The 95,584-nt window shown below is 68.0% G+C and carries 103 protein-coding genes, 2 tRNA genes and 1 pseudogene (1 of these 106 only partly in view); 68 read left to right on the top strand and 38 right to left on the bottom strand.

Going from position 1 to position 95,584, the window contains the following annotated elements; translation table 11 throughout:
• Positions 1–716: the end of a dynamin family protein gene (locus tag AB0M45_RS14275; protein ID WP_364327678.1), read on the top strand. 1,090 nt of this gene lie to the left of the window's left edge; 716 of the gene's 1,806 nt are visible here — the last part of the coding sequence; its start codon lies off the left edge, out of view; it ends in the stop codon at positions 714–716.
• A gap of 90 nt (positions 717–806) precedes the next feature.
• On the opposite strand, the gene AB0M45_RS14280 is transcribed toward AB0M45_RS14275, so the two are convergent.
• Positions 807–2,747: a glycoside hydrolase family 15 protein gene (locus AB0M45_RS14280; RefSeq protein WP_364327985.1), complete on the bottom strand. Its 1,941-nt coding sequence runs from the start codon at positions 2,745–2,747 to the stop codon at positions 807–809.
• A gap of 143 nt (positions 2,748–2,890) precedes the next feature.
• On the opposite strand from AB0M45_RS14280, the gene AB0M45_RS14285 reads away from it, so the two are divergent.
• The 9 genes from AB0M45_RS14285 (at position 2,891) to AB0M45_RS14325 (ending at position 12,265) form a co-directional block, all read left to right on the top strand.
• Positions 2,891–3,172 (top strand): hypothetical protein, encoded by a 282-nt coding sequence (locus AB0M45_RS14285; RefSeq protein ID WP_364327681.1) that lies wholly within the window; start codon positions 2,891–2,893, stop codon positions 3,170–3,172.
• Positions 3,173–3,575: 403 nt separating this feature from the next.
• On the top strand, positions 3,576–3,731 hold the full coding sequence (locus AB0M45_RS14290) for an Ms4533A family Cys-rich leader peptide (protein ID WP_364327988.1): 156 nt from the start codon (positions 3,576–3,578) through the stop codon (positions 3,729–3,731).
• Positions 3,732–3,932: 201 nt separating this feature from the next.
• Entirely contained in the window at positions 3,933–4,979 is a 1,047-nt protein-coding gene (locus tag AB0M45_RS14295) for a sulfate ABC transporter substrate-binding protein (protein WP_364327684.1), read from the top strand.
• Positions 4,980–5,108: 129 nt separating this feature from the next.
• Entirely contained in the window at positions 5,109–5,909 is an 801-nt protein-coding gene (cysT, locus tag AB0M45_RS14300; RefSeq protein ID WP_364327991.1) for a sulfate ABC transporter permease subunit CysT, read from the top strand.
• A 49-nt stretch (positions 5,910–5,958) separates the two neighbouring features.
• On the top strand, positions 5,959–6,765 hold the full coding sequence (gene cysW / locus AB0M45_RS14305; RefSeq protein WP_364327687.1) for a sulfate ABC transporter permease subunit CysW: 807 nt from the start codon (positions 5,959–5,961) through the stop codon (positions 6,763–6,765).
• Complete coding sequence (locus AB0M45_RS14310; RefSeq protein ID WP_364327690.1) at positions 6,762–7,757, top strand: sulfate ABC transporter ATP-binding protein; 996 nt, start codon at positions 6,762–6,764, stop codon at positions 7,755–7,757. Before cysW ends, AB0M45_RS14310 begins: the two co-directional genes overlap by 4 nt.
• A gap of 582 nt (positions 7,758–8,339) precedes the next feature.
• Positions 8,340–9,440: an Hsp70 family protein gene (locus tag AB0M45_RS14315; RefSeq protein ID WP_364327693.1), complete on the top strand. Its 1,101-nt coding sequence runs from the start codon at positions 8,340–8,342 to the stop codon at positions 9,438–9,440.
• 231 nt (positions 9,441–9,671) lie between these two features.
• A complete protein-coding gene (locus AB0M45_RS14320) occupies positions 9,672–10,679 on the top strand; it encodes a diiron oxygenase (RefSeq protein WP_364327994.1) in 1,008 nt (335 codons plus the stop codon).
• A gap of 5 nt (positions 10,680–10,684) precedes the next feature.
• Positions 10,685–12,265 carry an FAD-dependent oxidoreductase gene (locus tag AB0M45_RS14325; RefSeq protein ID WP_364327696.1) on the top strand — a complete coding sequence of 527 codons (1,581 nt, stop codon included), beginning with the start codon at positions 10,685–10,687 and terminating at the stop codon, positions 12,263–12,265.
• Between the two features lie 62 nt (positions 12,266–12,327).
• Here AB0M45_RS14325 and AB0M45_RS14330 read toward each other — a convergent pair whose 3' ends face one another.
• Entirely contained in the window at positions 12,328–13,089 is a 762-nt protein-coding gene (locus AB0M45_RS14330) for an SDR family oxidoreductase (protein WP_364327700.1), read from the bottom strand.
• 545 nt (positions 13,090–13,634) lie between these two features.
• Here AB0M45_RS14330 and AB0M45_RS14335 point away from each other — a divergent pair.
• Both AB0M45_RS14335 and AB0M45_RS14340 read left to right on the top strand, forming a co-directional pair.
• Positions 13,635–15,743 (top strand): Hsp70 family protein, encoded by a 2,109-nt coding sequence (locus tag AB0M45_RS14335; RefSeq protein ID WP_364327703.1) that lies wholly within the window; start codon positions 13,635–13,637, stop codon positions 15,741–15,743.
• Between the two features lie 217 nt (positions 15,744–15,960).
• Positions 15,961–16,755 carry an HAD family hydrolase gene (locus AB0M45_RS14340; RefSeq protein ID WP_364327706.1) on the top strand — a complete coding sequence of 265 codons (795 nt, stop codon included), beginning with the start codon at positions 15,961–15,963 and terminating at the stop codon, positions 16,753–16,755.
• Between the two features lie 177 nt (positions 16,756–16,932).
• Here AB0M45_RS14340 and AB0M45_RS14345 read toward each other — a convergent pair whose 3' ends face one another.
• Positions 16,933–17,343 carry a VOC family protein gene (locus AB0M45_RS14345; protein WP_364327709.1) on the bottom strand — a complete coding sequence of 137 codons (411 nt, stop codon included), beginning with the start codon at positions 17,341–17,343 and terminating at the stop codon, positions 16,933–16,935.
• 96 nt (positions 17,344–17,439) lie between these two features.
• Between AB0M45_RS14345 and AB0M45_RS14350 the strand changes: the two genes are divergently transcribed.
• Positions 17,440–18,414 (top strand): YafY family protein, encoded by a 975-nt coding sequence (locus AB0M45_RS14350; protein ID WP_364327712.1) that lies wholly within the window; start codon positions 17,440–17,442, stop codon positions 18,412–18,414.
• Positions 18,415–18,450: 36 nt separating this feature from the next.
• On the opposite strand, the gene AB0M45_RS14355 is transcribed toward AB0M45_RS14350, so the two are convergent.
• Both AB0M45_RS14355 and AB0M45_RS14360 read right to left on the bottom strand, forming a co-directional pair.
• Positions 18,451–19,134, bottom strand: a complete 684-nt coding sequence (locus AB0M45_RS14355) for an SGNH/GDSL hydrolase family protein (RefSeq protein ID WP_364327715.1) — start codon at positions 19,132–19,134, stop codon at positions 18,451–18,453.
• Positions 19,135–19,142: 8 nt separating this feature from the next.
• Positions 19,143–20,555: an MFS transporter gene (locus AB0M45_RS14360; RefSeq protein WP_364327717.1), complete on the bottom strand. Its 1,413-nt coding sequence runs from the start codon at positions 20,553–20,555 to the stop codon at positions 19,143–19,145.
• 103 nt (positions 20,556–20,658) lie between these two features.
• Here AB0M45_RS14360 and AB0M45_RS14365 point away from each other — a divergent pair, with 103 nt between their 5' ends.
• Entirely contained in the window at positions 20,659–21,276 is a 618-nt protein-coding gene (locus AB0M45_RS14365) for a TetR/AcrR family transcriptional regulator (protein WP_364327720.1), read from the top strand.
• Between the two features lie 531 nt (positions 21,277–21,807).
• Here AB0M45_RS14365 and AB0M45_RS14370 read toward each other — a convergent pair.
• The 6 genes from AB0M45_RS14370 to AB0M45_RS14395 all read right to left on the bottom strand — a co-directional run bounded on the left by AB0M45_RS14370 (position 21,808) and on the right by AB0M45_RS14395 (position 27,665).
• Positions 21,808–22,662 carry a sirohydrochlorin chelatase gene (locus AB0M45_RS14370; RefSeq protein WP_364327723.1) on the bottom strand — a complete coding sequence of 285 codons (855 nt, stop codon included), beginning with the start codon at positions 22,660–22,662 and terminating at the stop codon, positions 21,808–21,810.
• A 1-nt stretch (position 22,663) separates the two neighbouring features.
• A complete protein-coding gene (locus AB0M45_RS14375) occupies positions 22,664–23,959 on the bottom strand; it encodes a GTP-binding protein (RefSeq protein ID WP_364327726.1) in 1,296 nt (431 codons plus the stop codon).
• Between the two features lies 1 nt (position 23,960).
• On the bottom strand, positions 23,961–24,893 hold the full coding sequence (gene cysD / locus AB0M45_RS14380) for a sulfate adenylyltransferase subunit CysD (protein ID WP_364327729.1): 933 nt from the start codon (positions 24,891–24,893) through the stop codon (positions 23,961–23,963).
• Positions 24,890–25,606 (bottom strand): phosphoadenylyl-sulfate reductase, encoded by a 717-nt coding sequence (locus AB0M45_RS14385; RefSeq protein ID WP_364327731.1) that lies wholly within the window; start codon positions 25,604–25,606, stop codon positions 24,890–24,892. The genes cysD and AB0M45_RS14385 overlap by 4 nt, the downstream gene beginning before the upstream one ends.
• Before the next feature lie 20 nt (positions 25,607–25,626).
• The gene (locus AB0M45_RS14390; protein WP_364327734.1) at positions 25,627–27,438 is read right to left on the bottom strand and encodes a nitrite/sulfite reductase; all 1,812 of its coding nucleotides are present in this window, start codon (positions 27,436–27,438) and stop codon (positions 25,627–25,629) included.
• 125 nt (positions 27,439–27,563) lie between these two features.
• Positions 27,564–27,665 (bottom strand): Ms4527A family Cys-rich leader peptide, encoded by a 102-nt coding sequence (locus AB0M45_RS14395; RefSeq protein ID WP_364327737.1) that lies wholly within the window; start codon positions 27,663–27,665, stop codon positions 27,564–27,566.
• A 203-nt stretch (positions 27,666–27,868) separates the two neighbouring features.
• Here AB0M45_RS14395 and AB0M45_RS14400 point away from each other — a divergent pair, with 203 nt between their 5' ends.
• From AB0M45_RS14400 to AB0M45_RS14425, 6 genes are all read left to right on the top strand, one after another.
• Entirely contained in the window at positions 27,869–28,276 is a 408-nt protein-coding gene (locus AB0M45_RS14400) for an SgcJ/EcaC family oxidoreductase (protein ID WP_364327740.1), read from the top strand.
• A gap of 299 nt (positions 28,277–28,575) precedes the next feature.
• On the top strand, positions 28,576–29,736 hold the full coding sequence (gene hemW / locus AB0M45_RS14405; protein WP_364327997.1) for a radical SAM family heme chaperone HemW: 1,161 nt from the start codon (positions 28,576–28,578) through the stop codon (positions 29,734–29,736).
• A gap of 255 nt (positions 29,737–29,991) precedes the next feature.
• Complete coding sequence (locus tag AB0M45_RS14410) at positions 29,992–30,207, top strand: hypothetical protein (RefSeq protein WP_364327743.1); 216 nt, start codon at positions 29,992–29,994, stop codon at positions 30,205–30,207.
• A gap of 453 nt (positions 30,208–30,660) precedes the next feature.
• On the top strand, positions 30,661–31,692 hold the full coding sequence (gene hrcA, locus AB0M45_RS14415; protein ID WP_364327746.1) for a heat-inducible transcriptional repressor HrcA: 1,032 nt from the start codon (positions 30,661–30,663) through the stop codon (positions 31,690–31,692).
• Positions 31,693–31,841: 149 nt separating this feature from the next.
• Entirely contained in the window at positions 31,842–32,996 is a 1,155-nt protein-coding gene (dnaJ, locus tag AB0M45_RS14420) for a molecular chaperone DnaJ (protein WP_364327749.1), read from the top strand.
• Entirely contained in the window at positions 32,997–33,737 is a 741-nt protein-coding gene (locus tag AB0M45_RS14425; protein WP_364327752.1) for a 16S rRNA (uracil(1498)-N(3))-methyltransferase, read from the top strand.
• 118 nt (positions 33,738–33,855) lie between these two features.
• Here the strand turns inward: AB0M45_RS14425 and AB0M45_RS14430 are convergent, their stop codons facing one another.
• Positions 33,856–35,115, bottom strand: coding sequence for an MFS transporter (locus AB0M45_RS14430; RefSeq protein ID WP_364327755.1), 1,260 nt, complete (start codon positions 35,113–35,115; stop codon positions 33,856–33,858).
• A gap of 98 nt (positions 35,116–35,213) precedes the next feature.
• On the opposite strand from AB0M45_RS14430, the gene AB0M45_RS14435 reads away from it, so the two are divergent.
• From AB0M45_RS14435 to AB0M45_RS14465, 7 genes are all read left to right on the top strand, one after another.
• Positions 35,214–36,116 (top strand): LysR family transcriptional regulator, encoded by a 903-nt coding sequence (locus AB0M45_RS14435; protein ID WP_364328000.1) that lies wholly within the window; start codon positions 35,214–35,216, stop codon positions 36,114–36,116.
• Positions 36,117–36,238: 122 nt separating this feature from the next.
• Positions 36,239–37,330, top strand: a complete 1,092-nt coding sequence (locus AB0M45_RS14440) for a PhoH family protein (protein WP_364327758.1) — start codon at positions 36,239–36,241, stop codon at positions 37,328–37,330.
• Positions 37,331–37,392: 62 nt separating this feature from the next.
• Positions 37,393–37,947: an rRNA maturation RNase YbeY gene (gene ybeY, locus AB0M45_RS14445; protein ID WP_364327761.1), complete on the top strand. Its 555-nt coding sequence runs from the start codon at positions 37,393–37,395 to the stop codon at positions 37,945–37,947.
• Positions 37,944–39,302, top strand: coding sequence for a hemolysin family protein (locus AB0M45_RS14450; RefSeq protein ID WP_364327764.1), 1,359 nt, complete (start codon positions 37,944–37,946; stop codon positions 39,300–39,302). The genes ybeY and AB0M45_RS14450 overlap by 4 nt, the downstream gene beginning before the upstream one ends.
• Positions 39,299–39,685, top strand: a complete 387-nt coding sequence (locus AB0M45_RS14455; RefSeq protein ID WP_364327767.1) for a cytidine deaminase — start codon at positions 39,299–39,301, stop codon at positions 39,683–39,685. Before AB0M45_RS14450 ends, AB0M45_RS14455 begins: the two co-directional genes overlap by 4 nt.
• On the top strand, positions 39,678–40,604 hold the full coding sequence (gene era / locus AB0M45_RS14460; RefSeq protein ID WP_364327770.1) for a GTPase Era: 927 nt from the start codon (positions 39,678–39,680) through the stop codon (positions 40,602–40,604). Before AB0M45_RS14455 ends, era begins: the two co-directional genes overlap by 8 nt.
• Before the next feature lie 146 nt (positions 40,605–40,750).
• The gene (locus AB0M45_RS14465; protein WP_364327773.1) at positions 40,751–41,251 is read left to right on the top strand and encodes a nitroreductase/quinone reductase family protein; all 501 of its coding nucleotides are present in this window, start codon (positions 40,751–40,753) and stop codon (positions 41,249–41,251) included.
• Positions 41,252–41,579: 328 nt separating this feature from the next.
• On the opposite strand, the gene AB0M45_RS14470 is transcribed toward AB0M45_RS14465, so the two are convergent.
• Positions 41,580–42,035, bottom strand: a complete 456-nt coding sequence (locus AB0M45_RS14470) for an NUDIX domain-containing protein (protein ID WP_364327776.1) — start codon at positions 42,033–42,035, stop codon at positions 41,580–41,582.
• A 174-nt stretch (positions 42,036–42,209) separates the two neighbouring features.
• Positions 42,210–43,640 (bottom strand): amidase, encoded by a 1,431-nt coding sequence (locus AB0M45_RS14475; protein WP_364327779.1) that lies wholly within the window; start codon positions 43,638–43,640, stop codon positions 42,210–42,212.
• 150 nt (positions 43,641–43,790) lie between these two features.
• Between AB0M45_RS14475 and AB0M45_RS14480 the strand changes: the two genes are divergently transcribed.
• The 3 genes from AB0M45_RS14480 (at position 43,791) to recO (ending at position 46,500) form a co-directional block, all read left to right on the top strand.
• Positions 43,791–44,657 (top strand): alpha/beta hydrolase, encoded by an 867-nt coding sequence (locus AB0M45_RS14480; RefSeq protein WP_364327782.1) that lies wholly within the window; start codon positions 43,791–43,793, stop codon positions 44,655–44,657.
• Positions 44,644–45,246, top strand: a complete 603-nt coding sequence (locus AB0M45_RS14485; RefSeq protein ID WP_364327785.1) for a TetR/AcrR family transcriptional regulator — start codon at positions 44,644–44,646, stop codon at positions 45,244–45,246. Before AB0M45_RS14480 ends, AB0M45_RS14485 begins: the two co-directional genes overlap by 14 nt.
• A 339-nt stretch (positions 45,247–45,585) precedes the next feature.
• A complete protein-coding gene (gene recO, locus AB0M45_RS14490; RefSeq protein WP_364327788.1) occupies positions 45,586–46,500 on the top strand; it encodes a DNA repair protein RecO in 915 nt (304 codons plus the stop codon).
• Here recO and AB0M45_RS14495 read toward each other — a convergent pair.
• Positions 46,457–46,837 (bottom strand): DUF1870 family protein, encoded by a 381-nt coding sequence (locus tag AB0M45_RS14495; RefSeq protein ID WP_364327791.1) that lies wholly within the window; start codon positions 46,835–46,837, stop codon positions 46,457–46,459. The genes recO and AB0M45_RS14495 overlap by 44 nt on opposite strands.
• A gap of 122 nt (positions 46,838–46,959) precedes the next feature.
• On the opposite strand from AB0M45_RS14495, the gene AB0M45_RS14500 reads away from it, so the two are divergent.
• Both AB0M45_RS14500 and AB0M45_RS14505 read left to right on the top strand, forming a co-directional pair.
• A complete protein-coding gene (locus AB0M45_RS14500) occupies positions 46,960–47,778 on the top strand; it encodes an isoprenyl transferase (RefSeq protein WP_364327794.1) in 819 nt (272 codons plus the stop codon).
• 14 nt (positions 47,779–47,792) lie between these two features.
• The gene (locus AB0M45_RS14505) at positions 47,793–48,203 is read left to right on the top strand and encodes a hypothetical protein (protein WP_364327797.1); all 411 of its coding nucleotides are present in this window, start codon (positions 47,793–47,795) and stop codon (positions 48,201–48,203) included.
• A 10-nt stretch (positions 48,204–48,213) separates the two neighbouring features.
• Here the strand turns inward: AB0M45_RS14505 and AB0M45_RS14510 are convergent, their stop codons facing one another.
• Complete coding sequence (locus tag AB0M45_RS14510) at positions 48,214–48,828, bottom strand: TetR/AcrR family transcriptional regulator (protein ID WP_364327800.1); 615 nt, start codon at positions 48,826–48,828, stop codon at positions 48,214–48,216.
• A 102-nt stretch (positions 48,829–48,930) separates the two neighbouring features.
• Here AB0M45_RS14510 and AB0M45_RS14515 point away from each other — a divergent pair, with 102 nt between their 5' ends.
• Positions 48,931–49,902 (top strand): hypothetical protein, encoded by a 972-nt coding sequence (locus AB0M45_RS14515; protein WP_364327803.1) that lies wholly within the window; start codon positions 48,931–48,933, stop codon positions 49,900–49,902.
• 143 nt (positions 49,903–50,045) lie between these two features.
• Here AB0M45_RS14515 and AB0M45_RS14520 read toward each other — a convergent pair whose 3' ends face one another.
• Positions 50,046–50,477, bottom strand: a complete 432-nt coding sequence (locus tag AB0M45_RS14520) for a Fur family transcriptional regulator (protein WP_364327806.1) — start codon at positions 50,475–50,477, stop codon at positions 50,046–50,048.
• 3 nt (positions 50,478–50,480) lie between these two features.
• On the bottom strand, positions 50,481–50,831 hold the full coding sequence (locus AB0M45_RS14525; protein ID WP_364327809.1) for a metalloregulator ArsR/SmtB family transcription factor: 351 nt from the start codon (positions 50,829–50,831) through the stop codon (positions 50,481–50,483).
• A gap of 196 nt (positions 50,832–51,027) precedes the next feature.
• On the opposite strand from AB0M45_RS14525, the gene AB0M45_RS14530 reads away from it, so the two are divergent.
• On the top strand, positions 51,028–52,419 hold the full coding sequence (locus AB0M45_RS14530; protein WP_364327812.1) for a glycine--tRNA ligase: 1,392 nt from the start codon (positions 51,028–51,030) through the stop codon (positions 52,417–52,419).
• Positions 52,420–52,566: 147 nt separating this feature from the next.
• Here AB0M45_RS14530 and AB0M45_RS14535 read toward each other — a convergent pair whose 3' ends face one another.
• A complete protein-coding gene (locus tag AB0M45_RS14535; RefSeq protein ID WP_364327815.1) occupies positions 52,567–53,175 on the bottom strand; it encodes a transcriptional regulator in 609 nt (202 codons plus the stop codon).
• Between the two features lie 71 nt (positions 53,176–53,246).
• Here AB0M45_RS14535 and AB0M45_RS14540 point away from each other — a divergent pair, with 71 nt between their 5' ends.
• Positions 53,247–54,509 carry an acyltransferase gene (locus AB0M45_RS14540; protein WP_364327818.1) on the top strand — a complete coding sequence of 421 codons (1,263 nt, stop codon included), beginning with the start codon at positions 53,247–53,249 and terminating at the stop codon, positions 54,507–54,509.
• A gap of 40 nt (positions 54,510–54,549) precedes the next feature.
• On the opposite strand, the gene AB0M45_RS14545 is transcribed toward AB0M45_RS14540, so the two are convergent.
• From AB0M45_RS14545 to AB0M45_RS14555, 3 genes are read right to left on the bottom strand one after another with little or no spacing between them, the layout of a single operon-like run.
• Positions 54,550–55,023, bottom strand: a complete 474-nt coding sequence (locus AB0M45_RS14545) for a GyrI-like domain-containing protein (protein ID WP_364327821.1) — start codon at positions 55,021–55,023, stop codon at positions 54,550–54,552.
• Entirely contained in the window at positions 55,005–55,367 is a 363-nt protein-coding gene (locus tag AB0M45_RS14550; RefSeq protein ID WP_364327824.1) for a MerR family transcriptional regulator, read from the bottom strand. The genes AB0M45_RS14545 and AB0M45_RS14550 overlap by 19 nt, the downstream gene beginning before the upstream one ends.
• A 43-nt stretch (positions 55,368–55,410) precedes the next feature.
• Positions 55,411–57,384, bottom strand: a complete 1,974-nt coding sequence (locus tag AB0M45_RS14555; RefSeq protein ID WP_364327827.1) for a TPM domain-containing protein — start codon at positions 57,382–57,384, stop codon at positions 55,411–55,413.
• Between the two features lie 30 nt (positions 57,385–57,414).
• Between AB0M45_RS14555 and AB0M45_RS14560 the strand changes: the two genes are divergently transcribed.
• The 4 genes from AB0M45_RS14560 to dnaG all read left to right on the top strand — a co-directional run bounded on the left by AB0M45_RS14560 (position 57,415) and on the right by dnaG (position 62,320).
• Positions 57,415–58,092: an MBL fold metallo-hydrolase gene (locus tag AB0M45_RS14560; protein WP_364327830.1), complete on the top strand. Its 678-nt coding sequence runs from the start codon at positions 57,415–57,417 to the stop codon at positions 58,090–58,092.
• A 108-nt stretch (positions 58,093–58,200) separates the two neighbouring features.
• Positions 58,201–58,881: a YdcF family protein gene (locus tag AB0M45_RS14565; RefSeq protein WP_364328003.1), complete on the top strand. Its 681-nt coding sequence runs from the start codon at positions 58,201–58,203 to the stop codon at positions 58,879–58,881.
• A gap of 6 nt (positions 58,882–58,887) precedes the next feature.
• Positions 58,888–60,147 carry a deoxyguanosinetriphosphate triphosphohydrolase gene (locus AB0M45_RS14570; protein WP_364327838.1) on the top strand — a complete coding sequence of 420 codons (1,260 nt, stop codon included), beginning with the start codon at positions 58,888–58,890 and terminating at the stop codon, positions 60,145–60,147.
• A 253-nt stretch (positions 60,148–60,400) separates the two neighbouring features.
• Positions 60,401–62,320, top strand: a complete 1,920-nt coding sequence (dnaG, locus tag AB0M45_RS14575) for a DNA primase (protein WP_364327841.1) — start codon at positions 60,401–60,403, stop codon at positions 62,318–62,320.
• An 85-nt stretch (positions 62,321–62,405) separates the two neighbouring features.
• Here the strand turns inward: dnaG and AB0M45_RS14580 are convergent, their stop codons facing one another.
• Complete coding sequence (locus AB0M45_RS14580) at positions 62,406–62,651, bottom strand: hypothetical protein (RefSeq protein WP_040776008.1); 246 nt, start codon at positions 62,649–62,651, stop codon at positions 62,406–62,408.
• A 204-nt stretch (positions 62,652–62,855) separates the two neighbouring features.
• On the opposite strand from AB0M45_RS14580, the gene AB0M45_RS14585 reads away from it, so the two are divergent.
• Positions 62,856–62,928: transfer RNA gene (locus tag AB0M45_RS14585), tRNA-Asn, on the top strand.
• A gap of 79 nt (positions 62,929–63,007) precedes the next feature.
• Here AB0M45_RS14585 and AB0M45_RS14590 read toward each other — a convergent pair.
• From AB0M45_RS14590 to AB0M45_RS14615, 6 genes and pseudogenes are all read right to left on the bottom strand, one after another.
• A complete protein-coding gene (locus AB0M45_RS14590; protein WP_364327845.1) occupies positions 63,008–63,385 on the bottom strand; it encodes a hypothetical protein in 378 nt (125 codons plus the stop codon).
• Positions 63,386–63,412: 27 nt separating this feature from the next.
• Positions 63,413–63,799, bottom strand: coding sequence for a hypothetical protein (locus tag AB0M45_RS14595; RefSeq protein WP_364327848.1), 387 nt, complete (start codon positions 63,797–63,799; stop codon positions 63,413–63,415).
• Complete coding sequence (locus AB0M45_RS14600) at positions 63,799–65,187, bottom strand: hypothetical protein (protein ID WP_364327851.1); 1,389 nt, start codon at positions 65,185–65,187, stop codon at positions 63,799–63,801. The genes AB0M45_RS14595 and AB0M45_RS14600 overlap by 1 nt, the downstream gene beginning before the upstream one ends.
• Positions 65,188–65,193: 6 nt before the next feature.
• Positions 65,194–65,493, bottom strand: coding sequence for a WXG100 family type VII secretion target (locus AB0M45_RS14605; RefSeq protein WP_364327854.1), 300 nt, complete (start codon positions 65,491–65,493; stop codon positions 65,194–65,196).
• Positions 65,494–65,807: 314 nt separating this feature from the next.
• Complete coding sequence (locus tag AB0M45_RS14610) at positions 65,808–66,857, bottom strand: FAD-dependent monooxygenase (protein ID WP_364327857.1); 1,050 nt, start codon at positions 66,855–66,857, stop codon at positions 65,808–65,810.
• A gap of 115 nt (positions 66,858–66,972) precedes the next feature.
• Positions 66,973–67,344, bottom strand: a pseudogene (locus AB0M45_RS14615) (helix-turn-helix domain-containing protein); the annotation flags it as partial.
• A 192-nt stretch (positions 67,345–67,536) separates the two neighbouring features.
• Between AB0M45_RS14615 and AB0M45_RS14620 the strand changes: the two are divergent.
• Entirely contained in the window at positions 67,537–68,997 is a 1,461-nt protein-coding gene (locus AB0M45_RS14620; RefSeq protein ID WP_364327860.1) for an MDR family MFS transporter, read from the top strand.
• 235 nt (positions 68,998–69,232) lie between these two features.
• On the opposite strand, the gene AB0M45_RS14625 is transcribed toward AB0M45_RS14620, so the two are convergent.
• Complete coding sequence (locus AB0M45_RS14625; RefSeq protein WP_364327862.1) at positions 69,233–69,847, bottom strand: hypothetical protein; 615 nt, start codon at positions 69,845–69,847, stop codon at positions 69,233–69,235.
• A gap of 23 nt (positions 69,848–69,870) precedes the next feature.
• Between AB0M45_RS14625 and AB0M45_RS14630 the strand changes: the two genes are divergently transcribed.
• Entirely contained in the window at positions 69,871–70,317 is a 447-nt protein-coding gene (locus tag AB0M45_RS14630) for a maleylpyruvate isomerase family mycothiol-dependent enzyme (protein WP_364327865.1), read from the top strand.
• A 12-nt stretch (positions 70,318–70,329) separates the two neighbouring features.
• On the opposite strand, the gene AB0M45_RS14635 is transcribed toward AB0M45_RS14630, so the two are convergent.
• Positions 70,330–71,034: a flavodoxin family protein gene (locus AB0M45_RS14635; RefSeq protein WP_364327868.1), complete on the bottom strand. Its 705-nt coding sequence runs from the start codon at positions 71,032–71,034 to the stop codon at positions 70,330–70,332.
• A gap of 306 nt (positions 71,035–71,340) precedes the next feature.
• On the opposite strand from AB0M45_RS14635, the gene AB0M45_RS14640 reads away from it, so the two are divergent.
• Complete coding sequence (locus AB0M45_RS14640) at positions 71,341–71,592, top strand: CsbD family protein (protein WP_364327871.1); 252 nt, start codon at positions 71,341–71,343, stop codon at positions 71,590–71,592.
• Positions 71,593–71,751: 159 nt separating this feature from the next.
• Here AB0M45_RS14640 and AB0M45_RS14645 read toward each other — a convergent pair whose 3' ends face one another.
• Both AB0M45_RS14645 and AB0M45_RS14650 read right to left on the bottom strand, forming a co-directional pair.
• Entirely contained in the window at positions 71,752–72,942 is a 1,191-nt protein-coding gene (locus AB0M45_RS14645; RefSeq protein ID WP_364327874.1) for a lipase family protein, read from the bottom strand.
• 191 nt (positions 72,943–73,133) lie between these two features.
• A complete protein-coding gene (locus tag AB0M45_RS14650; protein WP_364327877.1) occupies positions 73,134–73,880 on the bottom strand; it encodes a glucose 1-dehydrogenase in 747 nt (248 codons plus the stop codon).
• Between the two features lie 184 nt (positions 73,881–74,064).
• On the opposite strand from AB0M45_RS14650, the gene AB0M45_RS14655 reads away from it, so the two are divergent.
• Positions 74,065–74,961 (top strand): alpha/beta hydrolase, encoded by an 897-nt coding sequence (locus AB0M45_RS14655; protein ID WP_364327880.1) that lies wholly within the window; start codon positions 74,065–74,067, stop codon positions 74,959–74,961.
• 66 nt (positions 74,962–75,027) lie between these two features.
• Here AB0M45_RS14655 and AB0M45_RS14660 read toward each other — a convergent pair whose 3' ends face one another.
• Positions 75,028–76,419, bottom strand: a complete 1,392-nt coding sequence (locus AB0M45_RS14660; protein ID WP_364327883.1) for a wax ester/triacylglycerol synthase family O-acyltransferase — start codon at positions 76,417–76,419, stop codon at positions 75,028–75,030.
• 175 nt (positions 76,420–76,594) lie between these two features.
• Between AB0M45_RS14660 and AB0M45_RS14665 the strand changes: the two genes are divergently transcribed.
• Positions 76,595–77,497 carry a metal-dependent hydrolase gene (locus AB0M45_RS14665; protein WP_364327886.1) on the top strand — a complete coding sequence of 301 codons (903 nt, stop codon included), beginning with the start codon at positions 76,595–76,597 and terminating at the stop codon, positions 77,495–77,497.
• The gene (locus tag AB0M45_RS14670; RefSeq protein WP_364327889.1) at positions 77,494–78,600 is read left to right on the top strand and encodes a PDR/VanB family oxidoreductase; all 1,107 of its coding nucleotides are present in this window, start codon (positions 77,494–77,496) and stop codon (positions 78,598–78,600) included. Before AB0M45_RS14665 ends, AB0M45_RS14670 begins: the two co-directional genes overlap by 4 nt.
• A 27-nt stretch (positions 78,601–78,627) precedes the next feature.
• Here the strand turns inward: AB0M45_RS14670 and AB0M45_RS14675 are convergent, their stop codons facing one another.
• The gene (locus AB0M45_RS14675; RefSeq protein ID WP_364327892.1) at positions 78,628–79,134 is read right to left on the bottom strand and encodes a hypothetical protein; all 507 of its coding nucleotides are present in this window, start codon (positions 79,132–79,134) and stop codon (positions 78,628–78,630) included.
• A 608-nt stretch (positions 79,135–79,742) separates the two neighbouring features.
• Between AB0M45_RS14675 and AB0M45_RS14680 the strand changes: the two genes are divergently transcribed.
• Positions 79,743–80,735 carry a zinc-binding dehydrogenase gene (locus AB0M45_RS14680; RefSeq protein WP_364327895.1) on the top strand — a complete coding sequence of 331 codons (993 nt, stop codon included), beginning with the start codon at positions 79,743–79,745 and terminating at the stop codon, positions 80,733–80,735.
• A gap of 65 nt (positions 80,736–80,800) precedes the next feature.
• Positions 80,801–80,962 (top strand): hypothetical protein, encoded by a 162-nt coding sequence (locus AB0M45_RS14685; protein WP_364327898.1) that lies wholly within the window; start codon positions 80,801–80,803, stop codon positions 80,960–80,962.
• Here AB0M45_RS14685 and AB0M45_RS14690 read toward each other — a convergent pair.
• Entirely contained in the window at positions 80,947–81,396 is a 450-nt protein-coding gene (locus AB0M45_RS14690) for a nitroreductase/quinone reductase family protein (protein ID WP_364327902.1), read from the bottom strand. The genes AB0M45_RS14685 and AB0M45_RS14690 overlap by 16 nt on opposite strands.
• A 115-nt stretch (positions 81,397–81,511) precedes the next feature.
• On the opposite strand from AB0M45_RS14690, the gene AB0M45_RS14695 reads away from it, so the two are divergent.
• The 3 genes from AB0M45_RS14695 to AB0M45_RS14705 all read left to right on the top strand — a co-directional run bounded on the left by AB0M45_RS14695 (position 81,512) and on the right by AB0M45_RS14705 (position 83,211).
• Positions 81,512–81,585: transfer RNA gene (locus tag AB0M45_RS14695), tRNA-Ile, on the top strand.
• 97 nt (positions 81,586–81,682) lie between these two features.
• Positions 81,683–82,615, top strand: coding sequence for a tyrosine-type recombinase/integrase (locus AB0M45_RS14700; protein ID WP_364327905.1), 933 nt, complete (start codon positions 81,683–81,685; stop codon positions 82,613–82,615).
• A 65-nt stretch (positions 82,616–82,680) separates the two neighbouring features.
• The gene (locus tag AB0M45_RS14705; protein ID WP_364327908.1) at positions 82,681–83,211 is read left to right on the top strand and encodes an HD domain-containing protein; all 531 of its coding nucleotides are present in this window, start codon (positions 82,681–82,683) and stop codon (positions 83,209–83,211) included.
• Between the two features lie 18 nt (positions 83,212–83,229).
• On the opposite strand, the gene AB0M45_RS14710 is transcribed toward AB0M45_RS14705, so the two are convergent.
• The gene (locus tag AB0M45_RS14710) at positions 83,230–83,700 is read right to left on the bottom strand and encodes an NUDIX domain-containing protein (protein ID WP_355072579.1); all 471 of its coding nucleotides are present in this window, start codon (positions 83,698–83,700) and stop codon (positions 83,230–83,232) included.
• Positions 83,701–83,706: 6 nt separating this feature from the next.
• Positions 83,707–84,447, bottom strand: coding sequence for a helix-turn-helix transcriptional regulator (locus AB0M45_RS14715; RefSeq protein ID WP_364327911.1), 741 nt, complete (start codon positions 84,445–84,447; stop codon positions 83,707–83,709).
• A gap of 150 nt (positions 84,448–84,597) precedes the next feature.
• On the opposite strand from AB0M45_RS14715, the gene AB0M45_RS14720 reads away from it, so the two are divergent.
• The 17 genes from AB0M45_RS14720 to AB0M45_RS14800 are packed head-to-tail and all read left to right on the top strand — an operon-like array spanning position 84,598 to position 95,310.
• Complete coding sequence (locus AB0M45_RS14720; protein WP_364327914.1) at positions 84,598–84,810, top strand: helix-turn-helix domain-containing protein; 213 nt, start codon at positions 84,598–84,600, stop codon at positions 84,808–84,810.
• Positions 84,807–85,079: a hypothetical protein gene (locus tag AB0M45_RS14725; protein ID WP_364327917.1), complete on the top strand. Its 273-nt coding sequence runs from the start codon at positions 84,807–84,809 to the stop codon at positions 85,077–85,079. The genes AB0M45_RS14720 and AB0M45_RS14725 overlap by 4 nt, the downstream gene beginning before the upstream one ends.
• Positions 85,079–85,228, top strand: a complete 150-nt coding sequence (locus tag AB0M45_RS14730) for a hypothetical protein (protein ID WP_364327920.1) — start codon at positions 85,079–85,081, stop codon at positions 85,226–85,228. The genes AB0M45_RS14725 and AB0M45_RS14730 overlap by 1 nt, the downstream gene beginning before the upstream one ends.
• Complete coding sequence (locus tag AB0M45_RS14735) at positions 85,225–85,569, top strand: hypothetical protein (protein ID WP_364327923.1); 345 nt, start codon at positions 85,225–85,227, stop codon at positions 85,567–85,569. Before AB0M45_RS14730 ends, AB0M45_RS14735 begins: the two co-directional genes overlap by 4 nt.
• Entirely contained in the window at positions 85,566–85,892 is a 327-nt protein-coding gene (locus AB0M45_RS14740; protein WP_364327926.1) for a hypothetical protein, read from the top strand. Before AB0M45_RS14735 ends, AB0M45_RS14740 begins: the two co-directional genes overlap by 4 nt.
• On the top strand, positions 85,889–86,302 hold the full coding sequence (locus tag AB0M45_RS14745) for a hypothetical protein (RefSeq protein ID WP_330232290.1): 414 nt from the start codon (positions 85,889–85,891) through the stop codon (positions 86,300–86,302). Before AB0M45_RS14740 ends, AB0M45_RS14745 begins: the two co-directional genes overlap by 4 nt.
• Complete coding sequence (locus tag AB0M45_RS14750) at positions 86,299–87,360, top strand: hypothetical protein (RefSeq protein ID WP_364327929.1); 1,062 nt, start codon at positions 86,299–86,301, stop codon at positions 87,358–87,360. Before AB0M45_RS14745 ends, AB0M45_RS14750 begins: the two co-directional genes overlap by 4 nt.
• Complete coding sequence (locus tag AB0M45_RS14755; RefSeq protein WP_364327932.1) at positions 87,357–89,354, top strand: hypothetical protein; 1,998 nt, start codon at positions 87,357–87,359, stop codon at positions 89,352–89,354. The genes AB0M45_RS14750 and AB0M45_RS14755 overlap by 4 nt, the downstream gene beginning before the upstream one ends.
• A 38-nt stretch (positions 89,355–89,392) precedes the next feature.
• The gene (locus AB0M45_RS14760; RefSeq protein ID WP_364327935.1) at positions 89,393–90,013 is read left to right on the top strand and encodes a hypothetical protein; all 621 of its coding nucleotides are present in this window, start codon (positions 89,393–89,395) and stop codon (positions 90,011–90,013) included.
• Between the two features lie 23 nt (positions 90,014–90,036).
• Positions 90,037–90,402, top strand: coding sequence for a hypothetical protein (locus tag AB0M45_RS14765; RefSeq protein ID WP_364327938.1), 366 nt, complete (start codon positions 90,037–90,039; stop codon positions 90,400–90,402).
• Between the two features lie 38 nt (positions 90,403–90,440).
• Positions 90,441–91,979 carry a hypothetical protein gene (locus AB0M45_RS14770; RefSeq protein ID WP_364327940.1) on the top strand — a complete coding sequence of 513 codons (1,539 nt, stop codon included), beginning with the start codon at positions 90,441–90,443 and terminating at the stop codon, positions 91,977–91,979.
• Position 91,980: 1 nt separating this feature from the next.
• Entirely contained in the window at positions 91,981–92,394 is a 414-nt protein-coding gene (locus AB0M45_RS14775; RefSeq protein ID WP_364327943.1) for a hypothetical protein, read from the top strand.
• Between the two features lie 3 nt (positions 92,395–92,397).
• Positions 92,398–92,733, top strand: coding sequence for a hypothetical protein (locus AB0M45_RS14780; protein WP_364327945.1), 336 nt, complete (start codon positions 92,398–92,400; stop codon positions 92,731–92,733).
• Between the two features lie 2 nt (positions 92,734–92,735).
• A complete protein-coding gene (locus tag AB0M45_RS14785; protein ID WP_364327948.1) occupies positions 92,736–93,770 on the top strand; it encodes a toprim domain-containing protein in 1,035 nt (344 codons plus the stop codon).
• Between the two features lie 29 nt (positions 93,771–93,799).
• Positions 93,800–94,207 carry a hypothetical protein gene (locus AB0M45_RS14790; RefSeq protein ID WP_364327951.1) on the top strand — a complete coding sequence of 136 codons (408 nt, stop codon included), beginning with the start codon at positions 93,800–93,802 and terminating at the stop codon, positions 94,205–94,207.
• A gap of 3 nt (positions 94,208–94,210) precedes the next feature.
• Complete coding sequence (locus AB0M45_RS14795) at positions 94,211–95,131, top strand: DUF2637 domain-containing protein (RefSeq protein WP_364327954.1); 921 nt, start codon at positions 94,211–94,213, stop codon at positions 95,129–95,131.
• Positions 95,128–95,310 carry a hypothetical protein gene (locus tag AB0M45_RS14800; protein ID WP_364327957.1) on the top strand — a complete coding sequence of 61 codons (183 nt, stop codon included), beginning with the start codon at positions 95,128–95,130 and terminating at the stop codon, positions 95,308–95,310. Before AB0M45_RS14795 ends, AB0M45_RS14800 begins: the two co-directional genes overlap by 4 nt.
• Positions 95,311–95,584 lie beyond the last annotated feature (274 nt).

Raw genomic sequence — 95,584 nt, forward strand, 5'->3', positions numbered from 1 at the left:
AGGCCGAGATCGCCCGGACCGATCCGGCCCGCCGGTGGAAGAATTTCGGCGCCGACCTGGACGCGCGGATCTGCGAGGCCGTCGAAGAGAATTTCGCCGTCGCGCACTACCGCTCGGTGGAGTTGTGCGAGCAGGTGGCCGCCAAGTTCCCGGCCCACAACCGTGCCGCGCCGCTGGTCGACCTGCGGTTGGCCAATCCGGGGGAGGTACTCGAAACGGTGCAGCCCCTGGAGCCGTTGGAGAGCGCGAAAGCCGGTGTCACCCAGCAGTTCCTGACCGGTCTGCGCGGCTCCTACGGCGGCATCCTGATGGTCGGTCTGGCTACCAGCCTGCTCGGTATGTCCTTGGTGAACTGGTACTCGGCGGGCGCGGGCATCCTGCTCGGCGTGAACGCGCTGTGGGACGACCGCAAGAACCGCAAGCTGCGTCGCCGCGCCGAGGCCAAGGTCGCGGTCGCACGCCTGATGGACGACGTGATCTTCCAGGTCGGCAAGGAATCGCGAAACCGCTTGCGCGCCATGCAGCGTGTGCTGCGCGACCACTTCACCGAGATCGCGACCGAGGCCTCGCGCGGCGCGGACGAAGCACTACGGCTCGCCGAGGAGAACTACGGAAAGTACGGCGACCGCGGACAGGAACGGATCGCCGAGCTCGAGGCGCGGCTGGGCAATCTGCGTGTGCTGCGCGACCAAGCCGACGGCCTGGTGCCCGTGTAGGTTCCCGCCTCCACGTGGTGGCAACGGAGACCATCCAGTTTTGTCAGACTGGATGACCCGGTGGTGGCAGAGGAGAACCATCCAGTTTTGTCAGACTGGATGACCCGGTGGTGTGTGCGCGGGCTGGAATTGGCCCGCGTGGCGGGAGTCCTCGGCCCTGATCACGTGCGTGACGGCGTTGATCAGCGCCAGGTGGGTGAACGCCTGCGGGAAGTTGCCCAGGTGGCGGCCGCTGCGCGGATCGATCTCCTCGGCATACAGCCGTAGCGGGCTGGCGAAGCCGAGCAGCCGCTCGCACAGATGCCTGGCCCGCTGGATCTCGCCGATCTCGACCAGCGCGGAGACCAGCCAGAACGAGCAGATGGTGAACGCTCCTTCCACGCCGCTCAATCCGTCATCGGTGGTCTCGGTGCGATATCGCAGGACGAGGCCGTTCTCGGTGAGGCGCTCGGCGATGGCGAGCACGGTGGCGCGTACCCGCTGATCCTCCGGTGGCAGGAATCGGGTGAGCACCACCAGCAGCAGCGAGGCGTCCAGCGTGTCGCCGCCGTAGACCTGGGTGAACACGCCGTCGGAGTTCACCCCGTTGGCCAGGACGTCGGCCTTGATCTCCTCGGCGATGCCGTACCACTCTTCGGCGTGCTCGTACTGACCGTGCAGCTCGGCGAGTTTCGCGCCGCGGTCGAGCGCCACCCAGCACATCACCTTGGACGAGGTGAAATGCTGTGGCTCGCCGCGCACCTCCCAGATGCCGCGGTCGGGTTCCTTCCAATGCGCGATGGCCGCGTGCACCTGGCGGACCAGCAGCGGCCACAAGGTCTCCGGCACTTGCTGGCGCGACTTCACATGCAGGTACACCGCATCCAGCATGGTGCCCCAGATATCGTGCTGGTCCTGGTTGTAGGCGTTGTTGCCCTTGCGCACCGGCCGGGCGTTGTCGTAACCGCTCAGATGGTCGAGGACGGTCTCGGTGAGTTCCCGCTCGCCGCCGATGCCGTAGAGCACCTGCAGCGGAACGGGTTCGCCGTTCTCGCCGGTGGTCGCGTCGTTGAGGAAGGCGAAGAAGTCGTCGGCCTCACGGTCCAGGCCGAGCGTGTACAGGCCCCACAGCGCGAAACTGGCGTCCCGCACCCAGGTGTAGCGGTAGTCCCAATTGCGTTCGCCGCCAGGCGTTTCCGGTAGCGATGTGGTCGGCGCCGCCATCAGCGCTCCGGTCGGCGCGTAGGTGAGTCCCTTGAGCGTGAGCGCACTGCGCTGCAAATAGTTGCGCCACGGATGGTCCGGGAACTTGCCCAGAGTGATCCACTGGCGCCAGCATTCGGTGGTCTGCCACATCTTGTGCGCGGCCTCTTCGAAGGTACGCGGGGCCGGCAGCTCCGACCAGGTGAGCGCGACGAAGACCTCGTCGCCCTCCTTCATCCTGGTGCGGGCGCGGGCCTCCCTGCCCTCCAGGCCGAGGCGCAGATCCGTGGTGAGCACGAGGGTCGGACCGGCGCTCGGGTCGTCGCTGCGGACCGCGGTCGCCTCCTCGTACACCTTGCCGGTGTACTCCCAGCGGGCGGTGGCCTGGTGATAGTCGAAGGCGGGCTCGCAGCTCATCTCCAGCTCGACGGTGCCGTTCACGCATTTCACCGTGCGCAGCAGCAGGTGCTCGGCATCCCAGTCCATCGGCGTGCGCCGGTGTGTCTTGCTGCGCTGATCGAGGTTGTGCCACCCGCCGAGCACCAGCGCGTCGCGCACGATCAGCCAGCCGGTGCCGGTCTGCCAGGTGGTCTCCAGGATCATCCCGCCGGGCAGATAGCGGCGGGCGGCGGGCACGTTGACGCCGTAGGGCCCGATGCGGAAGTGGCCCGCGCTGCGATCCAGGATCGCGCCGAAGATGCTCGGCGAGTCCGGCCGCGGCACGCACATCCATTCCACCGCGCCGTTGCTGGCGACCAGGCAGCTGGTCTCGCAGTCGGACAGGAACGCGTAGTCATCGATCGGCGGGTGGGCACCGTGGCGGTGCTGCTCGGCGAGGTTCGACGGCATGCCATCGGTGTCGTTGGCGATGAGGTCATCTGCGGACGCCATACCCCATCTTGGGGTCGATGCGGGCCTCTCGTCCACTGCTGGGTGGCCGTCGCGGTTCCCGGCCCTACGGAGCCGAGCGGCGAACCGACTAGGCTGGAGCCGTGCATCGCATCGCAGGATGGTGGGACGGTTTCGAGCTGTGGGTCGCGGGGCTGCCGTTCATTCCGCAGTTTCTCGTGGTCCTCGTGGGCATGGTCCCGATCAGCTTCGCCATCGCCTACGGGCTCGACCGCGTCCTGCGGGCCGTGCTGCGCATGCTCGACCGCCGGTACACCGCCGATATCGTACCGGTGCGGCCCGCACCGATCGCCGCGGCGGCGATGCCCGAACCCGAGCAGGTCCCCGCGGAGGACCGCAGGCCCGTGCAGAGCGGAGCGCGCTGATGCCTCGTTCGCGGGTCCAGCTCGCGCTGATCGCTCTGCTCGTGCTCATCGTCGTCGCCTGGTTGATCACCCGCTGAGCGCGGCGCCGCTGGAATTCCCACCGATCCGCGGAGCGGGTTTGCGCGACGGACCCATCCGCGGGCGCCGTCCAGCCGGTCCGCGGTCACGTCGGGTCGTGTGTATGTGGGCGGCGGCTACCGTCATCTCGTCGCTGATTCGGCGTCGCGATGCTCCGGGGCGGCTGGGGTGACGGCCCCGGGGAGCTACGCAGCGTACCGGGCACCAATGCCGAATCTCGGCAGTGCCCGCAAGATAGCCAGAACCATGCGGTCGGCGGGATGCCCCGGCGGCCGCTACCGCAGGGGGACAGGGTACGCACGCGATGCGCACCGGTGAACATGCGATGAAACCCCGCTCTTCCTGGGATCTTCGATTCGAACTCCGCCGTGCGCTCTGCTACAGTCGCCCCGTGTCGTCGAGCGCAGTCCCGCAGGTCCGCCATGAGTTGGCGTTGATTGCTGTCGGTGACCTCGCGGTCGCGGACGTCTACTGTCGTTGATCGGCGACCGGGCACGTCCGCGTCTCGTTTCCCAGTAGACTGGCGCGCTTCCCGCAGATGTGCTCGTCCTCCCGGCCCGTCGCGGCCGATAGTCGCGCCACTGCCGTCTCATGTCGTCGGCAGGTCTGCTGATCAACACCATTGTCGCCGCCACCGACGTATTACCGGACAGTTGGCGGTCCGCACGAAAGGTCCACTCCGATGGCTCGCAAATCCTGGCTTTCGCCGCGCCGACGCTACAGCGCCGTTGCCCTTGCCGCACTCGCGGCGGTCGCGCTGACGGCGTGCGGCGGCGGAGCCAGCGACACAGTCGGGGGAGACAACGCCGACGGCAGCGCCGGGACCCTGAACCTCTACGCCTACGCCGTGCCGAAGCCCGGCTTCGACAAGGTGATCCCCGAGTTCAACAAGACCGAGCAGGGCAAAGGCGTCCAGATCCAGCAGTCCTACGGCGCCTCCGGCGACCAGTCCCGCAAGGTGAAGGACGGCGCCGAGGCCGACGTCGTCAACTTCTCCGTGGAGCCCGACATCACCCGACTGGTCGACGCCGGCCTGGTGGACGCGAGCTGGAACGCCGACGCGACCAAGGGAATTCCGTTCGGTTCGGTGGTCGCGCTCGTGGTGCGCAAGGGCAACCCGAAGGGCATCAAGGACTGGGACGACCTGCTGAAGCCGGGCATCGAGGTGGTCACCCCGAACCCGTTCAGCTCCGGTTCGGCCAAGTGGAACCTCTTGGCGCCGTACGCGGCCAAGAGCGACGGCGGCAAGAACCCGCAGGCGGGCCTGGACTACCTGAGCCGGCTGGTCTCCTCCGAGCACGTCAAGGTGCAGCCGAAGTCCGGCCGGGAGGCGACCGAGACCTTCCTGCAGGGCACCGGTGACGTGCTGCTGAGCTACGAGAACGAGGCGATCTTCGCCGAGCGCAACGGCGACCCGATCGAGCACATCGTCCCGCCGGTCACCTTCAAGATCGAGAACCCGGTCGCGGTGCTGAAGAACAGCAAAAACCAGGAGAAGGCGGTCGCCTTCCGCGACTTCCTCTTCACCGCCGAGGGCCAGAATGCCTGGGCCGCCGCCGGTTTCCGCCCGGTCGACCCGAAGGTCGCCGCGGACTACGCCAAGGACTTCCCGGCCCCGCAGCAGCTCTGGACGATCGCCGATCTCGGCGGCTGGAAGACCGTGGACAAGGAGCTGTTCGCCGCGAACACCGGCTCCGTCGCGGTGATCTACGACAAGGCGACCAAGTAGCGGGGTGACCCTCGTTACACGGGATACTGGACGATTGTGATTGACAGCAGTAACGCCGGGACCGCGCAGGCGGACGGTCCCGGCGTCTCCGACGCCGCGCGCCGGACCGGGCGCTGGAACTGGTCGTGGCTGCGCGTGACCGGCTCGGTCGGCCCGCTCGGCATCGCCACGGCGGTGCTGTGGCTGAGCATCATCGTGCTGCTGCCGCTGGCGGCGCTCACCGTGACCAGCTTCGAGGACGGCTGGTCCGGCTTCGCCGACGCCGTCACCGCGCCCGCCGCGCTGGACTCGCTGCGCATCACCGTGCTCGTCTCGGTGGTCGTGGCGGTGATCAACGTGGTGATGGGCACGCTCATCGCCTGGGTGCTGGTGCGCGACCAGTTCCCCGGCAAGGGCGTGGTCAACGCGTTGATCGACCTGCCGTTCGCGCTGCCGACCATCGTGGCCAGCATCGTGCTGCTGTCGCTCTACGGACCGCAGAGCCCGATCGACATCCACCTCAACGCCACCCAGCCGGGCCTGGTGGTGGCGCTGGCGTTCGTCACGCTGCCGTTCGTGGTGCGCTCGGTGCAGCCGGTGCTGATCGAGGCCGACCGCGAGGTCGAGCAGGCCGCGCTCTCGCTCGGCGCGAACAACTGGACCACATTCCGCCGGATCGTGCTTCCCGCGTTGACGCCCGCGATCATCAGCGGCGGCGGCCTCGCCTTCGCCCGCGCGATCGGTGAATACGGGTCGGTGGTGCTGATCGGTGGCGCGATCCCGCGCGAGACCGAGATGGCCTCCCAGTACATCCAGAAGCAGATCGAGATCGACCGGCCGGTGAACGCGGCGGCGGTGTCCGTGGCACTGCTCGCCATCTCGTTCGCGACGCTGCTCGTGCTGCGGCTGCTCGCCGAACGCACCGCCCGCAAGGAACAGGCGACCCGATGAGACACGATCGCGCATTCCTCGGGGCCTCCCGCAGGATGGAGCCCACCCGATGAAACTTTCCCCGTTGACCCGCATTTCGTTGCGGACAGTGGCGCTCGGCTACCTGTTCGTGCTGCTGGTGTTGCCGTTGGTCATCATTCTGTTGCGCACCTTCGAACGGGGTATCGGCGCGTTCATCGACTCGATCACCACACCCGCGGCGATCTCGGCGTTCCAGCTGTCCCTGGTGATCGTGGCGATCGTCGTCCCGGTGAACGTCGTCTTCGGCATCGTGACCGCGATCGCGCTGGTCCGCGGAAAATTCCCGGGCCGCAATCTGGTTCAGGGGATCGTGGACCTGCCGTTCGCGGTCTCGCCCGTGGTGGTCGGCGTCGCGCTGATCCTGCTCTGGGGCGCGGGTGGCTGGTTCGGCGGGCTGGAAGAGCTGGGCTTGAAGGTGATCTTCAACCTGCCCGGCATGGTGATCGCCACCATTTTCGTCACGCTGCCGTTCGTGGTGCGTGAGGTCGAGCCGGTGCTGCACGAGATCGGCGACGACCAGGAGCAGGCCGCGGCGACCCTCGGCGCGTCCAGGTGGCAGACGTTCTGGCGGATCACGCTGCCCGCGATCCGGTGGGGCCTGACCTACGGTGTGGTGCTCACCGTGGCCCGCGCGCTCGGCGAGTTCGGCGCGGTGATCATGGTGTCCTCGGCGCTGCCGGGCCAGTCGCTGACGCTCACCCTGCTCGTGCACGGCCGGTACATCAACGACCACAACACCTTCGGCGCCTACTCCGCCGCGACCTTGCTGATGGGCATCGCGCTCGTCACCCTTCTGCTGATGACCCTCCTCGAACGTAAGCGGGACGCACAGTGATCACCGTGACCAACGCGAACAAGAACTACGGTTCGTTCGCCGCCCTGGACGACGTCACCATCGACATCCCCTCCGGTGAGCTGACCGCGCTGCTGGGCCCGTCCGGGTCGGGCAAGTCGACGCTGCTGCGCTCGATCGCCGGGCTGGAGTCGCTGGACTCCGGCGTGGTCAGCATCGCGGGCCGCGACGTCACCCGGGTGCCGCCGCAGAAGCGCGACATCGGTTTCGTGTTCCAGCATTACGCGGCGTTCAAGCACATGACCGTGCGCGACAACGTGGCGTTCGGCCTGAAGATCCGCAAGCGCCCGAAGAACGAGATCAACAAGCGCGTCGACGAACTGCTCGGCATCGTCGGGCTGGACGGCTTCCAGCACCGGTACCCCGCGCAGCTGTCGGGGGGCCAGCGCCAGCGCATGGCGCTGGCCCGCGCGCTCGCCGTCGATCCGCAGGTGCTGCTGCTGGACGAGCCGTTCGGCGCGCTGGACGCCAAGGTTCGCGCCGATCTGCGTACCTGGCTGCGCCGCCTGCACGAGGAGGTCCACGTGACCACCGTGCTGGTCACCCACGACCAAGAGGAGGCGCTCGACGTCGCCGACCGCATCGCGGTGATGAACAAGGGCCGTATCGAGCAAATCGGCACTCCGGAGGACGTGTACGACCGGCCCGCCAACGAGTTCGTCATGTCCTTCCTCGGTGCCGTGGCCCGGCTCAACGGACATCTGGTGCGTCCACACGACATTCGCGTCGGCCGTGACCCGAGCATGGCGCACGCCGAGCACGAGGGCACGGCGGAATCCGCGGGCGTCACCAGGGCTACGGTGGAGCGCGTGGTCCATCTCGGCTTCGAGGTGCGGGTGGAACTGCGCAACGCCGCGACGGGCGACCTGTTCGCCGCGCAGGTCACCCGCGGTGACGCGGAGGCGCTGCGGCTTTCGGACGGCGAGACGGTCTACGTCCGGGCCACCCGCATTCCGGAACTCCCTGCGCACTAGGACATTTCGGATAGCCGCGACTCGATCCTGCGACTGTGTGCTGGAAAGTTGCTGCGCTTTTCGGGTATTCGGCGGCGGCCGTCTCGTGCCACTCTGCGGTGCGGTGCTGGGCCGAGCTGACGGCACGGAGGCCGTATCGCGATGTCGGTGATGGCGACGTCGAGCCAGGTGTGTGAGCGGATCCGGCTGCACGGTGTCCGATTGACTCCTGCCTCGAAGCGGCAAATCGCCCGCACTTCAGATTTCGGACTTTCTGAGGGGCATCTCCGCATTTCCGGCTGTGTCGTTCCGGACAGAGCGGTATAAAACGCGAGTCCTGGCAAACCATAACCGGGCATGTGTCGATCTCCGCGTGTCGCAACGAAATCCGACCGGACGGAATATCCGCCCCGGTGTGCGCAGGTGAGCGCGCCGACGACCGCACGAACAACGCGGCCAACGACAGGCGGCCTGCGGACAATCGGTTGTCCGGCCTTGGCAGGAAGATCGCGGAGTGGTTGCCTGGACGGCGTTCGAAGCAATTCGGCACGGCGATCGGGGTGGTTTTCGATGGCGGTTGGTCTCGGATTGAGTATCGGTACGGTGAACACGGTTTCCGTTCTCGCGGAGGAGGGGTCGGCCAAGTCTCCGCCGGGACGGCGCAAAACGCAGCGCCCGCAGACCATCACGCGCCGGACCACATTGGTCTTCGACAGCACCGGCGTGGCCAGGGTCGGCATGCTGCCGAGGCACGGTCGCGCGGTGACCGAGTTCGCCGATCTCACGCAGCGTTCCAGTACCTGGGCGAGGGTCGGCAACCGCGCGCTCGCGCCGGCGGACCTCGTCGCCACGGTCGCGAAGTGCCTGGTCGGCGAGGTGCTGGAGGATCATCCGGCGGGTGGCGGCGTCGGCATCGCGATGACCTATCCCGCCCGCTATGCCGACGAGCAGGTCGACGCGCTGCGCGCGGCGCTGGACGGCGTCGAACTCGGAAAGGTCGCCTTGGTCGCCGAGCCGGTCGCGGCGGCGGCTTGGCTGGAAGCCGATCGCGGTCCGCTGATGCCCGGACTCGCGCTGGTCTACGATCTCGGCGGCGCGGGCCTCGACGTCACCCTGGTCCGGGTCGGGGCCGGGTGTCCGCGCAATCCGATCGTCGGTGTGTCGTTGCGCTCCACTGAATTCGGCGGACGCGCGTTCGGTGCGTTGGTCGCCGAGCATGCCGGACCCGATCTGCCCTCGTCCTCGGTCGCGCAGTCGGTCACCGACGCGGCCGCCGAGGAACTGCGCGCCCGCCATATCCGCGAATCCGTCCAGCTCGTGTACCGCTGCTTGCGCGTCGCGGACGTCACCATGGCCGATGTCGACTGCGTCCTGGTGGTCGGCGGTGCGGCGCGTCCCGCGGAGGTCGCCCAGGTCCTCGCGGATGAATTGGCCAGGCCGGTGATCACGGCGGCGGATCCCGAGCGGACCATCGCCGACGGCGCCGCGATCCTGGGCCGCAGGGCGGCGGCCGCGGCGGAGGCGGCGGCCGAGCAGCGACGCATCCGCCGCCGCCGTGCCCGTCGGCGCGCCGCCACACGCGCGCTGATGCTGTCGCGCCGGACCAGGCGCCGGTTGAGCAGGGCGGCCGTCGTCACGGGTGTGTGGACCACCGGGCTCGCGACCTCGCTTTTGGCGGCGGGGGACGGGGCGCTCATGGGCTAGGTGGTCTGCCTCTGCCTTCGCTCAGCCCGGCGGGCCAGCGGAGGACTTCGTCCGACTGCGCCTGTTCGGTGCAGATCCGGGCCGGTGAAATGCATGGGCCGTCCGGCGGTGCGCGTGATGAGGGCGCGCATCGCCGGACGGCCCGAGCAACTGCCGGGTTGACGTAACTCTCCGTTGGTGTAACCATGGGATACAGCTAAATGGTTACATTGAGGAGAGGCAGTGACGACGATGTCCGCAGCCGTGACGCCCGCAGTGGATCCCGATCTGGAGAAGGCGCAGGAGTACGCCGCGAAGCTGCTGCTGCTCTCCGAGGGTTCGGTCAACAAGCACTTCGACCCGTTCGAGGACATCGACTGGGACAATCCCGACTTCGCCGCCGACGCCGGTGAGGAGCGCTGGATCCTGCCGGTGTCCGCCGATACGGTGGCCCGCCACCCCTGGTACCAGGCGCTGTCGACCGAGCAGAAGATCGCGGTCGGCAAATACCGGCAGGCGAATATCGCCAAGGTCGGCCTGCAGTTCGAGTCGATCCTGATCAGTGGCATGGTCATCCACAACTTCGGCCTGCCGAACGGGTCGCCCGAGTTCCGGTACTGCTCCCACGAGATGATCGAGGAGCACAACCACACCCTGATGTTCCAGGAGATGGTCAACCGGATCGGGCTGGACGTGCCCGGCATGGGCCCGCTGGTCAGCAAGTTCAAGTACCTGGGCGCGCCGGTGGCGGCGTGGTTCCCGAACCTGTTCTTCATGGCCGTGCTGGCCGGCGAAGAGCCGATCGACCACATCCAGAAGCAGATCCTGCGCTCGGGTGAAGAGGTGCACCCGATCATGCTCGGCGTGATGGCGATTCACGTCGCGGAAGAGGCGCGGCACATCTCCTTCGCGCACGAGTTCCTGAAGAACCATGTGCCGCAGGCGAAGCCGATGCAGAAGTTCATTCTTTCGCTGGCCATGCCGATCGTCATGTGGATCCTCGGCCGCGCCATCGTGACCCCGCCGCGGTCGTTCTTCACCGAGTTCGACATCCCGGAGCAGGTTCGTAAGGACCTGTTCTACGGGTCCAAGGAGGCCAAGCAGGTTTTCAGCGACTACTTCTGCGACGTGCGCACCTTGGCCAAGGACATCGGGCTGATGAACCCGGTCGCCAAGGCCGTCTGGAAGGCGCTCGGGATCGATGGTCACGCCACGCGGTATCGTTCGGAGCCGCTGCGCGCCGTGAGCAAGGTCGCCTGAGCCGTATGCCCTACGTCGTCACCCAATCCTGCTGCAGCGACGCGTCCTGCGTGTACGCCTGCCCGGTCAACTGCATCCATCCCACGCCTGACGAACCGGACTTCCGGACGGCGGAGATGCTGTACGTCGACCCAAAGGCGTGCGTGGACTGCGGTGCGTGCGCTACCGCGTGCCCGGTCGACGCCATCGTGTCATCGACGAAGCTGACCGAAGAGCAGAAGCCGTTCATCGAGATCAACGCCGATTTCTACCGGCAGACCCGCCCGCGCCCGCTGCTGGCCCGGCCGGTGCCCGCGGCGCGGATCCACACCGAGCGCACGCCGTTGCGGGTGGCCATCGTGGGGTCGGGGCCGTCGGCGATGTACGCCGCCGACGAACTGCTGACCCAGCCCGACGTGTCGGTGACCGTGCTCGACCGGCTGCCGGTGCCCTACGGGCTGGCCAGGCACGGCGTCGCGCCGGACCACGACAAGACCCGGAAGGTCGGCGCGCTGTTCGACGTGATCTCGGCGCAGCCGGGGTTCGGGTCGTACCTGAATGTCGAGGTCGGCGCGCACGTCTCGCCCGCCGAACTGCTCGACCACTTCCACGCGGTGATCTACGCGGTGGGTGCGTCCTCGGATCGCAAGCTCGGCGTCCCGGGTGAGGGCCTGGCCGGCAACGTGCCGGCCACCGACTTCGTGGCTTGGTACAACGGTCATCCCGATTACGTGGATCGGATTTTCGACCTGTCCGGTCGGCGTGCGGTGATCGTCGGCAACGGCAATGTCGCCCTCGATGTCGCGCGGGTCCTGACCAGCGACCCGGATGCGCTCGCCGGCACCGACATCGCGCCGTATGCGCTACGGGCATTGCGGGAGAGCAAGGTCGAGGAAGTGGTCGTGCTCGGCCGGCGCGGCCCGCTCGAATCCGCGTTCACCGTGCCGGAATTCGCCGGTTTGCTCGGCTGCGATGTGGACATCGTGATCGAAGGCGAGCTGCCCGGCCTCGGCGCGGACCTGCCCTTCCATGTCGAACAGAAGCTGCGACTGCTGCACAGCGTGCGCGCCAGGCCCGTCGGTGAGCGCAAGCGGATCGTATTCCGCAACCTGGCCGCGCCCACCGAAATCCTGGGCACCGACCGGGTGACCGGCATCGAGATCGGCCGCACCGAGCTCGTCACCGACCCGGACGGACGTATTCGCGCGGTCGCGACGGGAGAGACCGATCGGCTCCAGGCCGGAATGGTGCTCACCTCGGTCGGCTACCGCGGCGTCGCCGTGCCGGGAGTGCCGTTCGACGAGAGCGCGGGAGTCATTCCGAACGCGGAAGGCCGCGTACTGGAGCGTGCGGGCGGCTCGGTGGTGCCCGGCGCCTACGTCACCGGCTGGATCAAGCGCGGACCCACCGGATTCATCGGCACGAACAAGTCCTGTGCGCAGGAGACGGTCGAGCAGTTGGCCGCTGACTTCAACGCGGGCCTGCTACCCGAACCCACCGGAACCGCCGCGGAGTTCGACCGCTTGGTGCGTCTGCGTCAGCCCGCGGTGCGCGCCGCAGGAGCCGCTCGCCCCGGCCGCGCCCGCCGTCTGCTGGCTCGCGCCTGAACTCCGCCTCGAGGTACCCCGCCTGCACCGGTACCTCGAGGCGGACCCTTGTCCGGGGGTAGTCAGCGTGCGGTGAATCCGCCATCGATGGCCAGTGCCGCGCCGGTGACGAAACTCGCCTCGCCACTGAGCAAGTAGGCGCAGAACGAGGCGATTTCCGCCGGAGTGGCGATGCGGCCCATCGGATGCAGGGCGGCGATGGCCGCCTCTCCTTCGGGCGTGGCGCCCATCGAATTCCGGAACGCCGGAGTGTCGACCGCCCCGGACACCAGCGCGTTGACCCGGACGCCCTGGTCGGCGGCCTCCAGCGCCACCGCTCTGGTCAAGCCGATCACGCCGTGCTTGGCCGCCACGTAGGGCGCCACCGAACCCATCCCGACCACGCCGAGATTCGACGCGTTGTTCAGGATCGCGCCGCCGCCGGAGGCCGCCAGCGCGGGCACCTGATGCCGCAGGCCGTAGAACACACTGGTCAGGTTGAGCTCCAGGTCTTCGCGCCAGCCCGCCTCGTCGATCTGCGAGATCGGTCCGAACGCGCGCACGGCGCCCGCGTTGTTGAATGCGGCGTCCAGGCGGCCGTATTCGGAGACCGCCGCCTCGGTCAGCCGGGCCACGTCCTGCTCCACCGTGACGTCGGTCGGCACGAACAGCCCGCGCCCGCCGGCCGCGCGGATGTCAGCGGCCACCTGCTCACCCGCGTCCTTGCCGCGCGCGCCGAGCACGACCGCGGCGCCTTCACCCGCGACCCGCATCGCCACCGCCTTGCCCACGCCCGAGCTGGCGCCGGTGATCAGGACGACTTGCTCGGCGAATCGTGTTCGCATGGTTTCACTTCTCTTTCGACTCTCGCGATCCCACCTCGGTGATGGGGTCTGCTGTCGAGTCAAGCCGGGGGCCGAGGGCGATGCTGGCGTATATCGGACGTTGCGTTGATACGTCAACGAGTTGCCCTGGGTGGTGGCAGCCGGAAATTCACAGCTGGGGCAACACTTTGGTAACCGACCGATAAGTGTCTGTCGTGCGGTGTGTTTCAGCGCTGGAAACCATCCTCCGGTCGGATTGTCGCGGCGATATCGAGATCGCTGTGGGGTAGCGGAATGTCGCCGAGCGCAACCTCATTGAGCAATGTAGAGAGGGCTGAACGCGGCAGTATGGGGCGTTTACCTGGTAATTCGCGCGATTGTGGCGATCGGCGAAACATTTCATATCAATTGCGCATCCATGCGGTCGTGAAGCAGCTAACCTGTGGTGGCTGTTTGGAAGACGACCGCGGCCACAGGGAACTCCATGTGATGGACGTGGTCACGGTGCGTTGACGGGATAGCGAATGACGACAGGTCTGGGTTTCAGCATCGGTACAGTGAACTCCGTGACGGCTTCGGTCACCGCGGAGCGCACGCGACCAGCGGTGCGGTCGCGGCGCACCGCGGTGACATTCGACAGCGCGGGCGGACTGCGCCTCGGGGGGATCCCCCAATTCAGCATGGCGGTTACCGATTTCGCGGACCTGGGTCGTGATCCGGACGCTGTGATCGTCGGCGGGCGCATCTGGTCGCCGGCCAATCTCGTCGCCGCGGTGGTGAACGAACTCCGCGCGGTCGAGCCGGGTGCGTCCGAAGCGGGCGTCGTGACGACCTACCCGGCGATGTACTCCGACAAGCAGGTCTCGCTGCTGCGCCAAGCGCTGGACCTATCGGGTGCGGGCGACGTGCTTCTTGTGCCGGAGCCCGTCGCGGCCGCGGAATGGCTGGAACACGAGCACGGCCCGCTGCAGACCAGCTTCGTGCTGGTCTACGACCTCGGCGGCACGAGTCTCGACGTGACCATCGTGCGGGTCGGCCCGGACTGGGACAACCATCCCATGATCGGAAAGCCGATGCGATCCTACGACTTCGGCGGCAGGCCGCTGGGTTCGATGATCGCGCGCTACGCCCCGGATGTCTCGTCCAAGTCTGCCCGTCTGTCGATGACCTCCCTGGTCGACATCGACGGACTGCGCGTCGCACACGTGCAGGACTCCCTCGAGCTGGTCCGTGACTGTGTTCGGTCGGCGGGCATCACGATGTCCGATATCGGCTGCATCTTGCTGGTGGGCGGCGCGTCCCGCCCCGCCGAAGTGGCTCGCACGCTCGCCGAACTCGGCCGTCCCGTGGTGATTTCGGCCGATCCGAGCTGTACCACCGCCGCGGGCGCCGCCCTCATGGCGGCGCGAACCATGGCGCTCGGCGCCGCGAGCGACCGCGGCAATGCTCCGCGAGTGGCCGTGTTCTCCAGCGCGGCGGTGGTCTCCGCGGTCGCGATGTCGGCCGTAACCGTGTTCGGTGGACCTACGGTTCCCGAGTTGTCGCCCATGCTGGAGCGTCTTCCCGATCTCGGGGTACCAGCCGACAACCTGCTCTATGAGGTGGGCGGCGGGCAGTTCGCGGAGGCTTGGTCTCGAATGTCTTCGCCAGCCGGATGGAATTCGAACCGCGTGCTGCCCGCGCTCGTATCGCCGCGGGCCTCCGCCTACACCCGATTCATTACGCCGGTACCGCGCAGCGCGGGCTATGGTCCTTCGGTGTCCGAGTCCCGGATCGGCTCGCATCGAGATCCGCGAGACTGCTGTACCCCAGGCGGATTGCGTCGCGGCGGATATGGCGATCCCGCGTACTTCGCGAATCCGCTGCCGTTCGACCCGGTCATCCGGCCCGCGCCCAAGGATCCCGCTCGGCTTCCCGCGTCCGGTATGCCGGGTCGGCTCGTGGTCGGTCAGCCTCCCGGGGCTGGGCTGGCCCCCGAGCCGGGGCAGCTTCCCGTTCCTGCCGCCGGGACGCCCGCGCAGACACAGCCCGGCGCTCCCATCCCGGCGCCGAGCGTGAATTTGCCTGCGCAACAGGTCGATTCGACAGCACCGGGGTCGAGCCCGGCTTCCGGTCCTGCCAGCCCTAGCGCAACGACAGGGACCGCCACGGATACTCCCGCTACCGGCGCGTCCCACACGCACGGACCCGGAACGGCATCGGACGGTCCGAGTGACTCTTCCGGAACGAGCACACCGGGTGGCTCGTCGCCGGGTGGGACCGGGCACACCGCGCCCGGAGGTTCCGATCAATCCGCGACCGGCGGAACGTCTTCAAGCGCCGATACCACCAGCGGCACCGCGTCGAACGGCGGTTCGACCGGCAATTCCGCGCGGAATAGGTCCGCCGGTGATTCGTCTTCGGATGGCGCGTCCGGGGGAGCTTCGTCGGGTGGGTCGACGGGTGGTTCCTCGTCGGGTGGGTCGACCGGTGGCGTCTCGACCGGTGGATCCGCATCGGGCGGCCGCCAGGGCGGTGCGTCTTCTCGGGGTGGTTCCGTAGGCGGAAACTCCTCGGATGCTTCGTCTTCCGGCGGATCATCGAGTCGGTCGGGCTCGGTCGGGGGATCGAAACCGGGCGGGTCCGGGCGAGCAGCCGGGGGCGCGAGCGCTGGTGGCGGAGCCCGCAGTCGCTAGTAGCGTCCAGCAAGGTCGACCGCGTTGCGGTGTGCGGGGACGGCGGCTTCCGTTCTGCCCGGTGGACGGCGTCAGCCGACTGGCCGGCGGTGCCGGTGCACGTTCGTGTCATCGCAGTGGAAGACCGGGCCGCCGGGACGAATCATCCGGTGCACGTTCAGTTCTCGGCACACAAGATTCGCTGACGGGTATCGCATCGCGGATGCACAATAGGCTGATGGCATCCGGGGGACCCCAGTTGATCGCGTTGGACGTGGACGGGACGTTGCTGGACACCGGCACACCGATCAGCGCACGAGTGCTCGCGGCGGTACGCGCAGCCGTAGCGGCGGGTGCGCATGTCGTGGTGACGACTGGGCGAACCCTACTGGCCACGCGTCCCGTGCTCGTCGAACTCGGCCTGTGCGACGGGCACGCCTTGTGCTCCAACGGCGCGGTGCACATCGACGTGGCCAAGGCGGAGCCGGTCGCCGTGCAGGCATTCGACCCGGCGCCCGCCATCACCGCGTTGCGCGCGTTGTTCCCGGAGATGATCTTCGCGGTGGAGAAGGTCGGAACGGGAACCTGGGCCACCGGCGCCGGCCCCGGCGAATACTCGCTCGGGGAATTCCTGCTCGTCGACCATCACGTGTTGAGCAGCGAACCAACCCCTCGACTGAACGGCTGGCTGCCGGACGGTTCGCTGGAGGAGATGTTGCTCGCGCTGCGCTCCCTTCGCGTCCCTGGTGCGAGCTGGGTCCACGGCGAGTTCGGGCCGTGGCTCACGGTAGCGCGTGAGGGCGTGTCCAAGGGCTGGGCGCTGGAACGTCTGCGCACCGCGCTCGGCGTCCCGCGCGAGGCGACGCTGGCCATCGGCGACGGCTACAACGACCGCGAGATGCTCTGCTGGGCAGGGCATGGGGTAGCGATGGGCAACGCGCCCGCGGAGATCCGCGGGCTCGCCGACGAGGTCACCGGTCACGTCCTCGAGGACGGGGTCGCGACGGTTCTGGAGCGCTGGTTCCGTCCCTGACGAATCGGCCGAGCCACGTGCCGGTCGGGTGCGGGATCGATCGCCCGCATCGCGCCTTTTGTGCTGCACCGGTGATCGTTGGGCGCCGTCGCGGCAGGGCCGACACTCGGTACAGGCGATGTGTGGCGCCGGGCGAAGCGAACGCGCCCGACGCCATGCCGTGCCCTCTTCGTCCGGTTACACGGGGCCGGTCTTGGCGACGACTTCGAGGTAGTGCGGGTTCGACATCAGTCCGAGGACGTTGCCGAACGGATCGACCACCGAGGCGGTGACGAAGCCCTCGCCGTTGCCGCGCGGGGTGATGGGGTCGTAGACCGTCGCGCCGAGTTCCAGCAGGCGGTCGAACGTCGCCCGCAGATCGTCGACATGCCAATTGACGATGGCGCCGCCGGGCGCGTTGCGCGCTCCGGCCGGGGCGTACGCACGGTTCACGATGCCGAATTCGTGCTGGTAATCGCCGATCCGGAACTCGTAGTAGCCGTTCGGGACGTGGTAGTACGGCTCGATGCCGAAGAACTCGCTGTACCAGTCTTTGGCGGCCTCGAGGTCGTCGGCGTAGAAGGTGCTCGTCGCCATTCCGCGCAGCATGGGGTCTCCTTCGTTTGGTGTTCGTCCTTGCTGTAAATCCATCATCCGACCAAAAGTGCCCACCAAATGATCACTTTTAGCGGCAGAATTGTGCGCATGCGAGCGGACAGGTTGGTGGCGATCCTGCTGATGATGCAGACCCGCGGGCGGGTGACGGCCGCGCAGGTCGCCGCGGAGCTGGAGACCTCGGTCGCCACGGCGCGGCGGGATCTCGAGGCGTTGTCGGCGGCCGGGGTGCCGGTGTATCCGCAGCCGGGACGCGGCGGCGGGTGGTCGCTGGTAGGTGGCGCCCGGACCGACCTGACCGGGTTGACCGCGGGGGAGGCGCGGGCGTTGTTCCTGCTTGCCGGTCCGTCCGCGGGTGCGGTGCCGGAAGCGAAATCCGCGCTGCGCAAGCTGGTGCGGGCACTTCCACAGACGTTCCGCGGCGACGCCGAGGCGGCGGCCGACGCCGTCGTGATCGACCCGGCCCGCTGGGGTGCGACCGACCGCGAGTTGCCGCCGGTGGTGTCGCTGCTGCAACGGGCGGTGGTGCAGCGCAACAAAGTCCGGCTGCGCTATGCGAACCGGACCGGCGAGCGCTCCGAACGTCTCGTCGACCCTTGGGGCCTGGTGGACAAGGACGCCGTCTGGTACCTGATCGCCGGGACCGAGCGCGGACAGCGAACCTTCCGTGTCGACCGCATCGCCGAAGCGATCCCGACCGGCGAAACGGCCCATCGTCCGGACGATTTCGATCTGTCTGCCGCCTGGGCGGAGGTGGTCGAGGAGATGGAGCAGCGGCGCTCGACCACGGCCGCGATCGTCCTCGTGCGCGAGCGCCTGCTGCCGATCCTGCGCGACCAGCAGGGCAGGAACTGCCTCGTGGACGGCCCGGCCGAGGACGGTCGCGTCCGGGTCCGCGTCACCGCACCGACGGCGTGGATGATCGCCCAGCAACTGGCCGGTTGGGGTGCATCGATCGAAGTGCTCGGTCCACCGGAGGTATGCGCGGAGCTGGCCCGCCTCGGTGCCGAACTCCTCGACCGCTACCGCCCCGGCGCGGACAGTGCTTCCGGCGGTAGCTCCTGACGAGCAAGAGAGTCTCCGCCACGTCCCGATGGGGAATCAGCGAGAGGCCGGAATCAGGCTGGCCAAGGTGCGCACCATGTCCGAGGCGAGCACGGCGTGGCCGCTCGTGCTGAAGTGGATGAGGTCGGCGCTCATCAGGTCGGCGCGCAGGCGTAGTGGGTGGTCCCAGAGTTCGAGCAGGAGCGCGTCGTAGCGGGCGGCCAGCTCGCGGACCAGATCGTTGAGCGCGGCCATGCGGTCGCGCATCGGTCGCATGAGCGCCATGCGCTCGATTTCCCAGACGTCGGCCAGGGTGAAGGTGACGACCTGAGCCCCCGTCCTGGCCAATGTCCCGAACAGGGTGTCCAGGTTCTCGCGCAGGCCGGCGATGTCGCCGCCCGGCAGGAACAGGTCGTTGCCGCCGCAGCTGAGATGCACCAGGTCGGGCTGGAATTCGAGTACGGATGGCAACTGTTCGGCGATGACCTGGGCGGACGTGGCACCGATCCGGCCGGTGTTCAGGTAGGCGAGATCGGGACGCGCCGCGGTGAGCACGGCGGCGACCCGGTCGGCCCAACCCACGGGTTCGTACCCCGGGCTCGGGTCGCCGACGCCTTGGGCGATGGAGTCGCCGAGCACCGCGTATCGCCGCCACGGCGCGTCGGCGAGCAGGCGGCGTTGTTCCTCAGCGGGCAGCAGCATCGGGTCGTTTGCTTCGGTGCGAATGTCGTTGTCGGTCACGGATGGTCCTAGCTGTCGATCGAGGGGGACGGGGTGCGGATGGGCAGTGCGGCAAGGCAGGCGGCCACGGCGGCGATGCTCGCGCAGACGGCGAACAGGGTGTGGAACGCGCCGAGCGGGTCGTCGGGACGCGCCGCGAACACCGCGGCGAGCACGGCGACGCCGAGCGCGCCGCCCACCTGCCGCGCCGTCAGATTCATGCCGGTGCCCGCGGCGAATTGCTGCGGCGGAAGCGAACTCGCGGCCGCGGTGCCCAGCACGGTGACGAGGAACCCGATGCCGCCACCGCCCAGCACACCGGCCGGGATCCACGCCGACCACAGCGCCGGAGTCGAACCGAACGCATCCGTGCTCATCCACGCCGTGCACACGACGAACATCAACGCGCCGAGCACGCCGAGCCACCGCCTGGCCGTGGCAGAGCCGACCCGGCCCGCGACGGTCGCGGTCATCATCGAGGCCACCGCCCCGATGGTCATCGCGCCCGCGGAGCCGAGTACCGAATAGCCCCAGATCGCGTCCAGGAACAGCGGTCCCGACAGCAGCCAGGCGAACATCGCGGCGCCGAAGACGAACGAGGTCGCGTTGGCCAGCGCATACGATGTGCTGCGCCAGAGCTCTACGGCGATCGCGGGATCGTGGTGACGCGCCGAGCGCGCGAGCGCGGCCACCACCAGCAGCCCCCCGCCGATCAGCGCGGTGAGCGTCGCGGCCGAGGTCCAGCCCCAGCGTTGCCCTTCGGTGACGCCCGCGACCAATCCGCCCAGACCCAGCGCGACCGCGAGCGTGCCGAGCGGATCCGGTAGCGCACCACCGGGCGGCCGGGCGCCGGCGGCCGGTATGCAAGCCGTCGCGGCGATGAGTGCGACGGCCACCGGCACGTTGATCACGAAAACCGCTCGCCAGCCGAATCCTTCGACCAGCGCGCCGCCGAGCGCGGGACCGGCCACCGCGGCGAACCCGCCCGCGGCCGACCAGGCTCCGATCGCCGCGCCGATCTTCTCCCGCGGGGTGGCGGCGAGTACCAGGCCGAGTGCGGACGGCACCATCAGCGCCGCGGTGGCGCCTTGCAGCAACCGTCCCGCGATGAGCCACCCCGCGGTGGGCGCGAGACCGCATAGCAGGGAGGTCAGGGCGAAACCGGCCAGGGCGCCGAGAAAGAGCCTGCGGCGCCCGAGGGCGTCGGCGAACCGGCCCGCCGGGGTCAGCAGTGCGGCGAACGCGACCGCGTATCCGCTGACCACCCAGGTCAGCGTGGTGGCCGCTGTGCCAGGGTAGTCGCGGGCGATGGAAGGGAAGGCGATGTTGACGACCGAGAGGTCGAGAAAGGCGATGAATGCCGCGCCGCAAGCGATCAGCACTGTGCGGGTAGCCGCGGCCGCGGTCGGTGGGCTTTCCGCCCGCGCGGATACATCGGTCATGGGAAGTCCTTCGGGGTTGCGGAAACAAAACGCACGATCGTTCGTATAATTAAAGTACGACCGTACGTTCGTATATGCAACCGTCGAGTGGAAGAATGGGGCCATGACCGAGTCCGTCACCGACCCGCCGCGCGGCACCGATCAGCGCTTGGCCAAGGGCGCGCGATCCCGCGCATCGATTGCCCGCCGCGCCGCCGACGTGGCTTCCGTCGAAGGGCTGACCGGGCTCAGTATCGGTCGGCTGGCCAGCGACCTCGGCCTCAGCAAGAGCGGCATCGCAACCCTCTTCGGCAGCAAGGAGAGCCTGCAACTCGCCGCGGTCGCGTGCGCGCGACAGGTGTTCATCGATGAGGTGATCACGCCGAGCATGAGTGAGCCCCGCGGCCTGCCGCGTCTGCGCGCCCTGGTGGAACGCTGGTTCGGCCAGGTGGCCGACCCGGCGTTCCCCGGAGGATGCTTCCGCGTCGCGACCCTCGCCGAGTTCGACAGCAGACCGGGCCCGGTCCGCGACGCCATCGCCGCGGACCGCCGGGACTGGCTCGCCTTGCTGGTCAAGGAAATTCGCCGCGCACAGGAACAGGGCCATCTCGGAGAGCGCACCGCTGATTCCCTCGCGTTCGAACTCGACGCGGTGATCGCCGCGGCGCACACCGCGCGGCAAATGGGCGACGAGCGCGGCGTCGCCACCGCCCGCACCCTGGTCGACGACCTGCTCGGCTGAGCCGCTACCTGGTTGGCGGCGCACCGCGTGGCGGTCGCTGCGGCACAACGAACCTGGCGTGGAATCTCTGCCGCCCCGCCATTTATCGCCGACATCCCGAGATCCGGTTTTCGATGACAAGATCGTTCTGCGTGTTGCCGCGATGACGGTTAGTCAAGCTATTGCGCAGCAAATAGATCGTCAACTGGTGCGACGCGCAGGAATCCGGCGTCAGACCAGGCGGGTGCCATCCTTTGCATGGTCTGCAACGAATGCCTTGTAACCCGTTGCTGGGGAGCGAATTCAGTACGGACTGGTTGGTAACTTCACTGGACGGCAGGAGGACGTGATGATTCCGCGCTTCATCGATCAGTTTGTCCGTTTGGTCTCCGATTTCTTTGGAATGCTTCTGATTCCGTAGCCGATCGGACCAGGGTCCGGGGCGCTTCGTTGCTCCGGACCCGAGCCGTATATTCGGCTGTCGGACTGCGCTTCGCAATTGTTCCGGTGGGGGAAATCGGTGCGGACGGGATCGGCGCGATCCGGCCCGAGTCAGGCCGAGAGCGCGGGCGTCTCGGCGATGGCCGTATGGTAGCGATCCAGGATGACGGCCGTGAGGGCTGGATGAGCGCCGAGCACGTCGGTGTGGACGACTTGGGGTGCCGCGTGGAGCAGGTGGTCGGCCAGCAGGCCGGGGGCGAGGAACCAGGGCGCGACCAGGGCGTGGTGGGCGCCGCGGGCATACAGACGTGAGATCGCTTCGGACACCGATGGTTCGGCGGTCGCGAAGCAGATCTCAGTGAGCCAGCCGGTGCGGGCGGCGAGGCGCGCAGCCACCTCGGCGGTGCGGGCGTTGGCTGCCGCGGATGACGATCCGACCGCGGCGACCGCGACGCCGATCCGGCGGTCCGCCGGGGCGGAGCCGACGTCGCAGGCGGCGAGGACGCGATCGCGCAGCGCTCCGATCAGTAAGGAGTCGGCGCCGAGGACTTCGGCCTGGGTCAACCGCAGCTGGGGATGGCGGGTGCGGGCCGCGTCGAGCAGGCCGGGCAGATCCACTCTGGCGTGAAAGGCGCTACCGAGTAGCAGCGGCGTGACCACCGCGTGCGTATGTCCCTGGGCGGCAAGGGAATCCACGACCTGTTCGACCGAAGGCGCGTTCAGGTCGAGGAAGGCCGTGCGCACGTCGAGGTCCGGCCTCGCGGTGGCGACGGCCGCCACGGCCGCCGAAACGGTCGTCGCGGACCGCGGATCACGACTTCCGTGCGCCACCGCGATCAATGCGGGCGGCTGCTCCGCGGTGGCACGTCCGAGCGCGGCAGGTCTGTAGCCGAACCGGGATGTCGCGCGGGCCCCCTCGGCTCCCGCGACCAACCGGGTGCCGAACGGGGCTCGCGATACCGCCATGTCAGACTCCGGTGCCGACCTCGACCGCGGTCAGCACATCGCCGACCAGACCGGCGGCCAGCGTGTTGCCACCGGCCGGGGCGATCAGCAGGAAGCTGCCGGTGTGCCGGTTCACCCGGTAGTCGTCGGCCGCGATCGGCTCGGCGACCCGCACCGCAATGCGTCCGATGTCGTTGAGCTCCAAGGACTCCGGATTCGGGTCGGCCGCGAGGCGCTGCTCGTCGAAGCGCTCCAACAGCGTGCCGACGATCGCCTGGGTGGTCCGGGTGCCGTGCTTGAGCAGCAGCCGGGCGCCGGGGCGCAGCGGCTTGTCGCCCAGCCAGCACACGGTGGCGTCGAACGTGTCGATGGGCTCCGGCGCGTCGGCGGCCGAGGCGATGATGTCACCGCGCGAGATGTCGACTTCGTCGGCCAGGATCAGCGTGACGCTGCGGCCGGTCTGCGCCACCGCGAGCTCGCCGTCGGGGGTGTCGATCCGCTCCACGGTGGTGCGGATACCGGAGGGCAGCACCACCACCTCGTCACCCGGCGCGACCGCACCCGCGGCGATCTGACCCGCATAGCCGCGGTAATCCGGGTATTCGGCGGTGCGCGGGCGGATCACGTACTGCACCGGGAAGCGCAGGCCGAGCGCGTGATTGCCGGTGCTGTCGGCGTCGACCGGCACCGACTCCAGGTGCTCGATCAGCGAGGGGCCGTCGTAGTACGGGGTGTTGTCCGACCGCGTGGCGATGTTGTCGCCGTGCAGTGCGGAGACCGGGATCTCCAGCACGTCCTCGCTCGACCAGCCCAGCGTGCGGGTGAGCTCGGTGAACTCCGCGGAGATGGCGGCGAACACGGTAGCGGCGTCGTCGACCAGGTCGATCTTGTTCACCGCGAGCACCAGCTTCGGCACGCCGAGCAGCGCGAGCACCGCGGCATGCCTGCGGGTCTGCTCGATGACGCCCTTGCGCGCGTCGACGAGCAGGATCACCAGCTGCGCGGTGGACGCGCCGGAGACGGTGTTGCGGGTGTACTGCACGTGCCCGGGGGTGTCCGCGAGCACGAAAGAGCGGCGCGGCGTGGCGAAGTAGCGGTAGGCGACATCAATGGTGATGCCCTGTTCGCGTTCCGCGCGCAACCCATCCACGAGCAGGGAGAGATCCGGTGTGGCGAGACCTTTGTCCACCGACGCCCGGGTGACGGCGTCGATCTGGTCGGCCAGAACGGATTTCGTGTCGTAGAGCAGGCGTCCGACCAGGGTGGACTTGCCGTCGTCGACAGAACCGGCGGTGGCCAGCCTCAATAGGTCGGACATATCAGAAATAACCCTCTCGCTTGCGGTCTTCCATCGCGGCCTCGGAAACCCGGTCGTCACCGCGGGTCGCACCGCGTTCGGTCAGTCGGGACGCGGCGACTTCGGCGAGGATCGCCTCGTTGTCGGCCGCGTCGGAAAGGATGGCGCCGGTGGAGGATCCGTCGCCGACGGTGCGGTAGCGCACCGAGCGGGTCTCCAGCGCCTCGCCCTCGCGTGGGCCGCCCCACACGCCGGGCGTCATCCACATTCCGTCGCGCAGGTACACCGGACGCTCGTGCGTGTAGTAGATGCTCGCCAGATCGATGTCCTCGCGGGCGATGTAGCGCCAGATGTCCAGCTCGGTCCAGTTGCTCAGCGGGAACACGCGCACGTGCTCGCCCGGCGCGTGGCGCCCGTTGTACAAGTTCCACAGCTCTGGACGCTGACGCTTCGGGTCCCACTGCCCGAATGCGTTGCGCAGCGAGAAGATCCGCTCCTTGGCGCGCGAGCGTTCCTCATCGCGGCGGCCGCCGCCGAACACGGCGTCGAACCGGTTCTCGCTGATCGCGTCCAGCAGCGGGATGGTCTGCAGCGGGTTGCGGATTCCGTCGGGGCGCTCGGTGAGGCGGCCGTCGGCGAGGTAGTCCTCCACCTTGGCCACGTGCAGGCGCAGGCCGTAGCGCTCGACGACCTTGTCCCGGAACTCCAGCACCTCGGGCAGGTTGTGCCCGGTGTCCACGTGCAGCAGCGCGAACGGCAGCGGCGCGGGCCAGAACGCCTTGAGCGCCAAGTGCAGCAGCACGGTCGAATCCTTGCCGCCGGAGAACAGGATCACCGGCCGCTCGAATTCGCCCGCCACCTCGCGGAAGATGTGGATCGACTCGGACTCCAGCGCGGCGAGCGTGTCGAAATCGCTGATGCCGAGCGAACGTTCGCTACGAATCGTTTCGGTCATGATTGATGCAACCCGCATTCGGTCTTGGCGAGGCCGGCCCAACGGCCGCTTCGCGGATCTGATCCCGGCTCCGGCTTCCGTGTGCACGGAGCGCAGCCGATGGACGGATACCCTTCCTCCACCAGGGGATTGACGAGGATGCCGTGTGTGGAGATGTAGTCCTGCATCTCGTCGTCGGACCACGGCGCGATCGGGTTGATCTTCACCAGTCCGAACGCCTCGTCGAACGAGATGAGCGGCGCGTTGGCCCGCGTCGGCGCCTCCACCCGGCGGATGCCGGTGACCCAGGCGTTGTATCCGGCGAGCGACTTCTGCAGCGGGACGACCTTGCGCAACCGGCAGCACTCGTTCGGTTGGCGGGCGAACAGATCCTTGCCGAGCAGCTGATCCTGTTCGGCGACAGTGTGCTCCGGCCGGACGTTGATCACGTTCACCCCGTACACCGCCTCCACCGCGTCGCGGGTGCCGATGGTCTCGGCGAAGTGGTAGCCGGTGTCCAGGAACAGCACGTCCACGCCAGAGCGCACTTGGGATGCCAGATGCACCAGCACCGCGTCCTGCATGTTGGAGGCCACGATGTAGCCCGAGCCGAAGGTGTCCTCGGTCCACCGCAGCAGTTCGGTGGCCGAGGCGCCGTCGAGTTCGGCCGCACCGCGATCGGCGATGGCGCGGAGCTCGTCCTCGGACAGTTTTTGCGCGAGTTCGGTTGTCACAGTTGATCTCCCGTCGACACTCATCTCAGGTCGGCCTCGTCGGCGCGTACCGCCCACTGCGCGAATCGTTCGCCGTCCTCGCGCTGTTTGACGAAGTTGCGCACCACTCGCTCGATGTAGTCGCCGAGCTCGCCGGTGGTCACCTTGTGCTGACGCAGTTTGCGTCCGAAGGCGCTGTCGAAGCCGAGGCTGCCACCGAGGTGAACCTGGAAACCCTCCACCTGATTCCCGTTGCCGTCGTCGACCAGCTGGCCTTTGAAGCCGATGTCAGCGATCTGCGAGCGGGCGCAGGAATTCGGGCAGCCGTTGATGTTGATGGTGATCGGAACGTCCAGCTGCGCGTTGATATCCGCCAGCCGCTCCTCCAGCTCCGGCACCAGCGCCTGGGAACGCTTGCGCGTCTCGGCGAAGGACAGCTTGCAGAACTCGATGCCGGAGCAGGCCATCAGGTTGCGCCGCCACAGCGAGGGGCGGGCTTGCAGGCCGAGCGGTTCCAGCTCGTCGATCAGCGCATCGACCTTGTCGTCGGGAACATCGAGCACGATCAGTTTCTGGTACGGGGTGGACCGGATGCGGTCGGAGCCGATCCGCTCCACCGCGTCGGCGACCTTGGTCAGGATGGTGCCCGACACCCGGCCCGCGATGGGGGAGAAGCCGACGGCGTTGAGCCCGTTGCGCAGCCGCTGGACGCCGACGTGGTCGATCGGCTTGGTCGGCTGCTCCGGCGCGGGGCCGTCGATCAGCTTGCGCTTCAGGTACTCGTCTTCGAGCACCTGACGGAACTTCTCGATGCCCCAATCCTTGACCAGGAACTTCAGCCTGGCCTTGGTGCGCAGGCGGCGGTAGCCGTAGTCGCGGAACAGCGCGACCACGCCTTCCCACACGTCGGGAACCTCGTCCAGCGGCACCCACACGCCCACCCGCTGCGCCAGCATCGGATTGGTGGACAGGCCGCCGCCGACCCACAGGTCAAGACCGGGCCCGTGCTCGGGATGCACCACGCCGACGAACGCGACGTCGTTGATCTCGTGCACCACGTCCTGCTGGCCGGAGATCGCGGTCTTGAACTTGCGCGGCAGGTTGGAGTACTCCTTCTTGCCGATGTAGCGGCGCACGATCTCATCGATAGCCGGTGTCGGGTCGATGATCTCGCTCAGCGACTCCCCCGCCAGCGGGGAACCGAGCACCACGCGCGGGCAGTCGCCGCACGCCTCGGTGGTCTTCAGGCCGACCGCCTCGATCCGCTTCCAGATCTCGGGAACGTTCTCCACCTCGATCCAGTGGTACTGCACGTTCTCGCGGTCGGAGAGGTCGGCGGTGTCGCGGGCGAACTCGGTGGAGATCTGACCCAGCGTGCGCAACTGCGCGACGTTCAGCGCGCCCGCGTCGCAGCGGATGCGCATCATGAAGTACTTGGCTTCGAGGATGTCGATGTTCTCGTCGCCGGTCCAGCTGCCGTCGTAGCCCTGCTCGCGCTGGGTGTAGAGGCCCCACCAGCGGAACCGGCCACGCAGGTCGCCCTTGTCGATGCCGTCGAATCCGGTCTTCGAGTAGATGTTCTCGATCCGGGCGCGGACGTTGAGCGGGTTGTCGTCCTTCTTGGACTGTTCGTTCGGGTTCAGCGGCTCGCGGTAACCCAGCGCCCACTGGCCCTCGGCCTTGCGGCGCACGGGCTTGCCGGTGCGGACGCGCGGCCCCGCGGGCGCCTCGCGGCGCGGGCGGTCCGGGCGGACGCGGCGTTCCGAGGCGGGGCGTTCGGGGCGCGTGTGTTGCCCCGGCCGGGATTCGGGCGTGGGCTGATCGGTCGGACCGGCGTCGGTGCTCGACGTCATGGGGTCGCTCCTGCGGGGTGGGTGGTACATCCTGCTGAGGGCGCGAGGGGCTGACTCACGCCTACGGTGTCAGCGGGCCGAGGAAGTCGGGGATCGCCGGGGACCCGGGATCGGGCGCCGCTGAGCTACCGGAGGGAACCGGGCAGACAGCAGGCGCTACAGACGCGCTTGTAATCGACGTGGCGACGTGCCACCAGTCGTACTCCCGAAGCGCGCATGCGGCCCATTGTGCCACGTCAGCGCGGGCCCTCCGACCCCCATGGCAGCATTTTCCGCGATATCGCGGGAAATCCCCTGGACGCTCGACCTCGTTTGTGACGGCAGTCATAGTTCGCGGCTGCATCACGGCGTGTGATACGTCCGGTTTTCCGCTGTGATGCCACGCACGCCGTTTGACCTCGAGTCAGGTCGAGGTAGCAGGCTGTTCGCCATGAGTACAGCAGCCATCGACACCGCCGCCGAGATCGAAGCCATCCGCGCGGTGGTCGCCGCCGTCGAACACGCCCAGCACAACGAGCTGGTCGACGAGTTCGTCGCGCTGTTCCGGGCGGACGCCATCTGGACCACCGGGCACGGCAAGCGGCTCTACGGCCGCGCGGCCATCGCCGAGTTCACCGCCAAGGTGCTGCCGGGGGCCACCGCGCACGGCAAGGCGACCTACGAGGTCGAGAACGTCCTGTTCATCCGCCCCGACGTGGCGGCGGTGAAGGTGCGCCAGCGTTACTTCACCAACGACGGCGCCCTGGACAGCGAGGGCTCGCCGATGTACGTGATGTCCAAGGAGGACGGCCGCTGGCTGCTCACCGCCAACCAGAACACCCCGGTCGTGGCGGACTGAGCCGTTTGCGGGGTGGCCGCGCGATGTAATCAGCGCGGCCAGTGGGCGGCGTAGAAAGCGCCGCCGGCTTACCGGAGGTGCCGGTCTACTCGCGAGGTGTTTTCCGCCGCGGCGCGTACATCGACCCGCATCCGGCGGCGCGGCCGCTCGGTGGCCGGAGCTGGGAACAGCAAGGACGAGTTGGTCCGGCCCGGCCCCGCCGCCGGTGTCCCGGGTGTCGGGCCCGACACGGCGACGTTCACACTGGACACGTGAGTTCTTCCGCCACCGCGCCCCGCAGCGCCCCCACCTCCGCGCCCTTGCTGCGCGATTTCGGAGGGGGACCGTTCGGGGTGTACGTGCACGTCCCGTTCTGTGCGACGCGGTGCGGATACTGTGACTTCAACACCTACACGGCGGGCGAGCTCGGCACGTCGGCGTCGCCGCAGTCGTGGCTCGAGGCGTTGCGCGCCGAGCTGGCCACCGCGGCGCGGGAGTTCGCGGCGTTGCCGACCGCCACACCGGAGGTGTCCACCGTGTTCGTCGGCGGAGGGACGCCCTCGCTACTGGGCGGTGACGGGCTGGCCGCGGTATTGGATGCCGTGCGGGGCGAGTTCACCCTCGCCGCCGGCGCCGAGGTCACCACGGAGTCCAATCCCGAATCCACCGCACCGGAATTCTTCGCGCGCATCCGCGAGGCCGGGTTCACCCGGGTGTCGCTGGGCATGCAGTCCGCCGCGGCGCACGTGCTGAAGGTGCTCGACCGCACACACACCCCGGGGCGTGCGGTGGCCGCCGCCCGGGAGGCGCGCGCCGCCGGATTCGAGCACGTCAATCTCGATCTGATCTACGGGACGCCCGGCGAGCGCGACGCCGATCTCGACGCCAGCCTGGATGCGGTGCTCGGCGCGGGTGTCGACCACGTCTCGGCCTACTCGCTGATCGTGGAGGACGGCACCGCGCTGGCCCGCCGGGTGCGTCGCGGCGAACTGCCCGCACCCGACGACGACGTGCTCGCCGCGCGCTACGAACGCATCGACACCAGGCTGCGCGCGGCCGGACTCGAGTGGTACGAGGTGTCGAACTGGGCGGCGAACGCCGACGCGATCTGCCGGCACAACATCGGCTACTGGGACGGTGGCGACTGGCTCGGCGCGGGACCGGGCGCGCACAGCCATGTCGGGGGAGTGCGCTGGTGGAACGTGAAACACCCGGCGCGGTACGCCGATCGGGTCGGCGCGGGCGGCTTGCCCGCGGCAGGCTGGGAAGCGCTCACCGACGACGAGCGGTACACCGAGCGGATCATGCTCGCGGTTCGCCTGCGCACCGGCCTGCCCCTGGCCGATCTGGCCCCCAGCGTCATCCCCGCCGTCGACCACGTGATAGCCGATGGTCTCGCCCTCCGCACCGACGATCGTCTCGTCCTCACCGACCGGGGCCGCCTCCTTGCCGACGGGGTGGTCCGTGACCTGCTCGCCTGAACGGCATCAGCACCCCGACCAGGGCCGCACCGCGATTACGACGGGTTCCCTTTGCGCTGGGGGTAACTGGGCAGCGGGTCACCGCAGACGTCCGTATTGGGAACGCACACAGGCGATATGGCATGTGATGGTGCTCCGCACGAGCCCGGTCCGACTCCTGGTCGGAGATTCGGGGATTCGGCGAACTCCCCGTCCGGTTTCCACCCCGCGGCGGCGATCGGCAACGTAGGCTGCGACCCAACCCCAAGGAGACTCATGGCGTCGGCACGACACATCACTCTTGTCCATGAACCAGGCGAGTTCGCGGAAGCGCGGGCAGCCGAGAAAGCGGAGAACGCGCGGCAGTGCGCCGTCGCCGCCCGCACCGTAGCCAGTTACGCGGAGGACGCCTCCGATTGCCAGTCCTTACTGGCGATGCTCGGCCTGGACGCCCGCGCGGGCAAGCAGGCCAGAGCCGCGGATCGCGGCTGATTCACTACTGCTCGTCCGCGGTCGGCGTACCCCTGCGCCATTCCCGCGGCGAGAGCGGGGACGGGTCGCGAAAACCCCAGGGTCGAGCCATCATCGAGATTGACCGGTGCCTGTGCTCGGGCTTGGTCGGATCGGCGCGCACCTGTTCCAACCGCTGACTGATGATCCACTGCGCGAGGCTGTACTGCCCGCGGTGATCGCCGCCATACCCCGCTGATCGCCCCCGCCGAGCGGGATCTGACCATCCGTCACGGTCAGGTCCCGCTCGTCCGCGTTCGGATCAGGTGCCGGTGGGGCTGGTCAGCGTCCGGGCGACGGGGAGCCCGCGCAGACGAGCGATCCGGCTGCCGGCAATTAGACTGGACAAACAGACGAACCGGGAATTCGCCTGAAATGGCTGGTGGGCGCCGGTAGTACGGCGCGACCGGAGACGAAAGCGAGGAGGTGGGGCCGATGTCGAGCACCGAGGATCGGCGCTTCGAGGTCCTGCGCGCGATCGTCGCGGACTATGTCGCGACCAAGGAGCCGATCGGGTCGAAGTCCCTGGTCGAGCGGCATAACCTGGGTGTTTCCAGCGCGACGGTGCGCAACGACATGGCGGTGCTCGAGGCCGAGGGGTACATCACGCAACCGCACACGAGTTCCGGGCGCATCCCCACCGACAAGGGCTATCGGCAGTTCGTGGACCGGATCTCCGAGGTGAAGCCGCTGTCGCCGGCCGAGCGCAGGGCGATCATGGAGTTCTTGGAGTCCGGCGTCGATCTCGACGACGTGTTGCGCCGCGGTGTCCGGTTGCTGGCCCAGCTGACCAGGCAGGTCGCGGTCGTGCAGTACCCAACGGTGTCGGCGTCCACGGTCCGGCACATCGAGGTGGTCGCGCTCAATCCGGCGCGGCTGCTGCTGGTGGTGATCACCGACACCGGCCGCGTCGACCAGCGCCTGGTGGACCTCGGCGCGGTGATCGATGACGAGGATCTGGCCGCGCTGCGCGGCATGCTCGGCGGCGCTATGGACGGTAAGCGCCTGGCCGCGGCCTCGGCGTCGGTCGCGGAGCTGCCCGAGCACGCTCCGGTTCGCCTGCGTGACGTGCTGGTCCGGGTGTCCACGGTGCTGGTGGAGACGCTGGTGGAGCATCCGGAGGAACGCTTGGTGCTCGGCGGCACCGCCAACCTCACCCGCAATGCCGCCGACTTCGGCTTCCCCGGCTCGCTGCGTGCGGTACTGGAGGCGCTGGAGGAACAGGTGATCGTGCTGAAGCTGCTCGCCGCGGCCCAGCAGCCGGGGCGGGTCACCGTGCGGATCGGCGAGGAGACGCAGGTCGAGCAAATGCGCGGCACCTCGGTGGTGTCGACCGGCTATGGCGCGGCGGGCGCGGTGCTCGGCGGCATGGGCGTGCTCGGACCGACCCGGATGGATTACCCAGGGACGATCGCCTCGGTAGCGGCTGTCGCCCGGTATATCGGTGAGGTCCTGGCCGAGCGCTGACGTGACACCGGCCACCCACGCCACTGCTACGCTCGACCTTTCGGCCGGATAAAGTTGAGTGCACAAGACTAATGCTGTTGTCGGCGCGCGGTGAACGCGTGCGCGGGCACCGGCGGCACCGTCGAAACGACCAAGGACTAGAGACTCAAGTGGCACGGGACTACTACGGACTGCTCGGCGTCGCGAAGAACGCGACCGACCAGGAACTCAAGCGGGCATACCGCAAGCTGGCGCGTGAGCTCCACCCCGACGTCAACCCCGACGAGGCGGCGCAGGCCAAGTTCAAGGAAGTGTCGACCGCCTACGAGGTGCTGTCGGATCCGGAGAAGCGGCGCATCGTCGACATGGGCGGTGACCCGCTGGAATCCGCCGGTGCCGGTGGTGCCGGCTTCAACGGCGCGGGGTTCGGTGGGCTCGGCGACGTGTTCGAGGCATTCTTCGGCGGTATGAGCGGATCGACGAGCGCGCGCAAGCCGCGCGGCCGCGTCCAGCCGGGCGCGGACTCGCTGATCCGCACCCGGCTGAGCCTGGCCGAGTGCGCGGTCGGCGTGACCAAGCACCTGACCGTGGACACCGCGATCCTCTGCGACCTGTGCCAGGGCGCGGGAACGAACGGCAAATCCAAGCCGGTTCGCTGCGAAACCTGTGGCGGCGCAGGTGAAGTCCAGTCCGTGCAGCGTTCCTTCCTCGGCCAGGTGCTGACCTCGCGTCCGTGCCCGACCTGCCGCGGCGCCGGTGAGACCATCCCGGACCCGTGCCAGAAGTGCGGCGGTGACGGCCGGGTGCGGGCGCGGCGGGAGATCGCCGCGCCGATTCCGGCGGGCGTCGCGAACGGCATGCGCGTGCGGTTGGCCGCGCAGGGCGAGGTCGGTCCCGGTGGCGGCCACGCGGGTGACCTGTACGTCGAGATCGTGGAGCAGCCGCACGACGTGTTCGTCCGCGACGGCGACGACCTGCACTGCACCATCCGGGTGCCGATGGTCGACGCGGCACTGGGCACCACCGTCGTGATCGACACCATCCTGGACGGCCCGACCGAGCTGACCATTCCGGCGGGCACGCAGCCAGGGGAGATCTCGGTGCTGCGCGGTCACGGCATGCCGCGCCTGCGTTCGGGCGCGCGCGGTGATCTGCTCGCGCACCTGGACATCGTGATCCCGGCCAAGCTGGACGGCAAGCAGACCGAGCTGCTGCGCAAGTTCAAGGGGATGCGCGATCGGGAGCGCGCCGAGGTGATGTCGGCGCAGTCCGAGCACAACAGCGGGTTGTTCGCGCGGCTGCGCGCGTCATTCAGCGGGCGCTAGGTGGCCGCGACCGTCTTCTACCTCGACGAGGTGCCCGAGCCGGGCGCGATCGCCGTGCTCGACGGCCCGGAGGGCAGGCATGCCGCCACGGTGCGCCGCATCCGGGTCGGCGAGCCGATCACCCTCTCCGATGGCCGCGGTGTGCTGGCCGAGTCGGAAGTCGTTGCAGCGCAACGCGATCGGCTCGAGTTGACGGTGCGCAACCGAGTGCTGCTCGCCCCACCGGCACCGCTGGTGACCGTTGTCCAGGCGTTGCCCAAATCCGACCGTTCGGAGCTCGCGGTCGAGTTGATGACCGAGGCGGGCGCGGACGCCGTCATCCCGTGGCAGGCGGCGCGCTGTGTCGCCAACTGGGAAGGCAAGGCGGCCAAGGCGGTCGACAAGTGGCGCGCCGCGGCTCGTTCGGCCGCCCGCCAGTCCCGCCGCGCCTACATCCCCGAGGTCGCCGCCCTGCATCGCACCAAGGATCTGCTCGAGCTGGTCCGGAAGGCGAAGGCGGACGGCGCGATCGTCGCGGCGCTGCACGAATCCGGCACCGCCCGCTTCACCGAACTGCCCTTCGCCGACGCCGCCGAAATCGTCCTCGTGGTCGGCCCCGAAGGTGGGCTGGACGATGCGGAAGTGGCGGCCTTGTCCGATGCGGGTGCGAACGTAACGCTGCTCGGCCCAACGGTTTTGCGTACGTCCACCGCGGCGGCGGTCGCCCTCGGTGCGCTGGGGGCTCTGACCTCGCGCTGGTGAGGGCTCGGGTCGGCCCTCAGCGGGGGCCGAGCACTCATTGTGCGGGCGTCGACTGCCTGTGCTTCGAGGATCGGAGCACGGTACCGTCCGGCGACCGCTGGACATCGCGGGTGATAGATCAGCGATTAATGGGCAGCGCTCCCGTATCGCGATCAGTGTGGCTCGTCTCGGCGCGGAGAGCCGATCGGCGCGCATGAACCAGCAACACACACACCAGCAATGCCGCGATCACCAATAGGAAACCGATGCCGCTGGTCAGTCCGAGCCACCCGGCGCGGGCGTAGGCGATGCCCGCCGTGCCGCCGATGACCGCGCTGCCGAGGTAATACGCGAACAGGTACAGCGACGACGCCGCGCCGCGATTGCCTTCGGCCATTGCGCCCACCCATGCGCTGGCGGCGGTATGCGCGCCGAAGAATCCCGCCGTGTAGAGCAATACGCCGAGAATCACGCTGCCGAGATGGTCCGGGATCGTGACCGCCAGCCCGGTCGCCATCACGCCCAGCGACGCCGCGAGCACCCACTGCCTACCCACCCGATCCGCCACTCGCCCGGATATCGCCGACGCCGCCGTTCCGGCCAGGTACAGCACGAACACCAGTCCGGCCAGCGCTTCCGGCAACCCGAACGGCGCCGTGGTCAGCCGGTAGCCGAGGTAGTTGTACATCGAGACGAACCCGCCCATGAGCACGAACGCCGATCCGAACAGCGCGAGCAGTCCCCGATGGCGTAGCTGACCCGCGAGATCACCCAGCACCGTGTGGATTCCGGCGGGCCGGGGAACGAACCCGCGAGACGGTGGTAACCACCGGATGAACCACACCGTGCAGCCCGCCGCGGCGATCGAGGCCGCCGCCTGCGCCCAGCGCCAGGACGCGAGGTCCAGGGTGAACGCCGGAATCAAGCGCCCGGCCAGCCCTCCGACCGTGGTGCCCGCCACGTAGATTCCCATCGCGGCGCCCAATCCATCGCCGCCGATCTCCTCCGCCAGGTAGGCCATTGCCACCGCGGGCACGCCCGCCAGCGCTATCCCCTGGAGCGCTCGGCCGGTGAGCAGTATCTCCAGTGACGGGCTCATCGGTAGCAGCAGTCCGATCGCGGCCGACGCGACAGCGGAGCCGATCATGACCTCGGTCCGCCCGATACGGGACGACAACGCGCTCACCGGGATGATCGCCAGCGCCAGGAAACCGGTGGTGAGCGACACCGCCAGCGCTGCCAGCGCCGGTGTGGCGCCGAACGCGGTCGAGATGCTCGGCAGCAGGGCCTGAGCGCTGTACATGGACGCGAAGGTCGTCAGACCCGCCGCGAACAGTGCCGTGGTGATCCTGCGTTCGTGCGCGACGTCCGTCGCCGCCGTGCTCTGCGTCGTGGTCATGGCTCCTCCTGTCGTCCAGGATCGCCAGTCGCGCTTCGGAACGGAAATGAATAATGATGATAAAGTTGATGCGGCACGCGCATATAGAGAGGCCGGAGATGCTGGGCGAGGATCTGGAGTGGTTCACGACACTCGCCGAATTGGAACGAGTCGGCGCGGCGGCGGAGCGGCTGCACATCGCCCAGCCGACCCTGTCGCGCATGCTGGCGCGGTTGGAGCGCAGGGTCGGCGTCGAACTGTTCGACCGGCGCGGCAAGCGCATCACGCTCAACGAGTTCGGCCGGATCTATTACGAACACGCGCGTCGCGCCCAGTCCGAGCTCGACGCCGCGAAACAGGCCGTCGCCGATCGCGCGAACCCGGCCGAAGGCGTCGTCCGGCTGTCTTTCCAGCATTCCTTCGGCGCCTCGCTGGTGCCGCAGCTGATCAGCGAGTTTCGGCGGATCTCCGGCCGGATCACGATCACGCTGTGGCAAGGCGCGGCCGAAGCGGTAACCGAGCGTGTGCTCGACGGTGCGGCGGATCTGGGCATCGTCTCGCCTCGTCCGGCCGTCGCCGGCGTCGGCTGGCGGGCGGTGCTGCGGCAGCCATTGGTCCTCGCGCTGCCGCCGGAGCATCGCATGGCCGGGCGGCGGCAGGTCCGGCTCGCGGAGGTTGCCGACGCGGAGTTCATCACGATGCACCGAGGGTTCGGGATGCGGCGGATCTTCGACGAGTTGTGTGCCGCGGAGGATATCCGCCCCAGGATCGCGTTCGAGTCGAGCGATCTGGTCACCGTGGCAGGGCTGGTGTCGGCCGGATTGGGGGTGGCGATCCTGCCGCGGGAGGACCGGCTGTCGGCGGGCCCGCTGTCCGGCCCGGTGACGGTGCCGCTCGCCGACGCGGGCGCGGCTCGCGCGGTCGGGATGGTCTGGCCTGCCGCCGCCACGCCGTCGGACGCGGTGCGGCGCTTCCGTGATTTCACCGAGGATTGGGCGCGGCGGCGTGGGGGAATCCGGTGAGCACCGGAGTCCGTTAGCAGCTTATTCACTGGGCGGTGTCGGTGGGGCGCGTTAAACTTTTCTCAACACAGCAGTCGAGACCGGAAAGCAGGCTATAGCCACTTTTGAGAGCACAAGGCGAGATGGGCGACCCGATCATCCCAGCGGCAGGCATCGGCGCCGGCGACACCGGTTCGGGTCCCGCAGCGCGCACCGTGCGTTCGAGTATCGAACTCGCTCCCGAATCCGTGTTCCCGTTCCTCGGTTCAGCCGACCAGAATCTGCGTGAACTCGAATCCCTGCTCGACGCGGACATCCACGTCCGAGGCAATTCCGTCACCCTCACCGGCAAGGCGGCCGACGTCGCGCTCGCCGAGCGTGTCATCGAGCAGCTGGTCGCGCTCACCGGCCGCAATCGCGTGGTGACTCCCGAGGCGGTGCGCCACACCGTATCGATGCTCACCGAGGGCTCCAGCGAATCGCCTGCGGAGGTGCTCAGCCTCGACATCCTGTCCCGGCGCGGCAGGACCATCCGGCCCAAGACGCTGAATCAGAAGCGCTACGTCGACGCGATCGACGCCAACACGATCGTGTTCGGCATCGGCCCCGCCGGTACCGGCAAGACCTATCTGGCGATGGCCAAGGCGGTCCAGGCGCTGCAATCCAAGCTGGTCAACCGGATTATCCTCACCAGGCCCGCGGTCGAGGCGGGCGAGCGGCTCGGCTTCCTGCCCGGCACGCTGAACGAGAAGATCGACCCGTACCTGCGCCCGCTCTACGACGCGCTGCACGACATGATGGATCCGGAGGCCATTCCGAAGCTGATGGCGGCCGGTGTCATCGAGGTCGCGCCGCTGGCGTATATGCGCGGCAGGACACTCAACGACTCGTTCATCATCCTCGACGAGGCGCAGAACACCACCGCCGAGCAGATGAAGATGTTCCTCACCCGGCTCGGGTTCGGCTCGAAGATCGTGGTCACCGGCGACGTCACCCAGGTCGACCTGCCCACCGGCGCGCGGTCGGGTCTGCGCGCGGCCAGCGAGATCCTCGGCGAAATCGAGGACATCCACTTCGCCGAGCTCACCAGCAGTGACGTGGTCCGCCACCGCTTGGTTTCGGACATCGTCGACGCCTACGACCGGGCCGAGGCCGAGGCACGTCCGCCGGTCGCTCCGCATTACGGCGGCAACCGGGCGCAGCGGCGCGCCGCGAGCCGGTCGGAGCGCCGGTAACGCGTTCCGCCTGGCGGGGCTCCGCTCCGCCGACGCGATCGCGGGGATCGTAGGCTATTCGGGTGAGCATCGAGATCGCCAACGAGTCGGGTATCGACGTGCCCGAAGAAGAGCTGGTCAGCGTCGCGCGGTTCGTGATCGCCCGGCTGGACGTGCACCCGGCCGCGGAGCTGTCGATGGTACTCGTCGATCTCGATACCATGGCCGACCTGCACATGCGCTGGATGGACCTGCCCGGCCCGACCGACGTGATGTCCTTTCCCATGGACGAACTCGAGCCGGGCGGACGGCCCGACAGCCCCGAGCCCGGCCCGTCCATGCTGGGCGACATCGTGTTGTGCCCCGAGTTCGCCGCCGGCCAGGCGCGCAAGGCGGGTCACTCGCTGGACCACGAACTCGCGCTGCTCACCGTGCACGGCGTGCTCCACCTGCTCGGCTACGACCATGCCGAGCCGGAGGAGGAGAAGGAGATGTTCGCGCTGCAGGCCACGCTGCTCGAGGAGTGGTACGAGAGCCTGAACGAAGCGCGGCGGCGGGCCGAGCTCGCCGAACGTGACGCGCGGTTGCTGGGTAAGGCGGGCTTCACCACACCGGGTGATTCCCTGGATCCCGCGTGAATTCCCTGACCCTCGTTCTGCTGGCGGTCCTGCTCATCTCGGTGGGTGGGGTCTTCGCCGGTGTCGATTCCGCGCTGAACACCATCTCGCCCGCGCGCGCCGAGGACATGGTCCGAGCCGACCGGCCGGGTGCGGTGCGCCTGACCCGGATCGTCGCCGACCGGGCGCGCTACGTGAATCTCATGGTGCTGCTGCGGATTCTGTGCGAGATCGGCGCCACGGTGCTGCTGGTCGCGGGGCTGATGAGGGTCTGGGAACAGAACTGGGCGCTGCTGGTCACCGCGCTGGTGATGGTGCTGGTGTCCTATGTGGTGATCGGAGTCGGTCCGCGCACACTGGGCCGTCAGCACGCGTACTCGATCGCGCTGGCCGCGGCGCTGCCGCTGCAGTTCATCGGCGCGCTGCTCGGCCCGCTCAGCAGGTTGCTGATTCTGCTCGGCAACGCGATCACGCCCGGCAAAGGTTTCCGCAACGGTCCCTTCGCCTCCGAGATCGAGCTGCGCGAAGTGGTCGAGATGGCCGGTGAGCGCGGCGTGGTGGCCGACGACGAACGCAGGATGATCCAGTCGGTCTTCGAACTCGGCGACACCCCCGCCCGCGCGGTGATGGTGCCCCGCACCGAGATGGTCTGGATCGAGGCGGACAAGACCGCGGCGCAGGCGATGTCGCTCGCGGTGCGCTCCGGGCACTCGCGGATCCCGGTGACCGGCGAGAACGTCGATGACATCCTCGGCGTGGTCTACCTGAAAGACCTTGTGCCGTACGCAGATCGCAGCCGCACGGTGCGGGTGCGCCAGGTCATGCGGTCGGCGGTGTTCATGCCCGACTCCAAGCCGCTGGACAGCCTGCTCGACGAGATGCAGCGCAGGCGCAACCACATGGCGCTGCTGGTGGACGAGTACGGCGGCATCGCGGGATTGGTGACCATCGAGGACGTGCTCGAGGAGATCGTCGGTGAGATCGCCGACGAGTACGACACCGACGAGACCCCGCCCATCGAAGACCTCGGCGACGGGCGCTACCGGGTATCGGCCCGGCTGTCGGTGGAGGATCTCGGCGAGCTGTACGGGCTGGAGATCGAGGAAGAGGACGTCGACACCGTCGGCGGCCTGATGGCTCACGAACTCGGGCGGGTGCCGCTGCCCGGCTCCAAGGTCGAGGTGCACGGGCTGGTGCTGCGCGGCGAAGGCGGCGCGGACGCGCGAGGACGGATGCGGGTGAACACCGTGGTGGTCCGCAAAGCACGCGAGAAGGTCACCGCCGGGAAAGCGAACGGCGACAATGCCCATGGCAAGGCCAATGGATCGGCGCGGGAGATCGCGGCCGATCGCGACGAGGACGGAGACACCGAATGACCGAACTGGACGCCGAGGACAACAAGCTGGTCGTGCTGGCCCGCGGGGCGCTCGGCCGCACCGGCGGGGCGAGTGGCGCGGCCATCCGCGACACCGACGGACGCACCTACGCCGCAGGGGAAGTGAACCTCACCGCACTGCGACTGACGGCGCTGCAAGCCGCGGTGGCCGCCGCGCTCTCCAGCGGTGCGGAGGGATTCGAGGCGGCCGCGGTGGTCGGTGGGCGGTTGTCCGATTTCGGCGTCACCGCGGTGCGTGAGGTGTCGGCGGAGGCGCGGATCATCTTCACCGACCGCGAGGGCGCGGTGTTCGAGATCGTCGACGATTCGGCCGACGCCGCCGACGCGGTGACCGCCGATTCGGGCGAGGTGCACGGTGGCTGAGGGATCGAAGGCCCGCGCGAAAGACGAATTCCGGTCCGGATTCGTCTGTTTCGTCGGCCGGCCGAACACCGGCAAGTCGACGCTGACCAACGCGCTGGTCGGCGCGAAGATCGCGATCACCTCCTCGCGTCCGCAGACCACCAGGCACACCATTCGCGGCATCGTGCACCGTGAGCACACCCAGTTGATCCTGGTCGACACCCCCGGCCTGCACCGTCCGCGCACACTGCTCGGCCAGCGTCTCAACGACCTTGTGCGCGATACGTATTCGGAAGTCGACGTGATCGCGCTGTGTATCCCGGCCGACGAGAAGATCGGTCCCGGCGACCGCTGGATCGTGCAGCAGGTCAAGCAGATGGCGCCGAAAACCACGTTGCTGGGCGTGGTCACCAAGATCGACAAGGTGAGCCGTGACCAGGTCGCCGAGCAACTGCTCGCGGTCTCCCAGCTGCTCGGCCCGGACGCCGACGTGGTGCCGGTGTCGGCGGTCAAGGGTGAACAGGTCGAGGTCCTGGTCGACGTCATCGCCTCGAAGATGCCGGAAGGTCCGGCCTTCTACCCCGACGGCGAACTCACCGACGAGCCCGAGGAAACCCTGATGGCCGAGCTCATCCGCGAGGCCGCGCTCGAGGGCGTCCGCGACGAACTGCCGCACTCGCTGGCCGTAGTCATCGAGGAGATCCTGCCGTACGAGGACCGCGAGGACATGCTCGACGTCCACGCCCTGCTCTACGTCGAGCGCCCCAGCCAGAAAGCCATCGTCATCGGCAAGGGCGGCTCCCGCCTGAAGGAAGTCGGCACCAACGCCCGCAAGCAGATCGAACACATCCTCGGCACCCGCATCTACCTGAATTTGCACGTGAAGGTGGCGAAGGACTGGCAGCGCGATCCCAAGCAGCTGGGCAAACTCGGTTTCTGACGGGTTCAGCCCGTCGCGGCCCGATCCGTGTGACAGGCGCGGTGATGCGAGGTGGCCTACGGGCAGATAGCGGCATCGATTACCCGCGCTCTTGACAGCCTTACGTTGTAATGCTTCTCTTGCACTACTGGCTTACAACGTAAGAGATGGGCGTGACCATGTGGATATGGATCGCGATAGGCGTGGGCATGCCGGCGGGGCTGGCCCTGGTGTGTGGCCTCTTCCTGCTGGTGGTGATGCGTACGGGCTACGCTCCCGGCCTCGCGGTGGTCCGCCGCTTCAACCGCCGTGTCACGAACCCCCGCGCCATGAAGACCGCCGGTCGACCCGGCGCCAATGCTTCTGTGGTGCGTCACACGGGCAGGTCCAGCGGCAACGCCTACGAGACACCGGTCGGCATCACCGAAACTGGAGACCACTTTCTCATTTCACTGCCCTACGGCACCACACCCGACTGGCTCCGGAATGTGGTGGCCGCCGGGTCCGCCGAGGTGATCCACGAGGGCGCTTCCTACCGGGTCACCGAACCCGAACTGGTCCCCGCCGCATCAGTCGCCCAGGATCAGTCGAAATCGGAACGTTTCGGACTGTGGCTCTTCGGTGTGGACCAGGTCCTGCGCCTACGTAAGACACGGATCGAGCCCTGAGCCACAACGCTGACGAGTGGCACACGGCTGCGGCAAAACGCGAGTAGACCCCTCCATGGTGTGCCACTGAGAGCGGAAGGGACCGACGCCGCACCTCGCGAAGCGCCACGCGACTGGGCGATCGCGGGCGTGAGCAAGCTCGACACCCGCGAAGCTCGCGCTGTGCTCTGGCGGGCACGAGCCAACGGGACAATCACATAGCACGACAGGACTCACAGCCAGAGTCGCGACGGGCTATCGACCAGCCCCGACCATTTGACCAAGATGCCAACCAGTAGTCACCATCATGAAGCGGCCCGTGACCCGGAGAACCCGGTCCCACCGCTGGCTAGACGACGACCGAAGTCGGTGTATTCCAGCCGTGCTCGCTGAACGGCGCTCCGCCATCGAGGAACGCGCGGATACCGACGGCGGGGTATTCGATCAAGTCGTCGGGCAGCTGGTCTATCGGGAACCACCGGACGGCAGCGCACTTCTCCGGTTCTCGGTTCACCGGCTCTCCGGCCCATCGACGTGCCTGAAGGAACAGCCCCAGCCGGGGCTCTGGGCCTGAACCGGCGGCGTGGACTGCGTGAACGAATCGGAGGTCGGTCGGGTCGATGATCACGCCGACCTCCTCATGGGCTTCACGGACGGCGGCGGCGGTGATCGGTTCGCCCGCGTCCAGTTTGCCTGAGGGGAGGTGCCACTGGCCCGCGAACATATCCCCATGGCGCTGAGTCAGCAGTAGCTCTTTGTCGCGCACAAGCAGGATGTGAACGTCTACCAGGTGACGATCCGCCATCGGCATCCCCTCACGTTCCGCGGTTGGCCGCGACGATACGGTACCGGCGATCTTTGCAGGAGTGGACTTGTGTTGGCTTCGCGCCGACCGTACTCGCCGCATCCATTTACCCAATCCGGCCAGCGTGACCGGTACTGAAAACCGTTGGTGGAACTGTGCGGTAGCTCTGCTGGCTCACCACCAAGGCGTGGGGCGGTGGCGTTGCCAGTTCAGTTCGGATTCGAGTTGGGCGGCCAGCGAGATCAGGAGTGGTTCGGAGTTTGCCGTGCCCATTAGTTGGGCGCCTACGGGGAGGCCGGAGGCGGTGAAGCCCGCGGGCACGTTGACGCTCGGCCAGCCGAGGACGTTCCAGGGCCAGGTGTAGGGGCAGGCGGCGGTGATGAGGTCGTTGGTGGCGGTGATGCCGATGTCGTCGATCTCCTCGGCGCGCGGTGGGGGAGTCGCGGTGGTTGGGGCGAGAACCACGTCGTAGTCGCGGAAGAAGTGGCCGATTCGATTGTGCAGCAAGGGTTCCAGTTGGCGCGCGGCGTAGAGGGCGGGGCCCTCGAGCACACGGCCGATCCGGGCGTTGGCGGTGGTGCGCGGGTCGACCTCGAGCCCGGGCATCCGGTTGTACACACGCCGGATGCCCGCCAGCGAACGCGGCAGGAATGAGGCGCCGATCATGATGCCGTAGTGCAGGTCGGCCACGGTCACCGCGTGTCCGAGCTTGCGCAGGGTGTCGGCGGTGCTCCGGACCGCTTGCTCGACCTCGGGATCGAGAGCAGTCTTGGTCGCGGTGAACGGAATTCGCAGCGACAGCGCGATCCGCAACCGGCCGGGGTCGCGGCCGACGGCGTCCGAGGCGGTGATCGGGGCGGGCCTGTGCAGATCGCCGCTGTGCGGACCGGCGGCCGAGTCCAGCAGTAGCGCCGCGTCCGCGACGGTTCGCGCCAGCGGCCCGTTCACAGTGAGCCCGTAGAACAGTTCGCCTTCCGGCCAGGTGGAGATCCGCCCGCGCTGCGGCTTGATGCCGACCAGGTTGGTCCAGGCGGACGGAATGCGGATCGATCCCGCCCCGTCGGAACCCAATGCGGCGGGGACCAAACCGGCCGCGACGGCCGCCGCCGACCCGCCGGAGGATCCACCGGGCGTCCGCGTGCGGTCCCAAGGATTGCGGGTGTGGCCGAAGGAGGCGGCGCTGGTGAACGGCCACTGGCCGAGTTCGCAGGTGTTGGTCTTGCCGACGATCACCGCGCCCGCCGCGCGCAGCCGCCGGACCGTTTCGGCGTCTTCGGTTTTCGGCGCGAACTCGCCGCCGCAGCCGAAGGCGGTCGGCTCACCCGCGATGTCGGTGTCGTCCTTCACCGCGATGGGCACGCCCAGCAGCGGTAGCCGTTCCCCGGCGGCCAGCCGCCGGTCGGCCTCGGTGGCCTCGGCCAGCGCCCGTTCGCGGCGCACGATCCGGAAAGCGTTGAGCGTGGATTGCGCCGCCTCGATCCGGTCGAGTGCGCCGCTGACCGCCGCGGTCGAGGTGATCGCGCCGCTCGCGATCGCGGCAGCCAGTTCGGCCAGCCCCAGCTCCCGTGTATCGGGCGGGAGGCGGGTCGGATCGGACACCGTCATCTGAGCTCCGTCTCGTCGTGTTTCGGCAACCGTAACCGCCGCTTTGGTCAACCGTCCATATCGAGGGTGCGAAATCCACCCTGGGTAGGATAGACATACATACCGTATGTATGTAAAAGTGGCCAGGACCCGAGACGACTGGGAGGACCCATGGCAACCAGCACAGCACTAGGCCGCATCTACGAGGTGGACTTGCCCGGCGGCCGCATCCGCTACCACGAGGCCGGGGAGGGCGCTCCGGTCGTCTTCGTGCACGGCCTGCTCGTCAACGCCGACCTGTGGCGCAAGGTGGTACCCGCGATCGCCGCCGCCGGATATCGCTGCCTGACGCCGGACTGGCCGCTCGGCTCGCACGAGATTCCGGTCCCCGCCGCCGAGCTGACCCCGGTCGGCGTCGCCGATCTGATCGCCGCGTTTCTCGAGCGCCTCGACCTCACCGACGTCACGCTGGTGGCCAATGACACCGGCGGAGCGATCACCCAGGTGTTGCTGACCCGCGACCGCTCCAGGATCGGCCGCGTCGTGCTCGCCTCGGTGGACAGCTACGAGGGCTTCCTGCCGCAGCCGTTCACGGCGCTCCCGCTGCTGGCGAAGATCCCCGGGTCGCTCCGCTTGCTGACCGAGGTGATGCGCATCCGGGCACTGCATCGCCTGCCGATGGCCTTCGGCTGGGTCACCAAGCGGCCGGTGCCGCCGGAGATCACCGACTCCTATCTGCTGCCGAGCCGCAATTCGGCCGCGATCCGGAAAGACCTGCGCCGCTTCCTGAAATCCGCGCATCGCCGGTACACCCTCGAAGCCGCGCGGCACTTCGCCGGCGTCGACATCCCGGTCCTGCTGGCCTGGGCGCGCGAGGACCGCCTGTTCCCGGTGTCCTTCGCCGAACGTCTCGCCCGCGACCTGCCGAACGTGACGCTGACGCTCATCGACGACTCCTACACCTTCCTGCCGGAGGACCAGCCCGAGTTGCTCGCCGAATCGATTCTGGAGTTCACTCGGCTGCATGCCACGCCGTAGCCAGGAAGACCGATCTCGCGCCACCAGAGCCGCGCTCGAACAGGCCGGACGCCGCCTGTTCACCGAGCGCGGCTTCGCGGGAACCTCGGCCGAAGAGCTGGTCACCGAGGCGGGGGTCACCCGTGGCGCGCTGCACCACCACTACGGTGACAAGCGCGGCCTTTTCCTCGCGGTGCTGGAGCAGATCGAGGTCGAGACGACCAAGGAGATCGAAAATGCCATCGCCGCAGTAGATTCCGGCGATGTGATGGCCGGTATGACGGCGGGGCTCGGTCTCTTCCTGGAGATCTGCCAGCGGCCTGCGATGTTGCGGATCGCGCTCACCGACGCCCCCGCCGTGCTCGGTTGGCAGGCTTGGCGCGAATTCGAATCGGCCCACGGCCTCGGGCTGATCACCGCCCAGCTCGAGCGCGCCCGCGAAGCCGGGTTGATCGCCGACGCCCCGATCCCCGTGCTGGCCCAGCTTGTTGTCAGCGTGATCAGCGAGGCCGCATTGATCGTCGCGCACGCCGACGACCCGGACACCGCCCGCGCGCAGGCCCAGCAGTCAGTACTTCTACTGATCTCCGGACTTATCCGCACCGGCTGAATCGGCCCGGCAGTGCCCGGCGTGACCAGCTTTGACAACCGGCGACCGGACCATTGGTGGTCGGCCTCAGCCCGGCGTTGATGCCCCGCTGCTGACACCTTGGCTGAGCAGGCACCCGGCTGAGCGGCGAACTTCGAGGTCTCGCGGTTTACTCCGCACGCAACCGTATCGGCCCGACTCCCGCTTTCGAGCGGAGCGAGACCGAGCATTGCCGTTCGCGGCCCGGTTCGCGTCCGAGTGGCCGCCGCGTCCGCAGTCGCCAGCGGCGGTCGCTCGAACGCGAGCCACAGGTGGGCCGCGAACACACAGCGCCGCAGGCGCTGCAATTAGACTCGGCCTGTGCGTTTGTATCGGGACGAGGCGGTAGTGGTGCGCCAGCACAAGCTGGGCGAGGCGGATCGCATCGTCACGCTGCTCACCCGCCAGCACGGCCTGGTGCGCGCGGTCGCCAAAGGGGTGCGGCGCACCAAATCGCGGTTCGGGGCCCGGTTGGAGCCGTTCTCCTATATCGACGTGCAGTTGCATCCGGGACGCACGCTCGACACCGTCACCCAGGTGCACACGATGGAGTCGTTCGCCGCCGACATCATCGACGACTACGGGCGTTACACCACCGCGTGCGCCGTACTGGAAACCGCCGAACGGCTGGCCGGCGAGGAGCGCGCGCCCGCGCCCCGGCTACACGCGCTCACCGCGAGCGCCCTGCGCGCTATCGCGGCCAAGCAGCGGCCGCATGAACTGATCCTGGACGCATTCCTCTTGCGGGCCATGGGTTTCGCGGGGTGGGCCCCCGCACTGGACGAGTGCGCCAAGTGCGCGACGCCGGGTCCGCATCGGGCGTTCCACGTCGCGGCCGGTGGCGCGGTATGCGTGCACTGCCGTCCGCCGGGCGCGGCGACACCCGCACCGGGCGTGCTCGACCTGCTGGTCGCGCTGCGGCGCGGGGAGTGGGAGTACGTCGAGACGGTGCCCGAAACGGTACGCAAACAGGCGAGCGGGCTGGTCGCGGCGCATCTGCAGTGGCATCTGGAGCGTCAGCTGCGCACCCTGCCGCTGATCGAGCGGTCCGCGCAGAAAAGGGCGCTGCCGGACGGAGTCCGTCGTCAGCCGGCGTCGGGCTGGGCGGAGGCTGAGGTAGCCGCAGTAGAGGCGCTGCCGGACGGAGTCCGTCCCCAGCCCGCGCCGGGCCGAGCGGAGGCGAGGCAGCCGCCTACTCCACGAATTGAAGCTCTACCTGGGGCAGCTCGATCATGACCCGGGCGCACACCGCGCGGTGCCAGGTGGCCGGGAAGCGGGTGTCGGGCTCATGCTTGCTGTAGTCGTCGTTGGTTCGGTAGGTGTGCAACCGAGGCGAGATCTCCCCGGTGTCGATGGCCTCGACCATGGCCTCGATCACCTGCTCGGTCTCCTCCGCGATGGCGGCGAGATCGCGGGCGACGACGTCCGGGATCTGGAAGGCCCCCTTCTCCCACCGCTCGACGGTGCGCTCGGCGACCGCGAAGAACCGCGCGCACCAGGGGACCGGAAGTCCGAGTAATTCGCGAGTGGCCCGGAAACCGGCCGCGGTCCCGGTGCCTGGTAAATCGGTCACGTTCGAGAAACCCCTCCCCAGTATCACGATCAGGACAAGAATAAATCACCGTTGCCGGTGCGAACCGTGGAATTCGTCAGGAAGCAACGCGGCAGTAGGGTCAGCGGGGGCGATCAGGCAGGATGGAGGCCGTGATCCTCCGCCGAGACTCCGCTACCGCGACCGAGCCGAAAATCGCCGACGCCGTCCGTCTGCCCTCGCCGCATCCGTCCGGAGCTCGGCCGCCGCAGCTGCCGCCGGAACTGGTGCCCAATCACGTCGCGCTGGTGATGGACGGCAATGGCCGCTGGGCCCAAGAGCGCGGGTTGCCGCGCACCGCGGGGCACGAGCGCGGCGAGGCGGTGCTGATGGACACCGTCGAGGGCTGCATCGAGATCGGTGTGAAGTGGTTGTCGGCCTACGCCTTCTCCACCGAGAACTGGCGGCGCAGCCCCGAGGAAGTGCGCTTCCTCATGGGCTTCAACCGCGACGTGATCCGCCGCCGCCGCGACGAGATGAACGAGATGGGCGTGCGCGTGCGCTGGGCCGGTCGCAGGCCGCGCCTGTGGCGCAGCGTGATCAAGGAATTGGAGATCGCCGAGGAACTCACCAAGAACAACACGGTGATGACTCTGACCATGTGCGTCAACTACGGCGGACGTGCCGAAATCGCCGACGCCGCAAGGGAGGTCGCGCGCCGGGTGGCGGCGGGGGAAATCGATCCGGAGAAAGTCACCGAGGCGACGCTGGCGAAATACCTGGACGAGCCCGACATGCCGGACGTGGATCTGTTCCTGCGCCCGTCGGGCGAGTTCCGCAGCTCCAACTTCCTCATCTGGCAGTCGGCGTACGCCGAATACGTCTACCAGCACACGCTGTTCCCGGATTTCGATCGGCGCAATTTGTGGGAGGCGTGCGTGGAGTACGCGTCGCGCGACCGCCGTTTCGGCGGCACCAAGTGAACGGCGGCGCGGACATGGACGCAGCGGTGACCCCGCACCAGGAGCTACAGGCACGCGCCGGAGCATGCCTGTCGCGCTATGGCATCGCCGTGCGCGTGGACCCCGAAGGATCGCTCGGATATGAGTACGAGGGCGCGCTGTGTTCGCTGCGTGCGGTGAATCTCGCGCCCGGCCTGGACGTGCTGACCTTGACCTGCGTGCTGGCCTGGGACCGCCCACTGAAGCCGCAGCTGCACAAGCGCGTCGCCGAGCGCAATAACGCGTTGCAGTTCGGCTCGCTCACCGTGATCGGCCACGGCAAGCTCGCCGACGTCATCCTGCGCTACACCTTCCCCGCCGCGGGCCTGGACGACCAGGCGCTGACCACGATGCTGCTGCTCGTGTTGTCCAACGCCGGCCGTGCCAGGCAGGGACTGCTGCCCTGAGCCCCACGACTCACCCGCTTTCGCCAGCCGTTTCCCCGTAGGGGAGGAGCGTCCGCACGCCGCGCGCCAGCGTCTCCGGGTCCAAATCGCCGAGGATGAGGTGCTGGAGGATGAAGCCGGGCAGGAACCCGATGATCGCCTTCGCCACGGCATCGACGTCGGCGTCCGCCGGTAGCCAGCCCTGCTCGCACATGCGCTGCACGTAGATGACCCACATCGCCCGCATCGCGAACATCGTTTCGCGGACCATGGCGCCCGCCTCGGGATTCACCAGCGCCAGCGCCCAAGCCTGTGGCGCCAGCCGCACCGGCCCGTCGGGTCCGCTGCGGCGCACGACCTCCTCGGCGATCGCCGTGATCAGTTCGGCGGGCGTGGGGAGCGGATCGCGTCGGATCGCTTGGTCCATCGCCACGCGCAGGGACACCGTCGTCTGGGTGGCCAGAGCGGCGATCAGCTCGTCCTTGCTTTTGAAGTACCGGTAGACGGCACCGGCCGACAGACCCGACTCCGCGAACACGTCCTGCATGGAGGTTTCGTGGAAGCCCTTGCTGGCGAAGCACTTCCGGGCGGCGTCCAGAATCTGCTGCCTGCGGCGTTCCAAGTGCTCTTCGCTGACTCGTGGCATGGTTCCAAAATAAAACGAATGTCCGTTCTTGACAACTTTCGGGCCTGCGTGCAACGGTGGTGGCAGCTAAAAGAACGAGCATTCGATTTATGGGAGATGGTCATGAATACCATGCAGCGGGCGTTCGCTCTCGGCCTCGGCGCCGCCCTGCTCCAGGCATTGATGCTGATCGCGTTCGCCTGGCCCGCCGCGAATATCGCGCCGCGCGACCTGCCGCTGGCCGTCACCGGCCCGCAAGCCGGGATGGTGTCCGGCAAGCTCGCCGAGCACAGTCCGGACGCCTTCGAGATCACCGCGGCCGCGGACGAGGCGGCCGCCCGCGCCGCGATCGCGGACCGGGAGGTCTATGGGGCGATCGTCACCGGCGACGGCCCGCCGCGGGTGCTGATCGCCTCCGGCGCGAGTCCCGCCGTCGCGCAGCAGCTGACCCAGATCGGGCAGCAGCTGTCGGGCGCGCCCGGGGCCCGCGTGGAGGACGTGGTGCCCGCCGACTCGGATGACCCGCGCGGCACCGCGTTCGGTGCGATGGTGCTGCCGCTGGTGATGTCCGGCATCGCGGCGGGTGTGCTGCTCGCGCTGCTCATCCCCGCGGTCGGCGGCAAGGTGATCGGACTGGTCACCTTCGGTCTCGCGGGTGGGCTGCTGAGCATGGCGATCGTCCAGGGCTGGATGTCGCTGGTGCCGGGGTCCTATCTGGTGCTCGCCTCGGTCGCCGGGCTGGTCTCGTTCGCGGTCGCCGGTTCGGTGGCCGGGCTCGCCACCGTGATCGGCACCGCGGGTGTCGGCATCGCCGCACTCACCATGTTGCTGATCGGCAACCCGTTCTCCGCGGCCACGTCGGCGCCGGAGTTGCTGCCGCAGCCGTGGGGCGCGATCGGCCAGCTGCTGCCGCCGGGCGCGGCCGCCTCACTGCTGCGCTCGGTCGCGTTCTTCGACGGCACCGCCGCGGCTGGTCCGCTCTTGGTGCTGCTGGTCTGGGGGGCGGTCGCACTCGCGCTGCTCGGCGTCGGCGCGCTGCGCGGTCGTTCCGCCGAGACGCAGGACTCGGCGCGGAATCCGGTCCTGGTGGGCTGAACTCGCCGACCCCGAGACAGCGGAGGGCCGTCCTCGTCCGAGGCGGCCCTCCTTCGTCGGTATCCGTCAGCGGTCATAGGCAGGCCGGGAACTCGGATCCGGCACCCGGCGCTGCCGAGCGGGCTACAGCGGAGCGCGGTCGATCAAGTCCGTCGCCGCGCCGCGACGCAGGACGTGCAGGTGCCGAACACCTCGAGGGTGTGGCTGATCTCGGTGAAGCCGTGCTCGCATGCGATCGCCTCGGCCCAGGCCTCGACGGTCGGGCCCTCCACCTCGACGGTGCGGCCGCAGTGCCGGCAGACCAGGTGGTGATGGTGGCCGGTGGAGCACTGGCGGTAGACCGATTCACCGGAGTCGGTGCGCAGCACATCCACCATGCCCGCGTCGGCCAGCGACTGCAGCGTCCGGTAGACCGTGGTCAGGCCGATGCCCTCACCACGTTTGCGCAGCTCGTCGTGTAGCTCCTGGGCGGAGCGGAACTCGTCGATGTCCCCGAGCAGCGCGGCGATGGCGCTGCGCTGCCTGGTGCTGCGGATGCCGACCGGTTTCTGCGGAGCGGCCGTGTTCTCTGGCACGAATCACCCTTCCTCGGCGTGTGCGACGGCGTCGACGACGATGTGCGCCAGATGGTCGTCGACGAGTTCGTAGAGCACCTCGCGACCCGACCGCTCCCCGTGCACGACGCCAGCGGCCTTGAGGATACGCAGATGCTGACTGACCAATGGTTGGGTGACACCGAGGGCGTCGACCAATTCGTGCACACAGCGCGGCGACTCGCGCAACTGCAGCACGATAGCAATACGAACCGGCGCTGCCAGCGCCCGTAACAACTCACCCGCGTCCTCCAGCACGGCCCGCGCGGGAACCGGCGCCGGGCCCGGTGACCGATACGGATTGTGCGGCGGCGCCGCGGCGGTCTCGGCAGTCATGTCACCAACTCCTTAATGGAAAGCATTACCAGTTTGCATATGCACAGGTGCGCATGTCAAACGGGCGCGCGGGTACCGTGCGGTTGAAACCGGCCATCGCAGTGCCGATAGGCTGGGCACAATCGCAGCGCCGACGTAAAACTATTGTGTTGGTGCAAATCAACAATCCGACTCGCAGTGGATGGAGAATTCTCGCGTGGCACCCAAGTCGAAGGTGGACACCGTTGCCAACCTCGCCAAGCGCCGGGGTCTGGTGTACCCGTGCGGTGAGATCTACGGAGGCACCAAGTCGGCATGGGACTACGGTCCGCTGGGCGTCGAGCTCAAGGAGAACATCAAGAAGCAGTGGTGGCGTGCCATGGTCACCAGCCGCGAGGACGTCGTCGGCCTCGACTCCTCGGTGATCCTGCCGCGCCAGGTGTGGGTCGCCTCCGGCCACGTCGGCGTGTTCAACGACCCGCTGGTCGAATGCCTCAACTGCCACCACCGCTTCCGGCAGGACCACCTGCAGGAGGCCTACGCGCTGAAGAACAAGCTCGATGACCCGGACGCGGTCTCGATGGAGCTTGTCGCCTGCCCGAACTGCGGCACCGTCGGCCGCTGGACCGAGCCGCGTGACTTCAACATGATGCTCAGAACGTTCCTCGGCCCGATCGAGTCCGATGAGGGCCTGCACTACCTGCGCCCGGAAACCGCGCAGGGCATCTTCGTGAACTTCGCCAACGTGATGACCACCGCGCGCAAGAAGCCGCCGTTCGGTATCGCGCAGATCGGCAAGAGCTTCCGCAACGAGATCACCCCCGGCAACTTCATCTTCCGCACCCGCGAGTTCGAGCAGATGGAGATGGAGTACTTCGTCAAGCCGGGCGAGGATGAGGAGTGGTACAAGTACTGGATCGAGACTCGGCTCTCCTGGTACACCGACCTCGGCATCACCCCCGAGAACCTGCGGCTGTTCGTGCACCCGAAGGACAAGCTCTCGCACTACTCGGCGGGCACCACCGACATCGAGTACCGCTTCGGCTTCCAAGGCAACGAGTGGGGTGAGCTGGAGGGCATCGCCAACCGCACCGACTTCGACCTGAAGACGCACTCCGAGCACTCCGGCACCGAGCTGAGCTTCTTCGACCAGACCACCAACGAGCGCTACATCCCGTACGTCATCGAGCCGGCCGCGGGCCTGACCCGCTCGCTGATGGCGTTCCTGGTCGACGCCTACGCCGAGGACGAGGCGCCGAACGCCAAGGGCGGGGTGGATACCCGCACGGTGTTGCGTCTCGATCGCCGTCTCGCCCCGGTGAAGGCGGCGGTGCTTCCGCTGTCGCGCAACGCCGATCTGACGCCGAAGGCGAAAGACCTCGCGGCGCGGCTGCGCAAGAACTGGAATGTGGAGTTCGACGACGCGGGCGCCATCGGTCGCCGTTACCGTCGTCAGGACGAGATCGGCACGCCGTTCTGCGTCACCGTCGACTTCGAAACGCTCGACGATCAGGCGGTGACCATCCGAGAGCGCGACTCGATGACCCAGGAGCGCATCGCCCTGGACAAGGTGGAGGGCTACCTGGCCCAGCACCTGATCGGCGCCTGAGTTCGCCTGACGTCCGCCCCGTGGCCGGCATCGGCCACGGGGCGTTGTCGTTCGGCAAGCGTTCTTGCGCACGATGATTCCGATCGGTGTCGGAATGAGCTGCCGGCGTAGGTCCACGGAGTCGGTTTGCGAGGGTTGGTCGCCGCGTCAGTGCGGAACGTCCCAGAATGCGAGTTCGTGCCGCATCCCTTCTCGGAACAGTGCTTCCGCGCGTGCCGGATCGGCACCGGACTCGTCGAGCATCTGCGCGCAGCGACGGGTGAGGGCGGCGAATCCGGGATCGGCATAGGTGTCGACCCAGCGGTGATAGCGCGGCTCGGCGGGCGGGTTCTGGGCCAGCCGCGCTCCGAGTGTCGAGTACCCCCACATGCATGGGTAGAGGGCGGCGAGGCCCTCGCTATAGGACGCGGCGGAATCCAGGAGGAACGCCGTATAGGCGGCGCACGGTGCGCCTTTGACGGCCCCATCGAGATCGGCCCCGAACTCCGCGGCCAGCGAGCGGTGCAGCGACAGCTCCTCGTGGTAGGTGGCGTGCGCGAGGTCGACCAAGTCGCCGAGGTGGTCCGCCGGTGCCTGCCAGGCGAGGCGGGCGAACACCCGGACGTAGTCGAGCAGGAACAGATAGTCCTGCTCCAACCAGGATCGGAAGACCGATTCGGACAAAGTGCCCTCCGCGATACCCACGACCGTGGGGTGGGCGAGCTGTTCTTCGACCGACGGCAGGCCGATGTCCTCCAGATGTGCCGCGAGACTCATACCGGTAGTCTTCCGCATCCGTGGCGCCCGGTCGGTTTGCGCACGTGCCGACGGTGCCGCACCCTTGCGGGGTGTCATGGGATGAGGAGGATCTGGTCCGGGTGCTGGCGCCCTCGGAGCAGCGGTTCGTGCGGCACGGCACCTACACGGGCCGGTCGGTGTCGGTGCGTGGAGCGCTCGACCCCGCGGTGCTGCGGGAGGCGTTCGCGACGTTGCGGCGCGCCTATCCGGTGGTTGGTTGCCGCATCGTGGAAGACGCTGCGGGACAGGGATATCTGCTGCGTCCAGAGGAACGGCCATGGACAGAGGCTTCGGTGCGCGAGGGTGACGTGGCGGAGGTCGATGTTCCCGTGGTGGACCCCGCGGCCCAGTTGGCGTATCTGGACGTCGTCTACTCGGGCGCGGAGCGCTGGCGTGTCACGCTCTTCGTCCACCACAGCGTCGCCGACGCCGGGCATTGCGTCGAACTCCTGACGCGATTGTGGGCGTACTACACCGACATCGTCGAGCGGGTACCGATAACTGTTGTGCCACAAGATCTTCCCCGATCATTGGAGTGGTACGTCGCGGCACGCGGCATCGCCAGGGGCGCGGCGTCCGGATTCGAGGATGTGACCAAGCCCCTCACGCCGGAGGCAAGGGACGCGCCTGCCGACAGCGCGCGGCCCGGCCCGAGCACCGTGGCGCGCCCACGACGCGTGCGGCTGGACGCCGACGCCACCGCGCGGATCGTTGGGCTCGGGCGCACCGCAGGTGTGCCGATGAACGGACTGCTCACCGGCGCATTGCTCCGGGCGTGCGCACGCGAGACCGCGGGCGGCGCGATCCCGCTGGGTTGTCTGTATCCCGTGGATCTGCGCACGCGCATGCGACCGCAGATCGCTGCTTCGGCCGGCACCAATATGGCCGGGCTGGCTTCGTTCGCGGCGCGGGTGGATCCGGCCGCAAGCCTTGTCGAACTGGCACAGCGCATTTCGGCTCGCCTGGCGCACGATCTGTCCGAAGGCATCGTGCAGCAGTCCGTTCTGCATTTTCCGGATTTCTACGGCACGACGAGGAGCCACTCCCTCGCCGGGCATATCGCCGTGACCAACACCGGCGTCGTCCCTGCTTTCCGAACACCGTCCACCATCGATCTGACGGACTACGAGATCGTCTATCTCTCCGCCCATGCCCGCCCTTCCGCGGGTGCCTCGGCCGCAGTCACCTTCCTCGTGTACACCTTCGCGCGCGAGCTGACCGTCGGCGTGCTCGGCGGCGGTGCGCACGCCGACGGTCTGCTCGCGGCCGTGCGGGCTGAACTGACCGCGCTATCGGCCGTCTGCGTCCGCTGAGCGACAGGGAGCGCAGCCGCTCCGAGCTACCGGGTCGGCTCTATTTCGGCTGGATGGGCTCTTGCAGCTCGGTGACCCAGCCTGCCGGGTCCTCGGTGTAGACCAGGGTCACCTCCCGGCTGGGACCGACGAGGCGATAGCCGTTCTCGTCGATCCAGCGCGCGAGCGCCTGCCAGGGTTCCAGGACCAGGTCCATGCTGCCGCGGTGCACCACCGTCGCGGCCCGGTCGATCGCGGGCAGGTCGACCACGGTGAAGTCGTGCTCGCCGTCCGGGTCCAGGTCGACCTGCATCGCGGCGTGGACGAGAACGGTGCCGTCGCCGCGTTCCTCGTAGTAGGCGATACCGGCGCCGGCCGGCGTGACCCCCGCGCGTTCCAGCCGCGTGTACAGGTCGTCGAACAGCGGGTCGATCACCGGACCGATCGACTCGGGCTCGAAATCGGCCGCGATAGCCGTCAATTCGGCAACCCGGACGGCGGGAACGGATTTGATCATCACATCGTGAGCAGGCATGGCGCCCTCCTTCTCGATGATGCGGAGCCTCGTCTCGACTTGGACCAAACGGGCGCGGTCGCTCGCGATGCGTTGCTCGAGCTCGGCGCGACGGAGCGTGAGCATGCCGCGCAGCTCGGCACCGCCCACCCGCTCGTCCAGGATCGGCGTACCTGTTCCAAGGTGAAGCCGAGATCCTTCAGGGCGACGATGCGATTGAGCCGGGCCAGCTGCCCCGCCTCGTCATAGCGGTAGCCGCTGGTGGCGTCGACCCGATCCGGGCGCAGTAGCCCGATCGCGTCGTAGTGGCGCAGCATGCGCACCGACACCCGTCCGTGTCTGGCGAAATCTCCGATACTGAACATGACGCGTTCTGGTCTATTGCCTCACACGGTGACAGGGGCAAGGTCAAAATCTTCCGCCGCGGCCGATCCGCCGAGAGCCGGTCGAGCCGCCGTATGAAGCCGGGCTCCAGCCGCCTCCGGAGTGTCGTGCTCCGCTGGCTGCCCCGCGCAGCAGCGCTTCGAGCAGTATGCCGCCGAGTACCGCCCCCGCGTGCGCGCTGCCGGACGGAGCCGGGGTGCTCTCCCATGCCCGCACGCTGGTCTGGGCCGCTTGCAGCGCGCGTCCGCTCAGATCCGCCGCCGCCTGCGCGTGCCGGAGCGCCTCGGTCTGGTCGCTCGACGCCAACCGCTGCGCCTCGTCGAGATGGCGCTGTGCCTCTGACAGCCGGGTGCGCGCCTCGGCGTCGATCCCGCCGCGGCGGGTGGTGATGTAGTCGGCGGCCGAACCGATCCGCGCGCGGGCGTCGGTGAGCGCGCGGTCGAGTCTGCGCCGCAGGTCCTCGGCGATGAGTTTGCGATCCGTGGCGGCCGCGAGGGCGCGGTCGAGATCGGCGTCGGCGTTCACCGCGTCATGGAAGGCGCTCAGCGGGTCGGTGTCCGCCGCGGAGGCCGCCTTGTCGAGAGCGGATTGCGCGGCGGCGCGGGCGGCGGTCAGTTCGGGCCCGCCGTGTGCGGACAGCTCGGTGGTGGCGGCGATGTCGCGGCGCAGTTCGTGCAGCACGCCGGGCAGTCCGTCGCGGGCCTGCTGAATGGTGGTCGCCGCGTTGTCCACCGCGTCGAGCAGGGCGCGGGCCTGGCCGATCGCGGCCTCGGCGGAGCGAATGGCGGCGACCGCGCCGCCCTGTTCGCCCACCGGATGCCCGAGCGCGGCACGCCCCGCGTCGATGTTCTGCTCCGCGAAGGCGATCCGTTCGCGTGCCATCCGCACGTTGTCGTGGATCGGCGCGAGGGCGCCGGCCGGATGGGCGGCGGCGAGCCGGTGCAGCTCGGCTTCGGAGCCGGGAAAGCGGGCGGTTACGTCGACGATATCCCTGGTGAGCGCGTCCAACCGCTCCGTGGCGCGCAGGAGCAGATCGCGCATCGCGTCGAACTCGGCGACCTGCGCGTCGAGTTCCCGGTCGGCGCGCCCGACTGTGCTGATCAGCTCGATCAGCAGTGCACGCTGTTGCTCCGGTGTCTCGGGAATGGCGTCGTCGAGGCGCTGCCGGATCGCGAAAGCCTCGGCCGCGGCGGCTCTCGCGTGCTCGAGCGCGGTGCGGAAGGGAGTGGTGGCGGTGACGCCGAACTCCGCAGTCGCCACGTCCAGTTCCTCGCCGCTGGTACGGACCGCGTTGTCGATCTCGACCAGCGCCTCCCGCGATCGGGCCTGCAATGCCTCCAGCGACAGCGCCGACAGCGCCGTCGTGTTCTCCGGGTCCAGTTCCCGAGCGGCCGCCAGTTCGGCTTCGGATCGTTCCCGGCGGCGCTTGCGCGCATACCAGAGCAGCCCACCGGCCACGAGGACGATCAGCACACCGATGACCAGCAGGGCCCGGACGCTCACGGCGCCGCCGCGCAACGCCGCGTCCAGACCATCGGCCGCCGCGATCCCGGCGTCGGCCCAACGCCCGTCGCGCAGGGCGGGTTCGACCGCACCGATCAAGATGCCGTCGAGTTCGGCATCGCTCACGCCGCTGGGCACTTCGCCCTCGAGCCAGTACGCGCGATCCTGGGTGGCGACCGCGAGCAGCAGATCCCGCTCACCGAACCCGGATATCGACGCGGTGCGCCGGGCCCAGTCCCCCGGGTCGAGGCCGTCGAAGTCGCGCACGTACACCACCCACAGCCGGATCTGCTGGTCGGCGTAGAGCTGATCGACCGAAACGCGCACCCGGTCACGTTGGACGTCGTCGAGCGCATCGGCCGGGTCCTCGACATAGGTGTTCATCCGCAGCGGCGGTTCCGCCGCGACCGTCCCGCCGCCGAACAGGGCGATGGCGGCCAGCGCCACGCCGATCACGAGCCGGCGAGCGAGGCGATTCCGCGGCGGCAGTGCCATGGCACGAATCTAACTCGCTAGCATCGTTTCGTGATCACCATCGATCGCCCGTACACCGGCCATGTGTCGCCGGACTCGAACCCGCAGCAGCGCGACGTCCCCGGCGCCCGCATCGTCAAGATGTCCGTCGGCCACATGGACAACAACTGCTACCTGGTGCAGTGCGCGAACACCGGCGCCGCTGTACTCATCGACGCCGCCAACGAGGCGCCGCGCCTCACCGTCCTGGTCGAGCAGGAAGTGCCCGGACAGGTCCAGCTGATCGTCACCACGCACCAGCACCGGGACCACTGGATGGCGTTGCAGGAGACCGTCGCCGCCACCGGTGCCCCGACCGCGGCCCACCCGCTGGACGCCGACTCGCTCCCGGTCCGCCCGGACCGGCTGCTCACCGACAGCGACGTCATCCGGATCGGCGACCTGGTCTTCGAGGTCATCCATGTGCGCGGTCACACACCCGGCTCGATCGTCCTCGCTCTCACCGACGACGCCGATCGCACCCACCTGTTCACCGGCGACTCCCTGTTCCCCGGCGGCGTCGGCCGCACCACTTCCCGGGAGGACTTCACCTCCCTCTTCACGGACGTCACAACCAAACTCTTCGACCGCTACCCCGACAACACCGCGGTCTATCCCGGACACGGCGACGACACCACGCTCGGAACCGAACGTCCCCACCTTGCCGACTGGCGAGCCAGAGGCTGGTAGTTCCGAGCGAGAAGTTCGGCGAGCCGTGCGGGGCTCGGCACGAACGGTGTCAGCCGTCCTGGGCTCCGGCACCGCTCCTGGCAGACTTGGGGAGTGGATTTGCCAACGATGCGCACCCGAGCTGCTCGAGCTCCCGATCCGGCCCGGCCGCGCGGCTTCGGCGCGGGATTGCTGCGCTGGTCGCGGCGACTGGCCGTCGGGTCGGTCGTGATGGCGGCGGTACTGGTCGGCGGAACGGCGTTTCGGGTATGGCAGGTCGCGCGCATCGATGACTACACGAAAGCCGACGCGATCGTCGTCCTCGGCGCGGCGCAATATTCCGGGACGCCGTCCTCGGTGTTCGAAGCGCGGCTGGACCGGGCCTACCGGCTGTTCCGCGCCGGTGTCGCCCCACGCGTGATCACCGTGGGCGGCAAGCAGGAGGGCGACCTGTTCACCGAAGCGGCCTCGGGCAAGAACTACTTGCAGGCGCGCGGTGTGCCGAGCGACAAGATCCTGGCGGTGGAGACCGGCTCGGACACGCTGCGCAGCGTCGAGGCGGTCGCGACGGCGATGCGGGCGCGGGAGATGTCCTCGGCGGTGCTGGTCAGCGATCCGTGGCATTCACTACGCACCCGCACCATGGCCCGGGACGAGGGCTTGGCCGCGTGGACGGCGCCGACCAGGACCGGTCCGGCCGTCTACACTCGCGAATCCCAGGCACACGGCATAGCCAGGGAGACCGGCGCGCTGCTGTGGTACCAGCTCACTCACTTCTCGGCGGACTTCAGCTACACGGCGGGACAGTGAGATTCGATGAGCGGCCGATACACCGACCACGACCGCGAACGCCTCGTCGTCGAGGGCGCCAAGACCGCGGGCCTCGGCCCGCCGCGCAGTGAGTTCGACAACGGCCACCGCACCGAGTTCGCCCGCGACCGCGCCCGCGTGCTGCACTCCGCCGCGCTGCGCAGGCTGGCCGACAAAACCCAGGTCATGGGCCCGCGCGATGGCGACACGCCGCGCACCCGGCTCACCCATTCGATCGAGGTCGCCCAGATCGGCCGCAGCATCGCCGACGGCCTCGGCTGCGATCCGGACCTGGTCGATCTGGCCGGTCTAGCCCACGACATCGGCCACCCACCCTACGGCCACAACGGTGAGACGGCGCTGGACACCTTCGCCGACGCCTACGGCGGGTTCGAGGGAAACGCGCAGAACCTGCGCATCCTCACCCGTCTCGAACCCAAAGTGCTTGAGACCGACGGCACGAGCGCAGGCCTCAACCTCACCCGCGCCGCGTTGGACGCGGCGCTCAAATACCCATGGGGCCGAATGGGTCCCGGCACGAAATTCGGCGCGTACGAAGTCGACACCGAGCGTCTGGAGTGGATCCGCAAGGGCGCGCCGGACCGGCGGCGCAGCCTGGAATGCCAGATCATGGACTGGTCCGACGACGTCGCCTACTCGGTGCACGACGTGGAGGACGGCGTGCTCGCCGGCCGCATCGATCTGCGTGCGCTGGCCGACCCCGCCGAACAGGACGCGCTGGCGGCACTCGGCCAGTTCCAGCATTCGCTGGCGGCCGACGAGCTGATCGCCGCGGCGCAGCGGCTGTCGGAGCTGCCGGTGGTCGCGGCGGCGTCCGGGTACGACGGCACGTTTACCGCCTCCGTCGCGCTGAAACGCCTCACCAGCGAGCTCGTCGGCCGCTTCGCCACCGCCGCGATCATGGCGACCAAGGCGGTGGCCGGTCCGCAACCGCTGTCCCGCTACGCCGCCGACTTGGAGGTCCCGCGCATCGCCGCCGCCGAGGTCGCGTTGCTGAAGACGGTCGCGCTGCGCTACGTGATGTCCGACCCGGCGCACCGGCTGCGGCAGGCCGCCCAGCGTGAACGCATCCTCGCGGTGGCCGATCGGCTGCTGGCCACCGCCCCGCACGGCCTCGATCCGGTGCTGCTGCCGTTCTGGGACGCGGCCACCGACGACACCGCCCGCGTGCGCGTCATCGTCGACCAGATCGCCTCCTACACCGAAAGCCGCCTCGAGCGTGTCGCCGTCGAGCTGCGCGCCTGACGGGCACAACCAGACGAAGTCCGTGTGCAGCCTCGCGCCGGGCCGAGCGCAAGCTAGCCGCATAACGGGCCAGGCGGGACGAAGTTTGTCCGCAGTTGTGCTGGGGCAGAGCCGCGGCAGAGGCCGCCGCATAAAGGACGCAGGCCGGTCGAAATCCGTCGCCGGCACGCGGCGGGCCGGACAAGCGAGGCAGCCGCCGGGTGGGACGAGCCGCGCGGGCGCGGCGCCGCCCGGTTCGCCTAGACTCTCCCCCGTGGCCGGACGACTTCCTGATCGCGATATCGCGGCAATACGCGAACGCGTCCGGATCGAAGACGTGGTGGGGGAGTACGTCGCGCTGAAACGCGCGGGCGCTGATTCCATGAAGGGCCTGTGCCCGTTCCACGACGAGAAGTCGCCGTCGTTCCACGTGCGGCCCAACCACGGCCTGTTCCACTGCTTCGGCTGCGGTGAGGGCGGCGACGTGTTCGCTTTCCTGCAGAAGATCGAGCACGTCGGATTCGTCGAGGCGGTCGAGCAGCTGGCCGACCGGGTCGGCTACCGGATCAACTACGAGGGCGGCGGCACCTCGGTGCAGCGCGATCGCGGCACCCGCTCCCGGTTGGTCGCGGCGAACGCGGCGGCGCACGAGTTCTACATGGCCCAGTTGCGTGAGCCGGGCGCCGAGGCGGCGCGCAAATACCTCACCGATCGCAACTTCGACGCGGCCGCCGCCCAGCAGTTCGGCTGCGGCTACGCCCCCGCCGGGTGGGACGCGCTCACCAAGCACCTGCTGCGCAAGGGGTTCGACGTCAAGGAGCTGGAGGCCGCCGGGCTGTCCAGGCAGGGCCAGCGCGGCCCGATCGACCGGTTCCACCGGCGTCTGCTGTGGCCGATCCGCAACCTCGGCGGCGACGTCATCGGGTTCGGCGCGCGCAAGCTCTTCGACGACGACACCATGCCCGGCAAGTACATCAACACGCCGGAGACGTTGCTGTACAAGAAGTCTCAGGTTCTCTTCGGTCTCGACCACGCCAAGCGCGAGATCGCCAAGGGCCACCAAGCGGTCGTGGTCGAGGGCTACACCGACGTCATGGCGATGCATCTGGCCGGTGTGAAAACCGCCGTCGCGTCCTGCGGCACCGCCTTCGGCGACGAGCACCTGGCCCTGCTGCGCCGCCTGATGATGGACGACAATTTCTGGCGCGGCGAGATCATCTACACCTTCGACGGCGACGCCGCGGGCCAAGCCGCGGCGCTGAAAGCCTTTTCGGGCGACCAGAAACTTGCGGGCCAGACCTACATCGCCATCGCGCCGGACGGGCAGGACCCGTGTGAACTACGGCAACATTCCGGCGACGCCGCAGTGCGGGACTTGGTCGCGCGCCGAACCCCGTTGTACGAGTTCGTGATTCGCGGGCTGCTGGCCGACCACAACCTGGATACCGCCGAGGGGCAGGTGGAGGCGCTGCGCCGTGCGGTGCCGGTGGTCGCGCAGATCAAGGACAACGCGCTGCGCAAGGCCTACGCCACCAAACTGGCCGGCTGGGTCGGCTGGGACGACATCCAGACCGTCGTGCGCCGCGTCGGCGAGGAGGCCAAGCGCAATCGCAACGGCGGCGGGCGCCCCACGGCGGGTCGCGCACCCGCGCCGCGCGAAGTGGTCGCGGAACATCCTGCCGCACGGCCCAATCCGAACGATCCCACGCTGCTGCCGCAACGACAGGTGCTGGCGGCGGCCCTCCAATACCCAGCTATGGCCGGCGCGGGTTTCGACGCGCTCGAGTCAGAAGCCTTCACCCATCCCGCCTATGCGGTGATTCGCACGCTGATCGCCGCGGCGGGCGGCACGGCGGCGGGGCTCGGCGGCGCCGAGTGGGTCAACGCCGTCGCCGATCGAACCGACGACCTGACCGCGCGCGCGTTGCTGTCGGAGCTGGCCAATGAGCCGCTGCCGGTGAAGTCCGAAACGGACATCCCGCGCTTCGTCGCCGGTGTGCTGGCGCGTACGCAGGAGGCCTGGGTCGGCAGGCAGATCGCCGAACTCAAGTCCAAGTTGCAGCGGGTGTCGTCGACCGAACAGCCGGAGGCCTATTTCGCCCTCTTCGGCGACCTCGTCGCGCTGGAGCAGTATCGCAAGAGCCTGCTCACTCAGGCGATGGGCAACCACGGCGACTTCGCCACCGGGGCGTAGGGGTGCGCGCGGCGGCGTGATTCCGCGCACATTCGACCCGTGCCGGGCGCTGTGCGAAGCGCGTGCCGTTCCCGGTCGGCCGAGGTCAGCGCCGCAACTGGTCGTGCGGCACCAGGACGGTGGTCCGCTCGTCGAGCGGTTCCATCGGCTCCAAGCGGGGGCGCGTGCTGAGCTTGTCCGCCAGTTTCTGCCTGCCGACGAGCACGAGCTTGCGGGTCACCGGGCTCTCGGTCAGCGCGCGGGTCGCTGCGCTGATCTGTTCATAGCGAGCCCGCCCGGCCTTGCTGCCGAGTACGTACCCGGCCGCAATGCCGATGATCAACCGCAGCATCTCGATGTGCTCCTCCCAGTTGCCAGTTCGCCGCTACTATCCTGCCCGACGCCCCATACGCGTGTCGATCCGGATACCCCGCTGCCGCCGCGCCGGCGAGCGGGGACAAGTCAGCAGGTAGCGACGCGATTTGGGCTCCCGCCCAGCGATACGCTAAAGTTTCTCCTCGGCCCGCCCGGTAGCCGCCGGAGGCGCCGAGAACAATCCCCTATAGCTCAATTGGCAGAGCAGCCGACTGTTAATCGGCAGGTTTCTGGTTCGAGTCCAGATGGGGGAGCCGTGACCAGGGCGAACGTATCAGTTCGACCCTGGTCTTGTCCGTTTCAGGGGTCGAACGACACGGAAACGACACGTTTTCATCCCGCTAGGCGTCCTAGGGCCGCGGTGAAGTCGTGTGCTTTGGTGGGTTGGTCGATGTAGTGGCGTTTGGTGACGGAGTCGTTGGCGTGTCCGAGTTGCTGTGCGTGGCGCCACAGCCGGTTGAAGTTGTGGGGGTCCCAGATGCCGCCATCGCGGTTCGGGAAGACCACGCCCAGCTCGTTGTCGACGGCCTCGGCCTTGACGCGTCGCAGGGTGTCGACGACGAACTGAGGCAGGACGACGGTCCGGTAGCCGGAGTCGGTCTTGGTGCGGCCATACTTGGGTGGTCCTCTCAGATGACGATAGGTCCGTATCGACGGCGCCAGCTCACGGCCACGCTCCGGGGGTAACACGAAGTCAGTCAGGCCGCTCACAGACCTCGATGGCGCAAACTCGACGAGTCAGTTCCCAGAATATTGATCCAATACTGCGATGATTCTCTCGAAATCGCGTACCGAACGCCGACAGAACTCCAAATCCGTTCTCACCAGGAGGTCTACAGCTTGGGCTTCGGTGGCCAGTCCGTTGCGTTCTTTTTCGACCATTACTCGCGAAGGTACGAGCACCCAGTTTCGCCGGTTGGTGTCGAACAGCCAGTCGATCTCTCTATTGTCGGCGACAGCGGCCTCGTGCAAGAGTTCGGCAAGACGAGCGGGCCGGGGTTCGGGAAAGCGCCAGACGATAAGTGGTGGAGTGGGAGTGCCGTCATCGCCGGTGCCGCCTGCATGGCGATACCACTCCAGGTCTCCGTACCGCTTCAATCGAGTAATAAAGTCAGCAGAATTCATTACCCTACCTTCTTGATAGTAGCGCCGGGATTATCTCCCATAATAGTCTTCCGCCATTGCTCGATAGGTATTGGGTTTGAACTGTGCCTCGGATCGTAGACGTACTTCCCATCCGTATAGACCTCGTGGTATAGAAATTGTTCACGTTGTCCATATTCTTCGACGGTTACCTCTTGCCCGGGAGCGGGATCCACTCTGAGTATCTCACCTGCTCCAGCGGCAACCTTCTTCAAGTGTTCTGCGATCTCGGAACAGTCTTCGCCTGGATGGATGCCCTCTCGCAGCATTCTTGCCATCTCGTCGGTGACCGCGCTCGAAGGAGCACCAGAGGTGTCACCTTCGCTTGCCGGGTTTCCGTCGTCATCGATGTAGACCTTCATGGCGATAATGGCGCCGAGTTTGACGGCGATATCGGTGAGGCTGGGGACTTTGTCGAACGCTGTGACCACAAAGGCGGCAGTGCCTGTTGCCGCGGCTGCGGCGCCGATGATCCTGATGAGCTTGCTGATGTCGTAGGTGCTTTTGAGCACTCGGGCAGTGTTGCCGGCGATCGCCAGAACGCCGACGCCCGCGGCGACGTTGCTGAGAGCAGCGGTGATCCAGGAGGCTGCGACCCCGATGACGACTGTGGCTCCGGCCGCTATCAGGGCGTTGGTGACCGCTTCCTTGAATTTATCGCGGACGTCGGCGGTAGCTTCGCTGTATTCGCCGATGGGCGCGGCGAGGTTGACGGATGCGGCAGCGAGTTGTGTGGCACCGCTGTTCAGTGTGGTGAGGTGTCCGAGGAGGGCTTCGAGGCCCTTCTTGTCCTGGATGTCGTCGAAGAGGTTGCTGATTGCGGTGATTCGGGCGGGGGTGCCGGTGATGGTGGGGTGTTCGGCGAAGGTCTTCCAGGTGGATGCGGCCTTGGCGAGCTTGTCCTTGTTGCCGTTGGGTAGCTTGCTGCCGAACTCGTCCTGGATCTTGCCGACCAGGGCGTCGTAGAAGCCTGGGATGCTGCCGTTGCCCTCAGTCACGCCGTCGCCGTTGCTTCCAACTGAGGTCGGGATCGACACCTTGTATTCCGACATCGCTGTGGCGGTGGGGCGGTCGGGCATCGGGTTGGACTTGTTGGCCAGTGCCCAGTTGTATCCGGCGGCGTAGAGCATGTTGCCGAAGTGGGTGAGTGCGTCGGCCAGGTTCGTGCAGGTCTGCATCGTTTCCTGGGCGGCGCGGTCGTAGGCTCTACCCCATTGCTCACAGCCCGGTGCGTCACCGGCCATCCCCGCGCACTCACCTTTGACGGCATCGCGGACCGGTTTGTCGGCGGTACGGAGGTCGGTCGCGAGGCTGTGGCATTTCTTGGCGGCGTCGTAGTAGGTCTGCCAGTCGATGACCAGTACGCCCATGGTGGGCTACCCCCCGTTGAACATCTTGTAATTGGTATCGACGGCACGGGTGTAGCGCGTGTGTGCAGCCTTCGCTGCATCGCTCATATCCCTGACGCCTTCGACGAATTCGCGTGCGCCGGTGACCCATTGAGTGTGTGCCTCGGCATACGCCCGAGCGGCGACGCTTTCCCAGCCAGTGCCGGTCAAAGTGGCAACCCGGTCGTCGATTTCATCGAGATGTTCGCCGATGAAGCCGGCGAGCCCTGACAGGCGGGCGATGATCTCCTCGAGGTGGTCGAGATCGACCGAAAATCGTGAGTTCATGGCAGATCCAAGCTCGATGTGTTCAAGAACGCGGCATTGGTCTCATTCCGCGCGCCATACGCAGGTGTGAGTGTCCTCGATGACGACGGTCAGCAGTTTGCCCGGAGAGGTCGGCCGAGCTTTGATGCTTTGTCCGGCAACGAGGATGCGGCCTGAGGCGTGGACGCGGCGTTGCGCCGCAGCGAGCCGGGGGCAGCGGTGTGGGTGGCAACGGCCGATGGTGAGGTGGTCGACGATCGCGACGCAGAGCCGCGTGGCGGCGAAGGTCTTCGGCTGTGCAGAGGCTCTGGACCGGGTGAACTCCACTCGTCTGGCTACCGGGAGACGCTGGCGCGGCCGCGGACGGCGTGCTGCCGGTCGTCGATGATTTTGGTGCGGCGCAGGGCCATCGCCTCGGCGGGACAGCTGCTGGTGGTGAGGGCGCGGTAGACGGCGTGTGCGTCTTCGAGTGCGTCGCGCGCGCCGACGCCGGCCGCGGGAGTGATCGCGTGGTCGGCGTCGCCGATGAGCAGCACCGGCAGCGTCGGCTGGGTGGCGGCGTCGAGGGGAACGTTGCGCGCGTTGCTGACGTGGACGGAGTCGGTCTTGTCGAGCAGGGTGCTGGCCAGGTCGTTGATCGACGGCGTGGCCTGCAGGACGGTGTCGGTCCACTCGCTGGTGGGTCGGACGCCGGAGTCGTCAGGGCCGTCCAGAGGAGCGCGGGCTATCCGGATGAACCAGTGCGCGGCGTGTCCGGGCCGCCAGATATGGCCGAACGTGCTGGCGGCTGCCCCGGTCGCGTCCAGTTCGGCGAAGAAGTGCAGTATTTGGGGTTCGGTGTCCAGTTCTGTTGGGGTGGAGGTCATCCCGTACAGCACGACGTCGCCGGCGTAGACGGGGGTGCGGTCGGGTTCGAGGCGGGCCCGGGCGACGGAGTCAATGCCGTCGGCGGCGATCACGATGTCGTCGGTGGTGCTCGATGTGCCGTCGCTGTGCTGGATCCGGCATCGTCCTGACTTGTCGACGGTCACGTCGGCGATGGCGCGGTCGTACCGGAGATCGGCGCCCGAGATGTCGACGAAGTCGTTGAGCACCTTCATCAGCGAGCTGCGGAGCCAGAACCGGTGACCGCGGCTCATCGTGGCGCGGCGGCCGTTGCTGCCGACGTATTCGAGGGCGCTGACCGGGTAGGAGGCTTCGTTCACCGCGTCGTCGTCGACGCCGAGGTCGTGCAGGACCGAGTGGCCGCGTTCGTCGATGAACAGGAACGCGCCGCCGGTGGCATTGCGCGGTTGCTGCTCGTACAGCGTGACCTGGTCGCCTCTGCGAGCCAGGGCGCCGCCGAGGATGGTCCCGGCGATGCCTCCGCCGATGATGGTCACCATTCGAATCTCCTACTCGGTAGGGGGCGAGCATCCGAAAGAGAATCACGCTAAGCGGACAGGCTGAATCGTGTTGGCTTTTGTGGGGTTCAGCGTCAAGGAGTTGTATGCGGCGGACGGTCGAGGCTGAGATCGCCACCATGATGCCCCGGCCGATCGCTTCGGTGACCAGGTCGGTGCTGCTCCACCGTGACAGCGGCACGCCGGTTTCGGCCGACAGCGGGCACGCCAGGGCTTTGATCTCGGTGCGTTGGACGGGAGTGAATCGGGGCGGCCGGCCCGAGCGCGGCCGGTCTTTGAGCCCGTCGAGGCCGTGGGCCCAGTGGCTGCGCCAACACGCCGCCGAGTGCTGGGCCCAGCTGACCGGCGGTCCCGTACAGCTGTTCAGGTTTGACGATCGTGGTTTCGCCGGGCGCGATGACGCTCCGGATTGGTGACCAGGCTCACGATCCGGTATCGGCAGATCGTGGGAAACCTGGCTGAACAGCAATTTCGATTACGGTGCGGGGTGGGTCGCGGGAAAACCGGGTGATTTGTGTCGGTGCCGACCGGAATACTGACCCGCGCCCGATGAGTTCGAGCAGCCGATTCCGTCTCAACCACTGTGGCGCCGGGACGCGATCCGGTGACTCGGCAACGGGCCACATATTCCTGACCACGTCCCATGCTCCGGAGGTATCCGATGTCCGCCCAACCATCCACTCCCGCCTCGGGAGGACGGACACCGACCGTCATCCGGGTGCTGGTCCTCGCGACGTTCGTGGTGATCCTGAACGAGACCATCATGATCAACGCGATCCCGCGGCTGATGGAGGACCTCGCGATCACCGACCGGGCGGCGCAATGGGTGTCCACCGCGTTCATGCTGACGATGGCGGCGGTCATCCCGGCTACCGGCTGGTTCTTGCAGCGCGTGTCGACCCGGCAGGCGTACGCCGCGGCGATGGGCGTCTTCCTGGCCGGTACCGCGCTGTCGGCCATCGCGCCGTCGTTCGCGGTGCTGCTGCTGGGACGGATCATCCAGGCCGGCGGCACCGCGGTGATGATGCCGCTGCTGATGACCACGCTGATGACGGTGGTGCCCGAGCACGACCGCGGCCGGGTGATGGGCAATGTCACCCTGGCCATCTCGGTGGCCCCCGCGATGGGCCCGGTAATCTCCGGAGCGGTGCTGCAGATCGGTTCGTGGCGTTGGCTTTTCCTGCTCGTGCTGCCGATCGCGGGTGTGATCGCCTGGCTCGGCCTGCGCCAGCTGGAGAACGTCGGTGAACCGCAAGCCGGGCAGATCGACTCGCCCAGCGTGGCACTGGCCGCGCTCGGGTTCGGTGGGCTGGTGTTCGGGCTCAGCCGGTTCGAGAGCGGCAAACTCACCAGCCCGGCGCTGATCGTCGCCGCGGGCTCGGCTCTCATCGCCGCGTTCGTGTTCCGTCAGTTGCGCCTGCAGCGCACCGGCGCTCCACTGCTGGATCTGCGGGTCCTGCTGTCCGGCACCTACACCAAGGCGCTGGTGCTGATGTCGGTCGCGTTCATGGCGATGCTCGGATCGATGATCCTGCTGCCGTTGTACCTGCAGAATTTGCGGGGCCTGAGCCCATTGGCCACCGGCTTGCTGGTGATGCCGGGCGGGTTGGCGATGGGTCTGCTCGGACCGACCGTCGGGCGCCTGTTCGACCGGTTCGGCGGACGCTTGCTGGTGATTCCGGGCTCGATCGGGATCGCCGTGTCGCTGGCCGGGTTCACCCAGGTCTCGATGACCATGCCGTACTGGCAGCTGCTGGCCCTGCACATTCTGCTGATGGTTTCGCTGGCCGCGGCCTTCACCCCGGTCTTCACTCTCGGCCTCGGTGCGCTGCCGCAGCATCTGTACTCGCATGGCAGTTCCATGCTCGGCACCCTGCAGCAGGTCGCCGCGGCTTTCGGCACCGCCCTGGTGGTGACGGTGATGTCGGCCCGCAGCACCACGCTCGTCGCCGAGGGCGCCGACGTCATCAACGCCACCCTCGACGGCATGCGCCTGGCCTTCCTGGTCTCCGCCGTCTTGGCGTTGATCGTGATCATCATGGCAGTGCTGTTGCCGGGCCGGTCCGCCGCTCCGGAAGCCGAGGATCCCGAGACCACGACCCCCGAACTGATCAAGGGCTGAACAGGATTCGGCACGGCGAAGCCCCTGGCCGAAGTCGGACGCCAGGGGCTTCGCCGCATGGATCGGCCCGCACCAGGGCGGTCGCGGCCGTAGCGCGATGGGCTGAGCCGCTGATGGTGCGGATCGCGGCCGGTCATCGCGACTTACCAGCCGGTCGCCTACCTCGCCGACGCCGGGGTTTGCCATCGACCGCACCTGCCGCGGCGGTGTTGTGCCAGGTTGTCCGATCCGGCCGTCACCGCCGAGGCGTTGCCGGATCGGCCCACTTCGCCAGTGCCTGGTAGATCCAGTACTGGGCGGCCCCGGAAGTGGTGGTTCCGGTGATCTCGGTGGTGAGTTTCCAATAGCGGTGGATGCCTGGATCGGTATCGGTGGCGTCGTCGAGAAGTTGGCGCCGCAGGCGTGGGGTGTCGCGTTCGTGCCGAGCGGCGGCGTGGGCGCCGATGAATCGGTCGAGTTCTGGTCCGGGGCGTGGTTCGCAGCCTGTGGCGACGAGCGAGTCCACGGTTTCGCATACTTCGGCAACCGCGGTTACCAGTGCGCGTTTGTCGTGGATTCCAGTGGGATTTGTCCGCCAGAGCTGGCGTGACATCGCGACGGTCAGTGCGGGATCGGTGATGCGGGTGGCGAGTTCGGCGTAGGCGAGGACGTGCCGGGGAGCCGGATCGATCGGTAGCTCCGGGATGTTCATCGCGACGAACCCATCGAACATCGCTGCTGGGATGGGTGCGAGCAGTCGTCGCCAGAAGGTCACGAGACTGTCGTAGGCGTGGTGCCGGTCTTGCACGGCGGCAAGCAATTCCAAGCGAGCGGCGCGTGCGGCGGGCGGGGCGTCCTCTGCTGTCCGCACGTCCCAGCCTCGGCTGGATTCTGGTGAATGTGATCCGCGCCCGCGGCAACTTCGACCGCGCGATCCGGAACACCGCCATCCGCCTCGCTGACCGCACGACCACATCGCAGCTGCTCACCGCGTTGCGCGACAGTATCGGCGTGCGCTCGACCCCGATCGGCACCACCGCCGCCGATCGGCTGATGGACCTGCTGGTGCATGGGCAGGACATCGCGGTGCCCCTCGGAATGACCCGGGAAATGCCCGTCGATGCTGCCCGATCGGCTCTCGAACGAGTCTGGACAACGGATACGTTCCGATCCCGCGAGAAATTCGCCGGGTATCACCTCGTGGCAACCGATACCGGATGGGACGCCGGTGCCGGACGTGCTGTGGAGGGTCCGGTCGCCTCGCTGCTCCTGCTGGTGAGCGGCCGACGCGCCGGGCGAGAACACCTCACGGGCGAGGGAGCCGAGCGGATGTTCGCCTGAAGGACAGAGCTGCTACCGGTGTTCGGGATTCTCGAAGTCGAAGCGGCAGCCCGCGTCCCATTCGGAACGCTGGTTGCCGTGTGCGGGGATGCCATTGTTGTCTTTGAGCATTCGGGCCACGTGCAGCAAGTTCCAGGTCATGAACGTGGTGTTGCGGTTGGTGAAGTCGTTCTCCGGTCCCCCGGAACCGGGATCGAGGTAGGACGGTCCCGGTCCCGCCTCGCCGATCCAGCCCGCGTCGGCCTGTGGCGGAATGGTGTAGCCAAGGTGCTGGAGGCTGTAGAGGACGTTCATCGCGCAGTGCTTCACGCCGTCCTCGTTGCCGGTGATGATGCAGCCGCCGACCCGGCCGTAGTAGGCGTATTGGCCGCGTTCGTTGAGGATGGACGAATTGCCGTACAGCCGCTCGATGACCTTCTTGGTGACGGAACTGTTGTCGCCCAACCAGATCGGTCCCGCCAGCACCAAGATGTCGGCAGACATGACCTGGCGTTGCAGGGCGGGCCACTCGTCGGTGGCCCAGCCGTGCTCGGTCATATCCGGCCAGACGCCCGGGGCGATGTCGTGGTCGACGGCGCGGATGTGGGAGATCTGGACGCCGTTCTTTTCCATGATGTGGGCGCTGAGGTCGATCAGTCCTTGGGTATTGCTCCGTTCCGGTGAGCGCTTGAGTGTGCAGTTGATGAACAAGGCACGCAGGTCGCCGAAGCTGGTCATGATTGCCTCCTGGACGTGTTCGTGGTGGCAGCCCTGGGCAGGCACTGATCGTGCCGGACGGACGCCCTGGGCGACACCATCCACGCCGCGGCGTCACACTTTCGTCACCGCGGTCTCTCTCAGCGTTCGGCTTGTCCGAGATCTCTTATCGCCTCCCAGTGGCATTAATGACATGTTCCAACGGGAACTCGCCAACCCGAACGGCACGTCCGCACCCGGCAGGTGGCGGCGGTCACAGGGTGATTGAGGGGGACGGGCGCGGGTATGCGGCGGGTGTCAGCCGATAAGTGAAATGGGAGGTATGTGATGCCGGAGCATCAGAGCGGACCTCGGGAAGCTGTCGAAGGTGTCGTCGAGGACATCAAGGGCAAGACGAAGGAAGCTGCGGGCGTCGTTACCGGCGACGAAGACCTGAAGAAAGAGGGTCGAGCGCAGCAGGACAAGGCCGATTCCGAGCGGGAGGCGGCGCGCAAGGAAGCCGAGGCCGAAAAGGCCCGTGCGGAAGCCGATGTCGACGAGGCGCGGCAGGGCGCGTTCGAGAGCAGTAAGGACGCCTAGCTTCCGCTGCGAGATCCGAGCGGTAGGGCGGAACGGCCCGTTCCCGGTGGCGGCGACCTGCTGCCACCGGGCCGTCATGAGATCCCCAGCGCAGAACTACTTTTCGCGCGGGGCGTCCACCGGGTCCAGGCGGCCCGGCCGCTGCGTTGTTCCGCATGATCAGCAATTGCTCGGCGCGGGCACGCCGTGGAACCGGTCATCGAGCCAACCGAGCGCCGACGGCACCCCCAACACCGCGGTGGACAAATGATCCGGGCTCGGCAGCATCTCGTATTGGAGCCGCACTCCCGCCGCGCAATACCGCCGGATCGTGCTGTCGACCGAAGCCACCGGGACCAGTCCGTCGTGCACTGCGCGCCACTGGAAGATCGGCGTGGTGGGGATGCCATCGTAGAGTTCCAGGCTGTTTTCCTCGAGCACCCCGAGTGCGGATTCGTCATTGGCGAGCGAAACCGAGGTAGCGACGTCCATGACGCTGCGCCCAGCGCCCGCCAGCAGGATGTCGTTGGTGCAACTGTTGGCTATGCGGTCCCGGACCGCCATGCCGAACGAGTTCAGGTGGTCACTGATCGGCAATTGGGCCGGGTACTCCCGTTCCAGGCCGATCGCCGCCGCGAAGGCGAGGCCGAACGCCGCATGCCGCGTGTAGCCGAGGCCGTCGATCATCGTGACGAGGTTCATCGGCACCCCACCGGCGGCGGCGCCGACGAGAGGCAGTTCCGGCGCGTAGGCCGGCGCGAGCGCGGCCGCCCAGGCGGTCGCCATTCCGCCGCCGGAGTAGCCGAGCATGGCGACCGGACTGTTGGCCAGCCCCAGCTCCGCGACCCGTCGCGCGGCGCGGATGCCGTCGAGGGTGATCATGCCGCCCAGTTTCGCCGCGCCATAGGCACTGGTCGGGCCGAGATGGTCGGGCAGAGCCACCGACCAGCCACGCAGCAACACAGCGTTGAGCGCGGGTGCTTCGCGCACCATGAGGTTGGGGTCGTTGGTGTAGAGCACGCGGGACACCGCGCATTGGGTGCCCAGGCCATTGATGATGTGCTGATAGGACAGCAGCGGCCCGCCCGCGGCATGATTCGGCGGCGTCAGCACGGTGGTGGTGGCCGCGATCGGCCTGCCCGCGGAATTGCTGGAGCGGAACTTGATCATCGTTACCGTCGCGCCGGGGAACGTGAGCAGTCCTGCCATCGGCCGGACGGCGAGAACCTCGCCCGGCGCGGCGCGATCCAGGTCCGCTGGTGCGGCATAGAACGGATCAGGGTCCGGTGCCGGATAGATCGGCTGCGCGGCAGCCGACGGGGAAATCGCGAAAAGCACGGCCGCGGCGATGGCGATACCTGATCGAAGCATGGCGTTCGTCGACTCCCCTTACATCACTACGTGCTTTCCGGGACGGTGGTGCTGAAGTCGAATGCTCCGAATACCGATCGCCTGCGACCGGTGCCCGGACCTGGTCACTGTAGGGGACAAGCGAAAAAAGCCTAGGTAGCCGCACCGCACAAGGGAGTGCGGTTTCGCGGCGTCGCCAAGGAGGTCCGAGTTCAGCTGTCGAAGCTCTTGTGCGGAATGCCCACGGTCAGACCGCCGTCGATGACGAACTCCGCCCCCGTCGAATACGACGACTCGTCACTGGCCAGGAACGTCACCAGCGCGGAGACCTCGGCCGGTTCGGCGGCGCGGCCGAGTGGGATCTGCAGGAAGTCCGCGGGGATGTTCTCGGTCATCGGCGTCCGGATCAGCCCGGGGTGCACCGAGTTCACCCGAATCTTGTACTGCGCCAGCTCGAGTGCGATGGACTTGGTGAGCCCTCGCACGGCGAACTTGGTGGCCGTGTAGCCGTGCAGGCCAGGGCTGCCGCGCATGCCCTCCACGGAGGAGATGTTGATGATCGAGCCGCCGCCCGCCTCGATCAGGGCCGGTGTCGCGGCCTGCATGCCGAGGAACGTGCCGGTCAGGTTGATGTCGATGATCCGCTGCCATTCGGCCAGCTCGAACGCGACGAGCAGGTTGCCGTTCACGATGCCCGCGTTGTTCACCAGCACGCTCAACGACCCGAACCGGCCCACCGCCTCGGCGACGGCTTTACCCCAGTCGCCGGGTTCGCGCACGTCGAGGTGGACGTAGACCGCTTTGTCGCCCAGTTCCTCGGCGACCGCGGCGCCTTCGTCGTCGAGCACGTCGCCCAGCACCACGCGCGCGTCCTCGGCGACCAGCGCCCTGGCGTGCGCCGCGCCCATGCCGCGCGCCGCGCCGCTGATCAACGCCACTTTTCCGGTCAACCGCCCCATCGCGATACCTCCGTCTCTCGAACTCTTCTGAAACACGTTACAGAATTGCATCGCGTGCCTGGCGCATCTGGCGTGGTGCGCGTCCTGGCGTGACCGCGGGGCGGTAGCTCGGTCCGGCCACTCTGGCGGCCATTGTGTCATGCTGATATAGAACGCGTTCTAATTTTTCGCCCGGGAGGTGTCCATGACGAACTCGCCCCGAGGTGTCGCGCGGTTCGGTGGACGTCTCCGGGTGCCGGACATCGCCGAGGTACCCGGTGGTCGCCTCATCGAGCTGCCGGGGCGAGGGCGGACCTATGTGGTGGACATCCCCGGGCCGGAGCGCGCGCCGGTTCTGGTACTGCTGCACGCCACGGCGTGCACCGCCTATCTCACCTGGTTTCCGTCGCTGGCGGCGCTGGCCGATCGGTACCGGGTGATCCTGTTCGACCAGCGTTGGCACGGGCGCGGTATCCGCTCCGAGCGGTTCACGGTGGAGGACTGCGCCGACGATGTGGCGGCCGTCCTCGACGCGCTGCGGGTGGACCGCGCCATGTGCGCGGGATTCTCCTTGGGCGGCATCGTGAGCCTGCTCGCCGGACATCGTCATCCGGACCGGGTGAGCGGTCTCGTTCTCTGCGCGACGCCCTATCGGTTCCAGGAAACGCTGCGGGAGAAGGCTTTCCACCGGACGTTCGGCGCCATCGCCGCCGCGGTCGGCCCGTACTCCTACCGGCGCGCCGAGAAGCTTGCCGGCCGCCTGCCGGAGCTTCCGGAGATCACCTGGCCGCCCGGGCGACTGGACCGCTGGGCGCTCGGGGAATTCCGCAGCACAAGCGGATGGGCACTCGCCCAGGTGGTGGCGGAGATCGGTCGCTTCGACGCCACGGCGTGGCTGTCGATCCTGACCATGCCGGCGGCCGTGGTGATCACCACGCGCGACCGGGCGATTCCGGTGTCCCGGCAGGTGGAGCTGGCGACCATGATTCCCGCGGCGAGCACGCACATGGTCGATGCCGGGCACGCGTCCTGCGTGCTGGAGGCCGACCGATTCGTGCCCGTGCTGCTCGAAGCCTGCGAGGCGGTCGCCGCGAAGATCTGACTCGGCCGGATGGTGTCCGGCGGAAGCGGCCCTGTCCGGCGGCGGTGGCGAACAGGGGCCGGGCGGTCAGGCGGATGCCCGTGCCGCCGCGAGCAATTCGGCGATCACGCCGGGAACGGCGTCGGCCAGCTCCGCGATGTCGGGCACCAGTTCCTTGCAGGCGATGAAGCCGAAATCGAGTTTGTCGTTGTTCGACAGCACGGTCACGGTCAGCCCGGCGCCGTGGAAGACCGGCCCGAACGGATACATCGCGTCCACGCGTATGCCGAGGAAGTACAGCGGCATCGGGGGGCCGGGCACGTTGGACACCACCAGGTTGTGCACCACAGGGTGCATCTCGGCCAGCTTCAGCGACGAGTACATGCGTGCCGCGAGCCGGAACGCGTTCGGCGGCGCGTATTTCGACCAGTCCTGCAGGAAGTCCGCGCCGATCAGCTCGTGTTCTTCTTTGGCTCCGCGATTGCCCTCGGCCACCTCGTGCAAGCGTTCCACCGGATCGGCGATATCGGTGCCGAGCCGCGCGAACAGCGTGGACACCTTGTTGATGCCCGCGGTATGCCGCGTCGAGTCGTGCACGGACACCGGGACGGACGCGATCAGCGAACGATCCGGAAGTTCGTCGTGCCGCTTCAGATAGGCGCGCAATGCGCCGGCGACGACGGTCAGCAGGACGTCGTTCACCTTGACCCCGAACGCGGAGCGGATCTCTTTGACGGCGTCGAGTTCGGCATCGGTGAACGTGACGGTGCGATGCGGGGTGATGGCGAGGTTGAACGGCGTGCGCGGAGCAGAGAACGGTATGGCCATGCCGGTCTTGTTCTGTCGACGGCGCTGCGCGAAACCGGCGACCACGCCGATGGTCTTCGGCACCATGCCGAGAATGCCCGCTTTGGTGGGGAACTTGACCACCGCCTCCGTCAGCAGGCGCCAGTCGCTCGGCTTCGGTTCGGGGTGCCACTCTTCCTCGGGCACCGGCTTGGTAGCGCCCGGTTCCACATCGCACAGGTGCATCATCAGATTGGCGCCCGTGATGCCGTCCACGGCGGCGTGGTGGTATTTGCAGATCACCGCCACCTTGCCGTCGTCGAGACCCTCCACCACCGACATCTCCCAGAGCGGGCGGTCGCGGTCCATGGGGCGGCTGGCGATATCCCCGACCAGCTCGGCGAGTTCGCGGTGTCCGGCCGGCGCGGCGATCGCGATCCTGCGGACGTGGTAGTCGAGGTCGAAATTCTCGTCCTCCACCCAGACGGGATGGTCGAGGTTGAACGGCACCTCGTACACGCGGCGGCGCATCTGCGGGATCAGCGGCACTCGCCTGCCCAGTTCGGCTTTGAATGTGTCGAATGAATAGTCCGCCGATCTCGGATCCAGGATCAGCAGCGCGCAGACGTGGAGATGCTGGGTCCCGGTTTCCAGGTAGAGGAAGCTGGCGTCCAATCCGGTCAATCGTTCCATAGCGAAAGCCTACTAGAACGCGTTCTAGATATGCGGTGCAAACCAGAATGCCGCGAGGTTGCCCACCGTAGAGTGCTTTGTGTGTTACTGAAAGTTCTATATATGTGTATGATCCTTGCTACGAAGACGTAGGAATGCTGCGTCGGCGTGACGAGCGAGGGATCGAGGAGTACCGATGAAGCTACTTCGCAGGGCTGGGCGACGTCCGGATATCGACCCTGGACCGGTCGCGCTGCATGCCCGCAACGTGCGGTTCGATTGGGCGGGCACGCCCTTGCACTGGATGCCCGCCGAGCCTATCGCCTCGCACCTGATCAACTCGCTGAATCTGCTGCTGCCCGAGGGCGAGCGCATGTTCTGCGCCGCCTACGCCGAGGCGCTGCCCTACGTGCACGACGACAAGTTGCGCGAGGCGATGCTCGGCTTCATCGGTCAGGAGTCGATGCACGCCGAGACCCACGACAAGGTTCTGCACGAGGTGCTCGCCGTCCATGGCATCGATCCCGAGCCGTATCTGCGGCAGGCCGAGTATCTGTTCCGCCGCACGCTCTGTCCCCGGGATGCCGACGGCGTCGCGCGACGGCAGGTGCTCATCGAGCGGCTGGCTTTCATCGCCTGCCTGGAGCACTTCTTCGCCTATCTCGGCGACTGGGTGCTCAACGCGGACCTGGAGCGGTTCGACGCCGACCCGCGCATGGCCGACCTGTTCCGCTGGCACGGCGCCGAGGAGGTCGAGCATCGCCATGTCGCACACGACGTGGCGGTGTACTTCGGCGCCGGTTATCTGCGGCGGGCGGGACTGATGACGCTGGTGTTCCCGATCTTCCTGACCTTGGTGCTGCGCGGCACCAAGTTCCTGGTCCACCAAGACCCCGAGCTGCCCGACCTGGGCTATCCGCGATTGCTCGCGCGGGTCTTCGGCGCGATGTGGCGCGGTGCGTTGCCCGGAGTGCCCTCGCTGCTGTGGAGTGCGTTGAGCACGTTCAATCCGGGTTACAACCCGGACTCGGTCGGCTCAACGGCGCAGGCGGTGGCGTACCTGGCCAAATCCCCTGCCGCCCAGGCGCTCGCCTCGTGACTCTGCGGCCCGTTCCCAGCCAGCTGCCCGCGGACCTGTTCGGCAAGCGTGCTCGCGACCGCACGGTGCGCGTGGTCGACGCGGTGGCCTCCGCGCGGCTGCGCTGGACCACGCTGGTCAACCGGCGCGATCCGCGTCCGAAAGTGGACGATCACCGCATCGCCTTGGTCGTGACCGAACGGCGGATCGAGGCGCGCGACCAGGATGTGGTGAGCCTGCGGCTGGCCGCGGCCGACGGGCGCGTGCTGCCGCCGTGGCGGCCCGGCGCCCACTTGGACCTCGAGTTGCCCTCCGGCAGGCTGCGGCAGTATTCGCTGTGTGGCGACCCGGCCGACACCCGTGCCTACCGGGTCGCGGTACGCCGCATCCCGGAAGGCGGCGGTGGTTCAGTGGAGGTGCACGACGCCTTGCCGGTCGGGGCGCCGATCGTGGTGCGCGGTCCGCGCAACGCGTTCCCGTTCGCCGTGCCCGGACACGGATCTCGGGCTGCTCGTTTGCATTTCGTCGCGGGCGGCATCGGTATCACGCCGATCCTTCCGATGGCAAGGCTGGCGCATCGTCTGGGGATCGAGTGGTCGATGGTGTACACCGGACGCAGCCGCGACACCGTGCCGTTCCTCGACGAGATCGCGGGTTTCGGCGACCGCGTCATCGTGCGCACCGACGACGAACAGGGACTCCCCGATGCCGCCGCCTTGCTGCCCGGAGTCGGGCCCGACACCGCGGTCTACTGCTGCGGACCGGTGCCGATGATCATGCTGATCGCCGACGCCGTTCGCGAAATGCCCTACGTAGAACTGCATTCCGAGCGCTTCTCGCCGCCGCCGATCGTGAACGGCACGGTTTTCGAGATCCAATTCGCTTCCACCGGAGAGGTCGTCGAGGTCGCCGCCGACCGTTCCGCACTCGACACCATCCTGCAGATCCGGCCCGACCGGCCGTACTCATGCAGGCAGGGTTTCTGCCGGACCTGCAAGGTCCGTGTGCTGGCCGGTGCACCGGACCATCGCGACAGCGTGCTCACCGATGCCGAACATGAGGCGGGCGAGATGCTCGTCTGCGTGTCCCGTGCCGAGGGCGGGCGACTCGTGCTCGATCTGTGATCCTGAAATCACCCCGGCGCTCGGCGGTCAACCGCGGGTAGCGGCGAGTTCGGCCTCGATGGCCTCGACTCGTTCGGCCTCGATGCCCCACGGATGCTCGACACCGACCCGGCGATCAAGATCCCAGAGCACGCATTCCTCGTCCGGAGCCGCCACGAACGACCACGCCACCACGGTGCGGCCGAGCTGCTCGGCCATGGTTCCGTGCGAATTGTCCGGCGGACCGGCGCCTTCGGGGAAGTGGTGCAGGAAGCGGCTGTAGGCCTTCGCGCAGAAGTCCGCGTAGCGCTTCGTGCACAAGATGAAACCGTGCCATGCCTCGTCGACCGCGTGCGACGGCATGCCGATCACTCGGTCGTCGCGCATGGCGGCGCCGCAGCAGAGCAGCCACTGCCGTAATCCCTTGTCCACCAGTTCCCGCGGCTGCCAGGGACAGCTTTTGTACACGGCGTCGGGCAATTCCAGCGCGTCGACTGCGGAGCGGACGGCCGCCAAGTCGATCTCGCGGTACCTGCGAAAACTGAATGACACCACAGTTCACTGTACGTGCGCGCCTGCGGAAGGCTACCGTTTTGGCATGCGCAGTGCCGAGCGTGAGCGAGGCGCGGGCATGAACGCTCAGGCCTGGAGGAGGCGGAGCGTGACCACGGAGGGACCGGCTCTGCCGGAAAGGACACGATATGGAAGTACTCATCCTTCTTTTCGCTCTGGTGATGCTGGTCCTTCTCATAGCGGTCCCGGTCATCGTGGTCGTCGTCGTCCTCCGCTCGCAACGCAACCGGCGCCTGCCGCCGCCGTATGGACCGTGGCGCGTATCCCGGGGCGGAGGGGATCACCAGCACAGCGGATCCACCGACCCGTTCTGGGCCGCGGGCGGTGCCGGTCTGTTCGGTGGGCACGACCCGGGCCATTCGAGCGGCTGCGGCGGAGGCCATCACGGTAGTAGTTGCGGCGGAGGAAGCAGCAGTAGTTGCGGCGGGGGGAGCAGCTCCAGCTGTGGTGGCGGGAGCAGTTCCAGCTGTGGCGGCGGTGGTGGTGGCAGTAGCTGCGGCGGTGGGTCCTGACCACGATTTGACCTCAACACAACTTCAGGTTCCATGCTGTCCTCATTAGAGATGGCAAGGAACGATGGAGGTTGTGTCATGCGGGCTGTGCAGGCCAGTGCGTTCGGTGGACCGGAAGTGCTCGCGGTGCGCGAGCTGCCGGACCCGGTGGCCGGACCGGGTGAGGTAGTGGTCGACGTGGCGGCCGCCGATGTGATGTTCCTGGACACGCGGCTGCGTGGCGGCTGGGGGACGGACTTCTTCGCGATCGAGCCGCCGTACGTGCCCGGCGGCGCGGTGAGCGGCGTGGTGGCGTCGGTCGGCCCGGATGTCGATCCGGCCTGGGTGGGTAAACGGGTGTCCACTCCGACCGCGGCCAGCGGTATCGGCGGCGGCTTGCCGATCGGTGGGTACGCCGAGAAAGCGCTGGCCAAGGCGGAAACCTTGGCCGCGATCCCCGACGGGCTGACCATGACGCAGGCCGTCGCGCTCGCACACGACGGCAGGACCGCGCTCGCGGTGTTCGACCGCGCCGCGGTTCAGCCCGGGGAATGGGTCTTGATCACCGCGGCGGGCGGCGGTCTCGGTATTTTGCTGATCCAGCTCGCCAGGGCAGCGGGCGCGAACGTCGTCGCCGCCGCGCGCGGCGCCGCGAAGCTGGAGCTTGCCGGAAGGCTCGGCGCGACCGCCGCGGTCGACTACTCCGCGCCCGATTGGGCGGCGAAGGCGCGCGCCGCGACCGGTGGAGCGGGTGTCGACGTGGTGCTCGACGGCGCGGGCGGCGCGCTCGGCGAGGCTGCGGTCACGGCCGCGGCCGAGGGCGGGCGATTCCTCGGATACGGTGCTGCCGCAGGCGAATTCGCCTCGTTGGACGAGCAGGCGGCGGCGCGTGGGATTACCGTCTACGGCCTGTTCGACATCACCGGCGCCGACACCGATTGGCAGGCGCTCGCCGAGCGCGCGCAAGCCGAGGTTGCCGCCGGGCGGCTGGAGGTCGTCATCGGTCAGACGTTCCCGCTGGAACAGGCCGATCGGGCGCATGCCGCCATCGAGTCCAGGACTGCCGTAGGGCGGACTTTGTTAACGGTGTGAACAATCCGCCCGATCTGGACAATCGATGTAGTGCGCGAGCCCGGCGACGGCGCTAGTGTGCCGGGGTGGAAACTCTGCTCGTCGTCGGTATCGTCATCGTGGTCCTCGGCTTCGTCGTCGCAGTCGTGCACTTCGCCAGTCGCCCGCCGAAGGATGCCGATTCATGGGACCGCGACGACGCCGAGGACTACGAGGCCGACTGGGACGAGGACTACCGCGGCGACTGACCCTGCTCGGCCGGGGTCAGCACCACCACCGCGATGGGCCGCTTGGTCAGCTTTTGATAGGCGCTGTAGCGACCCTGATTCACCTTGTCGACGATCGCCCAGCGCCGGGCGTAATCGGGATCATCGGGCAATGTCGGCCGCGCCCGCACCGCCAGTTTCCGCCGCCCGACCTGGATCTCGCACTCCGGTCGCGCTTTCAGATTCGCCAGCCACCCCGGTGGCCGTGGCGATCCACCATTGGACGCCGTCACCAAATAGTCCTCGCCGTCGCGCGCGTACGTCAGCGCCGAAGTCCGCTGTTTGCCGCTCTTGCGCCCCACAGTCCGCAGCAGCAGCGTCGGATTCCCCAGCAACAGCCGATGCCCCACCAGCCCACCAGAGTTCTCATACACCCACTGATGCGCCTTCAACACCTCGATGAACAGACCGGCCATACCTGACCCTCCAGTAAGTTTCCGACACCCAACCCTGAGCCGCCCGCCATCCGACTGGTACACACCCCACCTGACCCGGTAGCATGCCCAACGCCTGGGGGATTCCTCGCGGCACGGGGCGGTAGCTCAGTCGGTTAGAGCCGTGGACTCATAATCCATTGGTCGCGGGTTCGAGCCCCGCCCGCCCCACAAACAGCCTCTGATCTGCGGAAATGTCGAACTCGACAGCCGGGTTGGTCCAGAACAATGCTCCGACAGCAATGTATTTTGCCGGTAGAATCTGGACATGGGGCTGGATCTGGACGACATTCGAGAGCTTGCGGAGGACTTCGCGACGGAGCTGCGTCGCAAGAACCGGAGCAAGCAGACCATCGACGGCTACCTCACTCGGATCCGGTACTTCGCCGACTACCTTCAGGAACGCGAGCTGCCGACCGCGGCGCCGGACATCACCCGCGCCCACATCGGCGGCTACATCGAAGACCTGCTCACGCGGCCCAACCAGCGCACCGGTGAGCCGCTATCGCCGGAGTACGCACGCGGCCAGTACCGATCGCTGCAACAGTTCTTCAAGTACCTCGCGGCCGAAGAGATCATCGACGCGAATCCGTTCGACAAGATGAGCCCGCCCGCGGTACCCGATCAGCAGGTGCCCGTGCCGAGTATGGACGCGGTGAAAGCTCTTCTCGCAGAGTGCGATGGCGCCGATTTCGCCGATCGCCGCGATAACGCCATCATCCGGTTGTTCGCCGATACCGGGATGCGGTGCGGCGAACTCGCGCCGCTCGAGGTGGACTCGCTCGACTTCAACGAGAACACAGTGCTGGTGATCGGCAAGGGCGGCCGACCGCGGACGTGTCCGTTCGGCGACAAGACCCGAACGGCGCTGCGGAGATACCTCCGCGTGCGTGCGAAGCATTCGGGCGCTAAGAACGACAATCCAGCTCTGTGGCTTGGTTACCGCGGAGTGATGACCGATTCCGGTATCCGTCAGATGCTCGAGCGGCGATGCGACGCGGCCGGCATTGAACGTCTGCATCCTCATCAGCTCCGTCACTTCTTCGCGCATACCTGGCTCGACAGTGGTGGCCAGGAGCAAGACCTCATGATGCTCGCCGGATGGCGGTCGCGTCAGATGCTCGCACGATACGGTGCCGCGGTGGCCGACAGCCGTGCGAAGTCGGCGCATCGGCGTGCGCGACTGGGAGACAAGCTGTAGGGGCATCCGGACGGCGCAGTCAGGGGCAACAGCAGGTGATGCGGCAAGGCGATACGGTTGCCTGTATGACCGATGACTTCGTTGCGTGGGCTGCGCAGCTGGCACGGGACAATCTCGTCGGCATGTCTCGGCGGTGGCAGCACGTCCAAGGCGTTGCTCGGCATGCTCAGCAGGCCGTCGATGTGGTTGACGACGCCGACCTATTGTTGGCTGCGGCGTGGCTGCATGACATCGGCTACGCGCCGTCGATCCGTAGGACCGGATTTCACCCTGTTGATGGCGCCGAGTTCCTGCGGCGTGAGGGCGCGTCGGAGCGATTGTGTGCTCTCGTCGCCAACCATTCGTGTGCTTGTGTCGAGGCGCGCAACCGCAATATCGAGATCAGCTGGCCGGATGAGCAGACAGCACTCCGCGACGCGCTGTGGTGGGCGGATATCACGACGACCCCAACCGGTGAGACGACGGATGTGCTCAGTCGCATTGCCGAGGTCCGCGAACGGTACGGCCCGGATCATGTCGTATCCAGGTCGTTGGCTGAGGCCGCGCCTGAGCTGATCGAAGCAGTTGACCGTACCGAGAAGCTGTTGCGTGAATAGTCAGTTGTTCGTCGTCTGTCACGTGTAATACGGCCGCGCTGAAGGAGTCAGGCCCCGCTCGATACGAAGCGCGATCGATGGATGGACGTCCAGAGACGAAACATCGCTAGGGGCAACCCATCTGACTTCCTTCGACTCCGAACTAGTTCGGAGTTCGCCTCCGATTGGGTCGGCGCGAAAGCAGATCGAGAACTCTTGACGGACTTCACCATCGTCGTATGCGATGACGTGCTCCGGATTCGAGAATATTCCGATGAGGTCGGTCACCTGCACGTCGATCCCAGTTTCCTCTTTGACCTCTCGTACGAGCGCCTGTGTGACCGTCTCGCCCGCTTCGAGCCCGCCCCCAGGAATCGAATAGTGATCATTGTCGGTGCGGTGGATCATCAGGATTCTGCCCTGTGAATCGCGCACAAATGCACTAACGGCGACCTTGATGTTGTTTGGCGTGGGTGCGTCAGGGTCGTGGAAATAATCGGTCCGGGCCATGAACGATCACCTTTCGGGGGTCGCGTTCGACCATACGTGCTCGAAGCTGGTCATATACGTCTCGAACATGTCGCCAGCGGGCAGCTGGCGCAGATGAAGCGCGGGGGCGTGCGCGCCCGGCAGCCCGTAGACATGCATGTTGACGATCATCTCGTTGTCGAATCGGAACACCGAGTTGTAGAGCGTCGTGTCGTGGTATCGAAGCTCGACGCCCTCGATCTCGGCCAGCGGCTCGATCAGTGCGAGTGCGTTGCTGATACGCGAGGGCACGGTGCCTGCCGCCAGACGTTCCTCGGCGCTCCGCTTGTCGGCTTCCGCCGCGGTCGGGCGACCGAACAGCAGTCGAACCTTCAGCCCGTCGCGTGTCTTCTTGCGCAAGGTTCGCGTGAATTCGGGCTCCTCGGCAAGGAACAAGCCCGCGAGCACGAGGACGTCGAGTTGTTCGCTCGTGCTCGACAGCAGCCGCTTCCACAGGTCGCTTGGAATTGCACTGCGGTGTGGGTAGACCGTCAGGACTTCCGATTGTGCAACCTCGACCTTCCGTTCTGGCGCGAGAGCGTCCGGCCACAAGTAGTTCTCGGTTTCTCCGACTAGCGCGGCGACGGCATGCCGGTGCTTCGGGTAGGGCACGCGGCCCTTCGTGATCCACCGTTCGACGGTCTTTGGCTCCACGCCGACCTTGTCCGCGACGTCCGGGATGTCGAGGCCAGTCTGCTGCATCGCATTGCGAAGGCGTTCGTTCGCCATTTCGCCTCCAATTTCAGGGACGTCTAGGGACTTCTTCAACGGTACCTGAGACGTCTGGACAAGTCCACCTATGCGGTGCTTACGCCCGAAGTTTCGGCGAAAAGTGGGGAACTGCAACGTATTTCCCACTTTTCGAAGGAGCGGGCATTGATGGACAAGGCTTCTACTGAGGCCCGGAATCTGATCAGCCTCAAAACCGCGGCGGCGCTCATCGACGTCGACACGAAGACGATTCGAAACTGGATCGCGGCCGGTGATCTCAACGGATTCAGGGTGAACGGACGCCTGCTGCGGGTCGAGCGTGACGAGCTGCTGGCGCTGATTCGGCCCGCCGCGACCGTCATCAACGGCGGTGTGGCATGAGCACCCCCGTCGAGCGGACATTGCAGGCGCGGATCGCCGCGCACGAGTCCTGGGCGAAGACTTCCGATCGCGCGGCGCGCACTGCGAAGGCGCGGGCGGCGATGACAAGCAAGTTCGACCGCATTGTCGACCCGGATGGGCTGTTGAGCCCGGAGGAGCGTGCCTACCGCGCTGATCAGGCTCGGAAGGCTCATTACACGCGGCTCGCGTTGAAGTCTGCGCAGGTCCGCCGCCGTCGCGGTCGTAGCCGCAAGGGCAGTGAGTGCTGATGCGGGCGCGGACGTTCATTCTTGCGGTCGCCGCCATCGCGGTCGGCTACCTCGTGCTGACTGCGCCTGAGGTTGTCGGGTTCACGGTGATGCTGCTGGGCGCGCTCGCGTTCTGGCGGTCGTCGAGGCGATGGAAGGTCCGGCGATGAGCGCGCCGTGGCGGCAGGACCCGCCTGTTCAGGGTTACACGGTCACGCATTTCGACCGCCGTGGTGGTCACAGCCCGTTGCATTCGATGGCTGGTCCGGAGTTCACCGGGACCAGTGCGGTGTTCGCGCCGCTGGGGCTCTTGCCGCCGATGGTGCGGCTGGCTGCGTTCTGTGTGCTGCTGCTCATCGGGATGGGCGGGTGCACGGCGGCGTGGATCGATCAGCAGGACTATGTGCCGTCGCCGAACATCTGCCGCCCGCTGAACGCGGGGGTTCCGCCGGAACCGGCTGGGTCGTGTGTGCCTCGTTCGCAGCTGCCGTCGCAGGTGGTGACGCGATGAGCACTGAGAACGAGCGTCGCCGCGAGCACGCGGAGTTGGAGACGGAGTTCCAGCGCCTGGACATCGCTTTTGGCGTGTTGAGCGACATGCTCGACGGCGCTGTCGAGTCTTCGCGGGCGAAGGACTGGACCGGCATCGCGTTCGAGAGGTCGCGCATCGCACAGACCGACGCGATCAAGCAGGTCCATGCCGAGCAACGCGCGGTCTGGGATCGGCTGCTGGATTACCGGCACGGCCCGGAGGTGGCGGCCCAGATCCGAGCCCGTGTCGCCGAACGGGATGCCGAGCAGCGGCGTGCGCAGCGTCCGGGGCGGTCGCGATGAGCAGCCGTTTTCATGATCCAGACGGCCGCCGGTTCGGTATTCCGACCTGGCCGTGGGGTTTGGCGCCGCAGCATTTGCGGACCCGTCGCCAGCTCGCGCGGGAGGGCAAGAGTCCGAGTGGTGAGTACGAGGCGCAGGTGCTGCGGGCGCGGGGTGGGTCGCGAGGGCCGCTGAAGGCACACCTGTACGACGCGGAATCGGCCGTGCCGAAACGAGTCTCGACCGAAGCGCAGCTGGAGGCATTGCAGCTGGCGCGGTGGACGCGCTCGGCGATGGCCGCGGAGCGGCGAGGGGTGGACGCGACGGAGATGCGCGAGTTCATCGCGCAGGCCCGCACCGATATCGCTGAGCGCCGCGGCGCGGCCGGTCATAGCCGCAGCTCGCGGCAGGGAAGGGAGCGAACCCGATGAACCACAAGAGGAAGGGCGTCGACCGCTACACCGCGTTGGAGCGGCGCCACCGTGCCCAGATCGTCGGCGGTTTGCGTGATCAGGGCATGTCTTACCGCCGGATCGGCGAGCAGCTGGGTATTTCGCTGGCTCAGGTCGAGTCGTGCCTGGGTGAGGCTACGCGGCTGCGTGAGCAGGGGCTGACGAAGCAGGAGATCGCCGAGGAGATCGGCATCCCGTACGGGTCGTTGGGCCGGGTGCTGGCCGTGCAGGGCAGTAAGGGTCTGTCGGCTCAGCAGGACGCGGCGCTGGCCGCGCTGGTCGACATGCACGGGATGCAGGTCGATGTCTTGGCCGAGTTCATGAGCTTCAGCAGCCTCAGCAGCGCCTACGACCTCGCCGACGCTCTGCTGAAGCGGCGGATGGTGCATCCGCTGCTGTCGGTGCAGCGTGGCCGGGCGTGGGTGTACCCGAGGCGTGAGGTGGCCGAGCGGTATCTGGGGTGGCGGCCCAAGGACTGGAAGCCGCCGCTGATGTACGCCAACCACTACCGCGCCGTTGCGCAGGCGCGGGTGATGCTGGTCGGTTCCGACCCGCAGCTGTGGGTGTCCGAGCGCGTGCTGCGCCGCCGCGCCGAAGTCGCTGCCGCCGAGTCGAAGTCCGGGCACGTGGTGTTCAGCGACAGCCGGACCCCTCGCAAGGGACGCCCGCACGTGCATGACGGGCGGTTCCTCGGTGAGGTCGGCGGTCAGCACGGCTGGTGGGCGCTGGAGATCGAGCTGAGCGCCAAGGACCGCGTCCACATGGACACCGCGCTTGCGGGTGCGATCCGCGCCGCGCGGGACACCGAGGACGAGGCCGTGACGGGCCTGCTCTACCTGTGCCGTTCCCAGCGCGTCATCAACACCGTCAATGCCGCCTACCAGCGGCTTCCCCGCGAACTCGCCGCCGTCGAGCTGCTGTTCGCGATCGGCGACTTCGACGAGGAATGGAGCCAGTTCCTCACCCGCCGCAACCAGGGCCGCGCCGCCCGCAAGACCCGGCGCCCGAACCTTCTTCTCACTCAGGAAGCGTCATGAGCAACTGCAAGCCGATCATCACTCCCCAGGACTGCCACCCCAACAGCAGCCCGCAAGTCCCCACCACCGGCCAGCCGGGCCTGCCGCCAGTGGAGCCAGGCGCCGATAGCGGCCCGCTGGTGCCGCAGGCGCCGCCAATCCGCCACGTCGAAGGCTGGGATCTGCCGACGCTGGACTTGTCCGCAGTTGGTGACGCGGCTTCGACAGCCACGGTGTGCGGTGTCGTGATCGTGGCGACGCTGGTCATGATCGTCGCCGTCGCGGCGCGCTGGCCGTTGGCGCCGCACCGGTTGCGCAACTTCGCGATCGGGTCGCTGCTGCTGCCCGCGGCGTCGGCGATGGCCGGCGGATCGTGGATCACCCCCGCCTCCCTGTTGTGGTCAGGTGCGGCGCGGGTCGCAGACGGAGACCTGGGCGGGCTGCGCACGATGGTCCTGCTCGGCGCCCCGGTGGCCGCGCTGGCCGCGACGTACTGGTGGGCGTCGTTCGTGCACAAGACCAACACGGTCGGGTTGAAGAACCTGGGCCGCACCGAGCGGGTGCAGGCGGCGCTGGCCGCACGCCAGTTCGCCGGGGCCGCTCGGGCGGCGCGGTCGGTCGGTGCCCCGTTCACCACAACGGACGGGATCGTGCTGGGGCCGCTGGCGGACCGGCGCTCGGCGCACCCTCTCGGTTTGTGGTCGGAGCTGACCGCGCGGCATCAGGCGTGGATGGTGGTGCCGCACAAGGAAGCGCGCCGCCAGATGGCCGCGTTCGGCACAACCGGCTCGGGCAAGACGGAGCTGATCAAGCGGTACGCGGTCGCGATGCTCGAATACGAGTGGAACGCCTGGCAGCGGTGGAAGGACGTGCCAGGCATGCGCGGCAAGCACCCGCGCCCGCTGCTGGTGGTCGTGTCCTGCAAGGGCGGCAACGACGACAAGGCCCTGGGCCACGAGCTGCGCGAGATCACCCAGCGCCGCGGGATCGCAGCCGACCGCATCGCCGAGGTTCCCCACGGCGCCCGCCTGAACGTGTGGGCGATGCGTGCCCGCGACCAGCGCGCCGTGCTCGGCGACATGCTCAACGCCGGACAGGCGTCGACGTCGGAAGGCCAGCACTTCGACGAGCTGCGCCGCCGCATTGTCTCCCTCGTCGTTGATGCACCGGCCGGGCCGCCCCGGTCGAGCCGGGAGTTCCTGGAGCGCCTGAATCCCGAGACGCTGCTGGATCTGTGGGGCAACGCCCCGGATGTGAAGCGGATGGTCGAAGCCCTCCAGTCGGAGAAGGTCGACCAGCTCGCCGACATGCTGATCAAGGCATCCAACCTGTTCGACAGCCTCCAGGGTGAGGACGGGCGGATGGTGTTCGACGGCGGCGTGGACCTCGACGACCTCGACGTGCTGTATGTGACCGTGCCCGGCCTGGACAAGGACGCCGCCCGCGCCCAGGTCGCCGCCATCCTGCGGATGCTGATGCAGCGCGCCGCCCGCACCGCCAAGGACCAGCGTCGCAGCGTCACCCTGATCATCGACGAGCTGAGCGCGCTCACCACCGGCCAGGGCTCGATCGGGCTGGAAGAGGTGTGCGAACGGGGCCGCTCCCAAGGCGTGAGCGTCCTGTTCGCCGCCCAGAGCCCCGAGGGTGTCGCCGGGGATCAGTGGGCGCTCGACCGGATCTTGAAGTCCTGCGCGGGTGGGGTGCTGCTCGGCTACGTCGAGAACGCCGGAGAGCTGTGCAAGCACTTCGGGTCGGTCCGGCACATGCTGCCGTCGCGGCACCTGATCAAGGGCCAGCGCACCGGCGACGAAGGCCAAGTGTCGGTCGGTGAGAAGTGGCTGGTCGACCCCGACCGCGTCCGCCAGTTCGACACCGGCCAGTTCGTCTACGCCAAGGCCGGACGCGCCCAGTTCGGGCACGTCGTGCCCGTCGACCCCGCCACCGTGCGCCCCCTGCCCGGCACCACCAGCGCCGATCCCCAGTCCAAGCCCGTCACCGCCGACGCGACCGCCTGACCCTCCCATTTCTCCCGAAACCGATTGAAAGGCAACCCATGCGCATCATCCGACCCCACGACGACAACGACGACGACGACCAGCGGCGGCCCGACCCCGCTACGACACCGACCGATCCCGCGATCGCGGGCGAGCTGTTCGCCGACGAAGTCGAGGACTGGCTGGCCGGTATCGCCGACCTCGACACCACCCCGACCACCGCAACTGCACAGAACGAACGACCCGCCGCCGACACCATGCCGGTGCGCCGGGCCGCGCTGACCGTTCTGCCCGACCTCGACGACGAACCCACCGAGCAGGCCACCGCCGCGGTGGCGCCGGTACCGGCGCGGTCACGGGCACAGACCATGCGGCGCACCGCGGCAGCTTCCGCCGTTGTGGTCGGCGCGGCCGTGACCGCCGGATGGGGTGAGGGGCCGCTGGTGGTCGGTCCGCTGGCCGTCTACGGCAGTGCGTGGGTGGCCTATCTGTGGTGGAGCGCTGCCCACCGCCCGCCGCTGCCGCAGGCCATCGGAGCCGTCACCGCCGGTATCGGCCACGCCGTCGCCGCCGTCGCGACCGCCATCTTCGGGCTGCTGCGTGCGCTGGTCGAGCGCATGGACCGCGCCCGCACCGAGCACGAGAACAACCGCACCACCACGACCACCCCTGCTCAGTAACCAACCACAAGGAAGGAAAACCGTTGAGCATCAACCGAATCCCCGATGACCCGATCCGCACCGCGCCGGTCGATTTGTACGAGCGCCTGCACGACGTCGACGACCGGCTGACACAGCTGCGCCGCGAGATCGGCGAGATCCAGCGCGAGTACGCCGCCCTGCGCCGCCACCCCGACGCGTTGGCGGTCGACAACCTCGGCGACCCGATCGACCCCGTCGAAGCCACCTTCCGCGCGGAAACCGCGCTGACGTTGGCGGACGAGAAGTTGGACGCCGCGGGTGTCTGGCTGTCTCGCGCCCGCGGCCGGTATGCGACCCGCCTCAAGCTCACCGACGCCGCCGCTGACGAACTCGACCGCCGACGCAACCGCGCCGAGCGGACCCGATGAACACCGAAAACACCCACCACTGAAAGGAATCCGCCGCAATGACCGACCGCAGCCCGGAAGACGAGATGATCGCCGAAGCCCGCAAGTTCGCGCGATCGCTGCCGGAACTGACCCGCCTGCACGCCCAAGCCCGCAACTTCCTGGAGCGCCGCAAGATCCGCAAGGAGATCAGCCGCACGCTGCGTGAGCAGCGCCGCGAAGCCGAGGTGATGCGCAAGCACCAGCTGACCTGGACCAGCCAGGCTATCGACCGCTACCGCGTACACGTCCAAACCGTCGCCGACCGCGCGAACGACCCGCGAGTGGACCATGACCGGCGCGCCCGCGACGCTCACGCCCTGGCCGAACACCGCAACCGCCTGGCCCGCGGCTTCATCGGCAACGAGCACCTGACCCGCACCGAGCAGGGCATAGCCCTCGACGGGTTGGACTCGGCGACGATCTTCCCCCACTTCAAGGTCGGCAACCTCTTCGCCAAAGCGCACAAGGTCCGCGGCATCGACGCACTGCGCTACCGCGCCCACGTTGCTCGTGAGACGGTCAATGCCCGGCAGCGTGCCGGGGTGGAGCGTGAGGACTGGCAGCAAAGCCTGGACGCCGCGCACCGCGCCAACGCAGAAGAGGCGCTGCTGGCGCGTATCGACGCCGCCCAGGCCCACCGCCACCGCTACACCGCGGAAATGACGTGGACCGACCCGGACGGCGGCAAGCTGACCGAATCCCGCTCGTTCGCCACCGAGCACAGCGCCACCAGCTGGTTGCAGCGCAACATCAGCGGCACGTCGTGGTCGGACGGCACCACCCTGGCGGTCGAGACCCGCGACACCCTCACCGCCGCGAAGCAATACGTCGACCACGGCCGCCCCGAGACCGTCGCCGAGCAGCTCGCCGACCGGGAGACCGCACTGCGGGAGCGGACGTTGTCCGGGCAGGTTCACCACGAGCAGCCCGAGCCAGCCGCCCGGCAGCGGGAGAACACCGACCGCGAACGCCCACCCGAAACCGCCGGTGTTGACCGGCTGGCGCAGGTAGAGCGCCAGTTGAACGACATGGCCGCCGACCGGGACCGGCTGGAAAACCGGGTCGGGATGCTGCAACGCGGCCTGGACTCGGTCACCGCCGACCGCGACGAGATCCGCCGCAAACTCGACACCGCCGAGGGACACATCGAGGCGCTGAAGAACCGCAACCTCCGCCTGTCCGCAGAGGTCGACGCATTGCGGGATCGGCCGGGCGTCGAGCAGCTGATCGCCGAGCGTGACCAGCTCAAGCAGGAACGCGACGAAGCCGTGCGCAAGCTCGTGCAGTCCACCCCCGAGCAGGAGCGCTACGGCAACCGCTCACGCCGCACCGCCGCCAACGGCAACGGCGCGGAGCAGGAGCAACCGAACCCGACGCTGGAGCAGCTTCGCAACTCCGTACAGCCGGGCAACGACACCGGGCCGGTAGGCAAGCGCGCCAGCTACCTGCACGACCTCACCGGAAACGGCCGCGAGCAGGCCGGTCCGGACACCCAGTCCTGGCCGCGCCCGCAGCGGAACGGCAACGGCCGCAACGGTATCGAGAGGAGCCGTTGACATGGAACGCGAGCACGAGGAAGCGATGCGCATCGAGTTCGCCCTCTACACCCAGCTCGGCGAAGACATGCATCAGCCGACCGCGACAGACGCCGACCGCGACCGCATCACCGCCCAGCGCCGCGAGATCGGTCAGCGGTGGGCTGACGGCCCGCACGCCGAGCACTGGGGCTACCTCGATGACGCCTACGAGGACTGGCGGCGCTCGCCAGAGCCGATGTTCCGGCTGGTGGACAACATCGTCCACAACGACGGCGCCGGAGCGACAGAGCTGCAATACCGCAGCTTGCAGCACTCGCTGCATCTGGCGATCCGCGACAGCCAAACCGTCCGCGACGCCTTCCACCGCCACACCAACCCCGACATCGAACAGCAGCAGCCCGCACGCAGCCGCGGCGTCCAGCGGGGGCGGTGAGTCATGCACATCGAGCACGAGGAAGCGATGCGCGAAGCGTTCACCGAGGCCGCCCGGCTGTCGCGGCTGCGGGACCGGCCGGGCGCCAGCGAGGCGGAGATCCACAGCCTCTACGCCCAGCAAGAAGCCCTCGACCAGGGGTGGCGCAACGGGCCGCATCCGGGGGAGTGGAAGTACCTCAAGGACGTGCACGACTTGTGGTCGCGCTCGCCCAGTGCCGTGCGACGGATGCTGTCGTTGCCGGGCGCGGATTCGTTGGACGGGGTGCAGCGGCGCAGTATCGAGCAGGCCCGCATCCTCACCGCCGCCAAGCGGCCGGAGATCGAGCGGGGGCGGTGACGATGACCGAACCGACACCGCAGGGCCGTTCCTACGAGGTCGTCACCGCGGCGTTGATTCGCCGGGTGGGTCCAGCCAAGTGGCCGCGGGAGCCGCAGCAGTGGACGAATTATCTGTGCCCGGTGCACGAGGGTGACGGTCACCACCACAACCCCAGCCTGGGTGTGCGGTATGACCCGCGGCAGGGCAAGACGATGGTGCGCTGCTGGGCCCGCTGCGACGACCAGGACGTGCTCGACCGCATCGGGTTGCGGGTACGCGATCTGTGGGATCGGCTGCCGGAGCGCACCAACCAGCAGAGTTCCGCTCGTCGGCCGAGCGCGGTCGGCGGGCGACCCGCCCGCCCGGTCAGCGTCGCTTCGCCGGTCGAGAAAGCCATTCTGGCGGCTCGGTTCCCGCTGCCCGCAAAGCGGGATCTTGGTGCCCAGATCGGGGAGACCGAGGCGGTGGATACGTACGTCTACCGGTGGCCCAACGGTCGTGTCGAGGGCGCGGTGGTGCGGCTGCACACCCCGCACGAGTACGGGCACGCCAAGAGCTTCTACCAACGGCGCTGGACCGGAACGGAGTGGGTCAACACCGGTTTCGCTCCGCTGCCGTGGCAGCTCGCCGACGTGCGCGAAGCGCTCGACACCGGCCGCGAGTTGTACGTGTGCGAGGGCGAGAAGGACGTGCAACGAGCCCGCCAGGCCGGGCAACTGGCGACGTGCAACGCGATGGGCGCGGGGAAGTGGACCGACGACCACGCGCGCTGGCTGCGTGGCGCTGGCCGGGTGATCGTGGTCGCCGACCGCGACCGCCCCGGCTACCGCCACGCCGCACATGTCGCCGAATCCCTCGCCGACCGCGTCGGCGAAGTCCGGGTGATGCAGGCCCGCGACGGCAAGGACCTCTGCGACCACCTCGACGCCGGACACGACCTCGACGAACTGGAACCGGTCGCCTACCTCGACCGGCCCCGATCCCAGCGCAGCATCCACGACCTGCACCCCACACCGACCAGCCGCGACCGGGCCGACCGGACCCGGACCCGCTGAACACCACAACAGGAAGGACCCCATCCATCATGAGCACCAACACCTTCGGACAGCGTTTCCGCCGTGCCGCCCGCCCCGCGTCGGCGTTCACCAAGACCAGCAAGCCCGGAACCACCGTCTACGGCCGCATCATCGCCGCCATCGAGGAACCCAAGCTGAAGTTCGGCGGTGCGCCCGGCGAGGTCGAACTCGACGAGGACGGCCAGCCGGTCATGCAGACCGTCGTCACCCTCGACACCGGCGCCGGACCGCGCAACCTGTACGTGTCCTGGCGCATGGAACAGGCCATCGGGCTGGCGCTGGAGAACGCCGGCAGCGAGGACTTCGAGATCGGTGCAACCCTGTCGGTCACCTACACCGGACCCGATCCGGAGTACTCGCGGGCGCGGCTGTTCACCGCCGTCTACACCCCGGCCGCGGCAAGCAAGGGTGCGTGAGCCGTGACCGGACTCAGCTCCGGTGCGGACGTGGTGCGCAGCAGCGATCCTGCTGCGCACCGCAGCGCACCAGACGATGCACAGGCCGGTGCACGGACCCGCGAGCAGGTGTCGGCGATCCGGTTCTTCTGGGGTGAATTGCTGTTGGTCGCGGCAATGTCGATCGCAGGCAACCTCGTTCACGCATGGATGAACGCACCGGACGGCAAGCAGCCGGTCGCCGCGTTCGTCGCCAGTTTCCCGCCGATCGCGCTGCTGGCAGCAACCCACGGCGTCGGGCTGCTCGTACGCGCCCAGAACAAGGCACGCCTGGCCTACTGGGCTGTTGTCGCACTTACCGCCGCCATCGCGGTGGGCGCGTTCCGGCTGTCGTTCGACGCCCTGCGGGAACTGTCGATTCAGGTCGGGATGAGCGAACACCTGGCATGGCTGTTCCCGCTCATCATCGACGGCGCCATCGGACAGGCCACCGTCGCCCTGCTCGTGCTCGCACGCACCGACCACACCAGCCCCGAACCGGCGGTGCGCACCGAGCCGGAACCAGTGCAGCGGCCGGAGGCCCTACGCACCGTCTCGGTGCGTGAGGTCCACACCGAGACCCGGTCGACCTCCACCGAACTCACCGCCCAACAGGCGCCCCCAGAGCTGCACACCGCCGAACAGACCGCGATCGAAGCCCCTACGCACCACGCACCGGCACCTCGTGCGGAGGTCGACCGGTGGGTGCGGATAGCCGAGTTACTGTGCAGCGCAGACCCATCGGGGCGGCGGGACCCGGAGAAGGTCACCGAGATCCTGCGCCTGCGTCACGAACAGAACTGGTCGCACGCGCGCATCGCTGAACAAGTCAGCCTCAGCTCGTCCTCGGTGACCCGCACGCTCACCGCGGCCCAAGAACACATTCAGGAAGGAGTCCATCAGTGACGAGCGTGGTCAGCGTCCGACTGTCCGGCGATGCCGACGCCGTCGCCGCGGTGACCGGGATGCTCACCGCCGCCGGATTCGAGATCCGGCTCGGCGAACGCACCTATACCAACCGCCGCGGGTTCGGCGTCCGCGCCTACGGCGAAATCGCCGTCAGCATCGGCAACGGCGGCACGTAGCCAGCCGAGAAGCAGCGTCGACAACCACATACGAGCAGGCCCCGCTGGCATCGCCAGCGGGGCCTCTTCGTTGTCTCAACGTCCGGAAACCGATCCGGATCTGATTCGGACTTGATCCGGACCTGATCCGATTCTGATACGACTCCGAGTCCGATCAAAATTGGATCAGGGCAGGCGAAAAATATGGCCTGAGCTGGGGTGTTTGGCGTCGTCTCCCTCCCCACCCGGCCGACACTTTCTATGGCTTCGCTGTTCATAGAAAGTGTCGGCCGGG

It is taken from the genome of Nocardia sp. NPDC051787 (genome assembly GCF_040681325.1).
Taxonomy (GTDB): Bacteria; Actinomycetota; Actinomycetes; order Mycobacteriales; family Mycobacteriaceae; genus Nocardia.

Excerpts from the sequence above, each read along its gene's own strand:
- AB0M45_RS14280 (WP_364327985.1), bottom strand. The coding sequence starts at position 2,747 with ATGCCGTCGAACCTCGCCGAGCAGCACCGCCACGGTGCCCACCCGCCG.
- AB0M45_RS14290 (WP_364327988.1), top strand. The coding sequence starts at position 3,576 with ATGAAACCCCGCTCTTCCTGGGATCTTCGATTCGAACTCCGCCGTGCG.
- AB0M45_RS14295 (WP_364327684.1), top strand. The coding sequence starts at position 3,933 with ATGGCTCGCAAATCCTGGCTTTCGCCGCGCCGACGCTACAGCGCCGTT.
- cysW (WP_364327687.1), top strand. The coding sequence starts at position 5,959 with ATGAAACTTTCCCCGTTGACCCGCATTTCGTTGCGGACAGTGGCGCTC.
- AB0M45_RS14320 (WP_364327994.1), top strand. The coding sequence starts at position 9,672 with ATGTCCGCAGCCGTGACGCCCGCAGTGGATCCCGATCTGGAGAAGGCG.
- AB0M45_RS14325 (WP_364327696.1), top strand. The coding sequence starts at position 10,685 with ATGCCCTACGTCGTCACCCAATCCTGCTGCAGCGACGCGTCCTGCGTG.
- AB0M45_RS14330 (WP_364327700.1), bottom strand. The coding sequence starts at position 13,089 with ATGCGAACACGATTCGCCGAGCAAGTCGTCCTGATCACCGGCGCCAGC.
- AB0M45_RS14340 (WP_364327706.1), top strand. The coding sequence starts at position 15,961 with ATGGCATCCGGGGGACCCCAGTTGATCGCGTTGGACGTGGACGGGACG.
- AB0M45_RS14345 (WP_364327709.1), bottom strand. The coding sequence starts at position 17,343 with ATGCTGCGCGGAATGGCGACGAGCACCTTCTACGCCGACGACCTCGAG.
- AB0M45_RS14350 (WP_364327712.1), top strand. The coding sequence starts at position 17,440 with ATGCGAGCGGACAGGTTGGTGGCGATCCTGCTGATGATGCAGACCCGC.
- AB0M45_RS14360 (WP_364327717.1), bottom strand. The coding sequence starts at position 20,555 with ATGACCGATGTATCCGCGCGGGCGGAAAGCCCACCGACCGCGGCCGCG.
- AB0M45_RS14365 (WP_364327720.1), top strand. The coding sequence starts at position 20,659 with ATGACCGAGTCCGTCACCGACCCGCCGCGCGGCACCGATCAGCGCTTG.
- AB0M45_RS14370 (WP_364327723.1), bottom strand. The coding sequence starts at position 22,662 with ATGGCGGTATCGCGAGCCCCGTTCGGCACCCGGTTGGTCGCGGGAGCC.
- AB0M45_RS14375 (WP_364327726.1), bottom strand. The coding sequence starts at position 23,959 with ATGTCCGACCTATTGAGGCTGGCCACCGCCGGTTCTGTCGACGACGGC.
- cysD (WP_364327729.1), bottom strand. The coding sequence starts at position 24,893 with ATGACCGAAACGATTCGTAGCGAACGTTCGCTCGGCATCAGCGATTTC.
- AB0M45_RS14390 (WP_364327734.1), bottom strand. The coding sequence starts at position 27,438 with ATGACGTCGAGCACCGACGCCGGTCCGACCGATCAGCCCACGCCCGAA.
- AB0M45_RS14395 (WP_364327737.1), bottom strand. The coding sequence starts at position 27,665 with ATGGGCCGCATGCGCGCTTCGGGAGTACGACTGGTGGCACGTCGCCAC.
- AB0M45_RS14400 (WP_364327740.1), top strand. The coding sequence starts at position 27,869 with ATGAGTACAGCAGCCATCGACACCGCCGCCGAGATCGAAGCCATCCGC.
- AB0M45_RS14410 (WP_364327743.1), top strand. The coding sequence starts at position 29,992 with ATGGCGTCGGCACGACACATCACTCTTGTCCATGAACCAGGCGAGTTC.
- hrcA (WP_364327746.1), top strand. The coding sequence starts at position 30,661 with ATGTCGAGCACCGAGGATCGGCGCTTCGAGGTCCTGCGCGCGATCGTC.
- AB0M45_RS14430 (WP_364327755.1), bottom strand. The coding sequence starts at position 35,115 with ATGACCACGACGCAGAGCACGGCGGCGACGGACGTCGCGCACGAACGC.
- AB0M45_RS14435 (WP_364328000.1), top strand. The coding sequence starts at position 35,214 with ATGCTGGGCGAGGATCTGGAGTGGTTCACGACACTCGCCGAATTGGAA.
- AB0M45_RS14440 (WP_364327758.1), top strand. The coding sequence starts at position 36,239 with ATGGGCGACCCGATCATCCCAGCGGCAGGCATCGGCGCCGGCGACACC.
- AB0M45_RS14455 (WP_364327767.1), top strand. The coding sequence starts at position 39,299 with ATGACCGAACTGGACGCCGAGGACAACAAGCTGGTCGTGCTGGCCCGC.
- AB0M45_RS14465 (WP_364327773.1), top strand. The coding sequence starts at position 40,751 with ATGGGCGTGACCATGTGGATATGGATCGCGATAGGCGTGGGCATGCCG.
- AB0M45_RS14470 (WP_364327776.1), bottom strand. The coding sequence starts at position 42,035 with ATGGCGGATCGTCACCTGGTAGACGTTCACATCCTGCTTGTGCGCGAC.
- AB0M45_RS14475 (WP_364327779.1), bottom strand. The coding sequence starts at position 43,640 with ATGACGGTGTCCGATCCGACCCGCCTCCCGCCCGATACACGGGAGCTG.
- AB0M45_RS14480 (WP_364327782.1), top strand. The coding sequence starts at position 43,791 with ATGGCAACCAGCACAGCACTAGGCCGCATCTACGAGGTGGACTTGCCC.
- AB0M45_RS14485 (WP_364327785.1), top strand. The coding sequence starts at position 44,644 with ATGCCACGCCGTAGCCAGGAAGACCGATCTCGCGCCACCAGAGCCGCG.
- AB0M45_RS14500 (WP_364327794.1), top strand. The coding sequence starts at position 46,960 with ATGGAGGCCGTGATCCTCCGCCGAGACTCCGCTACCGCGACCGAGCCG.
- AB0M45_RS14505 (WP_364327797.1), top strand. The coding sequence starts at position 47,793 with ATGGACGCAGCGGTGACCCCGCACCAGGAGCTACAGGCACGCGCCGGA.
- AB0M45_RS14510 (WP_364327800.1), bottom strand. The coding sequence starts at position 48,828 with ATGCCACGAGTCAGCGAAGAGCACTTGGAACGCCGCAGGCAGCAGATT.
- AB0M45_RS14515 (WP_364327803.1), top strand. The coding sequence starts at position 48,931 with ATGAATACCATGCAGCGGGCGTTCGCTCTCGGCCTCGGCGCCGCCCTG.
- AB0M45_RS14525 (WP_364327809.1), bottom strand. The coding sequence starts at position 50,831 with ATGACTGCCGAGACCGCCGCGGCGCCGCCGCACAATCCGTATCGGTCA.
- AB0M45_RS14535 (WP_364327815.1), bottom strand. The coding sequence starts at position 53,175 with ATGAGTCTCGCGGCACATCTGGAGGACATCGGCCTGCCGTCGGTCGAA.
- AB0M45_RS14545 (WP_364327821.1), bottom strand. The coding sequence starts at position 55,023 with ATGCCTGCTCACGATGTGATGATCAAATCCGTTCCCGCCGTCCGGGTT.
- AB0M45_RS14550 (WP_364327824.1), bottom strand. The coding sequence starts at position 55,367 with ATGTTCAGTATCGGAGATTTCGCCAGACACGGACGGGTGTCGGTGCGC.
- AB0M45_RS14555 (WP_364327827.1), bottom strand. The coding sequence starts at position 57,384 with ATGGCACTGCCGCCGCGGAATCGCCTCGCTCGCCGGCTCGTGATCGGC.
- AB0M45_RS14565 (WP_364328003.1), top strand. The coding sequence starts at position 58,201 with ATGCGCACCCGAGCTGCTCGAGCTCCCGATCCGGCCCGGCCGCGCGGC.
- AB0M45_RS14570 (WP_364327838.1), top strand. The coding sequence starts at position 58,888 with ATGAGCGGCCGATACACCGACCACGACCGCGAACGCCTCGTCGTCGAG.
- AB0M45_RS14580 (WP_040776008.1), bottom strand. The coding sequence starts at position 62,651 with ATGCTGCGGTTGATCATCGGCATTGCGGCCGGGTACGTACTCGGCAGC.
- AB0M45_RS14595 (WP_364327848.1), bottom strand. The coding sequence starts at position 63,799 with ATGAATTCTGCTGACTTTATTACTCGATTGAAGCGGTACGGAGACCTG.
- AB0M45_RS14600 (WP_364327851.1), bottom strand. The coding sequence starts at position 65,187 with ATGGGCGTACTGGTCATCGACTGGCAGACCTACTACGACGCCGCCAAG.
- AB0M45_RS14605 (WP_364327854.1), bottom strand. The coding sequence starts at position 65,493 with ATGAACTCACGATTTTCGGTCGATCTCGACCACCTCGAGGAGATCATC.
- AB0M45_RS14610 (WP_364327857.1), bottom strand. The coding sequence starts at position 66,857 with ATGGTGACCATCATCGGCGGAGGCATCGCCGGGACCATCCTCGGCGGC.
- AB0M45_RS14620 (WP_364327860.1), top strand. The coding sequence starts at position 67,537 with ATGTCCGCCCAACCATCCACTCCCGCCTCGGGAGGACGGACACCGACC.
- AB0M45_RS14635 (WP_364327868.1), bottom strand. The coding sequence starts at position 71,034 with ATGACCAGCTTCGGCGACCTGCGTGCCTTGTTCATCAACTGCACACTC.
- AB0M45_RS14640 (WP_364327871.1), top strand. The coding sequence starts at position 71,341 with ATGCCGGAGCATCAGAGCGGACCTCGGGAAGCTGTCGAAGGTGTCGTC.
- AB0M45_RS14645 (WP_364327874.1), bottom strand. The coding sequence starts at position 72,942 with ATGCTTCGATCAGGTATCGCCATCGCCGCGGCCGTGCTTTTCGCGATT.
- AB0M45_RS14650 (WP_364327877.1), bottom strand. The coding sequence starts at position 73,880 with ATGGGGCGGTTGACCGGAAAAGTGGCGTTGATCAGCGGCGCGGCGCGC.
- AB0M45_RS14655 (WP_364327880.1), top strand. The coding sequence starts at position 74,065 with ATGACGAACTCGCCCCGAGGTGTCGCGCGGTTCGGTGGACGTCTCCGG.
- AB0M45_RS14660 (WP_364327883.1), bottom strand. The coding sequence starts at position 76,419 with ATGGAACGATTGACCGGATTGGACGCCAGCTTCCTCTACCTGGAAACC.
- AB0M45_RS14665 (WP_364327886.1), top strand. The coding sequence starts at position 76,595 with ATGAAGCTACTTCGCAGGGCTGGGCGACGTCCGGATATCGACCCTGGA.
- AB0M45_RS14680 (WP_364327895.1), top strand. The coding sequence starts at position 79,743 with ATGCGGGCTGTGCAGGCCAGTGCGTTCGGTGGACCGGAAGTGCTCGCG.
- AB0M45_RS14690 (WP_364327902.1), bottom strand. The coding sequence starts at position 81,396 with ATGGCCGGTCTGTTCATCGAGGTGTTGAAGGCGCATCAGTGGGTGTAT.
- AB0M45_RS14700 (WP_364327905.1), top strand. The coding sequence starts at position 81,683 with ATGGGGCTGGATCTGGACGACATTCGAGAGCTTGCGGAGGACTTCGCG.
- AB0M45_RS14705 (WP_364327908.1), top strand. The coding sequence starts at position 82,681 with ATGACCGATGACTTCGTTGCGTGGGCTGCGCAGCTGGCACGGGACAAT.
- AB0M45_RS14710 (WP_355072579.1), bottom strand. The coding sequence starts at position 83,700 with ATGGCCCGGACCGATTATTTCCACGACCCTGACGCACCCACGCCAAAC.
- AB0M45_RS14715 (WP_364327911.1), bottom strand. The coding sequence starts at position 84,447 with ATGGCGAACGAACGCCTTCGCAATGCGATGCAGCAGACTGGCCTCGAC.
- AB0M45_RS14720 (WP_364327914.1), top strand. The coding sequence starts at position 84,598 with ATGGACAAGGCTTCTACTGAGGCCCGGAATCTGATCAGCCTCAAAACC.
- AB0M45_RS14725 (WP_364327917.1), top strand. The coding sequence starts at position 84,807 with ATGAGCACCCCCGTCGAGCGGACATTGCAGGCGCGGATCGCCGCGCAC.
- AB0M45_RS14730 (WP_364327920.1), top strand. The coding sequence starts at position 85,079 with ATGCGGGCGCGGACGTTCATTCTTGCGGTCGCCGCCATCGCGGTCGGC.
- AB0M45_RS14735 (WP_364327923.1), top strand. The coding sequence starts at position 85,225 with ATGAGCGCGCCGTGGCGGCAGGACCCGCCTGTTCAGGGTTACACGGTC.
- AB0M45_RS14740 (WP_364327926.1), top strand. The coding sequence starts at position 85,566 with ATGAGCACTGAGAACGAGCGTCGCCGCGAGCACGCGGAGTTGGAGACG.
- AB0M45_RS14745 (WP_330232290.1), top strand. The coding sequence starts at position 85,889 with ATGAGCAGCCGTTTTCATGATCCAGACGGCCGCCGGTTCGGTATTCCG.
- AB0M45_RS14750 (WP_364327929.1), top strand. The coding sequence starts at position 86,299 with ATGAACCACAAGAGGAAGGGCGTCGACCGCTACACCGCGTTGGAGCGG.
- AB0M45_RS14755 (WP_364327932.1), top strand. The coding sequence starts at position 87,357 with ATGAGCAACTGCAAGCCGATCATCACTCCCCAGGACTGCCACCCCAAC.
- AB0M45_RS14760 (WP_364327935.1), top strand. The coding sequence starts at position 89,393 with ATGCGCATCATCCGACCCCACGACGACAACGACGACGACGACCAGCGG.
- AB0M45_RS14770 (WP_364327940.1), top strand. The coding sequence starts at position 90,441 with ATGACCGACCGCAGCCCGGAAGACGAGATGATCGCCGAAGCCCGCAAG.
- AB0M45_RS14775 (WP_364327943.1), top strand. The coding sequence starts at position 91,981 with ATGGAACGCGAGCACGAGGAAGCGATGCGCATCGAGTTCGCCCTCTAC.
- AB0M45_RS14780 (WP_364327945.1), top strand. The coding sequence starts at position 92,398 with ATGCACATCGAGCACGAGGAAGCGATGCGCGAAGCGTTCACCGAGGCC.
- AB0M45_RS14785 (WP_364327948.1), top strand. The coding sequence starts at position 92,736 with ATGACCGAACCGACACCGCAGGGCCGTTCCTACGAGGTCGTCACCGCG.
- AB0M45_RS14790 (WP_364327951.1), top strand. The coding sequence starts at position 93,800 with ATGAGCACCAACACCTTCGGACAGCGTTTCCGCCGTGCCGCCCGCCCC.